This is a genomic window from Williamsia deligens (genome assembly GCF_024171765.1).
Taxonomy (GTDB): domain Bacteria; phylum Actinomycetota; class Actinomycetes; order Mycobacteriales; family Mycobacteriaceae; genus Williamsia_A; species Williamsia_A deligens.
In genome coordinates, this window is record NZ_JAMTCI010000001.1 from 1365249 (window position 1) to 1476388 (window position 111140).

General features: G+C 69.5%; 118 protein-coding genes and 1 pseudogene (2 of these 119 cut by a window edge). 59 read left to right on the plus strand and 60 right to left on the minus strand.

What is annotated here, in order from left to right:
* Nucleotides 1–847, plus strand: partial view of a chloride channel protein gene (locus LX14_RS06590; RefSeq protein WP_253646440.1) — the 3' end only. 878 nt of this gene lie to the left of the window's left edge; the window shows 847 of its 1725 coding nt (coding positions 879–1725); the start codon falls outside the window, past its left edge; its stop codon occupies nt 845–847.
* 62 nt (nt 848–909) lie between these two features.
* Nucleotides 910–1326 (plus strand): hypothetical protein, encoded by a 417-nt coding sequence (locus tag LX14_RS06595; RefSeq protein WP_253646441.1) that lies wholly within the window; start codon nt 910–912, stop codon nt 1324–1326.
* A 69-nt stretch (nt 1327–1395) separates the two neighbouring features.
* Here the strand turns inward: LX14_RS06595 and LX14_RS06600 are convergent, their stop codons facing one another.
* The 3 genes from LX14_RS06600 to LX14_RS06610 are packed head-to-tail and all read right to left on the minus strand — an operon-like array spanning nt 1396 to nt 4300.
* A complete protein-coding gene (locus LX14_RS06600) occupies nt 1396–2919 on the minus strand; it encodes an NAD(P)(+) transhydrogenase (Re/Si-specific) subunit beta (RefSeq protein ID WP_253646442.1) in 1524 nt (507 codons plus the stop codon).
* On the minus strand, nt 2916–3221 hold the full coding sequence (locus tag LX14_RS06605) for an NAD(P) transhydrogenase subunit alpha part 2 (RefSeq protein WP_253646443.1): 306 nt from the start codon (nt 3219–3221) through the stop codon (nt 2916–2918). Before LX14_RS06605 ends, LX14_RS06600 begins: the two co-directional genes overlap by 4 nt.
* Nucleotides 3221–4300, minus strand: coding sequence for a Re/Si-specific NAD(P)(+) transhydrogenase subunit alpha (locus tag LX14_RS06610; protein WP_253646444.1), 1080 nt, complete (start codon nt 4298–4300; stop codon nt 3221–3223). The genes LX14_RS06605 and LX14_RS06610 overlap by 1 nt, the downstream gene beginning before the upstream one ends.
* Before the next feature lie 177 nt (nt 4301–4477).
* Between LX14_RS06610 and LX14_RS06615 the strand changes: the two genes are divergently transcribed.
* Together LX14_RS06615 and LX14_RS06620 are read left to right on the plus strand one after the other, a co-directional pair.
* Nucleotides 4478–4939, plus strand: a complete 462-nt coding sequence (locus LX14_RS06615) for a MarR family winged helix-turn-helix transcriptional regulator (RefSeq protein WP_253646445.1) — start codon at nt 4478–4480, stop codon at nt 4937–4939.
* On the plus strand, nt 4936–5325 hold the full coding sequence (locus LX14_RS06620; protein ID WP_253646446.1) for a DUF5313 family protein: 390 nt from the start codon (nt 4936–4938) through the stop codon (nt 5323–5325). Before LX14_RS06615 ends, LX14_RS06620 begins: the two co-directional genes overlap by 4 nt.
* Nucleotides 5326–5336: 11 nt before the next feature.
* Here LX14_RS06620 and LX14_RS06625 read toward each other — a convergent pair whose 3' ends face one another.
* From LX14_RS06625 to LX14_RS06635, 3 genes are read right to left on the minus strand one after another with little or no spacing between them, the layout of a single operon-like run.
* Nucleotides 5337–6155: an anti-sigma factor gene (locus LX14_RS06625; protein ID WP_253646447.1), complete on the minus strand. Its 819-nt coding sequence runs from the start codon at nt 6153–6155 to the stop codon at nt 5337–5339.
* On the minus strand, nt 6145–6774 hold the full coding sequence (gene sigK / locus LX14_RS06630; RefSeq protein WP_308214077.1) for an ECF RNA polymerase sigma factor SigK: 630 nt from the start codon (nt 6772–6774) through the stop codon (nt 6145–6147). Before sigK ends, LX14_RS06625 begins: the two co-directional genes overlap by 11 nt.
* A 32-nt stretch (nt 6775–6806) precedes the next feature.
* Nucleotides 6807–8405: a molybdopterin-dependent oxidoreductase gene (locus LX14_RS06635; RefSeq protein WP_301283170.1), complete on the minus strand. Its 1599-nt coding sequence runs from the start codon at nt 8403–8405 to the stop codon at nt 6807–6809.
* Between the two features lie 195 nt (nt 8406–8600).
* On the opposite strand from LX14_RS06635, the gene LX14_RS06640 reads away from it, so the two are divergent.
* The gene (locus LX14_RS06640) at nt 8601–9281 is read left to right on the plus strand and encodes a fasciclin domain-containing protein (protein ID WP_253646449.1); all 681 of its coding nucleotides are present in this window, start codon (nt 8601–8603) and stop codon (nt 9279–9281) included.
* Nucleotides 9282–9391: 110 nt separating this feature from the next.
* Here the strand turns inward: LX14_RS06640 and LX14_RS06645 are convergent, their stop codons facing one another.
* The 3 genes from LX14_RS06645 to LX14_RS06655 form a co-directional block, all read right to left on the minus strand.
* Nucleotides 9392–10846 (minus strand): FAD-binding protein, encoded by a 1455-nt coding sequence (locus LX14_RS06645; protein WP_253646450.1) that lies wholly within the window; start codon nt 10844–10846, stop codon nt 9392–9394.
* 109 nt (nt 10847–10955) lie between these two features.
* Nucleotides 10956–11402: a hypothetical protein gene (locus LX14_RS06650; protein ID WP_253646451.1), complete on the minus strand. Its 447-nt coding sequence runs from the start codon at nt 11400–11402 to the stop codon at nt 10956–10958.
* Nucleotides 11402–12058, minus strand: a complete 657-nt coding sequence (locus tag LX14_RS06655) for an RNA polymerase sigma factor (RefSeq protein WP_253646452.1) — start codon at nt 12056–12058, stop codon at nt 11402–11404. Before LX14_RS06655 ends, LX14_RS06650 begins: the two co-directional genes overlap by 1 nt.
* Nucleotides 12059–12304: 246 nt before the next feature.
* Between LX14_RS06655 and LX14_RS06660 the strand changes: the two genes are divergently transcribed.
* From LX14_RS06660 to LX14_RS06690, 7 genes are read left to right on the plus strand one after another with little or no spacing between them, the layout of a single operon-like run.
* Nucleotides 12305–12781 (plus strand): Asp23/Gls24 family envelope stress response protein, encoded by a 477-nt coding sequence (locus tag LX14_RS06660; protein WP_253646453.1) that lies wholly within the window; start codon nt 12305–12307, stop codon nt 12779–12781.
* Nucleotides 12778–13143 (plus strand): hypothetical protein, encoded by a 366-nt coding sequence (locus LX14_RS06665; protein WP_253646454.1) that lies wholly within the window; start codon nt 12778–12780, stop codon nt 13141–13143. The genes LX14_RS06660 and LX14_RS06665 overlap by 4 nt, the downstream gene beginning before the upstream one ends.
* Nucleotides 13144–13149: 6 nt before the next feature.
* On the plus strand, nt 13150–13440 hold the full coding sequence (locus LX14_RS06670) for a hypothetical protein (protein ID WP_253646455.1): 291 nt from the start codon (nt 13150–13152) through the stop codon (nt 13438–13440).
* Nucleotides 13441–13474: 34 nt separating this feature from the next.
* Nucleotides 13475–13657 (plus strand): DUF2273 domain-containing protein, encoded by a 183-nt coding sequence (locus LX14_RS06675; protein WP_253646456.1) that lies wholly within the window; start codon nt 13475–13477, stop codon nt 13655–13657.
* A complete protein-coding gene (locus LX14_RS06680; protein ID WP_253646457.1) occupies nt 13650–14057 on the plus strand; it encodes an Asp23/Gls24 family envelope stress response protein in 408 nt (135 codons plus the stop codon). Before LX14_RS06675 ends, LX14_RS06680 begins: the two co-directional genes overlap by 8 nt.
* Nucleotides 14054–14815, plus strand: coding sequence for a DUF6286 domain-containing protein (locus tag LX14_RS06685; protein ID WP_253646458.1), 762 nt, complete (start codon nt 14054–14056; stop codon nt 14813–14815). Before LX14_RS06680 ends, LX14_RS06685 begins: the two co-directional genes overlap by 4 nt.
* Nucleotides 14812–15384, plus strand: a complete 573-nt coding sequence (locus tag LX14_RS06690) for an Asp23/Gls24 family envelope stress response protein (protein ID WP_253646459.1) — start codon at nt 14812–14814, stop codon at nt 15382–15384. Before LX14_RS06685 ends, LX14_RS06690 begins: the two co-directional genes overlap by 4 nt.
* Nucleotides 15385–15461: 77 nt before the next feature.
* On the opposite strand, the gene LX14_RS06695 is transcribed toward LX14_RS06690, so the two are convergent.
* From LX14_RS06695 to LX14_RS06705, 3 genes are read right to left on the minus strand one after another with little or no spacing between them, the layout of a single operon-like run.
* Nucleotides 15462–17756, minus strand: a complete 2295-nt coding sequence (locus LX14_RS06695; protein WP_372505265.1) for a heavy metal translocating P-type ATPase — start codon at nt 17754–17756, stop codon at nt 15462–15464.
* Complete coding sequence (locus tag LX14_RS06700; RefSeq protein ID WP_253646460.1) at nt 17753–17959, minus strand: heavy-metal-associated domain-containing protein; 207 nt, start codon at nt 17957–17959, stop codon at nt 17753–17755. Before LX14_RS06700 ends, LX14_RS06695 begins: the two co-directional genes overlap by 4 nt.
* Nucleotides 17960–17989: 30 nt before the next feature.
* Complete coding sequence (locus LX14_RS06705; protein ID WP_253646461.1) at nt 17990–18286, minus strand: metal-sensitive transcriptional regulator; 297 nt, start codon at nt 18284–18286, stop codon at nt 17990–17992.
* Nucleotides 18287–18411: 125 nt separating this feature from the next.
* On the opposite strand from LX14_RS06705, the gene LX14_RS06710 reads away from it, so the two are divergent.
* Nucleotides 18412–19260: a phytanoyl-CoA dioxygenase family protein gene (locus tag LX14_RS06710; RefSeq protein ID WP_253646462.1), complete on the plus strand. Its 849-nt coding sequence runs from the start codon at nt 18412–18414 to the stop codon at nt 19258–19260.
* Nucleotides 19261–19426: 166 nt separating this feature from the next.
* Here LX14_RS06710 and LX14_RS06715 read toward each other — a convergent pair whose 3' ends face one another.
* Nucleotides 19427–19900 carry a MarR family winged helix-turn-helix transcriptional regulator gene (locus LX14_RS06715; protein ID WP_253646463.1) on the minus strand — a complete coding sequence of 158 codons (474 nt, stop codon included), beginning with the start codon at nt 19898–19900 and terminating at the stop codon, nt 19427–19429.
* Nucleotides 19901–19965: 65 nt separating this feature from the next.
* Between LX14_RS06715 and LX14_RS06720 the strand changes: the two genes are divergently transcribed.
* Nucleotides 19966–20868 carry an alpha/beta hydrolase gene (locus LX14_RS06720; RefSeq protein ID WP_253646464.1) on the plus strand — a complete coding sequence of 301 codons (903 nt, stop codon included), beginning with the start codon at nt 19966–19968 and terminating at the stop codon, nt 20866–20868.
* A gap of 336 nt (nt 20869–21204) precedes the next feature.
* Here the strand turns inward: LX14_RS06720 and LX14_RS06725 are convergent, their stop codons facing one another.
* The 3 genes from LX14_RS06725 to LX14_RS06735 all read right to left on the minus strand — a co-directional run bounded on the left by LX14_RS06725 (nt 21205) and on the right by LX14_RS06735 (nt 24034).
* Entirely contained in the window at nt 21205–21924 is a 720-nt protein-coding gene (locus LX14_RS06725) for an ANTAR domain-containing protein (RefSeq protein WP_253646465.1), read from the minus strand.
* An 879-nt stretch (nt 21925–22803) separates the two neighbouring features.
* Complete coding sequence (locus tag LX14_RS06730; protein WP_253646466.1) at nt 22804–23316, minus strand: hypothetical protein; 513 nt, start codon at nt 23314–23316, stop codon at nt 22804–22806.
* A gap of 55 nt (nt 23317–23371) precedes the next feature.
* Nucleotides 23372–24034: a TetR/AcrR family transcriptional regulator gene (locus LX14_RS06735; RefSeq protein ID WP_253646467.1), complete on the minus strand. Its 663-nt coding sequence runs from the start codon at nt 24032–24034 to the stop codon at nt 23372–23374.
* A 154-nt stretch (nt 24035–24188) separates the two neighbouring features.
* Between LX14_RS06735 and LX14_RS06740 the strand changes: the two genes are divergently transcribed.
* Nucleotides 24189–24476 carry a putative quinol monooxygenase gene (locus LX14_RS06740; RefSeq protein WP_253646468.1) on the plus strand — a complete coding sequence of 96 codons (288 nt, stop codon included), beginning with the start codon at nt 24189–24191 and terminating at the stop codon, nt 24474–24476.
* Between the two features lie 285 nt (nt 24477–24761).
* Here the strand turns inward: LX14_RS06740 and LX14_RS06745 are convergent, their stop codons facing one another.
* From LX14_RS06745 to LX14_RS06760, 4 genes are read right to left on the minus strand one after another with little or no spacing between them, the layout of a single operon-like run.
* Complete coding sequence (locus tag LX14_RS06745) at nt 24762–25283, minus strand: carboxymuconolactone decarboxylase family protein (RefSeq protein ID WP_253646469.1); 522 nt, start codon at nt 25281–25283, stop codon at nt 24762–24764.
* Nucleotides 25280–26998 carry a CocE/NonD family hydrolase gene (locus LX14_RS06750; protein WP_253646470.1) on the minus strand — a complete coding sequence of 573 codons (1719 nt, stop codon included), beginning with the start codon at nt 26996–26998 and terminating at the stop codon, nt 25280–25282. Before LX14_RS06750 ends, LX14_RS06745 begins: the two co-directional genes overlap by 4 nt.
* Nucleotides 26999–27018: 20 nt before the next feature.
* Entirely contained in the window at nt 27019–28395 is a 1377-nt protein-coding gene (locus LX14_RS06755) for an alpha/beta hydrolase family protein (RefSeq protein WP_253646471.1), read from the minus strand.
* Nucleotides 28396–28406: 11 nt separating this feature from the next.
* Nucleotides 28407–29156 (minus strand): MBL fold metallo-hydrolase, encoded by a 750-nt coding sequence (locus LX14_RS06760; protein WP_253646472.1) that lies wholly within the window; start codon nt 29154–29156, stop codon nt 28407–28409.
* Nucleotides 29157–29254: 98 nt separating this feature from the next.
* Between LX14_RS06760 and LX14_RS06765 the strand changes: the two genes are divergently transcribed.
* Both LX14_RS06765 and LX14_RS06770 read left to right on the plus strand, forming a co-directional pair.
* On the plus strand, nt 29255–30163 hold the full coding sequence (locus tag LX14_RS06765; protein ID WP_253647918.1) for a fumarylacetoacetate hydrolase family protein: 909 nt from the start codon (nt 29255–29257) through the stop codon (nt 30161–30163).
* On the plus strand, nt 30163–30849 hold the full coding sequence (locus LX14_RS06770; RefSeq protein WP_253646473.1) for a TetR/AcrR family transcriptional regulator: 687 nt from the start codon (nt 30163–30165) through the stop codon (nt 30847–30849). The genes LX14_RS06765 and LX14_RS06770 overlap by 1 nt, the downstream gene beginning before the upstream one ends.
* 104 nt (nt 30850–30953) lie before the next feature.
* Here LX14_RS06770 and LX14_RS06775 read toward each other — a convergent pair whose 3' ends face one another.
* The gene (locus LX14_RS06775; RefSeq protein WP_253646474.1) at nt 30954–32171 is read right to left on the minus strand and encodes a serine hydrolase domain-containing protein; all 1218 of its coding nucleotides are present in this window, start codon (nt 32169–32171) and stop codon (nt 30954–30956) included.
* Between the two features lie 109 nt (nt 32172–32280).
* On the opposite strand from LX14_RS06775, the gene LX14_RS06780 reads away from it, so the two are divergent.
* The 6 genes from LX14_RS06780 to LX14_RS06805 all read left to right on the plus strand — a co-directional run bounded on the left by LX14_RS06780 (nt 32281) and on the right by LX14_RS06805 (nt 36309).
* Nucleotides 32281–32910, plus strand: a complete 630-nt coding sequence (locus LX14_RS06780) for a TetR/AcrR family transcriptional regulator (protein ID WP_253646475.1) — start codon at nt 32281–32283, stop codon at nt 32908–32910.
* Between the two features lie 245 nt (nt 32911–33155).
* Nucleotides 33156–33629, plus strand: coding sequence for a mycothiol transferase (locus LX14_RS06785; protein ID WP_253646476.1), 474 nt, complete (start codon nt 33156–33158; stop codon nt 33627–33629).
* A 524-nt stretch (nt 33630–34153) separates the two neighbouring features.
* Nucleotides 34154–35032: a slipin family protein gene (locus LX14_RS06790; RefSeq protein WP_253646477.1), complete on the plus strand. Its 879-nt coding sequence runs from the start codon at nt 34154–34156 to the stop codon at nt 35030–35032.
* 33 nt (nt 35033–35065) lie between these two features.
* On the plus strand, nt 35066–35488 hold the full coding sequence (locus LX14_RS06795; protein WP_253646478.1) for a DUF5994 family protein: 423 nt from the start codon (nt 35066–35068) through the stop codon (nt 35486–35488).
* Between the two features lie 108 nt (nt 35489–35596).
* Nucleotides 35597–36025, plus strand: a complete 429-nt coding sequence (locus LX14_RS06800) for a hypothetical protein (RefSeq protein ID WP_253646479.1) — start codon at nt 35597–35599, stop codon at nt 36023–36025.
* An 83-nt stretch (nt 36026–36108) separates the two neighbouring features.
* The gene (locus LX14_RS06805; RefSeq protein ID WP_253646480.1) at nt 36109–36309 is read left to right on the plus strand and encodes a hypothetical protein; all 201 of its coding nucleotides are present in this window, start codon (nt 36109–36111) and stop codon (nt 36307–36309) included.
* An 85-nt stretch (nt 36310–36394) separates the two neighbouring features.
* On the opposite strand, the gene LX14_RS06810 is transcribed toward LX14_RS06805, so the two are convergent.
* The 3 genes from LX14_RS06810 to LX14_RS06820 all read right to left on the minus strand — a co-directional run bounded on the left by LX14_RS06810 (nt 36395) and on the right by LX14_RS06820 (nt 38594).
* On the minus strand, nt 36395–37066 hold the full coding sequence (locus tag LX14_RS06810; RefSeq protein WP_253646481.1) for a hypothetical protein: 672 nt from the start codon (nt 37064–37066) through the stop codon (nt 36395–36397).
* A gap of 64 nt (nt 37067–37130) precedes the next feature.
* Nucleotides 37131–37301 carry a hypothetical protein gene (locus tag LX14_RS06815; RefSeq protein ID WP_253646482.1) on the minus strand — a complete coding sequence of 57 codons (171 nt, stop codon included), beginning with the start codon at nt 37299–37301 and terminating at the stop codon, nt 37131–37133.
* Between the two features lie 150 nt (nt 37302–37451).
* Nucleotides 37452–38594, minus strand: coding sequence for an acyl-CoA dehydrogenase family protein (locus LX14_RS06820; RefSeq protein WP_253646483.1), 1143 nt, complete (start codon nt 38592–38594; stop codon nt 37452–37454).
* 144 nt (nt 38595–38738) lie between these two features.
* Here LX14_RS06820 and LX14_RS06825 point away from each other — a divergent pair, with 144 nt between their 5' ends.
* A complete protein-coding gene (locus tag LX14_RS06825; RefSeq protein ID WP_372505266.1) occupies nt 38739–39647 on the plus strand; it encodes an alpha/beta fold hydrolase in 909 nt (302 codons plus the stop codon).
* Here LX14_RS06825 and nadB read toward each other — a convergent pair.
* The 5 genes from nadB to LX14_RS06850 all read right to left on the minus strand — a co-directional run bounded on the left by nadB (nt 39546) and on the right by LX14_RS06850 (nt 45199).
* Nucleotides 39546–41192: an L-aspartate oxidase gene (gene nadB / locus LX14_RS06830; protein WP_253646484.1), complete on the minus strand. Its 1647-nt coding sequence runs from the start codon at nt 41190–41192 to the stop codon at nt 39546–39548. The genes LX14_RS06825 and nadB overlap by 102 nt on opposite strands.
* A 72-nt stretch (nt 41193–41264) precedes the next feature.
* A complete protein-coding gene (locus LX14_RS06835) occupies nt 41265–42311 on the minus strand; it encodes a 2Fe-2S iron-sulfur cluster-binding protein (RefSeq protein ID WP_253646485.1) in 1047 nt (348 codons plus the stop codon).
* Nucleotides 42308–43141 (minus strand): SDR family NAD(P)-dependent oxidoreductase, encoded by an 834-nt coding sequence (locus tag LX14_RS06840; RefSeq protein WP_253646486.1) that lies wholly within the window; start codon nt 43139–43141, stop codon nt 42308–42310. Before LX14_RS06840 ends, LX14_RS06835 begins: the two co-directional genes overlap by 4 nt.
* Nucleotides 43138–44121, minus strand: coding sequence for an AurF N-oxygenase family protein (locus LX14_RS06845; protein ID WP_253646487.1), 984 nt, complete (start codon nt 44119–44121; stop codon nt 43138–43140). The genes LX14_RS06840 and LX14_RS06845 overlap by 4 nt, the downstream gene beginning before the upstream one ends.
* A gap of 55 nt (nt 44122–44176) precedes the next feature.
* Nucleotides 44177–45199: a diiron oxygenase gene (locus LX14_RS06850; protein WP_253646488.1), complete on the minus strand. Its 1023-nt coding sequence runs from the start codon at nt 45197–45199 to the stop codon at nt 44177–44179.
* Between the two features lie 163 nt (nt 45200–45362).
* Here LX14_RS06850 and LX14_RS06855 point away from each other — a divergent pair, with 163 nt between their 5' ends.
* Nucleotides 45363–45716 carry a DUF4873 domain-containing protein gene (locus LX14_RS06855; RefSeq protein ID WP_253646489.1) on the plus strand — a complete coding sequence of 118 codons (354 nt, stop codon included), beginning with the start codon at nt 45363–45365 and terminating at the stop codon, nt 45714–45716.
* Nucleotides 45717–45763: 47 nt separating this feature from the next.
* Nucleotides 45764–47449, plus strand: coding sequence for an alkaline phosphatase D family protein (locus tag LX14_RS06860; RefSeq protein WP_253646490.1), 1686 nt, complete (start codon nt 45764–45766; stop codon nt 47447–47449).
* Here the strand turns inward: LX14_RS06860 and LX14_RS06865 are convergent.
* The gene (locus LX14_RS06865; RefSeq protein WP_253646491.1) at nt 47440–48351 is read right to left on the minus strand and encodes an AurF N-oxygenase family protein; all 912 of its coding nucleotides are present in this window, start codon (nt 48349–48351) and stop codon (nt 47440–47442) included. The two genes, LX14_RS06860 and LX14_RS06865, sit on opposite strands and share 10 nt — an antisense overlap.
* 194 nt (nt 48352–48545) lie before the next feature.
* Here LX14_RS06865 and LX14_RS06870 point away from each other — a divergent pair, with 194 nt between their 5' ends.
* The 3 genes from LX14_RS06870 to LX14_RS06880 are packed head-to-tail and all read left to right on the plus strand — an operon-like array spanning nt 48546 to nt 50798.
* A complete protein-coding gene (locus LX14_RS06870) occupies nt 48546–48758 on the plus strand; it encodes a hypothetical protein (RefSeq protein WP_253646492.1) in 213 nt (70 codons plus the stop codon).
* Between the two features lie 5 nt (nt 48759–48763).
* A complete protein-coding gene (locus LX14_RS06875; protein ID WP_253646493.1) occupies nt 48764–50137 on the plus strand; it encodes an NADP-dependent succinic semialdehyde dehydrogenase in 1374 nt (457 codons plus the stop codon).
* 28 nt (nt 50138–50165) lie between these two features.
* Nucleotides 50166–50798: a lipocalin family protein gene (locus tag LX14_RS06880; RefSeq protein WP_253646494.1), complete on the plus strand. Its 633-nt coding sequence runs from the start codon at nt 50166–50168 to the stop codon at nt 50796–50798.
* A gap of 61 nt (nt 50799–50859) precedes the next feature.
* Here the strand turns inward: LX14_RS06880 and LX14_RS06885 are convergent, their stop codons facing one another.
* Nucleotides 50860–51738, minus strand: coding sequence for an aldo/keto reductase (locus LX14_RS06885; RefSeq protein WP_253646495.1), 879 nt, complete (start codon nt 51736–51738; stop codon nt 50860–50862).
* A gap of 84 nt (nt 51739–51822) precedes the next feature.
* Between LX14_RS06885 and LX14_RS06890 the strand changes: the two genes are divergently transcribed.
* Entirely contained in the window at nt 51823–52377 is a 555-nt protein-coding gene (locus tag LX14_RS06890) for a TetR/AcrR family transcriptional regulator (RefSeq protein WP_253646496.1), read from the plus strand.
* A gap of 7 nt (nt 52378–52384) precedes the next feature.
* On the opposite strand, the gene LX14_RS06895 is transcribed toward LX14_RS06890, so the two are convergent.
* Nucleotides 52385–53575 carry an FAD-dependent monooxygenase gene (locus tag LX14_RS06895; RefSeq protein WP_253646497.1) on the minus strand — a complete coding sequence of 397 codons (1191 nt, stop codon included), beginning with the start codon at nt 53573–53575 and terminating at the stop codon, nt 52385–52387.
* Between the two features lie 101 nt (nt 53576–53676).
* Here LX14_RS06895 and LX14_RS06900 point away from each other — a divergent pair, with 101 nt between their 5' ends.
* Together LX14_RS06900 and LX14_RS06905 are read left to right on the plus strand one after the other, a co-directional pair.
* Complete coding sequence (locus LX14_RS06900; protein ID WP_253646498.1) at nt 53677–54123, plus strand: MarR family winged helix-turn-helix transcriptional regulator; 447 nt, start codon at nt 53677–53679, stop codon at nt 54121–54123.
* A 20-nt stretch (nt 54124–54143) separates the two neighbouring features.
* Entirely contained in the window at nt 54144–55940 is a 1797-nt protein-coding gene (locus LX14_RS06905; protein WP_253646499.1) for a CocE/NonD family hydrolase, read from the plus strand.
* Here LX14_RS06905 and LX14_RS06910 read toward each other — a convergent pair.
* A complete protein-coding gene (locus tag LX14_RS06910; protein WP_253646500.1) occupies nt 55915–56406 on the minus strand; it encodes a MarR family winged helix-turn-helix transcriptional regulator in 492 nt (163 codons plus the stop codon). The two genes, LX14_RS06905 and LX14_RS06910, sit on opposite strands and share 26 nt — an antisense overlap.
* Before the next feature lie 134 nt (nt 56407–56540).
* Between LX14_RS06910 and LX14_RS06915 the strand changes: the two genes are divergently transcribed.
* Nucleotides 56541–57476, plus strand: a complete 936-nt coding sequence (locus tag LX14_RS06915; protein ID WP_253646501.1) for an NADP-dependent oxidoreductase — start codon at nt 56541–56543, stop codon at nt 57474–57476.
* A 23-nt stretch (nt 57477–57499) separates the two neighbouring features.
* Here LX14_RS06915 and LX14_RS06920 read toward each other — a convergent pair whose 3' ends face one another.
* From LX14_RS06920 to LX14_RS06945, 6 genes are all read right to left on the minus strand, one after another.
* The gene (locus tag LX14_RS06920) at nt 57500–58258 is read right to left on the minus strand and encodes a 1-acyl-sn-glycerol-3-phosphate acyltransferase (protein ID WP_253646502.1); all 759 of its coding nucleotides are present in this window, start codon (nt 58256–58258) and stop codon (nt 57500–57502) included.
* A gap of 11 nt (nt 58259–58269) precedes the next feature.
* On the minus strand, nt 58270–58662 hold the full coding sequence (locus LX14_RS06925) for a hypothetical protein (protein ID WP_253646503.1): 393 nt from the start codon (nt 58660–58662) through the stop codon (nt 58270–58272).
* A gap of 61 nt (nt 58663–58723) precedes the next feature.
* Nucleotides 58724–59911, minus strand: a complete 1188-nt coding sequence (locus LX14_RS06930; RefSeq protein WP_253646504.1) for a cytochrome P450 — start codon at nt 59909–59911, stop codon at nt 58724–58726.
* Nucleotides 59908–61458: a bifunctional 3-(3-hydroxy-phenyl)propionate/3-hydroxycinnamic acid hydroxylase MhpA gene (gene mhpA, locus LX14_RS06935; protein WP_253646505.1), complete on the minus strand. Its 1551-nt coding sequence runs from the start codon at nt 61456–61458 to the stop codon at nt 59908–59910. Before mhpA ends, LX14_RS06930 begins: the two co-directional genes overlap by 4 nt.
* Nucleotides 61455–62396 carry a fumarylacetoacetate hydrolase family protein gene (locus LX14_RS06940; protein WP_253646506.1) on the minus strand — a complete coding sequence of 314 codons (942 nt, stop codon included), beginning with the start codon at nt 62394–62396 and terminating at the stop codon, nt 61455–61457. Before LX14_RS06940 ends, mhpA begins: the two co-directional genes overlap by 4 nt.
* Nucleotides 62393–63523, minus strand: coding sequence for a VOC family protein (locus tag LX14_RS06945; protein ID WP_253646507.1), 1131 nt, complete (start codon nt 63521–63523; stop codon nt 62393–62395). The genes LX14_RS06940 and LX14_RS06945 overlap by 4 nt, the downstream gene beginning before the upstream one ends.
* Before the next feature lie 105 nt (nt 63524–63628).
* Here LX14_RS06945 and LX14_RS06950 point away from each other — a divergent pair, with 105 nt between their 5' ends.
* Both LX14_RS06950 and LX14_RS06955 read left to right on the plus strand, forming a co-directional pair.
* Nucleotides 63629–64273, plus strand: coding sequence for a TetR/AcrR family transcriptional regulator (locus LX14_RS06950; protein ID WP_253646508.1), 645 nt, complete (start codon nt 63629–63631; stop codon nt 64271–64273).
* A gap of 84 nt (nt 64274–64357) precedes the next feature.
* A complete protein-coding gene (locus LX14_RS06955) occupies nt 64358–64948 on the plus strand; it encodes a hypothetical protein (RefSeq protein WP_253646509.1) in 591 nt (196 codons plus the stop codon).
* Nucleotide 64949: 1 nt separating this feature from the next.
* Here LX14_RS06955 and LX14_RS06960 read toward each other — a convergent pair whose 3' ends face one another.
* The 4 genes from LX14_RS06960 to LX14_RS06975 form a co-directional block, all read right to left on the minus strand.
* The gene (locus tag LX14_RS06960) at nt 64950–65237 is read right to left on the minus strand and encodes a winged helix-turn-helix transcriptional regulator (RefSeq protein WP_253646510.1); all 288 of its coding nucleotides are present in this window, start codon (nt 65235–65237) and stop codon (nt 64950–64952) included.
* The gene (locus tag LX14_RS06965; RefSeq protein WP_253646511.1) at nt 65234–65638 is read right to left on the minus strand and encodes a VOC family protein; all 405 of its coding nucleotides are present in this window, start codon (nt 65636–65638) and stop codon (nt 65234–65236) included. The genes LX14_RS06960 and LX14_RS06965 overlap by 4 nt, the downstream gene beginning before the upstream one ends.
* A gap of 79 nt (nt 65639–65717) precedes the next feature.
* Nucleotides 65718–65873, minus strand: coding sequence for a hypothetical protein (locus LX14_RS06970; protein WP_253646512.1), 156 nt, complete (start codon nt 65871–65873; stop codon nt 65718–65720).
* Nucleotides 65870–67147 (minus strand): cytochrome P450, encoded by a 1278-nt coding sequence (locus LX14_RS06975; protein WP_301283176.1) that lies wholly within the window; start codon nt 67145–67147, stop codon nt 65870–65872. The genes LX14_RS06970 and LX14_RS06975 overlap by 4 nt, the downstream gene beginning before the upstream one ends.
* A gap of 90 nt (nt 67148–67237) precedes the next feature.
* Between LX14_RS06975 and LX14_RS06980 the strand changes: the two genes are divergently transcribed.
* Nucleotides 67238–67858 carry a TetR/AcrR family transcriptional regulator gene (locus LX14_RS06980; RefSeq protein WP_253646513.1) on the plus strand — a complete coding sequence of 207 codons (621 nt, stop codon included), beginning with the start codon at nt 67238–67240 and terminating at the stop codon, nt 67856–67858.
* A 45-nt stretch (nt 67859–67903) separates the two neighbouring features.
* On the opposite strand, the gene egtD is transcribed toward LX14_RS06980, so the two are convergent.
* The 6 genes from egtD to LX14_RS07010 form a co-directional block, all read right to left on the minus strand.
* Nucleotides 67904–68890: an L-histidine N(alpha)-methyltransferase gene (gene egtD, locus LX14_RS06985; protein ID WP_253646514.1), complete on the minus strand. Its 987-nt coding sequence runs from the start codon at nt 68888–68890 to the stop codon at nt 67904–67906.
* Between the two features lie 28 nt (nt 68891–68918).
* Nucleotides 68919–69662 (minus strand): ergothioneine biosynthesis protein EgtC, encoded by a 744-nt coding sequence (egtC, locus tag LX14_RS06990; protein WP_253646515.1) that lies wholly within the window; start codon nt 69660–69662, stop codon nt 68919–68921.
* 3 nt (nt 69663–69665) lie between these two features.
* A complete protein-coding gene (egtB, locus tag LX14_RS06995) occupies nt 69666–70985 on the minus strand; it encodes an ergothioneine biosynthesis protein EgtB (RefSeq protein ID WP_253646516.1) in 1320 nt (439 codons plus the stop codon).
* Complete coding sequence (egtA, locus tag LX14_RS07000; RefSeq protein ID WP_253646517.1) at nt 70982–72268, minus strand: ergothioneine biosynthesis glutamate--cysteine ligase EgtA; 1287 nt, start codon at nt 72266–72268, stop codon at nt 70982–70984. Before egtA ends, egtB begins: the two co-directional genes overlap by 4 nt.
* A 123-nt stretch (nt 72269–72391) precedes the next feature.
* Nucleotides 72392–73897, minus strand: coding sequence for a sensor histidine kinase (locus tag LX14_RS07005; protein ID WP_253646518.1), 1506 nt, complete (start codon nt 73895–73897; stop codon nt 72392–72394).
* The gene (locus tag LX14_RS07010; RefSeq protein WP_372505268.1) at nt 73894–74622 is read right to left on the minus strand and encodes a response regulator transcription factor; all 729 of its coding nucleotides are present in this window, start codon (nt 74620–74622) and stop codon (nt 73894–73896) included. Before LX14_RS07010 ends, LX14_RS07005 begins: the two co-directional genes overlap by 4 nt.
* A 149-nt stretch (nt 74623–74771) precedes the next feature.
* Here LX14_RS07010 and LX14_RS20660 point away from each other — a divergent pair, with 149 nt between their 5' ends.
* The 4 genes from LX14_RS20660 (at nt 74772) to LX14_RS07030 (ending at nt 78152) form a co-directional block, all read left to right on the plus strand.
* Nucleotides 74772–75512, plus strand: a complete 741-nt coding sequence (locus tag LX14_RS20660) for a hypothetical protein (protein ID WP_301283177.1) — start codon at nt 74772–74774, stop codon at nt 75510–75512.
* A 129-nt stretch (nt 75513–75641) separates the two neighbouring features.
* Nucleotides 75642–75812 (plus strand): hypothetical protein, encoded by a 171-nt coding sequence (locus tag LX14_RS07020; RefSeq protein ID WP_253646519.1) that lies wholly within the window; start codon nt 75642–75644, stop codon nt 75810–75812.
* 7 nt (nt 75813–75819) lie between these two features.
* Nucleotides 75820–76683, plus strand: a complete 864-nt coding sequence (locus LX14_RS07025) for a putative protein N(5)-glutamine methyltransferase (protein ID WP_253646520.1) — start codon at nt 75820–75822, stop codon at nt 76681–76683.
* Nucleotides 76680–78152, plus strand: coding sequence for an SDR family oxidoreductase (locus tag LX14_RS07030; protein ID WP_253646521.1), 1473 nt, complete (start codon nt 76680–76682; stop codon nt 78150–78152). Before LX14_RS07025 ends, LX14_RS07030 begins: the two co-directional genes overlap by 4 nt.
* On the opposite strand, the gene LX14_RS07035 is transcribed toward LX14_RS07030, so the two are convergent.
* Complete coding sequence (locus LX14_RS07035) at nt 78124–79404, minus strand: APC family permease (protein ID WP_253646522.1); 1281 nt, start codon at nt 79402–79404, stop codon at nt 78124–78126. The genes LX14_RS07030 and LX14_RS07035 overlap by 29 nt on opposite strands.
* A 42-nt stretch (nt 79405–79446) precedes the next feature.
* Nucleotides 79447–80388: an alpha/beta hydrolase gene (locus tag LX14_RS07040; RefSeq protein WP_253646523.1), complete on the minus strand. Its 942-nt coding sequence runs from the start codon at nt 80386–80388 to the stop codon at nt 79447–79449.
* 210 nt (nt 80389–80598) lie between these two features.
* Between LX14_RS07040 and LX14_RS07045 the strand changes: the two genes are divergently transcribed.
* The 6 genes from LX14_RS07045 (at nt 80599) to LX14_RS07070 (ending at nt 88008) form a co-directional block, all read left to right on the plus strand.
* Nucleotides 80599–81042 carry a MarR family winged helix-turn-helix transcriptional regulator gene (locus tag LX14_RS07045; protein ID WP_253646524.1) on the plus strand — a complete coding sequence of 148 codons (444 nt, stop codon included), beginning with the start codon at nt 80599–80601 and terminating at the stop codon, nt 81040–81042.
* Nucleotides 81043–81070: 28 nt separating this feature from the next.
* Nucleotides 81071–82915: an MFS transporter gene (locus LX14_RS07050; protein WP_253646525.1), complete on the plus strand. Its 1845-nt coding sequence runs from the start codon at nt 81071–81073 to the stop codon at nt 82913–82915.
* Nucleotides 82916–83037: 122 nt separating this feature from the next.
* On the plus strand, nt 83038–84828 hold the full coding sequence (locus LX14_RS07055) for a DUF6924 domain-containing protein (RefSeq protein ID WP_253646526.1): 1791 nt from the start codon (nt 83038–83040) through the stop codon (nt 84826–84828).
* A gap of 215 nt (nt 84829–85043) precedes the next feature.
* A complete protein-coding gene (locus tag LX14_RS07060; protein ID WP_253646527.1) occupies nt 85044–86189 on the plus strand; it encodes an acyl-CoA dehydrogenase family protein in 1146 nt (381 codons plus the stop codon).
* Nucleotides 86190–86218: 29 nt separating this feature from the next.
* Nucleotides 86219–86980 (plus strand): SDR family NAD(P)-dependent oxidoreductase, encoded by a 762-nt coding sequence (locus LX14_RS07065; RefSeq protein ID WP_253646528.1) that lies wholly within the window; start codon nt 86219–86221, stop codon nt 86978–86980.
* A complete protein-coding gene (locus LX14_RS07070; protein ID WP_253646529.1) occupies nt 86977–88008 on the plus strand; it encodes a GmrSD restriction endonuclease domain-containing protein in 1032 nt (343 codons plus the stop codon). Before LX14_RS07065 ends, LX14_RS07070 begins: the two co-directional genes overlap by 4 nt.
* Nucleotides 88009–88036: 28 nt before the next feature.
* Here the strand turns inward: LX14_RS07070 and LX14_RS07075 are convergent, their stop codons facing one another.
* Nucleotides 88037–88771: a peroxiredoxin-like family protein gene (locus LX14_RS07075; protein WP_253646530.1), complete on the minus strand. Its 735-nt coding sequence runs from the start codon at nt 88769–88771 to the stop codon at nt 88037–88039.
* 41 nt (nt 88772–88812) lie between these two features.
* Between LX14_RS07075 and LX14_RS07080 the strand changes: the two genes are divergently transcribed.
* The 3 genes from LX14_RS07080 to LX14_RS07090 are packed head-to-tail and all read left to right on the plus strand — an operon-like array spanning nt 88813 to nt 93143.
* Nucleotides 88813–89445 (plus strand): TetR/AcrR family transcriptional regulator, encoded by a 633-nt coding sequence (locus tag LX14_RS07080; RefSeq protein WP_253646531.1) that lies wholly within the window; start codon nt 88813–88815, stop codon nt 89443–89445.
* Between the two features lie 51 nt (nt 89446–89496).
* Nucleotides 89497–92376 (plus strand): DEAD/DEAH box helicase, encoded by a 2880-nt coding sequence (locus LX14_RS07085; RefSeq protein WP_253646532.1) that lies wholly within the window; start codon nt 89497–89499, stop codon nt 92374–92376.
* Nucleotides 92373–93143 carry an SWIM zinc finger family protein gene (locus LX14_RS07090; protein ID WP_253646533.1) on the plus strand — a complete coding sequence of 257 codons (771 nt, stop codon included), beginning with the start codon at nt 92373–92375 and terminating at the stop codon, nt 93141–93143. The genes LX14_RS07085 and LX14_RS07090 overlap by 4 nt, the downstream gene beginning before the upstream one ends.
* On the opposite strand, the gene LX14_RS07095 is transcribed toward LX14_RS07090, so the two are convergent.
* Nucleotides 93119–93421 (minus strand): hypothetical protein, encoded by a 303-nt coding sequence (locus tag LX14_RS07095; protein WP_253646534.1) that lies wholly within the window; start codon nt 93419–93421, stop codon nt 93119–93121. The genes LX14_RS07090 and LX14_RS07095 overlap by 25 nt on opposite strands.
* 114 nt (nt 93422–93535) lie before the next feature.
* Between LX14_RS07095 and LX14_RS07100 the strand changes: the two genes are divergently transcribed.
* Complete coding sequence (locus tag LX14_RS07100; protein ID WP_253646535.1) at nt 93536–94390, plus strand: alpha/beta fold hydrolase; 855 nt, start codon at nt 93536–93538, stop codon at nt 94388–94390.
* A 66-nt stretch (nt 94391–94456) separates the two neighbouring features.
* Here the strand turns inward: LX14_RS07100 and LX14_RS07105 are convergent, their stop codons facing one another.
* Together LX14_RS07105 and LX14_RS20920 are read right to left on the minus strand one after the other, a co-directional pair.
* Nucleotides 94457–95707, minus strand: coding sequence for an NAD(P)/FAD-dependent oxidoreductase (locus LX14_RS07105; RefSeq protein ID WP_253646536.1), 1251 nt, complete (start codon nt 95705–95707; stop codon nt 94457–94459).
* Nucleotides 95708–95737: 30 nt separating this feature from the next.
* Nucleotides 95738–97489 carry an NAD-binding protein gene (locus LX14_RS20920; RefSeq protein WP_253646537.1) on the minus strand — a complete coding sequence of 584 codons (1752 nt, stop codon included), beginning with the start codon at nt 97487–97489 and terminating at the stop codon, nt 95738–95740.
* 108 nt (nt 97490–97597) lie between these two features.
* Between LX14_RS20920 and LX14_RS07115 the strand changes: the two genes are divergently transcribed.
* Nucleotides 97598–98167: a TIGR03086 family metal-binding protein gene (locus LX14_RS07115; protein ID WP_253646538.1), complete on the plus strand. Its 570-nt coding sequence runs from the start codon at nt 97598–97600 to the stop codon at nt 98165–98167.
* Here the strand turns inward: LX14_RS07115 and LX14_RS07120 are convergent.
* The gene (locus LX14_RS07120; RefSeq protein ID WP_253646539.1) at nt 98164–98679 is read right to left on the minus strand and encodes a hypothetical protein; all 516 of its coding nucleotides are present in this window, start codon (nt 98677–98679) and stop codon (nt 98164–98166) included. The two genes, LX14_RS07115 and LX14_RS07120, sit on opposite strands and share 4 nt — an antisense overlap.
* A 130-nt stretch (nt 98680–98809) precedes the next feature.
* Between LX14_RS07120 and LX14_RS07125 the strand changes: the two genes are divergently transcribed.
* Nucleotides 98810–100117, plus strand: coding sequence for an XdhC family protein (locus LX14_RS07125; protein WP_308214079.1), 1308 nt, complete (start codon nt 98810–98812; stop codon nt 100115–100117).
* On the opposite strand, the pseudogene LX14_RS07130 reads toward LX14_RS07125, so the two are convergent.
* Nucleotides 100037–100489 (minus strand): annotated as a pseudogene (locus tag LX14_RS07130) (nucleotidyltransferase family protein); the annotation flags it as partial. The gene LX14_RS07125 and the pseudogene LX14_RS07130 overlap by 81 nt on opposite strands.
* A gap of 101 nt (nt 100490–100590) precedes the next feature.
* Between LX14_RS07130 and LX14_RS07135 the strand changes: the two are divergent.
* From LX14_RS07135 to LX14_RS07165, 7 genes are read left to right on the plus strand one after another with little or no spacing between them, the layout of a single operon-like run.
* Nucleotides 100591–102606, plus strand: a complete 2016-nt coding sequence (locus LX14_RS07135; protein ID WP_253646541.1) for a solute carrier family 23 protein — start codon at nt 100591–100593, stop codon at nt 102604–102606.
* Nucleotides 102607–102610: 4 nt separating this feature from the next.
* Nucleotides 102611–103138: a 2-oxo-4-hydroxy-4-carboxy-5-ureidoimidazoline decarboxylase gene (uraD, locus tag LX14_RS07140; RefSeq protein WP_253646542.1), complete on the plus strand. Its 528-nt coding sequence runs from the start codon at nt 102611–102613 to the stop codon at nt 103136–103138.
* Nucleotides 103138–103464 (plus strand): hydroxyisourate hydrolase, encoded by a 327-nt coding sequence (uraH, locus tag LX14_RS07145; RefSeq protein WP_253647922.1) that lies wholly within the window; start codon nt 103138–103140, stop codon nt 103462–103464. Before uraD ends, uraH begins: the two co-directional genes overlap by 1 nt.
* Before the next feature lie 9 nt (nt 103465–103473).
* On the plus strand, nt 103474–104382 hold the full coding sequence (gene pucL / locus LX14_RS07150) for a factor-independent urate hydroxylase (protein ID WP_253646543.1): 909 nt from the start codon (nt 103474–103476) through the stop codon (nt 104380–104382).
* Nucleotides 104379–105743: an 8-oxoguanine deaminase gene (locus LX14_RS07155; protein WP_253646544.1), complete on the plus strand. Its 1365-nt coding sequence runs from the start codon at nt 104379–104381 to the stop codon at nt 105741–105743. Before pucL ends, LX14_RS07155 begins: the two co-directional genes overlap by 4 nt.
* 2 nt (nt 105744–105745) lie before the next feature.
* Nucleotides 105746–106564: an FAD binding domain-containing protein gene (locus LX14_RS07160; protein WP_253646545.1), complete on the plus strand. Its 819-nt coding sequence runs from the start codon at nt 105746–105748 to the stop codon at nt 106562–106564.
* Entirely contained in the window at nt 106561–109179 is a 2619-nt protein-coding gene (locus LX14_RS07165; protein ID WP_253646546.1) for a molybdopterin-dependent oxidoreductase, read from the plus strand. The genes LX14_RS07160 and LX14_RS07165 overlap by 4 nt, the downstream gene beginning before the upstream one ends.
* 37 nt (nt 109180–109216) lie before the next feature.
* On the opposite strand, the gene LX14_RS07170 is transcribed toward LX14_RS07165, so the two are convergent.
* From LX14_RS07170 to LX14_RS07180, 3 genes are all read right to left on the minus strand, one after another.
* Nucleotides 109217–109831, minus strand: a complete 615-nt coding sequence (locus tag LX14_RS07170) for a TetR/AcrR family transcriptional regulator (protein ID WP_253646547.1) — start codon at nt 109829–109831, stop codon at nt 109217–109219.
* A gap of 9 nt (nt 109832–109840) precedes the next feature.
* On the minus strand, nt 109841–110764 hold the full coding sequence (locus tag LX14_RS07175; RefSeq protein ID WP_253646548.1) for an oxygenase MpaB family protein: 924 nt from the start codon (nt 110762–110764) through the stop codon (nt 109841–109843).
* Between the two features lie 62 nt (nt 110765–110826).
* Nucleotides 110827–111140, minus strand: the 3' portion of a protein-coding gene (locus LX14_RS07180) for a MarR family winged helix-turn-helix transcriptional regulator (RefSeq protein WP_253646549.1). It continues 166 nt past the right edge of the window; only the last 314 of its 480 coding nucleotides appear in the window; its start codon lies beyond the right edge, outside the window; it ends in the stop codon at nt 110827–110829.

Genomic DNA, 111140 nt, shown 5'->3' on the forward strand with positions numbered 1-111140 from the left:
CCAGATGTACGGCGTCGGGTACCCGATCCTGCAGAAGGCCGTCGAAGGCCATTACGTCGTCGCCGCCCTCGTCGGCCTGCTGCTCGCGAAGATGCTCGCCACCAGCCTGACCATCGGCATCGGCGGCTCGGGTGGGGTGTTCGCACCGACGCTGTTCGTGGGCGCCATGGCGGGCAGCGCATTCGGCATCGTCGGACACGACGTGGCGCCCGGGATCGTCGGCAACGCGGGCGCCTACGGTCTCGTCGCGATGGCCGCCGCCCTCGCCGGCGCCACCCGGGCGCCGGTCACCTCGGTCGTCATCATCTTCGAGCTCACCGGCGAGTACGGGATCATCCTCCCGCTGATGCTCGCCGTCGCGATGGCCGCCGGTGTGTCCCGGCTCATCTCCGAGGACACCATCTACACGCGAAAGCTGTTGCGGCGTGGCATCGACATCGACCGCGCGCCCGAGCGCGACCTGTTCACCGGCGTGACGGTGGCCGACGCCGCGACAGCTCCACCCGAGTCGATCGCCTCGTCGACCTCCCTCGAGGACGCGGCAGACGCTCTGGCCGGGGCCGAGCACGCGATGCTCCCGGTGATCGACGCCCACGACGGTCGATACATCGGATGCGTCACCGCGCAGGGCGTCGCCGAGGCCCTACGGATCCCGCACGCTCGCGCGGTCACCGTCGAACAGGTCACCGCACTGCCGGACCCGGTCACCGCCGACGACCCCGTCGACACCGCACTCGACGCCCTCGCCTCCCACGGGACCACCGGGCTCCCGGTCCTCGACGCCGACCACTCACGCGTCGTCGGCTGGATCACCCACGCCGACGTGCTGGGTGCTCTGCGCCGATAGGCGACGGTCCGCCGCCCGGTCTGGTACAGCTGTACGGGCCACCCCTCGGACACAGGAGACCCATGCGCAGCTGGACCCGACCCCTGACCGCCCTCGTCGCGACGGCCTGCGCCGCAGCCGGACTCGTCGCCGGCGTCTCGTCGGCATCGGCCATCCCCGCCCGTCCGGATCTGGTGGTGTCGTTGCCGGAGCTGGGTCCGCGGAACTACCCGCCGCAGGTGCCGTTCGTCGTGCGGATCGCCAACCGCGGCGCCGCCACCGCCACGAACATCGCGGTGTCGGTGTCCGGCATCCCGCCGACCGCGAGCGACGGCTTCACCATCGAGTCGATCCGACCCGGGCAGACGTTCACCGTCCACACCCGCAGCCTGCTCGGACGCTTCTACATCGGACAGTCGACCGTCACCGCACGGGAGGTCGAGCGCGACGCGAACCCGGCGAACAACTCCATCACCGGATTCCGCTTCCTCGTCGGCTGAGACGAGAACAGACGAGGCGATCCCTCCCGCTGAGCGGAAGGGATCGCCTCGACTGTGTGAGCGGGTGACTCAGAGCGCCTTGAGTTCCTCGATGACCTCGCCGACCGACTTCTTGGCGTCGCCGAAGAGCATCGACGTGCCGGAGGCGCCGAACAGCGGGTTGTCGATGCCGGCGTAGCCCGACGACATCGACCGCTTGAGCACGATCACCGACCGCGCCTCGTCGACGTTCAGGATCGGCATGCCGTGGATGGGCGAACTCGGGTCGTTGCGGGCCGCGGGGTTGGTGACGTCGTTGGCGCCGATGACGATGGCGACGTCGGTGCGGCTGAACTCGCCGTTGATGTCGTCCATCTCCTTCATGGCGTCGTACTCGACGTCGGCCTCGGCCAGCAGCACGTTCATGTGCCCGGGCATGCGACCCGCGACCGGGTGGATCGCGTACTTGACCTCGACGCCCTTGCCCTCGAGCAGGGTCGCCATCTCCTTCACCGCGTGCTGCGCCTGCGCGACCGCCAGCCCGTAGCCGGGAACCACGATCACCTGGTTGGCGTAGGCCATCTGGATGGCCGCATCGGCCGCGGACGTCGCCTTGACGGTGCCGCCCTCACCCGCGGGCCCGGCCGCGGCGGTCGCGCCGCCACCGAACGAGCCGAACACGATGGCGGGGATCGAGCGGTTCATGGCCTTGGCCATGAGGTTGGTGAGGATCGACCCCGAGGCGCCGACGATCATGCCGGCGACGATCAGGGCGGTGTTGTCCAGCGCGATACCCGCTGCAGCGGCGGACAACCCGGTCATGGCGTTCAGCAGCGAGATCACGACGGGCATGTCGGCGCCACCGATGGGCAGCACCACGAACAGTCCCATCACGCCGGCCGCGATCAGCAGGCCGACGATCCACCAGACGCTGGCGCCGCCACCGCTGGTGGCCTGAACGCCGAGGAAGATCGCGATGCCGATCGACAGGGCGAGCAGGACCATGTTCGCGAGCTGGAACAGCTTGGCGTTGCCGACGAAGACCTTCTCGATGCCCTTGGGCAGGACCTCCTGCAGCTTTGAGAACGCGATCAGCGAGCCCCAGAACGAGATCGAGCCGATGATCGCCGCGATGAGCGACCCGACGACGAGCGGCGAGGCCGGCTGCTTGTCGCCGAACTCGGAGAAGCCCGACGTCTCGATGAACTCCGACCACGCGATCAGGGCGACCGTGCCGCCGCCGACGCCGTTGAACAGCGCGACCAGCTGCGGCATCGCCGTCATCTTGGTCTTGAGCGCGGGCGGGATGCCCAGCGCGACACCGAGGACCAGGCCGACGGCGATGAGGATCCAGTTGATGGTCGGGACCTCGACACGGCCGATCCCGCCGTCGCCGCGCGCGCCCTCGTTCCAGACGTAGAGCAGGGTGGCCGCGACCGCGATGCCCATGCCGACGGCGGCGATCCAGTTGCCGCGCACAGCGGTCTTCGGACCGGTCAGTCCCGAGAGGCCGTAGATGAACAGGCCGAACGCGAGGATGTACAGCGCGGTGACGCCGTAGGACACGCCCTGGTTCGGCGCATGGCTGCTGACGAATGCGAGATCGACGGTCACTTGCCGACCTCCTTCTTGCCCTTGAACATCCCGAGCATGCGGTCGGTGACGGCGAAGCCGCCGATGACGTTCAGGGTGCCGAACACCAGCGCGACGAACGCGATGATGCGCACGCCCCAGTTGGCGTCGGCGGGCAGCGCACCGAGGACCACGAGCGCGCCGAGCACGACGATGCCGTGGATGGCGTTGGTGCCCGACATCAGCGGCGTGTGCAGGGTGTTGGGCACCTTGGAGATGACGGCGAAGCCCACGAACCCGGCCAGGACCAGGATCGCGAGGTTCGCGAGTAGACCGGTGTACATCAGGCGTCCGCCTCTCGGGTCACGCACGACTTCGCCAGCACCTCGTCGGAGAAATCCGGTGCGATGGCGCCGTTCTCGTCGAGCATCAGCTCGATGAGGGCGAGGAGATTCTTGGAGTAGAGCTCGCTGGCGTGCTCGGGCATGCCGGCGGGGAGGTTGAGCGGCGAGCAGATGGTGACGTCGTGCTTGACGACGTCCTGCCCGGGCTCGGTGAGTTCGCAGTTGCCGCCGGTCTCGCCGGCGAGGTCGACGATGACGCTGCCGGGCTTCATGCCCTCGACGGCGGCGGCGGTCACCAGTCGCGGAGCGGGACGCCCCGGGACCAGCGCGGTCGTGATGACCACGTCGAATCCCTTGATCGCGTCCTCGAGTGCCTTCTGCTGCTGCGCGCGCTCGTCCTCGGTGAGCTCGCGGGCGTAGCCGCCCTCACCGGCGGCGTCGATGCCGAGGTCCAGCCACTGCGCACCGACCGACTTCACCTGCTCGGCGACCTCGGGACGCACGTCGTATCCGGTGGTGCGGGCGCCGAGACGCTTGGCGGTGGCCAGCGCCTGCAGCCCCGCGACGCCGACACCGAGGATCAGTGCGGTCGCGGGCTTCACCGTGCCTGCGGCGGTGGTCAGCATCGGGAAGTAGCGCGTGGACTTCTCCGCCGCGAGGATCACGGCCTTGTAGCCGGACACGTTGCCCTGCGAGCTGAGCGCGTCCATCGCCTGGGCGCGCGAGATGCGCGGGATGGCCTCCACCGCGAACGCCTGCACACCGGCGGACTTCAGCGCACCGATCTGGTTCTCCTGGTTGCGCGGGGCCAGGAACCCGATGAGCGTCTGCCCCGAGTGGAGCTTGCCCACCTCGTCGTCCGTGGGGGCCACGACCTTCACCACCACGTCGGCCGACCACGCGTCACCGATGGTGGCGCCGGCCTCGGAGTAGAGCTGATCGGGGATGAGCGCCTGCTCCCCCGCACCGGACTCGACGATGACGTCGACTCCCTTGTTGACCAACGTCGCGACGACCTTGGGTACGAGCGCGACTCTGCGCTCTCCCTCGGCCACCTCCCGCACGACACCGACACTCATGGACACACCTGTTTCTCACATACCGCGGACGCGATGGACACACCCGTTCGACACGTCGGGGGTCCCCCGAGCCGACGGGATCAGTGCGTACGGCCGCGATCGGCGGCCGAGGTTGCAAGGAACATAGCATGATGCAGAACACTGTTCGTGCACTAACAGTTCGCGTACGATCCATATATGCCCACGACAACTGCGCAGGACGACGATCTCCTCGCCCTGGACCGCCAACTCTGTTTCGCGTTGGCCGTCACCAACAGGACGGTCCTGACCGTCTACCGCCCCCTGCTCGAACCCCTCGGCCTGACGCACCCGCAGTACCTGGTGATGTTGGCGCTGTGGGAGCAGTCGCCGCGGTCGGTGCGATCGATCGGCGAGGCACTGGTCCTCGACTCGCCCACCATGTCGCCTCTCCTGAAGCGGCTCGAGGCGATGGGGCTGGTCACGCGCCGGCGGTCCGACGTCGACGAGCGCAGGCTCGACGTCGCGCTCACCGATGCCGGACTGGCGCTGCGTGAGGAGGCGAAGGCGATCCCGCCCGCGGTCATCGACCGCCTCGGCGTCTCGATCGCCGAGCTCGAACGACTGCGCGACGTGCTCTGGGGCCTCAACCGTGCAGCGACGGCCGGAGCCCCCGAATGAGCGCGCGCAGGCGGCCGAACCCCGTGCAGTGGGTCGGCTACGCCTTCGGCCGTCGACTGCCCGACAGCATGCAGGACTGGGTGCGCGAGGACCTGACCGGTCGCAACTCCTACGTCCGCCACCTGGTGCGCGGCATGGTGCCGTTCGTCCCGATCTTCGTGGTGTTCATGCTCTTCCCCGGCCCGTGGTGGCTACGGGCGCAGATGGTCGCGCTCGGCCTGGTCCTGGGACTCATCTACTCCGCGGCGTACATGAAGCAGAACCGCGCCCACCGACTCGACAAGCACGGCCTCGACCCCGACCTGAAGCCCGCACGGCAGCAGGCGCAGGACGATCGGGCGCGCACCGAGTACGAGAGGCTCTACCGGTCGGGTCCGCAGTCCTGACGCAGGTCGCGTCAGATGGTGACGGCGGCGAGCACCTCGCCCGTGGGTTGCGGTGATCCGCCCTCGGGCTCCTCGGTCATCCCGATCGTGCGGGAGTCGGCGAGACCGGTGATGACCACCGGCGCCTGTGCGCTGACCTCCGTGACGAGACCGGCCGACCGCGGCGAGTGGGCGTTGCCGATCAGCCACAGCTGGTAGGCGCGTTCGGTCGGCGGCTGCTGGGCGCCCTCGAGGAGCACCACGGCGGTGTCGGCGCTGCGGGACGACGCGACGACCACGGTCCCCGGCATGCCCGTCATCTGGGTGCGGTGCACCTCGGCGTCGGGGCGGCTCATGACCGACTGCAGCTGTGCCATCTGGTCGGACTGTGCGATCGACGGTGGAGGGTTGTCGGAGGTGACCGTCGAACGCCCGATCAGGACCCCACCCACCACGAGGATGAGCGCGGCGGCGGCCGACGACATCGCCACGGCGATGCGGCGACGTCGCGAGCGTCGGGCGGCGAGCTCGTCGACGACGACCGGGGCCGCGCCGGATCCGGTGGCAGCAGGTCGGGGGTCGGAGCCGACACGGGCGTCGAGCGACGACAGGACACCGGCGCGGACCTCGGCCCGCGGTGCGAACTCGTACTCCGCAGCCCAGCGTGCGACCGCCTCGCGGGTCCCGCGGATCTCGGCGACGGCGCGCCGCCGGTGGATCGCGTCGACGACCGCCAACGACTCCTCGAACGCGCGCATCTCGTCGGCCGGGAGCGCGTCGATCGCGTAGAGCTCCAGCAGGTCGTCGACCATCCGCCCCGCGTCCTCGCGTGCGGTCTCGTCAGACATCATCGGAGGAGTCCAGACAGTTCTTGAGACGTTTCAACCCGTCGCGGATGCGTGACTTCACCGTGGGCAGAGCCGCATCGAGCCGCTCGGCCACCTGCGGGTAGCTGAGACCGCCGTAGTACGACAGCTCGATGCTCTCCCGCTGCGTGTCGGTGAGAGTCCCCAGGCACAACATCACCGCGCGCCTGTCCTCCCTCGTGATCACCGAGTCGACCACCTGATCGGTCTCGATCGTCGCGGTCGAGACCGAGTACTCGACCCCACGCCTCGTCGACGCCTCCTCCGACCGCACCCGGTCGACGGCTCGTCGGTGACCGATGGTCAACATCCACGAGACGACCGACCCCATGTCGGAGCGGTACTTGCCGGCGTTCTGCCAGACCTGCAGGTAGACCTCCTGCAACGTCTCCTCGGCGTAGCCCGGGTCGCGCAACACGCGCTTGATCAGACCGAAGACGCGGGAGCTGGTGGCGTCGTACAGGGCCGCGAACGCCGCACGATCCCCCTCGGCCACTCGTTCCACCAGGGCGACGAGGCCCGCGGGATCCGGTGGTCCAGCTGCTGGTGTCGCGGCCTCCGGTGTGGTCTCCGGCGGCGACTGCGCTGCGGGACGGTCGATCACAGAGACGACAGTAGCGTGTCATGGTCATCCTCCTAGGTGATCGTGAAGACGCGGTTGTTCCAGCCGGTGGCACCGCCGGGGATGGGTGGGGTGCGCTCCTCGGTCTGGAGCTGCCCCGTCTTGTCCGTCGCGCGACACGTCACCGTGTGCTGACCGGGTGTGGCCTGGTAGCGGTAGGACCACTGACGCCAGGTGTCGTTCGAGTACTCCTCGGTCAATTCCGCAGGCACCCAGGGACCCTTGTCGATCTGTACCTCGACCTTCGAGATCCCTCGATGCTGTGCCCACGCGGTTCCGGCGATCATCACCTCACCGGCCGGCGCCTGGGAGAACGACGCCGGGGTGTCGATCCGCGACGCGGTCTTGATCGGACCCTCCTGGCCCCAACCACGTTGCGTCCAGTAGGCCTTCTTGCGATCGAACCGGGTCAGCTCCCAGTCCACGACCCACTTGCACGCGGACACGAACCCGTACAGGCCCGGGACCACCTGACGCACCGGGTAGCCGTGCTCGAGCGGGAGCGGCTGACCGTTCATCCCGACGGCGAGGATCGCGTCGCGGCCATCGGTCAACGCCGACACCGGTGTTCCCGACGTCCACCCGTCGACGCTGGTGGAGAACAGCATGTCCGCGTCGGACTTCACGCCCACGCGCTCGAGGATGTCCTTGATCGGGTAGCCGATCCACGTCGCGTTGCCGGCCAGGTCGCCGCCGACCTGATTCGACACACACGTCAGGGTGATCACCTTCTCGACCGGCTTCATCCCCATCAGGTCATCCCACGTGAGCGTCAGCTCGCGGTCGACCATGCCGTGGATGCGCAGCTGCCACTCCGAGGTCTTCAGTTCGGGGACCTGCAGGGCCGTGTCGATGCGATAGAACGACGTGTTCGACGTGACAAACGGTGTGGCACCGGGGATGTCGAGGTTCGCACCCGCGGGGATCGGGGTGGCACGAGAGGTCGGGGTGGGCAGTTTCAGCGATCGGCGTTCGGAGATGGCGTTGCCCGCGTTGGCGATCTGGCGCCCGACCACCGCCACCACACCCGCGGCGACCGCGGCGGTTCCCGCCGCGACGACGAAGGCCCGCCGGGACAGACCGTCCTGCTCCGGCGCCGCGGAGTTGCGACGCCCGACGAACCCGGTCAACACGCGCAGCACGACGACGCCCACGATCACCGCCGCGAGCGACGGGAACACGTAGGTCGCATCCGCGGTGGGACGCGCGAACGCCGCCACGATGCCGACGACGCCGAACAGCACGATGAGCACGGAACCGAAGGGCTTGGTGCGCCGCTCGACGAGTCCTGCGACCACCGCGAGCACCGCGATGCCGATCGCCATGCCGGTGAGCAGCACCTGCTTGTCGGAGGTGCCGAAGGTGCGGATCGCGAACTCGCGCACCGCCGATGGCGCGTTGTCGACGAGGAGTGCGCCGACCGCGAAGTACGGCGAGGAGAACGAGGACACAGCGACCGAGACCAGCTCGCCCGCTGCGAGCGACGCGCCGATGGCGATCAGTCCGGCCAGTGCACGACGGATGAATGTCTCCGTGCGCTTCACACGCGTCACCCCTTCCGGGAATCGGGACGTAGAACCTGTCGACGCCTCCGTGGGGAAACACAGGCGCATATGTCAGGTGTTCGGTGCAGCCACATCTGTGGATGGGCCACGACCTCCGTCTTCCCGCACGTCTGCGTTACTCGTCCGTGACCGATCGGATGGATAGTCATGCATTCGAGACAGGAAATTTCGGGCGTGACCCATCCGACCGCCCGTACGTTGCGAATGGAAAGCGACCGACATCACCAACAGAAGGATTCAGCAATGGCTCTGAAGCGCACCCAACGATTCGCCGTGGCAATCGCCGGCGCCGGCCTGGCCATGGGCCTCGTCGCCGGTTGTTCGAGCGACGACAGCTCGAGCTCCTCGGCGTCGTCGAGCACCGCTGCCACCTCCACCGCCGCCGAGTCCTCGGCGTCGAACGGCGGCGCCAGCGCCGACCCGGCCGCCGATCTCGTCGGCTCGGGCTGCGCGAGCTACGCCGCGGCCAACGCCTCGGGCCCCGGCTCCGTCGGCGGCATGGCTCTGGACCCGGTCGCCACCGCGGCCAGCAACAACCCGCTCCTGAAGACCCTCACCGCGGCCGTCTCCGGCAAGCTCAACCCGCAGGTGAACCTGGTCGACACCCTGAACGGCAGCCAGTTCACCGTCTTCGCGCCGGTCGACGAGGCGTTCGCCAAGGTCCCGGCGGCCACCATCGACACCCTGAAGACGGACAGCGCGCTGCTGACCAAGATCCTGACCTACCACGTGATCCCGGGTCAGCTGTCGCCGTCGCAGATCGCCGGCACCCACAAGACCGTCGAGGGCCAGGACGTCACCGTCTCCGGCTCGGGCAACGACCTGAAGGTCGGCTCCGGCAACGCGTCGGTCATCTGCGGTGGCGTCAAGACCGCCAACGCGACCGTCTACCTGATCGACTCGGTGCTCATGCCCCCGAGCTGATCACACCCGTGATCCGGTGAGTCGGAGCATGTCTCCGCACTGACCGACCCACACACGACGACCCGGAGTCATCCTCGGACGGCTCCGGGTCTCGTCGTCTTGGGGGATGCTCAGCGAGAGTTCGCCGCGTGGCGCCCGGCTCGGCGGCCGAAGTACGACCCCTCCCCGAGCTGTGTCCCACTCGCGTATCCCTTGGCGTCCTGGGCGATGTTCGCGGCTCCCGCGCCCGCGGCGTAGAGCCCCGGGATGCGATCGCCTGCGGCGGTGAGCACCTCGCCGTCCACCGAGGTGGCGAGGCCACCCATCGTGAAGCCCGCGTAGAGCGCCTCGCCGAGGCTCATGTTGAACGCCGCCCACGGTCCGGTGTCCTGAGGCGCCAACCAGTCCGGGCTCTTGTGGAAGTCGGGGTCCTCACCCTTCGCCGCGTACTCGTTGTACCGGTGGATGGTCGCGACCAGTTCGCCCTTGGGCATCCCGAGGTCGGCCTCCATCTCCTCGAGCGTCTCCCACCCGTCGACGAACTTGATCAACGGCATCTTGGGGCGCTCCATGTGCGCCTCGTCGACGATCAACCACGCCTTCGCATCCGGCTGATCGAGCACGAAACCCGATGTGCGGGAATGGTAGGAGTCCTCGGCGACGAATCGTCGGCCGAGCTTGTTCACGATCAGACCGGTGATGAGGATGGACGGCGGATACGCCGGCGCTGTGACGAACGGCTCCTCCATGTGCTTCATCGCGGCACCGACCGAGGCACCCAGGCGGATGCCGAGCCCGTCGTCGTAGGTGTTGCCGAGCGTGTACGGCTTCTCGGCGAGAGCGGGGACGAACTCGTCCACCATCTCCGGGTTCATCACGAAACCACCGGCGGCGATCACCGTGCTCTTCGCACGGATGAACCCACTGTCCGACAGGCTCTTCCACGCGACGCCGACGACGGCGCCCGATGCGTCGAGGACGAGGTTGCGTGCACCGGTCTCGTACCGGATCTCGACACCGCGGTCGGCCAGACGCTTCACGATCAGCTCGATGACCATCCCCGCGCCACCGGTGTCACCGGGGACGGGGACCTTGTGTCCCCGGGGCGCGGGGCGGGCGATGTCCTTGAACGGCCAGACCTTCTCGTTGCCCGTGTACATCAGGCCCTGCGTCTCGGGCTGGATCACGGCCTTGCCCTCGAAGAAGCTGCGCTCGAACTCGAACCCCAGGGCCTCGATCCAGTCGAAGTGATCGACGCTGTCCTGGCAGTAGGCGTGGATCTTGTCCGGCTCGGGGTCGCGGCTCACCGCGGTGATGTACTTCTCCATCTCCTCCGCGGAGTCCTCCTGGCCGGTGGCCTTCTGCACCGCGGTGCCACCGCCGAGGTAGAAGTGGCCGCCCGCCAGCGACGTCGTGCCGCCGGCCACGGCAGCTCGTTCGAGCACGAGCACCGACGCGCCGTGCGTCGCCGCCTCCAGCGCCGCGCACCCACCGGCGATCCCGCATCCGATCACCAGGACGTCGATCTCGTCGGACCACTGTGCGACGGACGACGCGGCGACCACCTCGGGGAGTTCGGCACGCATGGGGGACCTCCGGCACTCGACGCGACGACGCCGGGCGGCGTGGCCGCACTCAGACTACCGGGACGCTAGAACAGGTTCTAGTTCTTGTGCGGTACGCGCAGGTCGGGACTCATTCGAGATCGGCCCAGTGGACGTCGATGGCCGACGACACCCGCGCTGCGTGATCAGCACCGATGACGTCCGCGAGCAAGGCCTCGATGGCCGCCCGCGCTTGCTGCGCCACCACCTCCAGGTCGTCGGCGTAGTGCGCCACGAGGCCGAGGGTGATGCCGGTGGCCTCACCGTCGACGATGCGGACGGCGACCTCGACGACGCGGCGTCCGATCGCCGACCGAACGGCCAGCAGGACGAGCCGCCGCACCACGCGGTCGGTCACCACGACGAGCCCGTCGTCGGTGGCGAGCTCGTCGCGGGACTGCGACAGACGACGGGCGGTGTCGACCACGGTCTTGGTGAGTCGCGTGATGTCCGCCGCGGTGGGCCCGAGTCGTCGGCCGGCGTCGAGGATCCAGTCCTCGGTCCGCGACTGCGCGAAGTCGGCCTGCATGTCGACCATCACACCCCCGCTTCCACTGCTGTGGCGACGTCCTCATCCGACACATCCGGTCGGGCCGGGCGCGGACGCCATGGTTCGAGTCGTTCGGCCAATCGGGCCCGGGTGCGTTGGAGATGCCCGCGAACGGAATTGGGCGAGATGGACAGGATCTCCCCGATCTCCGGATGGGACAGGCCCTCCATCTCGCGTAACCACCATACGGCGCGGGAGGTGGGCGTGAGTGCGGACAGTTCGGCCTCGAGCGCCTCCTGCAGCGACCGACCGAGCGCGGCGTCCGCGGGACCCGGACGGCGGTCGGGCAGAGCGATCATGACCTCGTCGTCGAAGGGTGCCTCGACACGTCGACGACGCAGGTCGATGATCTTGCGATGGGCGATGGCGAAGACCCAGGTGCGGAAGCTGCTCTGGAAGGTGAACTTGGGCAGGCCTTTCCACGCCGCGACCAAGGTCTCCTGCACGACGTCCTCGGCGTTCTGCGCGTCCGGGGTGAGCCGGCGCGCGTACCGCAGGAGGAGAGGAAGGGTGCGGCGGACGAGCTCCTCGAACGCGGCCCTGTCCCCCACCGCGGCGCTCGAAGCGAGCGATTCGTCGGTCTCCTCGGCGAGCCGGCCCCGGAACTGTCGGCTGTCGCCGGCGCCTTCTGCACCGATCGCCACGTCGTCTCCGTTCGCCGGGACCTGTCGGCCCTTGTCGTACACACACAACGGACCGGACCCGACATCGTATCCCGCTGTGAGTCACATCACAGCACGCGTGCAGTGCAAGAACGCCCCGGCGGTCGTCTACACAGATGCGCCGATTGAGGAACTGCGAGAGCGGGTACTTCTCATCGGCGCGACCGCGTCCGAATCGTGCGAGCCGACCCAGACGGTCGGCTCATGTGTTGACATGAAGGAGTGCAGATGAGCACCTCGACCACCACCACCAGCAGCGCTGCGGCGAAGGTCAGCCCCAGCAAGGAGATCGCGCCGGAGCACCGCGACCTCGTGGGCGACCACGGCCGCACCACCATCGCCGATCAGGTCGTCGCCAAGATCGCCGGCATCGCCGCGCGTGAGATCGACGGCGTGTTCGCGCTCGGCGGCCAGGCCGCCCGCATCGTCGGCCGTGTCCGTGAGGCCATCCCCGGTGGCCAGCAGAGCATCACCCAGGGGATCTCCGTCGAGGTCGGCGAGAAGCAGGCCGCGGTCGACCTCGGCCTCGTCGCCGAGTACGGCGTCGCGATCCATGATCTCGCCGCCGCCGTCCGCTCGAACGTCATCAGCTCGATCCAGCAGATGACCGGCCTCGAGGTCACCGAGGTCAACGTCGCCGTGCACGACGTGCACTTCGAGGACGACGACGCCGACGAGCAGACCGCAGAGCCGCGCGTCCAGTGACGTCCGACGCCGAACTGGCCGACGCGGTGGCGACTGCCGCCGCGTCGGTCCCCGGTGTGACCGGGCTCAACGCCGGTCGGTTCGGTGAGGTGGCGACCTACTCGACCAAGGGGCGCGTCGTGGGTGTGCGTCTGCACGACCACAGCGGCGAGGTCCACATCGAGGTCACCCTCGACCGCGGTGTGATGGACACCGCCGAAGACGTCCGTCGCGCCGTCGAGGCCGTCGCCGGCCGACCGATGACCGTCGTCGTCGAGGATGTCTCGGTCGACGGCGATCAGCCGGCGGTCGACGAGCCCACTGCCCCGCCGGCGGCCGAGGTCTCCGCGAGCCCGGCCGGCGCGGCGGACCCGGGAGTCTGACCGACCGTGCCCGTCCCGTCCGAGTACGCCGCGCGGCGACGTGCACTCATCCGCAGACATCACCCCGACGTCGGGGGAGACGCGGATGTGCTCGCCGCCGAGTTGGCCGCACTCGACGCGGAATTCGACCAACGGCGCTCGATCGTGCCCGCACGCCCCGCGCCGACCGTGTACCCGCGGGTGCGTCCCACCGGTCGCATCCGTCGGCTCCGTCGTGCGGCTGGGCGCGAGGTCACGCGACTGCGTGGCCGTCTTCCGCGTTCCGTCCCGGGCAGCCGCCGGTACTTCGAGATCTGATCCACACAACCCCTGCATCGAAAGAAGACACGACATGACCAACAACGCCACCATCGGACTGCTCGTCGGGCTGCTCCTGGCCATCGCCGCGACCACCGGCGGCTTCGGCGGGTTCGTCCTCGCCGTGCTCCTCGGTGCCATCGGCCTGGCCATCGGCCTGCAGCGCGACGGGACGATCGACCTGTCCGGTCTCCTGCGGAGCCGGAACCGTGGCTGAGGGAAAGCTCCCCGTCGCACGTCCCGACCTCACCGTCCGCCCGCCCACCGAGCCCAACGGCGGACCCGGCACGACGACGATCGACGACCGCGTCGGGGAGAGCATCGGCAAGAAGGCGTCGCTGTCCATCGAGGGCGTTCTGCGTCGTCGCGGATCGCTGGGACTGATCACCGGCGGGGAGTACCCGAAGGTCTCCGTCGACATGTCCCGTCCGCATCCGGACGTCAAGGTCGACGTCGCAGTCCGCTGGCCCACCCAGGTCACAGCCCTGTGCCAGGAGGTCCGTGCGCTGGTCCACACCGAGTTGGCCCGCCTCACCGGCGTGTCACCGCATCGGGTGGACGTCACCATCGCCGACGTGGTCGTCGGTGAGCAGAGTTCGCAGAGGAGGGTCCGATGAGCGCGTCATCCCGTGACGGTGCCGTGGCCGAAATCGGTCCCGCGAAGGGCCTGAAGAAGATCGTCCCGCCGACCGCCACACCCGGCGCCGTCTGGACCACCTCACTGTTCGCGATCGCGCTGATCGCCCTGGGCGGCATCGCGATCCGCGACATCTGCGTGGACCAGAAATGGATCTCGGGTTCCGAGTGGATCGCGGCCGCATCGCGATGGATCGGTCGGCTCTCCTGGCAGGGCTGGTTCTGGGCGGTGGCGATCGCGCTGATCGTCGTCGGTCTGCTGCTGCTGTGGACGGCGATCCGCCCACGCACCAAGACCCACATCGCGCTCGACGGTGCGGGGACGGTCGACGGGTACGCGCCGAGCACCTGGACTCGCAAGGTCGACGTCGCCCGACGCGCGAGCGCCGTTGCGCGCGGCGTGGCCGGCGTGACCGCGGCGAACACCAACGTGAAGCGCCGCAAGGTCGTCACCCGGATCACCACCAATGACGAGGCGCCCGCTGACGCCGACGCCGTGCGGACGGCGGTCACCGCGGCCGTCACCCCGGTGCTGCCGAAGCACTCGGTGAAGGTCAAGACCCACACAGTCAAGATCCCTCGCTCGCAGACACCGCCGGCGCCGTCCGGACGACCGGATCTGCCCGAGCCCATCGTCGACACCGACGAGGACTCGCCGGAGGCTCCGTCCTCGACTGCGGGGTCCACGCCGTCCACCTCGACGACGTCGTCGACCACCACCAAGGAGGTGCGCTCGTGAACGCGTTGCCCGCCGGCGTCAACCGGCTTATCACGTTCCTTCTCGGCGCGGTGTTCATCGTCGTCGGTGCCGGCGCGATCGCGTGGGAGCTCAAGGTGCGACAGGTCCGCGACCAGCTCGACAAGGTCGACCTGTCCTGGTTCGAGCGCGCTCCTCGTGAGGGCTGGTGGCTCTATGTCCTCATCGGGATCGCGGTGGGCGGCATCCTCATCGGTCTGCTGCTGCTGGCCCTGAACAGCCGTCCGCGCAAGACCGGGGCGGTCGTGCTGCCCGGCAGTGACGCGTCGGGGACCCTCTCGGTGAACCCGTCGAAGATCGCCGCCGCCGTCGCCGACGATCTCGAGCGGCACCGACTGGTGTCGTCGACGCGCTCCCGAGCGGTCGACGACCGCAAGCGGAAGCTGGTCGAGGTCACTGTCGTGGCCGACGCCGACCGCGACTTCGCCGAGCTGGCCGAGCTCGTCGGCCGCGCAGAACAGCAGGTCGCCGCGGCACTGCCCGGCAGCGAGATCCGACCACGGTTCCAGATCCACCTGAACACGGTCAAGAAGCCGGTCCGCGTCAGCTGACGCGCAGTGTGTGACACGAGGGGCCCGGGGCGCCATCGCCCCGGGCCCTTCGTCTGTCGCAAATGTGCTGCGGTCGGCTACCGGAACCGTCGCAGTCGCAAGCTGTTCGTCACGACGAAGACCGACGAGAAGGCCATCGCCGCGCCGGCGAACATCGGGTTCAGCAGCCCAGTCGCCGCGAGGGGCAGCGCCGCGAGGTTGTAGGCGAACGCCCAGAACAGGTTTCCGTGGATGATCCTGCGCGTGGCCCGGGCCAGCCGGATCGCGTCGACCGTCGACGTCAGCTCGCCGGACATCACGGTGACGTCCGCCGACGCGATGGCGGCATCGGTGCCCGTGCCCATGGCCAGACCGAGGTCAGCCGTCGCGAGCGCGGCCGCGTCGTTGACGCCGTCGCCGACCATCGCGACGCGAGCACCGTCGGCGCGCATGCGCATCACCACCGACGCCTTGTCGGCCGGCAGCACGCCGGCGATGACGCGGTCGATGCCGACCACTCGGGCGACCGCCCTCGCCGCGCCCTCGTTGTCCCCGGTGAGCAGCACCGGGGTGAGCCCGAGGTCGCGGAACCGTGCGATCGCCTCCGCCGATGACTCCTTGACCTCGTCGGACACGACCACGACTCCGCGGACGGCTCCGTCCCATCCCACGGCCACGGCTGTCGCCCCCGCCGACTCCGCCGCGTCCACGGCATCGGTCAGAGCCGCGTCGACATGGTGTCCCGTGTCCTCGAGCCAGGCGATCCGCCCCGCCGCCACAGAGACGCCATCGAATGTGGCCGCCACACCGCGCCCCGGCTCGGCCACGAAATCGCTCACTGGGTATGACGTGCTCCCACCCCGGCGGTCGGCGGCCCCGCGGACGATCGCGCGCGCGATCGGGTGTTCCGATCGCGACTCGACTGCCGCGGCCCGCGCCACGAGCTCGTCCACGTCCTGCCCGGGAGCGGGGATGACGTCGACGAGGATCATGACACCGGTCGTGACGGTCCCGGTCTTGTCGAGCACGACCGTGTCGATGCGACCGGCGCGTTCCAACGCCTCCTGACCACGGATAAGGACGCCGAGCTGCGCACCGCGACCGGTCCCCGCCATCAGCGCGGTCGGCGTCGCCAGCCCGAGCGCGCACGGACACGCGATGATCAGGACCGCGACCGCGGCGGTGAACGCCCCGGACACACCGCCACCGGCGACGAGCCACGCGACGAGGGTGATCACCGACAGCGCGAGCACCACGGGGACGAAGAACGCGGAGATGGTGTCCGCCAGACGCTGCAGTCCCGCGCTGCCCTCCTGTGCCTGTTCCACCAGGCGTGCGATCTGCGCGATCTGGGTGTCGGCGCCCACCGAGGTCGCCCGGACCGTCAGGGTCCCGTCGACGGTGATCGACGCCCCGACGACCCGGTCACCGCGTCCGACGTCGACGGGCACCGATTCACCCGTGACGGCCGAGGCGTCGACCGATGACCGCCCGTCTTCGACGACGCCGTCGACCGGGATCTTCTCGCCGGGCCGCACGAGCACCCGATCACCGACGGTGACGTCGGCGACGTCGACCGTGCGTTCGTCCCCGTCGATGAGCAACGTCGCCTGCTTGGCCCCGACCTCGGCGAGGGCTCGCATCGCGGCTCCGGCCTCCCGCGTCGACCGTGCCTCGAGGTACCTCCCGGCGAGGAGGAAGACGGTGACCCCGGCTGCCACCTCGAGATAGATCGACGACGAGGCATCGCCGCGGTCGAGCGTGAAGGAGAAGCCGTGGCGCATCCCGGGCATGCCGGCGTGTCCGAGGAAGAGCGCGTACAGCGACCAGCCGAAGGCGGCGGAGATCCCGATCGACACGAGCGTGTCCATGGTCGTCGCGCCGTGGCGGAGGTTGCGGACGGTGGCCACGTGGAACGGCCAGGCACCCCAGACGACGACCGGCGCCGCGAGCGTCAGCGACAGCCACTGCCAGTTGTCGAACTGCAGCGCCGGGATCATCGCGAGCAGGACGACGGGGATCCCCAGCAGCGCGGAGATGCGCAGGCGGTTCCGGAGATCGGCGGCGTTCCCACCGTGGGATCCATGATCACCGTCCGCCGGGGCGTCGGCAGGGGCGGCGTCCGGAGAGTGGGTGGCTGGGGTCCGGGCGACGGCGCGGTAGCCGGCCGCGGCGACCTGACCGGCGAGCTCGGAGACGGTCACGTCGGCGGGATGGTCGACGCGGGCACTGCCGGTCGCGAAGTTCACCGTCGCCTCGACGCCGTCGATCTTGTTGAGGCGCCGCTGGATCCGCGCCGCACACGACGCGCAGGTCATGCCCTCGATGTCGAAGCGGGCGGTGGCCGTCGCGGACGGGGTGACCTGATCCAGGGCGTCCGTCGTCGGCGTCACGACCCCAGCTCGTAACCCGCCTCGTCGACCGCTGCGGCGACCGCAGCTCGGTCCGGCTCGGCGTCGGAGTGGATCGTGAGTCCGCCGGAGGTGAGGTCGACCTCGACGCCGGTCACGCCGGGGATCTGCCCGACCTCCTCGGACACCGCGCGCACGCAGTGCTCGCAGGTCATCCCGGAGACGGTGTAGGTGCTGACGGTCATGGGACCTTCTTCGTGTCGTGGTGGATGGGGTCAGGACCGGACGAGTCGCGTGATGGCGTCCATCGCCTCGTCGACCTTGGCCTGGCCCAGTGCGGGGTCCTCGCGCGCGGCGTCGACCACGCAGTGGCTCATGTGCTCCTCGAGCAGTCCGAGACTGACGGCATGCAGCGCCTTCGTCATGGCGGTGACCTGCGTCAGGATGTCGATGCAGTAGGCCTCGTCGTCGACCATCCGCTGCAGTCCCCGCGCCTGACCCTCGATCCGGCGCAGACGCTTGAGGTAGTCGTCTTTGCGGTGGATGTAGCCGTGCTGGTGCGTCTCGGCCATGGCGCCTCCTGGAGTTCGGGATACCCCCACTAGGTATACGCCGAAACACGCTGTCCGGCTACCCCCTGGGGGTATCAGCTGTCGGTCGTCGCGCGAGATCACCTGACCGGTCGTAACCTCGGCGGATGGGTGCGGCGAACGATCACGGCGTCTTCGGGGTGGACGAGACGGCGGACCTCCTGTGGTTCTACGACATGCACGGGTACGCCATCCTGCGCGGACTCGTCGACGAGGCGCGGTTGGCGCAGATCGAAGCCGAGTGCACCGAGGCGCAGGCGCGGGTGGCCGGCGGAGAACTCGCCGGACGGCACGGGTCGACGGTCTTTCTCGACGAGGACGTGTCGGTGTCGGCGAGGGTGGTGAACTACGTCGAGTACGTGTCCGAGGTGTCCCCGGCGGTGGCCGAGGCGGTCACCGACCCGGTGCTGGCCTCGGTGATGCGGGCGATCCTCGGTCCGGAGTGTTGGCTCCGGGCGCACGAGCAGTTCGGGGTCGTCTACCAGGATGCGCGGCCCGGGCGCGATTCCGGCTACGCACGGATCGGGTGGCACTCGGACTGGCAGGCCGGGCCGAGTCTCGACGTGTGGCCGAGCACCGCTTTCACCATCCATGTCGACGGCACGAGCCCCGCCAACGGGTTCCTGAGAGTCGTTCCCGGCAGCCATCTCTGGGCCACGCCGGCACCGTTCCGCAACGCGAACGGGGTGACGGTTCCCGACAGCGCACGTGCGACCGGGGGTCGCACCGATCGGACACCGCCGTTCGACATGCCCCTGCGATTCGAGAAGATGCGCGGCGAGGTCGCAGTGTACGCCGAGGCCGGGGACGTCCTCCTGCACGATGCCTACCTGTGGCACTCGGCCGCACGCGCCACCGACGACGACACGCGCCGACGGCACGTGCGAGGTGGCTATTTCGGCGGCGTGCGACCGCCCGCAGGCGTCGAGGAATTCATCAAGAACGCCGCCCGCTGACGCCTCTGATCAGACCGGCCGGGCCAGGCTCCCCCGGTACTCACGCATGGCGTTGGCTCCGGGCCAAATCGAGGGTGGGTCCTGAGGCGAACCGAAGCCCGGTTGCCCCTGGCTCTCACATGAAGACACTCGCACGTGGCTGCGGCCCACAGCGTCGACGAGCTGCTCATCCCGCGGGGATGCCCACCCGTTCACGTTCGAGGTACGTACGCAGACAACCCAGCGCTGCTGCCGTGCCCGCCAACTCCTCGTCACCGAGAGCTGGGGTCAGCAACTGTTCCAGGCACCGCAGATAGGTCCCCTCGGCTCGCACGGCCACCCTGTCGCCGTCGGCGGTGAGGCTCACCAGCGACGAACGCCGGTCGTCGGGATTCGTATCCCGCATCACCCACCCCCGCTCTTGCAGGCGGTCGACGCCCTTGCTGATCGCCCCCATACCCGCGGCGAAGTAGGCGGCGACATCCGCGACGCGCGATCGGGGACGCGCTCGAAAATATCGCAGGAGTTCGTACTGCGTTGTCGTCAGCGAGTGTTCAGCCCTGAGCTGTTCACCCACCGCGTTGTAGAGGCGAGTCTCGCATCGCACCAGATCGTCGAACAGTGACGCACGGATCAGGCCAGCCTCATTGTTGGTTGCCACGGCATGTACTTTACTGGGTGCATGCCGTGGAATGCATCCCGGCCACGCAACGAAGAAGGCAGAAGATGAGTATCGAGCAGCGGCGAGCGTTGACATCACGGTTGCGGCAGGCCTTCGGTTCGAGCGCGCCGGCGTCGGTCGAGCAGATGCGCGACGGGTTCGCCCGGTTCATGGGTACGTTCGCGATCCCCTCGGGGGTGAGGTGCACAGCGGCCGACGTCGGCGGCGTTCGAGCGGTCGTCGTGGAACCGGAGGGGCCAACAGCGGCGGGAATCATCCTCTACTTTCACGGTGGTTCGTTCCTGCTCGGTTCCCCCGAGACGGCCCTCGCGCTGACCGCCCACCTGGTGGAGCGCACTCACGTTCGGGCGATTTCGATCGACTACGCGCTTGCCCCCGAACTCCCGTTTCCTGCTGCGATCGGAGACTGTCTCAACGCCTACCGTGCCCTCCTGGACAGCGGCGAGGACCCCGCGGCAATCGTTTTCGCGGGCGACTCCGCCGGGGGCGGTCTCACCGTCACGACCACCCTTGCCGCCCGGGACGCCGGGCTGCCGCTTCCCGCAGGCATCGTGGCGTTCTCACCGGGGCTCGATCACACCCGCACCGGCGAATCGATGGTCACCAACGATGGCGCCGACCCGTTGTTCACCAGAGCAGCGATGGCGCAGACCGGCTCGATGTACCTCGCCGGTCAAGATCCAGATCAGCCACTGCTGGCGCCGGCGGTGCATGCCGACCTCACAGGGTTCCCGCCCGTTTTACTCCAGGTCGGCGGGACCGAGCTTCTGCTCGACGACTCAGTACGGTTGGCCACCCGGGCGCGGGCAGCCGGCGTCGACATCATTCTCGATGTGGTCGCCGACGTCCCACACGTGTTCCCCGCGTTCGTCGAGGATCTCGACGAAGCCAGTGAAGCCCTCGACCGGGCGACACTGTTCATCACCCAACGGCTTCGCAGCCGCTGACCTGTCACCGGTCCCTAGAACCCCGCGCCTACGCGCACCTGCAAGCAACGAAACCCGACACCCAGCGTGGGCCCTGTCGGACTCACCTGCGCGCCCCAGTCCCCCGCTCCATCGCACCAGTCGCAGTCAACCAACCCGCACGCGCGGAATACTGGCCCCGAGGTCATGGTGGGAACGATCTCGATCACTGATCCGCCACACCAGCCTCCCCGGCGCCAGCCACTCCCCAGCTCGAGATCACGCGTGATCTCGTCACATGAAGGCCCTGAGGACGTTATCGGCGTCGCGGTGACCCGGGTGTGGGGCGGTCGTCGGTTCACTTGCCGACCGTCGGCGTCACAACAGGTCCGTCGGGGGGTGGTCAGCGGTGATGAGCCGCTCGGCAAGGGCGACGACCTTGACGTTGGTATCCATCGACACCCGTTTGAGCATGCCGAACGCGGCGTGGGAATCGAGCGAATAGCGTTCCATCAGTACACCTTTCGCTTGGCCAAGGATGTCGCGGGACGCCAGCGCTTCCGCGAATTGGCGTTCACGTTGCGCGGCGTGCGCTGCCAGGGCGATGACGGTGGCGAAGGTCGCCGCTGTGGTCACTGCTGCGGTGTCGAATGCGGCGTGAACGGGGCTGTACACAGCGAGTGCCGCGCGCGCCTGGTGGGTGCGAAACAGATGTATGGGCAGAACACACCGCACCGGTGTCTGCTGCACTGCGTATGTGCTGAACGTCGGCCACGGGTTGCGGTGGTGCAGGTCCACGGGCTCCCCGGAGCCGGCGCGGTAACTCGCGGCTGTCGCCAGGGTCGGGCCGCCGCCGGTGGCGACGCGCTCGAGTCGCAGTAGGTCTCTGGCAACGTCGTCGGTTGCCGCGACGGTGCTGACCGAGCGGGCGTCGATGACGACGATCCCTGCGTGATGAGCGGTGTCGATTGTGTCGACGACCCCGCGCACCAGAGCTTGGAGGGTGGCGGCAACCGTGGCCTCGTCAGGTTTCTGCTGGTGGAGACGGGTTGTTTCCGCAGCAATAGTGCAGACGAGCTCGTTGTCGGGATGAAGCATCTATGTCAGGAGGTCCATGACGACAAGAATCATGACTACCCAGTTCTCGTTCGCGCGCCGTTCAACGCTGGAGCAGTAGCGTTCGGCCCCCGATCCTGGACGCTCGACTCGACGCAATACTCTACAGGAAGCTCAGGAAACCACGGCGGCGTGTCCCAGACCAACGTCACCGGAGCCAGGCCGGCGGTGGCCCGATGGTCGGTTGTCGAGCACCTGGCCGAGCAGGGACAGACCACTGCCTCCCCGACGGGACGTTCACATGGTGCGGGTCAGACGCCGTCGAACACATGCCCGGGATCGGTCCGCGTCCGTCGGGGCACAGCGTGGCACAGGTGAGGCCACCATGGAACCGAAAACGCCTGCAGGGCAGCCTCTTTCGTCCCGTCCTGTCATCGGCTTCCGACTAGGACCAGTTCGAACGTGCACGACAGGAGCACTCAGCGTCGAGGACGAGGCGCGCGGTCATTCCCCGGGCGGCTCAGACGCCTGTGGATGCCACACAGCCGCCGAACGGAAGAAGTCCCGGGCCTGCTGATCAGGCGGTGTCGCGGCGGGCTGCTTCACCACGACACCTCGACGGCCCGTGAGTCGCCGTATGGTCGGGATTACCTGCACGAAGCACCCGTCAAACACCCGACCCGCACCACCGGGGGACCGAGCGTCGCGCCCTTGCGGCGATGACCGTCGACCGCGTCCCCGCGACGTCGACGTGAAGCGTCGGCGGCTTTCCCGGCGGACCCGTGCGCGCGCCAACGCCGTCGTCTCGTCGACACGGCCATGCACGGCCGCCTCGAGCTCGACGTGTTTCGTGGCCGGGGCGCGTGCCGGACCGGGTGCCGCATCACCCGCACCCCGGTCGCGCCCGTGACCCAGGCGGGGTCAGGCCGGCCGGCCGGGTCTCGGGGGGCTTGTCACGGCGCTCTGCGCGCTGGGGTCGTGCCGGCGTCGCTTGATGAAGTAGATGGTGCTGCTGCTGGCGGCGATGAGCATGGCCACGACGAGGGTGGGCAGCACCATCCTTGACCATTCGTGGTGCTCGACGAGCTCGCCCATCTCCTTGATGGCGATGAACGTGCCACCGAGCGCGACCACGAACCACCCAGCCGCTTTGTGGAGGAAGCCGGCGCGTTGGGCTCGCTCCGCCGGTGTGAGTCTGGCGAGGACATCGTCTCGGTACCTGTTGCTGCGTCGGCGGCGGAGGATGAGCATGAATGGCGGCAGGAGCCACCACCAGGCCGAGGGCGGTGGGGGCGGGGCGGGCAGCCTGTTCGAGGTTTCGGCTGCGGCGCGCTGGTCTTGCTCGAGTAGTTCGACGGCGCCTTGGTAGAGCGGGCCCGCGACGAGCAGCCATGCGCCGAGGAAGCCGCTCCATGCGATGACCGTCTCGGTCACGACGCGCTCCGATCTGTTCTGGTCACCTGATTCCGAAATCAGTCGAGGTGGGCTGTCAGCGTGTGGGTTCGGCAGACAGGGCGTGCGGGTCGAGCCGGGCGCGCGCGGTGATGCCCGCGATGATGATGTCGACTCCGGCGGTGAATTGGTCCCGGTCGTCGTGATGGACCAGCTGTGGGCCGATCTTCTCGAGGAACGGGTGCGGAGCGCCGTCGGTGGCGGTGTCGGTCGCGGCGTGGATGAATGCGGGTCTGTCGGAACTGGTGGACGTCAGCTCCCCGGTGGCGCGGAATTGGCTGGCGATTCCGAGGACATGGTGGACGAGCACGGAGGCAGCGTCGAACAGGTGCTCGTCGGGGACGTCGAGTGCGTCGAGCTCGCTGCCGATCCTGTCGAACAGGTGCAGCACGGCTGGTTGCCACGGCGCGCCGGCGAGCTGCGCACCGAGCCATGGATGCGCGGTCATCGCATCGAACGCCGCCGTCATCGTCTCGTGGACACGGGCTGCCGAACGGGCAGTGCTGGCGGTGCCGCTCAGGGCGTGCGCGAGGACGTCGGTGGCGGCCAGGGCCAGCAGCTCGGCCTTGTTCGCCACGTGGTGGAAGAGCGCGCCCTGGCCGGTCGACAGGCTCGCGGCCAGTGATCGGAACGTCAGGGCGTCGATCCCACCGTCGTCCAGGATCGCAATGGCCTGGGCGACGATTCGCGGTCGGGACAATGCGTCGGTACGTCGGACGCTTCGGGTCGGGATCTTTCCCACTTCACCATCTTGACACAGTTTGGAACGGCGCTCCATAGTTGTTGGAGCACTGCTCCAACACACGAGGGGACCGATCATGGCGTTCGCGGATCAGCCTGCGTACATCATTCAGATGCGAGCCGAGAAGGGGATGGGTGATCGCCTGTTCGAGTTGGCGACCGAGGGGATGTTCAAGTCCGGCTCGTCGGACCGGTTCATCATGTTGCGCGAAGACGCAGACCCCGACGTGCTGTGGAACATCGAGGTGTTCCGCTCGGTGGGCGACAAGGACCGCTACGAGAACAGTCCAGTTGCCGACGAGCTGCGTGACCAGATCCTCGACCTACTCGACGGCCCGCCGACGCGCATCGAGGCTCATCCCTTCGCCGCGATCCCCGCCCTGCCCGGCGACGCCGCCTGAACGCCCTGGACACCCGACCGCGGCCCGGTTCATGACCAGAAGCGACTAGAGGGCTAGGTCCCGGTCGAACGAGCGACGCCCACGGCGTTGCATCAGGTGATCATTGATTCACCAGATGCAACATCAGCTCCGAACGCGCTGGTCAACCGATCGCCACCTCGGCAATGCCCGACGGACTACCGCCCAGTCCCTAGGCGCTGAACACACACGTCGATCTTCGATCGTTCCTGCGCATGCCATCTCACCTGACAAGACTCGATTCGGCCGGCGCAGTGAAGTGCTGGATCAGGTTGCATCTACTGCGATGTGCAGCACTTCACCCGACATGGCCAATGTCATTGGCGCGCAACGGGACAGGTTGAACCCCGATGCGCGAACATGTCTCGCGATGCTGTTGCGCAGCGCAGTCCAGTCGGTAGGTCGTACGTGTCGCTCCGACAAAACCTTCTTCACGATTGTGAGTGCGTTGATGACTCGTGGGAATCCTGTGTCCGGGATGAGGTGGAGGACGGTTTCGACGATTTCTGTGGGGGTGACTCCGGCGGTGAGTGCGGTGTTGACGTGCAGTTCGACTTGGGGGTCGGTTCCTTGCGTGGCCAGCGATGACAGCGTGATGATGGCCCGTTGCTGGTTGGTCAGACCAGGTCGGGTGTAGATGTCGCCGTAGGCGAACTCGGTGATGTAGCGACTGAGGTCTGGGGCGATCGCGTGGAGATCTGCGTCGATGCGGCTGTGCGTGGCCATGGCATCCGGACTGGTGAACTCGGCGAGTTTCTGCTGCCCCCGGTTGAGGCGGTCGCTGGTCACAAGGTGCCCTCTCGGCTGGGTGGTTCGGTCAGGACCGGTGTGGTCGGCACGAGCAGTGTGTTGTCGAGTTCTGCCGAGAAGTGCAGGGTCGTCGTCGTGGTGCGGTCACCGATCGGCCGGTCGTGCGGGTCGGTGTGCAGGAACAGCGACGCGGCGGTGGGATCCTGGCCTGGGCGGGCGTAGTCGTGACCGCCGATGGTCAGCGCGAGGCTGTACCCGACGGGCAGGTGCACACCGGTGGGCCAGATTTCGACGTCGACCACGTACATCACCCCGGGTTCGGCCGGCTGGTTTTCGTCGTGGGTGTGCCATGGTCGCCAGGGCAGGCTGCATGTGGGGTCGCTCTTGCGGTGTGAGAGTCGGAGCCACCCGTTGCTGAGGACCTGTTCGGAGGCGATCGCGCCGACGAATGTGACCTCGCTACCGTCGGGGTCGATAACGCGGACGGTGAGGAACAGGTCGGTGTCGGAACTGTAGGTGGAGACGTGCAGTCGCGCCGCCATTGGTCCGACGATGTCGGTGTCGCCGACCATGGGCGCGCTCGTGAACGTCAGTCCCTCCCCGTCGGCGGCGAAGTGCAGATCCGTCGTGATCTGCGGCGTTTCGGGGTCGAGTGTGCGACTGACGGGGTTGAGGTGCAGCTCAGTCCAGATGGTGTCGTGGGGTGGCCAGGTATGCGAGGTGCGGGTGCGGTATCCGCCGTCCGTGTCGGGGACGTGCATGACGACGCGGGGCGTGTCGGGCCATCCGTTGTCCTCGCCTTTGAGGAAGTGGTCGAAGAATTGTTGTTGCAGCGCAACGCTGTCGGGGAGGTAGAACCATTCCTCGTGGCGACCGGGGTGGACGGCCAGCCACCGGTCGACGGATGCAGCGGAGGTGAAAGCCTCGAAATTGCCGCGCCCGTGGAGTCCCTGTCCGAACCAGTTCGCGGCGGACAGCACGGGCACGGTGATCTGTGAGACATCCGGGGTCCGGGCGCGGTGCCAGTCGTCGTCGAGGATGTGTTCGCGCAGCGCCGGGATGGGGTCGGTGCGCCGGGCGGCGAGGTCGTCGTTGCTGAGAGTCTCAGCGCCGGTGGCGGGTTGGCCTGTCCAGGGGTTGACCGGGCCGTTCTCGCCGAGGCCGTGCTGGTTCGACAGCACCTGGTTGGGGTACCAGAGTTCGTAGAACAGGTTGCTGAGGATGCCGCCGTGGCGGGTCATGTCGCGGTAGTTGTCCAGCGCCCCTTCCCACGGGCAGATCGCGGCGAGGTGCGGTGGGCGCAGCGCGGCGACGCGCCACTGGTTGATCGCGTAGTACGAGATCCCGCACAATCCGACCGCGCCGCTGGACCAGGGTTGGGTTCCCACCCATTCGATCGCGTCGTGGTAGTCGGCGGTTTCCTGGGGGGAGAAGATCTCCAGGTGCCCGGGTGACGCGCCGGTGCCGCGGGAGTCGACACGCACGACGGCGTAACCGGCGGCGGTCCACAGCTGGGGATCGACGGTCTCGTAGGTCATGTAGTCACACGCAGATGCTGCGAGGACGTCAGGGTGTTCGTCGACCAGACGCCGCCAGCGCGACGCGTACGGCTCGTCCTGGAAGCGGCGGCCTTTCCCGTACGGGCCCATCGACATGATCACCGGGAACCGAGATCCGCCGGCAGGTAGGAACACATCGCCCCGCAGCACCGTGCCGTCGGTGGTGGGCACAGCGACGTCGAACCCGATCCGCATCCGGTCTCGTAGAGGGAACATCAGCGATTCTGCCCGTGTCGGCTGGTCGCTGACGGGAGGTGCTCGAAGAGCCAGTGTTGGGAGTAGTCGAGCCACTCGCGGTAGTGGCCCATGGCGCAGTGGTCGTCGTCGGGGTAGAGCAGGACGGTCCCCTGCGGGGCGGCCTCGGCGAGGTCGACGCTGTCTTGGGTGCTCATCAGGGTGTCGGTGTCGCCGTTGATGACCAACAGCGGCATCGAGATGTCGCCGTATCGGTCTGCGATGGACAGGGCTGCGAGTTTGCGCATCAGGTCCAGCGGGTGTTTGGCGCCGACGGTGTCGGCGAGCGCGCCGAGGATGACCTGGGGGGTTCCGAGGGCACCGCCGCTGAACGAGCGGTGCGTCGGCGCCCCACACGCGATCGCGCAGGCAAGACGGGGATCGGTGGCGGCCAGGCGGGCTGTCCAGTAGCCGCCGAAGCTGACCCCGACCATGGCGATCCGGTCGGCGTCGAGCCGGTCGTCGGCGACGAGGTGGTCGATGACGTCGTGATAGATCACCTCCGATTCCGGCCGCATGGGATCGGTGTAGGCGTAGCTGCCGGGCATCTCCATCAGGAACATCGCCATGCCCGAGTCGCGGTAGCGCAGCTGCGGGATCGCCAGCTCCTGGGCGGTGCCCTCGAGTCCGTTGGTGGTCAGCACAACCGGGTGCGGTCCTGGCCCCGGGGGCAGGATCAGATGCCCGGTGACGGTCTGCCCGCCGGCGACCGGGATGCCGACGCGCTCGACGGTGAGGTCCAGCGATGGGGCCAGCGCACCGATCAGAACCTCGAACAGGTGCCGTGAACGCCAGTAGGCCTGCATCCGCTGCGGGGAGTGTCCGGGGAAAGCACTGACCTGGCAGTAGGTCATGGCCTTCACCCAGGAGTCGACGGCGTGGAACGCCGTTGCCGTTCGCAGTCGGTCCTCGGTCGAGTCGTGGGTGTCGATGAGGTCGGCGACAGCTGTCGCATCTGGTTGCGGTCCGTGGTCGGCGAACAACGTCGCCGCGGGCGCGATCAGTTCTGCGAGGACGCCGAGGGCTTGTGTGTCGAGGACCGTCTCGGGGTCGGTGATGTCGGGGACGATTGACGATGTGGCGGCTGCCAGATCACGGAGCAGTCCGGTGGCGCGGTCGGTGTGCTCGGCCGCGATCCGATTCCAGTAGGTGCACCAGCGGTCGTCGCGGAACGACCGCGCCCCGGAGAGCTGCTGGGCGAACACGTCTCGGTCGAATCCGCCCATGTTGGCGTAGCGCAGTGCGAACAGGGCGGGCAGGAACGGTCGGGCGCCGGTCATGCGGGCGGCGAGGTCGGTGGTTCGGGTGATCGCGCACGCTGTGACGAGCAGCTTGTGCAACACGGTGGGCTGGGCCATGGTTTCTCCGTTCAGAGCGTGTCGGTGACGGCGGTGTTGCGGCGCGCGAGGGCAGCGGAGTCGGCGGGGCTGCCGCGCCAGGGCGATCCGTGCCCCGGCACGATCCAGTCGGCGTCGATGCCGGCGAGCACGTCGAGCGCGGCCAGGGCCTGGGCGGGTTCGTGGGCGAAGAACCGCGGAAGCAGCTGCGGCCCAGTGATCGGCGACAGGCCGTGCCCGGTGACCAACGCGTCCCCGGTGACCAGGACACGCCTGTCGGGCAGGTGGAAGGCACTGTGGCCGAAGGTGTGCCCGGAACACCCGACCGGGACAGGGCGGCCGGGAAGGTCGAGCGCACCCACGTTCGGGTACGGCTGAGCGTGCCGCACCGTGATGGGCGTGAGGGCGCCCGCTGCGACGATGCGGGCTGTCCAGCGCAGCCCGCGGGGCCGCACGCATTGCTTGATGACGTCCACCGGCCGGGCCTGTTCCAGATGGCCGCTGCGAGCGTGGTCGGCGTCAGCGTCGCTCATCAACACCGGGGTGCCGTAGGCCCGGTGGAAGTGGTTGATCGCACCCATGTGGTCGAGGTGCGCGTGAGTCAGCAGTATCGCCTGCACATCGCGAGGGACACACCCCACCGCGCGAATCGATGCCTCCACCCGCTCGGTGTCGCCCGACCACCCCGCGTCGATCAACGTCACATCCTTGCCATCACGCAACACCACCCAGTTGACGGCAGTCCCCTCCGCGCAGAAGACGTCGTCGGCGACCTCGTGCATGCACACCCCTCACCACTACCGGAACGATCGTTCCGAGGCTAACATCCGTACACCACGAAGCGGAACACCTGTTCCGGCAGATGGAGGGATCGACAGGGATGAGATTGCGACGAGTGCGCACCGCCGACGGCCTGCAGCTGCAGGCGAGCGAGCACGGCGGGCCATGGCGACCCACCATTGATCGGACCGCCCTGGGAGGTGTGGTGTTCGATCCGTCGTGGGAGCTGGCCCGCGCGGAGGAACATCTGCGGCACAGCGAGACGCTGCTGCCGTTCCAGCCGGCGTCGTTTCGCGACTTCATGGTCTACGAGCAGCACGTTCTCGACGCCAGCAGAGGGCTGCTCGGACGATTCCATCCGGGCCAGGCTCGGATCGTCTCCAGCGTCGAAACCCTGACCCGGCGAACGTTGCCAGCGCTCAGGCCCAAGCCCCTGTTCTACGCCCAGCCGATCTACTACATGTCCAACGCGATGACTTTCGTACCCACGGGAACGCCCATCGCGACGCCGTCCTACTCCACCGCGCTGGACTACGAGCTCGAGATCGGGTTCGTTCTGGCCCGTGGCCTGTTCGACGCCACCGCCGAGGAGGCGCTCGACGCGATCGGCGCATTCGTCGTGCTCAACGATCTGAGCACCCGTGATGTACAGCGCGCGGAGATGGGCAGCGGATTCGGTCCGCAGAAGTCGAAGCACTTCGCGACATCCCTGTCGGAGGTCGCGGTGACCGCCGACGAGATCCTGCCGCTCATCGATTCCCTAGGAGGATCGGTCGCCATCAACGGGACCACCGTCAGCAGGGTGTCGAGCGCGGGGATGACCCACACCATCGGTGACATGCTCGCCCACGCGTCCCGCGACGAAATCCTCCGCCCCGGGGAGCTGTTCGCCACAGGCACACTCCCTGGCGGTAGTGGCATGGAAACCGGCCACTGGTTGAATCGCCACGACACCATCGAGCTGACCATCGAGGGGATCGGAACCATCGAGCACACCATCATCGGCTGATGGGCATTCCCGCCGCCGACGACACCACACCTCCCCCACCGTCGCGAACCGCCCACACCGAGTTGCAGACGCGACTCCTCGACGCCGCCGAGGAGCTCTTCGCCCTCCGCGGCTACTTCGGTGTCAGCGTCCGTGACATCACCGACCACGCCCAGACACGGCTCGCCGCGGTCAGCGACCAATTCGGCGGCAAAGAACCGCTGTTCCGGGCCGTCCTCATCCGACGCATCCAACCCCTCAACGAGGACCGCCGCACCCGCCTCGCGGCAATGCCCACGCGCGGGGCCCGAACACGTCGACTGCTCGCACTCATCGACGCGTTCACCGAACCGATGCGCGACCGCGCCGGCGACCCCGGGTGGGACAACTACTTCCGCCTCATCGCCCAATTCGCCAACGCCCCATACCCCATCGGCCGCCCAGGCGTCGGCGACTTCAACGCCATCGCCGCCGAGTTCATCACCCACCTACACACGCTCTTCCCCGACGCCGACAACGCGGCCGTCCACGACGCCTACCTCCACCTGGTCGCCGCAACGATGCACACCTACTCCAACAACATGCGCATCGACAGCCTCACCGCAGGACGTATGCACACCCGCGACAAAGACGAACGCCACCGCGCACTGCGCCTCTTCGTCGAGGGCGGTATCACTCGCCTGGCAACCCGTGAACCGCCGACCTAGCGTGAGAGGCTCGCATCCTGGTTGACGAATGCAAACACCCTGAGTAACAACAGATTCATGGGAACACAGACATAACCCATGTCACTGGCGACCCGGTCCTCGGCCTACAGGTGCCTGGCTATGGCGCGGAGGAATTCGACGTTCTCGACGTCTCGGTTGGTGGTTTCTTCGGTGGATGTGCCGTAGGCGCGGTTGGCGGAGAGCTTGACGATGGTGGTGCGGGTGTTCGGGTCGACGTAGATCAGCTGGTTGTAGACGCCGATCGCGCAGTAGTCGCCGCGGTGGCCGGCGGGGATCCACCACTGATATCCGTATCCGAAGTCGATCTCGTGGCCGCCGACGATCGGTCGGCCCGCCTCGCGGATGGCGCCGTCGATGGTGGTCGACTCACGGATCCACTGCGGGTCGATGATGCTGCGGCCGTCCCATACGCCGTTGTTGCGGTACAACTCTCCGAGGCGGGCGAAGTCGCGGGCGGTCAGATTCAGCCCGCCGTAGGACATCTCGGTGCCTCGCATGTCGGTGACCCAGAACCCGGGAGACTCGAAGCCGAGTGGTTCGACGAGTTTCTCGGTCATGTAGTCGGCGACTGTGCGGCCGGTGGCCTTAGCGATCAACGCACCGAGGATCTGGGTTTCTCCGGAGTTGTAGCGGCACACGGTCTGAGGCGCCGATTGCGTGACCATGCGTGCGACGAAACCGTCGAGGCCGCCCCGCTTGCCCATCATGGCGCCGGTGAGCTGGTGGACGTCTGACTGCGGGTCGTTGTAGTCCTCGTTCCACCGGGCACCTGAGGACATCTGCAGGACGTCGAGGATGCTGACGCCGTCGTAGGCCGAACCCGGCTGAACGGGAACGTGATCGCTGATGGGATCCGAGGTGCCGGCGATGTGGCCTTCCTGGATCGCGATGCCGACCAGCGCCGAGATGAAGCTCTTGGCGACTGACATCGACAGCCACCGCACGGTCGGTCCGCCGGTCAGCAGGTACCGCTCGTAACGGACGACCCCGTCGACCACCACCAGCAGGGCGCTGGTGTCGGTGTCGGACAGGAACTTCTCCGTCGACCGTTGCATGCCACCGAAGTCGTAGGTGGCAGGCAGGTTTACGCGCGGACCTTCCGGCCATCGCCGCGGGGTGGAGGACGCCGGCATCCGCCGGACCGGGGTGAGTTCGTCGATCCGGGCGAACGTCTCGTGCTGCGGTGCGCCGGTGAACAAGCCCGCCTCCGCCAGCGAGGCCGGGCGAGAACGGTTCACGACCCGCCGCAGTAGATAGCGCATCGCGAACGACATGCGGGTGGAACGGGTGCGCGAGGCCATGACTTCTCTCCTTCAGGGGCTGACGCTGACGAAGATACACGTACCAATCGGTTTATATAACCGATTGGTACTGTCAGGTGCACCTCGGGTCGAGTAGGAGGGTGACGAGATGGGCACGGACGAGACGAGCGTCGACGGCCGGACCACGCGGTTCCGGAACCGGCGGCCGCAGTTGCTGGTGGCCGTCACCCAGTACGTGCTCGACCATGGACTCGCCGGACTGTCGCTGCGGCCGTTGGCCGACGCGGTGGGGGTGACTCACGCGACGCTGTTGCGGCATTTCGGCTCGAAGGAGCAGCTGATGGCCGAGGTTGCCGATCAGCTCCTCGCAGGTGTCAGTGGACAGCTCGATGCCGACCCCGGCTTCGCCGGAGCCACCTCGACCGACGAGCTCGCTCGAGCGTTGTGGAAACTGCTGTGTGAGCCCGATCAGCAACGCCAGTTCCGGCTCCTGTTCGAACTCGCCGGCACCCACGACGATTCGATCATCGATCCAGACGGTCTGGCCGGGCCGGTGGTACACGCCTGGGTCGCGGCAATCGCCGCACACCTCAGCGCACAGGGATGGGACGACGACGGCGCGACAATCCGCGCCACGTCGTTCCTCGCCCACACCCGTGGGCTGCAACTCGACCTGTTGATCACCGGCGACCGTCGCCGTGTCGACGCCGCTTTCGAGGTGTCACTCGAACTGCTGCGACCACCGGCCGCGCCTCCCGTCAACGACCGTCAGGCGTGAGCCCTGCCGGACGAATGACAGCCATCACCTCCGCGCGCGGCGAGGGTTGGATGCGCAAAAGCGTTGTCCTGCATTTAGTTTGCACGCACAACGTGACAAGAGGCACGCTGTCGGCGCTCGACTGGAGGCGAGTTGGAACCAGATGAGGGACGTCGCGGGTAGGCGGCTCGTGTCAGACACCGCCGCCGAGGCCGCCGGCCTGTCCACGCTCATGTCATGACTGATGCCCTCGAAAACTACACGTGGTGACCGCCGACCAGGCTCTGCCCGCCTGGGTCGACGCCCTGCATGGCCTGATCGTCGAGAACCTCGACGGCCTCGGCGCCGTCGTCGATCAGATCGGCGACGAACTCATCAACGTCGTCCCGCCACTCCCGCAGGCGAATTCGGGATACGGAATCGTCTACCACTGCACGCAGGTCGTCCTGTTCTGGGCGGGCAGCGTGATCGGCGGCGAACGCATCCCCCGCGACCGCGGCGCCGAGTTCACCTCAACCGGAACGGTCGCAGACCTACACACCGCGATCGACGACGTCGTCGCCCGATTGCCGGCTTGGGTCGATGTCGCCATCACCGACGGGGTCCGCGACCGGACCGCGGCCGGATCCCGCGCCGCGACGGCCACCCCGGAGTATCTCCTCGGCCACCTGGTCCGGGAACTGGCGCAACACCTGGGGCAGCTCGAGATCACGCGTGACCTCGTCACATCAAGGCCCTGAGGACGCTACCCGCGTCGCGGTGACCCGGGTGCGGGCGGTCGTCGGTTCACTTGTCAACGGCGGCGTGGGCCGCGACGGCCTGGACTCCGTCTCGGGCAGTTGGCAACGACCCCAGGATCGCCGCGCAGCAGTCGAGCTCGGCGACGCCCATGGCTACCCCACGACACTACGTTCTGCTGGCAGGCGGTGTTTCGCCTCGACGCACTGCCGGAGGCGGTTGGTGTCGGTCGCGGCGAGAGTGTGGATGGCCACTTTGCTGTCAGCTGATCACCGGCCTGCAGTGCGCGACACTGCTCGTCTCGGCGGAGCGGGAAGAGTCGGCCGCACATCGCCCCACGCGGTGTAGTGTCGGTGATGTTGGGCACACAGTCTCACCTTCGATCCGACGGCGCCCGACATCGCGTCGAACAGTAATCAGGTGCGTCTATGGCGCTGTCAGGTCGACCACCTCACCCCAATACCGTGGTGATCAGTGCACCACAGTCCTGCCGCCACATCGACGGCGATCTCCTGGTGACGTCGTGATGATCGCTTGGGTCGTCGCCGGGGTGATTGTCGCGGTGCTCGCCGTGTCGGCGGCATCCGCTCTCAAGGTGGTGAACCAATACGAGAAGGGTGTCGTCTTCCGGCTGGGCCGCGTGAGCAGCGTCCGAGAACCCGGCCTGCGCGTGATCATCCCGGTCGTCGAGCGCATGCGGAAGGTCTTGCTGCGCGTCGTGACGATGCCGATCCAGTCGCAGGGCATCATCACTCGCGACAATGTGAGTGTCGACATCTCCGCGGTGGCCTACTTCCGGGTTGTCGATCCGGTCAAATCGATTGTTGCGATCGAGAATGTCACCGCGGCCATCGACCAGATCGCACAGACGACGTTGCGAAAAGTCGTCGGTCAACACACCCTCGATGAGGCTCTGTCAGACACCGACACCATCAACGCGAACATCGCATCCATCCTGGACACCACCACACTCGAGTGGGGAGTCGAGGTGACGATTGTCGAACTCAAAGACATCCAGCTCCCGGAGAGCATGCAACGGGCGATGGCTCGCCAAGCAGAGGCCGAGCGTGAGAAGCGGGCGAAGATCATTGCTGCCGAGGGCGAGTCATTGGCTGCCTCGGCGCTTGGGGACGCGTCGGACATGATGATGGCGCATCCGCTGGCGTTGCAACTACGCAACCTGCAGACCCTGGCTGAGCTTGGCGTCGAGAAGAACACGACGGTGGTGTTTCCCGCACCGATCATGACCGCTATCAGCGAGCTGAGCACATTCCTCAATCGCGAGCAGGCTGCTGCCGTGCACGCGGTACCGCCTGATCCGGCCGGACCCGGTGGCGTCCTGAACACCAACGGGTTCCCGAATGGCCAGGCCCACAACGGAACGTCCGCGCTGCCGAACACCTGACCCCGCCACCTCGGGGGTCAAGGGAGGAGAGTCATGACGGATGCGAGTGCGCCGACAGAGGGGTTCATTCAGCGAGTGTCGTTTCGGGACCTCGAAACACGCTCCAAAGGACTCCACGGCGCGTGGTGGCCGGCCGACAACGACCTGCACGCCCGACTACCCATGTTGTTCGACGCCTTGATCGAACGTGTGGGAGAGGTCCAACGTGTGATCGTGCACGGTCCGGACTGGGAACTCGGCGCCCCGCGCATGCGACGCGGCGACCGTGTGGTCCGCCTGGACAGCGACCGGCGTTGCCGATCGGCGACGATCAAGATCTGCGGCCCAGGGGGCACGCCGCCCGTCACGTTGATGGTCATTCCGCCCGACACCGACTCCGCTACAGCGCAACGTGTACTCGTATCCGCCTCGGAGGCGACGATCACCGTCGCTGGACTACTGGCCCAGACACAGTGAAAGCGAGCACCGCGCTGTGGGATCCGACCTCTCGCTTGATCCGTCGAAGCCGACGGTCGGCCACACCCACGCTCACCACTCCATCATCTAGCTGAATCGCTGCCCACCATGACACTTGACGCGTCAACCGAACAGTTCGAGACCTTGTCTGCCTACCGCACCGTGTTTCCCACCGACCGCGAGTTCGTCGTCATCGAAAGCGGCGTGCGAGAGCAGGACTCGGTCGACGAGAGCGGAGACCTGCTCGGTGAATGGGACATTCTCTTCTATCCCTACGATGCGGCCGACACGCCGTGGTCGTCGGGAAACGTTCTCGCGCGACGGGTGCATGAACGCGACCGCTTCTCGTTGACAGCGTCTGCCGGCGACGACGTGCACCCAGTCGTCATGGTTGCGGCAGTCGCCGACCTGACCGCGGGGCGGGCTCTGTGGCAACGCACCCTTGAGCACTCCACGTTCGAAGCATCGTTGGTGGACCTTCTGTCCGAGACGGACTACGAGGCCGAGCAGATCAATCAGCGCAATCCCACGCCCTGAGCCGCGGCGTTCGCAGAACCTGCCGCCAGGGTCACCGCGCTCGACTACCGCTCCACCGCCATCCAGGCGAGCGACTCAACCACATGAACGAGAGCAAGAAGGCACATCTCATGCGCGATCGACTCGACCTTCCGCCGGTCACCAGAAACATCAACCATCTGCTGCTCGACCTCGAACACGATGCGGGCGCCTCCGCTGAGGCCGTGCACATGCTGCGAACCGACCTGATCAACACCCTGACGGGGATCGAGAACGACATCGCGATCGATCGTCCGGCTCAGTAGCGCGTGCGGTTGTCGTCGGCCCGGCGGTGAGTTCGAGAACGCAACCGACGTCGCTGAACCGGGGACCAGAGCCGGGTGCCGCCGGTCAGTCCTCGCGTGCGCGGCGACCGCCCGGGCCGCGCAGGAGATCCGCGAGGCGGGTCAGTGCCGCGACGACGTCGTCGAGGGCGGCCACGACCTCGCGGTCGGCCGGGACCTTCGACCCGGACGGCGCACTCTCTGTGCCGGAGGCGCTGTCCCGCGATCGGTCGCCGTGGCGGCCGATGGGGACCCCGTCGGGGCGGTGGGCGTCGACATCGGGCGTGAACCGGACGGCGCGGTTCCGCATCGACGGCACGTCCTGGGGAATCGCGGGCGCATCCGGCGCGACGTCCACCACATCCACCGCGGATCGCGGTTCGACGATGTCACCGATCGATCGCGGTGCCGCCGCGGGGGCCGGTCGGTGGGCGTGCCCGTTGCTCGGCGCGAACCAGTGCGCTCCGGGATGACCCTCGAAGAGGAGGCAGGGCGTCGCGGCGGGCACCGCGCACGGGTTGCGCTCGATCAGCGACTGCGCGTGCGCGTCCATGTCGTTCCATTGCAGCCAGAGCCGACGGTCGAACTTCGGCACCACCTCGGCATCGCTCGCGTGATCACCGCGGTGCCCGATGCTGAGCCGACAGCTGATGACCCAGCCACCGACGCTCGTCTCCCCCAACGTGGCCCGCTCGGCCTCGGTACAGATGACGGTCGACCAACACCCGTCGTGAACCATGCTCGTCCCCTCGCCCCCCGCGCGCGATCAGACTAACCGCAGGACACGTCCACGCGCACGGGCGTCAGTGCCCGTGATCCACGGGGATGCGCATGTCGACGAGATCGGGGACATGAGCCTCCTCCCGCTCCTGCGCGAGATCGATGGAGCGACCGACGACGACGGCGACGAGCACCGCGACGGTGCTCCACACGACGACGACGGTCGCGATCACGGCGATGAGAAAGACGCTCATCGGCGTCACCTGCCTTCCGGCCGGCCCGCCCCACCCGGCTGCCCGAATTCACCAGAGTGCATCTGCACTTTGTCCTTCCAGGATGCATGACGATGCTGAAAGCATGATGAGCACCCCGTAGGAGAAGACCGAGAGAACCGGACGGCCCGCTCAGAAGCCCAGGTCACGCCCCACGATGTCCTTCATGATCTCGGTGGTGCCGCCGTAGATCGTCTCGATGCGGACGTCGGTGTACAGCCGCGAGATCGGGTACTCGGCCATGTAGCCATAGCCGCCGTGCAGCTGCACGCAGGTGTCGACGATGCGCTTGAGCAGCTCGGTGGTCCACCACTTCGCCTTCGACGCGTCCACCGCGGTCAGTTCGCCGTCGACCATCGCCTGGATGCTGCGGTCGACGTAGGCGCGGGCCACGTCGAGTTCGGTGGCGATCTCGGCCAACTTGTGTCGGTTGACCTGGAACGATCCGATCGACTGGCCGAACGCCTTGCGGTCGTTCGCGTAGTCCTTGGTGATCGCGAACGCCTGATGCGCGGTCGCCACGGCACCGACGGCGATGGCCAGGCGCTCCGACGGGAGGTTGTGCATCAGGTGATAGAAGCCGCGACCCTCCTGCCCGATCACGTTGGCGGCGGGGACGCGGACGTTGTCGAAGTGGAGCTCGGCGGTGTCCTGGGCGTGCTGGCCCATCTTGTCGAGATTGCGACCGCGCTCGAAGCCCTCCATGCCGCGCTCGACGGCCAGCAGGGTGAACCCCTTGTGCCCGGCTTCGGGGTCCGTGCGGGTCACGACGATGACGAGGTCGGAGTTGATGCCGCAGGAGATGAAGGTCTTCGACCCGTTGAGGACCCAGTGATCCCCGTCCTTGACCGCGGAGGTCTTGATACCTGCGAGGTCGCTGCCCGCGCCCGGCTCGGTCATGGCGATCGCACCGATGATGTCGCCGGCGGCGAACCCGGGCAGCCACCGCTGCTTCTGCTCGTCGGTACACAGGTTGACCAGATACGGACCCACGATGTCGTTCTGCAGGGTCAGGCCCGGTGCGCGCGATCCCGCCCGCGCCATCTCCTCGATGATCACCGCGTTGAACCGGAAGTCGTCGATCCCGGAGCCGCCGTACTCCTCGGGGATGTAGTGGCCGACGAGCCCGGCCTCGCCGGCCTTCTTGAAGACCTCGCGGTCGATGATCCCGTCGGCCTCCCACTGGTCGGCGTACGGCAGGACCTCACGCTCGACGAATGCACTCGCCGACGAGCGGAGTTGATCGTGCTCGGATTCGAAGACCAGGCGCTTCATCGCGACCTCTCGGTTGTCGGGCACAGCCCGGCCGGGGCGGCGACGGGCCGACATAACAGAGGTTACACAGATCGAGCTGTTTCTGAAAGGAGGTTCAGTTTTTCCGGCCCGGCGGACCTCATGCCGCGTGCGTAGCATTCGACGGTGACCACGGGGGACATCTCAGCAGCGACGACAGCGGGGTCCGGGGAGGTCGTCTCGACCGTCCGGTTCACGGGCGTGGACGGCATCGACCTCGTCGGCAGCCGGTGGGAGCCGTCGGGCACACCCACCTCGACGGCGCTGCTGCTCCACGGCGGAGGACAGACGCGGCATTCGTGGAAGGCCACCGGCGACCACCTCGCCGCAGCCGGACTCCGCGTGGTCACGCTCGACTGCCGGGGCCACGGCGACAGCGACTGGTCACCGGAGGGTCACTACGACATGGACCTGCTCGCCGGCGACGTGCACGGCGTGATCGAGGACCTCGGCGGACCGGTGATCCTGATCGGCGCCAGCATGGGCGGCCTCACCGGGATCGCCGTCGCCGACCGTCACCCGGAGCAGGTCTCTGCCCTGGTCCTCGTCGACGTGGTGCCCCGCTACGACCGTGGTGGCAGTCGGCGGATCAGGACGTTCATGCGGAGCGGCACACAGGGATTCGACTCCCTCGACGACGCCGCCGACGCGGTCGCCGCCTACCTCCCACACCGCCGACGGCCTCGCAGCGTGGACGGACTGCGCCGCAATCTCCGTCAACGCGCGGACGGGCGGTGGTACTGGCACTGGGATCCCGCGTTCATCTCGCACGAGACGGTCGCCCGCATCCCCACCGACGAGCTCGACGACGCCGCCGCGCGTCTGCAGATCCCGATCATGTTGGTGCGCGGGATGCTGTCCGACGTCGTCCCCGACGACGTCCTGTCGGCGTTCCGCGAGCGCGTCCCGCACGCCCGCGTCACCGAGCTCCGCTCAGCCGGGCACACCGCTGCCGGTGACGACAACGACGCGTTCAGCGAGGCGGTCGTGGACTTCGTGCACGACGTCGACCCCGCCGGCCGCCGGAACCGCTGATCCGACGACCGGCGCACCCTCGTCGTCGAGCCGGACGGTGATCGTCGCGTCCACGACCGAGGTGTCCGGTGCGTCGGCCCGGCGATGGCACCCGCGGCTCTCGGTTCGCTGACGCGCCGCCGTCACGACCGCCCGGGCGACCAGGGTCATCTCCGACGAACCACCCTGCGGCGCATCGGTGTCGAGGACTCGTAGTGTGCGGTCGAGCCCTGCGGCGTCACGCTCGACCCCGGCGCCCGCCGACATCGCCGCACGGATCGCCGACGGTGTCGCCCGAGGACCGCGTGCTCGCGCGCGACGAGCGGCCTGCGCCGCTTCGACCAGCTCGAAGTCGCCGGGGACGCGATGCGCGACGTCCTGCGCGGCCGCCTGCGCGACCCGGCGACCCATCACCACGGCCTCGGTGAGGCTGTTGGACGCCAACCGGTTCGCACCGTGCAGGCCGGTGCGTGCGACCTCCCCGGCGGCGAGGAGGCCACTCACGTCCGTGCGACCCCACAGGTCGGTCATCACACCACCGCAGTGGTAGTGCGCACCCGGCACGACGGGGATGAGATCACGCGCCGGATCGACATCGGCAGTCCTCAGTCCTGCTGTCACGGTGGGGAATCGAGCGGCGACATCGGCCACCCCCCGTGCATCGAGGTACACACACGGCGCCCCGGACCCCGCCATCGCACGATGCACCGCGGTGGCGACCACGTCGCGGGGAGCGAGATCACCCAGGGGATGCACACCGGCGGTCACCGAGACGCCGGCGGCGTCGACGAGCCTCGCGCCCTCTCCCCGGAGCGCCTCGGTGATCAGCAGGCAGCGCCCGCTCGCGCCGGGTGCATGGAACATCGTCGGATGGAACTGGACGAACTCGAGGTCGGCGGTCGTCGCCCCCGCTCGCAGAGCCAGGGCCACACCGGATCCGACGGAGGTGGTCGGGTTCGTGGTCGCGGCGAAGAGACCTCCGAGCCCGCCGGTGGCGAGAAGGACCGAGCTCGCGGTGACGAGTTCCTCCCGACCACGGACGTTCGCGACCACCCCGATGACGCGACCGTCGGCCACGAGGACATCGGTGACGGTGCAGCCGGGCTGGACGGCGATCCTGTCGTCCCGGGAGACCGCCGACCACAGCGCCGCCTGCACGTGGGCACCGGTCGCGTCGCCGCCGGCGTGGACGATGCGACGGGCGCTGTGTCCACCCTCGCGGGTCCGGGCCGGACGACCCGCGGCGTCACGATCGAAGTCGACACCGACGGCGGTCAGCCACGCGACGGCTCCCGGGCCGTCGGCGAGCACCGATCGCACACCCTGCGGATCGCAGTGCCCGGCACCGGCAGCCAGCGTGTCGGACACGTGGGCGTCGAGATCGTCGCCCAGTTCCTCGGCGACCGCGGCCATCCCACCCTGGGCGTATGCGGTGGACGTGGCATCGGCGACGGGAGATCCGGAGGCCAGCACCTGCACCGACAGCCCCAGGTCGGCGGCGTGCAGAGCGGCGGTGAGCCCGGCGGCACCGGCACCCACGACGAGGAGATCGGCGGCGGCGGCCATGTGCCCTCCCGGCGGTCAGGGTGGTTTTCGACCCACAGTCGATAACCTGACCGCCAGCGTACGCGTACCCGGTCAGCCGTCGAAGGTGACCGTGATCTCCTCCGACAGCGGCACCGCCTGACATGCCAGCGTCAGACCCATCGCGATGTCCGAGTCGACGAGGGTGTCGTTCTTGCGCAGCGCCACGTCGCCGTCGACCACCCGACAGGCACACGAACTGCACTCACCCTCGCGGCACGAGTACGGGGCGTCGTGCCCGGCCGCGAGCATCACGTCGAGCAGGGTCGCCGATCGGGGCCAGGCCAGCTCGACGGTCGTGCCGCGCAGCGTCACCGACACCTGAGCGTCGTCGTCGTGGTTGACCACGGAGACGTCGACATCGGCGAAGGGGTCACCGCTGAGCGATCGGTAGCGCTCGGTGTGGATCCGATCGGCCGGGACACCGGCGGCGACCGCGGCGTCCTCGACGACCGCCATGAACGGGGCCGGCCCGCAGATCCAGACATGGCGACCGGCGTGGGCGGCGAGCTCGGCGGCGATCGCCTCTGCCGAGGGGAGTCCGCGCTCGGACTCGAACCAGTGCTCGACGCTGAACCGGTCGCCGAACTCCGCGCGCATCTCCTCGAGTTCGTGGGCGAAGATGACCGACTCCGGATCACGGTTGGCGTAGAACAGGCGCACATCCCGCAACCCACCCATCAGGGCGGAGGTCGCGATCGACATGAGCGGCGTGATGCCGCTGCCCGCGCCGACGAGGAGGAAGTCCTCGTCGAAGGCGCGGGGGAAGAACGAGCCGGACGGCGTCAACACGGTCAGCCGCTGGCCGACCTCCACCTCGTCGCACAGCCACGACGACGCACGCCCACCCGGCACACGCTTCACGGTGAGGATGAGGTCGTCGTCGAGGTGCGGCGAGCTGGACATCGAATAGCACCGCGCCAGTGCGGTGTCCGCGTCGTCACCGGGGACGCGCAGGGTGAGGAACTGACCCGGGTGGTAGCGGAACCGGTGGGCCACCGCCTCCGGGACGTCGAGCACCAGGGACACCGAATCGGATGTCTCCCGGATGATCTCGACGATCTCGAGCTCGTGCGCGCGGCTGCGCGGGCCGTCGGTCACTGACCGATTCGCTGGCCGAGGGCAAGGGGACGGGCCATCACGTCCTGATAGCGACCGCCGAGGATGCGCGGGAGGCTGTCGAAGAGACGGGCGTCGGGCCCGATCAGCACTCGCGGCTTATTCTTCTCCACGCCGCGGATGATCCGCTTGGCCGCCGTCTCCGGACGGGTGAACGCGACCCTCTGGAAGTTCTCGTCCTTGACCTGGAGATCCTGGGCGTACTCACCGCTCTGGCGGCCGTTGCGCACGATGTTCGTCTTGATCCCACCGGGATGCACGCACGTCACACCGACGGGATGACCACCGCTGATCATCTCCTGCCGCAGCGCACCGGTGAAGCCACGGACGGCGAACTTGGCGGCGCTGTAGGCACTCTGGCCCGGGATGGACATGAGCCCGAACACCGAGGAGACGTTGACGACGTGGCCGTCGCCGGAGGCGATGAGGTCGGGCAGGAACGCCTTGGTGCCGTTGGCGACGCCCCAGAAGTCGATGCCCATGATCCAGTCGAAGTCGTCCCAGGTCATGTCCGCGACGGTGGCGCTCAGCGAGACCCCGGCGTTGTTGATCACCAGGTTCACCTGCCCGAAGTGGTCGCGGACCTCCCCGGCGTGGGCGACGAACGCGTCCCGGTCGGCGACGTCGAGTCGCCACGGTTGGGCCTGCGAGCCGGCCTTCTCGCACAGACGCACCGTCTCGGTGGCGGCGTCGATGTCGATGTCGCTCAGCGCGAGACGTGCACCGCGGTCGGCCAGACGCAGTGCCAGCGCACGTCCGATGCCCGACCCTGCACCCGTCACGACCGCGACGCGGTCACGGAAATCCTTCACCGGCTGTTCTCCTCGGCCCGCACCGCGGCGAGCACGTCGTCGGGCAGAGCACGTGAGGCGCGGTAGAGCGCGGTGGTGACCCGGCCCTTGATCAGGCCGGCCTCGTGGAAGTACCGCAGCATCGGACCGCACATGAACGTCGCGTTCTCGCGGTACCGCGGCGACCGCTGGGCGGCGATCCACCCACGCAACTGGCCGATACCGGCTGCGCGGTACGCCTGCGAGTCGACCAGGGTCGGCATGACGAACAGGGTCAGCGCCGCGCACAGCACGCGGTTCACCGCCAACGACACGGGTCCCGAACGCGCGATGGCGTCGGCCAACTCGTTGCGCGCGAACGTGATGTGACGCGCCTCCTCGAGCACGTGGATCTTCATCAGCTGACGGACATGCGGCTGGATGCGCTCGTCGGCCATGGACTCGCGCTGCACCCGGTCGAGGACCTCCTCGACGAGCAGCGTCCCGGCGTAGACCACCGGGCCGTGCGGGATGAACCCGATGAGCCGCAACGGCATCGACAGCGCCTTCGGGCGCCGGAAAGGTTCCATGCCGGTCTTGGTGATCAACCGGCCGAACATCGTCGAGTGGCGGGTCTCCTCGGCGATCTCGCTGAGCGAGTACAGGGTGGTGGCATCGGAGAAGTCCCGGCCGGCGAACACCCCGCGGAGAAGGTTGGTGCACAGGCCGATCTCGGCGTTGATGCCGTAGGTCAGGATGGCCACCGCCTCGGCTCGGCTCAGCAGCAGCTTCTGCTCGTCGGTCAGCGACTCGTAGATCTCGGTCCCGTACAGGGTCCCCCGGTGCTCGGTGGCCCACGGCTTGTCCGGGTCGACCGGAGCGTCCCAGTCGATGTCGAGGTCACCGTCGTACGCGCGGTCGGCGGTGGACCGCAGCAGTCGCTCGGCGAGGGCCTGGCACTCCTCCTCGGACCGGATGGTGTCGGCGGACACCGGGATCGGCGCAACGCTGTCGATCGTCACAAGTGATCTCCCTGTTCGGATGAGGCCGTGGCGGGCGTGGAGGGATCGCGCTGCGTCAACGGTGCGCGTCCTCAACAGCTGTGTCAATTCGAACGCCCGCGCTCCTCAGGAGCGTACGACTGACCGGATCCGCGAACATCCCGGCGGCGGTCGCCTCCCGCAGGAACTCGCCGAACAGGATGTGGGACCGACGTGCTCGCATCGGCCCCCGCCGACGTGCCCAGCGCGCGCGCAACGGTGATATGCCCACGGCGCCTGCGATCTCGGGGGCGTCGATGGCACGGACGACCGCACGCATGATCACGGCGGTGATGATCGAGTAGAGCGTGAGGACCAGGCGACCACGGCCGGAAACCGTGGAATCGAAGTCCAGATGGGCGAACTCACGCAGCCGCGCGGACGATCGGCGGTGGATGTGGGCGACCTGCCGTGCGTGCGGTTGGACCCCGGGATCCTCCGCCAGCGCCTCGGTCAGACCCTGGACGAACGATTCGGCGAGAAGGTAGACCGACGCCGTGGCACCCCCCGCGGGCACCAGCAGCGTGTAGCGCTCGAACCGGCGGGCCAGTGCGGCATCGCGACGGGGCGGTAGACTCGTCACCGTGACCAGTCGACCGAACATCGCGGTGCTCGTCGTCCGGAGGTTGATGGTGGCGAAACCCCAGCGGGCGGTGTCGTCGCAGAGGGTCTGGTCCTCACCGATGCGACGGAACTCGAGCATCGACTGCGCGGTGGTGGCGAACGCGGCCAGCGTCACCAGGTTGACCAGTTCGTGGCGACCGAGATCGGTGCGGGCATCCGCGGACAGTCGCCGCCACGGTCGCGTGCCGGCCAGTCCGACGAGGCTGTCGGGGATCCACGCGGCGTCGGGCTCTGCGGGTGCGGCCCAGTCGATGTCGAGCTCGGCGTCGAACCGGTCGTCGACGGTGTCATAGAGGAACCGCTGCGCGGCGGCGTCACGCTCCGCGATGGACCGGCGACGACCGCTCCTGCGCCCGCCGTCGCGGTGCGGCGTCGAGCCGGGAACCGGGGCGTGCGCCCGGGTCGTCTCGCTCGCCTGTTCAGCGACCTCTGACATCGTCCACCTTTCCGCCCACTCTTCTGTGGTGCGGACCCGAACTATAGGGATCGGCGGGTGCTGTGGCTCACTTTCTGCTCCACTTTGGTGGCGCGTCACAGACCGGTCGGCGAGTTGTCTGCCGACCGTCCGACGCGGGGGACGGACCACGGGGAGGATTCGGATGAACACGTTTCTGGACATTCGCGACGCAGGACGACAGACACCGCGCTCGCACCACCACGACTCCGACTACGTCGGCAACGCGACCATCGTCGTCAAGGGCATCGAGATCCCGGTGCACATCGAGCTGAAGGGGTACCGGGAACCGATCGACGGCGTCTACCGGTGGATCGGGCGGGTCGGCGCGAACGACCGACTCAGCGCCACGGTCGGCGACGCGAAGAGGATCCGCGTGATCGTCTCCACGCCGCACAGCGCACGGGAGGCCTACCTGGGCGACCCGGACTTCTGGGGGCGGTATCGCATCAACGGCAAATCGACCCCACCGTTCGCGGTGGACCTCAGCACCGACTGAGGCGCCGGGAGCCCACGGGCTGCGCGCGCCGACTGTAGCGTCGGTGCATGGCACCGTCGCTGGTCCTCGGACCGATCCTCCGTTTCGTCGACGAGAGCCGTGCCACGATCTGGGTCGAGACGGACCAGCCGTGCGACGTGACCGTCGAGACGGCGGTGGGCGTGCACGCCACCGCCGAGACATGGGGTGTGGGGGGCCACCACTTCGCCCTCGTCGCGGTGCGCGACCTGCCCGCGGACACCCTCATCGACTACTCGGTCCGCCTCGGCGTGCGCGGCGACGAACCCGTCGACGTGTGGCCGCCCGCCGACGTCCCCTGTCATCTGCGGACATCCGGCGCCGACCGTCGGCCGTCGATCGCCTTCGGATCCTGTCGACGCGGTGAGAACCACGACTCGGAGTCCCTCGCCCGCGTGGGTGCGGACGCCCTGACCGGGCTCGCCGCCCGCGTACGCACCGAGGCCGTCGAGCGTCATCCCGACCTGCTCCTGTTCCTGGGCGACCAGGTGTACGCCGACGACCCGTCCCGTGAGGTGCTCGCCCACCTGCGCCGTCATCGCGCGGCGCATTCACCCGACCCCGACCTGACGACCGAGGTACGCGACGAGATCTGCGACTTCGAGGAGTACACCTGGCTGTACCACGAGTCCTGGGGGTCGCCGGCCGTCCGCGGCCTGATGGCCTGCGTGCCGAGCTGCATGATCCTCGACGACCACGACCTCCGCGACGACTGGAACTCGTCATGGTCATGGCGACAGGAGACGTCGGCCAAGCCGTGGTGGCGCCGACGCGTGATCGGTGCGTTCACCTCGTACTGGATCTACCAGCACCTGGGCAACCTCGACCCCGACATGCTCGACCGCGAGCATCTGTACTCGACGGTCCGCTTCGCCGTCGACGACGACGAACGGGAACGGATCCTGGCGGACTTCGCCGTGCGCGCCGACGCCGAGCCGTCCACTGCGCGATGGAGTTTCGTCCGTGACCTCGGCCCGCTGCGACTGGTCATGATCGACTCACGGTGCTCACGAGAACTGACGCCGGACCGGCGCGGCATCCTCGACGACGCCGAGTGGAAGTGGGTGGTGCAGGCCGCCACGGAGCGCCCGGCCCGCCACCTCGTCTTCGGGACGTCCCTGCCGTATCTGATGCTCCCCGCCCTGCATCACCTCGAACAGTGGGACGAGGCCGTCGCGCAGGGTGCGTGGGGTCGACTGGGCGCACGGGTGGGCGAGAAGGCTCGCCTGGCCCTGGACCTCGAGCACTGGGGTGCGTTCGACGCGTCCTTCCGCGACATGGCGCGTCTCGTCGCCGACCTCTCGGACGGTCCGCAGGCGCCGGCGTCGGTGACGTGGGTGTCCGGTGACGTCCACTGCTCCTACATCGCGGAGGCGCAGCTGACCGACGGTGCCCGCCACGGACGGACCGGGCTCTTCCAACTGACCATGTCGCCGTTCCGCAACCCGCTGGAGCGACCGGTCCGGGTGGTGAACCGACTGGCGGTGCGGAAACCGCTGGTGCGCCTGATGCGTCGTCTCGCCCGTAGCGCGGGAGTCGCCGACCTGCCGGTGGAGTGGGACACCACCGCGGGGCCCTGGTTCGACAACGGCGTCATGACCCTCGCGGTCGACGGCGACGACGTGACCGTGCGCGTCGAGCACGCGTTCACCGCCCCGGACGGGACCCAGCGTCTCTCGTCGACGCACCAGCAGCGACTGACGCCTCAGAGCTGAGAACGCACCTCGGGCGGCAGCGACCGGGACAGTCGGTACACCCGCGTGGTGACGCGTCCCCGGATCAACCCCACCTCGTGGAAGAACGTCAGCATCGGCCCACACGCGAAGGTGGCGTTCTCCCGGAACCGGCGGGAGAACTGGGCGACGAGCCACCCCCGCGTCGGTGAGATCCCCACGGACAGATAGGCGCGCGGGTCGATGAGGGTGGGCATGACGACGAGCACCAGCAGAGCGATCGCCACCCGATTGGCCGCCAGCGAGATCCGGCCGCACCGTTCGACGGCGGCGATCAGTTCGGTACGCGCGTAGGTGATGTGCCGCGCCTCCTCGAGGATGTGGATCCGCATCATCTGGCGGACATGGGGCTGCACTGTCTCGTCCTTGCACGCCTCTCGCTGCACGCGGTCGAGGATCTCCTCGACGATGAGCGTGATCGCGTAGATGAGCGGGCCGTGCGGGACGAAGCCCATGAGCCGCAACAGCGCGTTGACACCCGAGGCGGCCGGCCAGGCGGGCATCTCGGCCTTCTCGATGAGGCGGCCGAACATCGTCGAGTGCCGGGCTTCCTCCCCCACCTCCGACAACGAGTACAGCGACTGCGGCGACGTCCAGTCGTCCACGGCGAACAGGGTGCGCAACAGGTTCATGCAGAGCTGCTGTTCCGCGACGATCCCGTAGCTGAGCACGGCGACGGCCTCGGCGCGACCGAGCGTCAGCTGCTCCTCGCGGGAGAGGCGCTCCCATATGCGGGTGCCGTACAGGGTCGCGCGGCACTCGGTGAGCCATGCCTTCTCAGGGTCGACGGGGGCGTCCCAGTCGATGTCGATCTCGCCGTCGAGAGCGTTCTCGGCGGTGGACCTCAGCAGACGTTCGGCGGTCGTGGTCACGTCGGCACCCACTGCGCCACCTTTCCCGGTTCTCGACTGGTGTCGCGACAGCCTCGTCGCGCCGGGCCGCGGACTCCAAGCGCACCGACCGGACCTGGGATCCACCCCACCCTGCGCGTTACCGCGTTGTGACCCCGGGACACGAGTCGGATGCAACGCCCACAGGCCGGTGTACAGCCGACGGAGCCGTACCTACGGTCGAGTACATGGCTGAATACCGAGTTCTGGATCCCACCGGCGACGTCACGTCCACGAAGGACTTCGACAACGCCACCGAGGCATACGAGTGGTTCATCAACTCCAAGGCCGACAACACCGAGCTGGGCTGGCGCCTCGAGGTGAACCACGACGGTGACTGGGCCTTCGTCGACGACACCGAGGGCAACGCCGTCGGCGAAAACGGCGCGGACAGCGTCTGACCTCGATGGGCATCTCGACGACCAACCCCGCCACCGGTGAGACCGTCCGCGAGTTCGACGCACTGACGGAGTCGGAGGTCGAGGAGAAGGTCGCCCGTGCCGCGGCGGCCGCCGCCGACCACGCACGGACGTCGTTCGCCGACCGCGCGCAGATCCTGCACCGTGCGGCCGACATCCTCGACGCCGACAGCGAGTCCCTCGCCTCCACCATGACCACCGAGATGGGCAAGACCATCACGGCGGCGAAGGCAGAGATCGCCAAGTGCGCGAAGGGCCTTCGCTACTACGCCGACAACGCCGCCGACATGCTCGCCGACGACATCGCCGACGCGGACGCCGTGAACGCCTCGCGGGCGTTCCACCGTTTCCAGCCCCTCGGCGTGATCCTCGCGGTCATGCCGTGGAACTTCCCGTTGTGGCAGGTCATCCGGTTCGCCGCGCCCGGCCTGATGGCCGGGAACGTCGGGTTGCTCAAGCATGCGTCGAACGTGCCGCAGACCGCGCTCTACCTCGAGGACCTGTTCCGTCGCGCGGGGCTGGTCGACGGAGGGTTCCAGACCTTGCTCATCTCGTCGAAGCAGGTCGAGGCGATCCTCACCGACGCCCGCGTCGCCGCCGCGACGCTCACCGGCAGCGAGGGCGCCGGCCGGTCGATCGGAGAGACCGCCGGTGGACAGCTGAAGAAGGTCGTCCTGGAGCTCGGCGGGTCCGACCCGTTCGTGGTCCTCCCGTCCGCCGATCTGGAGAAGGCGGCGAAGGTCGCGACCACCGCGCGCTGCCAGAACAACGGGCAGTCCTGCATCGCCGCGAAGCGGTTCATCGTCCACACGGACGTCTACGACGAGTTCGCCCGACTGTTCGTGGAGAACATGGCGGCGCAGAAGGTCGGCGACCCCACCGACGACGACACCGACGTCGGTCCGCTGGCGACGGAACAGGGTCGACAGGACGTCGTGGACCTCGTCGACGACGCGGTGTCGAAGGGTGCGTCCGTCCTCACCGGCGGGCAGGTTCCCGACGGCCCGGGATGGTTCTATCCGCCCACCGTCATCGCCGACATCACCACCGACATGGACATCTACGGCGAGGAGGTGTTCGGCCCGGTCGCGTCGCTGTACCGCGCGTCCGACGTCGACGACGCCCTGCGCATCGCCAACGACACCGACTTCGGCCTGGGGTCGAACGTGTGGACCACGGATTCCTCCGAGATCGAGCAGTTCATCGACGACCTGGAGGCCGGTCAGGTGTTCGTCAACGGGATGACGACCTCGTACCCCGAGATCTCGTTCGGCGGCATCAAGAACAGCGGACACGGACGCGAGCTGGCGAAGTTCGGCATCCACGAGTTCTGTAACGTCAAGACCGTCTGGGTCGCATGACAAGTCTTCGAGAACAGGAGCATTGACCATGTCGCAGCTCGTCTCCTCCTCCCGCACGGGTGCGCGTCGGCGTTCGGTCGTCGTGACCGTGCTGACCGCCGTCGCCGCGGCCGTCGCGCTGATCGCGGGCACCGGTGGTGCCAGTGCGGCACCGCTGCAACCGATCCCGCAGCTGGACGTCAGCCGGTACCTCGGTGTGTGGAACCAGGTGGCCGCGATCCCGCAGCCGTTCAACATCGACTGCCTGCGCAACACGCAGGCGCGGTACACACAGATCGACGCGGACGACATCAAGGTCGAGAACAGCTGCACCAAGTTCACCGGCCAGCGCAGCGGCATCACCGGCAACGCGCGTGTGAACGACCAGAAGACCAAAGCCCAGCTGCACGTGAGCTTCCCGGGCGTCCCGTTCCAGGGCTCGAAGTCGGGACCGACGAACTACATCGTCTCCTACATCGCGCCGGACTACTCGTGGGCCTTCGTCGGGAGTCCGGAACGCCTGTCGGGCTTCATCCTCAAGCGCGACAAGCAGGTCTCGAGCGCGCAGTGGAAGCAGATCCGTGACGTCGTCCGCTCGCGCGGGTACAACGACTGCTTCTTCATCACCACCCCGATCGACGGCGCGTACCCGAACATCCAGCCACTCTGCACAGTGCGCTGACACCTCGGCGAGCACACCTCGACCGCCCGTCCGGACATCGTCCGGGCGGGCGGTTCGTCGTTCACGACGCGAGCGCGTCCAGCCGCTCGCGCGTATCCGAGCTCAGGACCAGCTGGGCTGCAGCGATGTTCGCGCGCAGATGCGCCACATCCGCCGTGCCCGGGATCAGACGCGTCACCGGTGATTGGCCGAGCAGCCAGGCCAGACCCACCTGGGCCGGCGTCGCCCCGAGCTCGTCGGCGACCTCCCGCACCAGGGGATGGTCGACGACGGACGGCATCATCCCGAGCGCACCGCCGAGCGGGAAGTACGGAACCCACGCGACGCCCGACGTCTCACACAGCGCGACCTGCTCCTCGTCCGTGCGGGCGAGCAGGTTGTAGGCGTTCTGGACGCAGACGATCCCCGCGGACAGCGCGCGACGCACGCCGTCCGTGGTCACACCGCTGATCCCGATCGCCCCGATGCTCCCGCGCTCCCGCAGGTCGAGCAGGGCCGCGAGCTGGTCGTCGAGGGGTACCACCTGATCCCCGGTGGCGGAGATCCCGTGCGGGGTGTCGAGCCGGCGGAGATTGACCACGTCGAGCCGGTCGACGCCGAGCCCGGCGAGGGCACTCTCGACCGATGTGCGGAGATCCTCCGGCCGCTGGGCCGGACGAAGCGCACCGTCCCCGTCGAGGTCGGCCCCCACCTTCGTCACGACGAGGACGTCGGCCATGTCCGGGATCGCGTCGCGCAGCACCTCGTCGACACCCCCGGCACCGTAGAACGGCGCGGTGTCGATGTGGTCGACACCGAGATCGACGGCCTGCCGCACCACGTCCACTGCTGCGGCACGGTCACCCGCCCGGAGCGGGCGTTCGAGGTTCATCGCCCCGTATCCGATCGGCGCGCGCGCCGCGAACGGGTTGGTGGCGGGCAGTGCGGTGGCCGTGGTCATGGCGTCCTCCTGTGAGACGATCGACGAGAAGCGGAGGGATCTCCGCTTCTCGTCACCGTAGCGAAACGGAGGACTCTCCGCTTGATGGCCGATCGCCCTGTGCGCAAGGACGCACTGCGCAACCGCGAGCGCATCCTCGACGTCGCGCGCGCTGCGTTCGCGGGCGGCTTCGCCACGCCGTCGTTCGACGCGATCGCGCGGGACGCAGGTGTCGGCGTCGGCACCGTGTACCGCCACTTCCCGACCCGCGAGTCCCTGATCGAGGCCGCGTACGAGGCGGAACTCGACGATCTGACCGGTGACGTCGCCGACCTGCTCAGCCGACTCCCACCCGGCGACGCGTTGCGCGAGTGGATGCGCCGGTACGCCCGCTTCTACACCACGAAGAGCGTCATCATCGAGACGCTGCGCGCCGGGTGGTCGTCGGGCTCGATGACCACCCCGGCCACGCGGGAACGGATCACGGCGGCGGTCGCGACCATCGTCGCGGCCGGCGTCGACGCCGGCTCCCTGCGCGCGGACGTCGAGCCCGACGACATCACCGCGATGGTGCTCGGCACACTGATGTCCACCGGGCCCGACGATCCGGCGAAGACCGACCGGATGTTGTCACTCATCGCCGACGCGGTGAGTGCGTGACCGGTCGTCAGCGGAACAGCGTGTAGTCCGGGAGGCGGAAGTCACCGCCCGCGCGGGACAGCAGGCGATGTTCTAACCGTTCACGGACCGCCGGCCGTGCGAGCACCCGATGCACGGCCCGTTGCACCGCGAGGCCACGGGCACTGCGCGGCAACACCACCCTCGGGCCCCCGGGCGGGAGGGTCTGCACCGCCTCGGCATACGGCCGCATGATCCGGTCGTAGGCGGCGAACGCCCGCGCATGGTCGACCCCGTCGCCGCTGCGCGCTCGGTCCAACTCACCGGACAGCACCACCGCGCCGACGAGAGCGAGCGTGGTGCCCATACCGGTCGGCCCCGCCGCCCACGCTGCGTCGCCGACGACGATCACGCGCCCCCGGGAGTACGAGGACAGTGCGACCTTGTCCATGCGCTCCATGTAGAACTCCTCGGGCGCCGCCTCGAAACCGTCGAGGATGCGCTCGGTCGCCCATCCCACCCCGGCGAAACGCCGTCGCAGCACCTGCATCTGGGCCACATGACCGATGCGCTCGAGACCGAGATCCGGTGCGATGAAGCTGAGGTTCGCACGGATGCTGCCGACGTCGTCGGGCCGCGTCGAGACCATGCGACCGTCGGTGGTGGTCATCCAGTTCCACCAGTCGTCGTCGTCCTCGGTCCGGGGAATGGTGCCGTACGCGATGTACTGGTCCCTGTTCTCGCGCCTCACCGCGTCGGTCAGGACCAGACCCCGCGTCGTGGAGTTGCGGCCCTCCGCCACCACGACGAGCGCGAACCTCTCGGTCGCACCGCCGGCGAACCGCACCTCGACACCCTCGGCATCCTGCTGGACCGCCGCGATGTGGTCTCCGTACCGGTGCTCGACCGTGCCTTCGGTCAGCCCGCGGATGATGCCCGACAGCCGCCCGCGGAGGATCTCGAGCTCGGCCGTCGGACCGTCGGACCCGGCGGTCGTGGGCAGGTCCGCATAGGGCCGACCGTCGGGGTCGCGGTAGCGCAGGCCGCGTTCGCCCGTCGTGTTGGCGGCCACCTCGTCACGAATCGCCATGAGCCGCAGCACGTCGTGTCCGGCGTCGCGGATGTCGATGTTCTGGCCGGCCTCGCGCGGTGCCGGGGCCCGCTCGAGCAGGGTCACGGCGAAGCCGGCGCGGTTCAACGCCCACGCCTGCGCCGGGCCCGCGATGCTGCCGCCGGTCACCAGCACCCTCTGTCGTCCACTCCCCGCCATTACGCGCCCCCTTAACTCGTCTGTCTAGTAAATAGATTGTCTAGTCGCAAGGTACATGGTGAGATAGGCACATGGCTCTCGACGAGACGTTCGCCGATCTCGACCCCGCGACCGTCGCCGTGCGCGACCTGGTGGGCGCATCCCGGGAACTGACTGGACGCATGGCCTCGCTCATGGGGATGAACCCCAACGACATGTCGGCGATAGGGGCGCTCACACTCGGCGGCCCCATGGGCGTCGCGGACCTCGCACGCCATCTGAGCATCCGGTCGGCCTCGGCGACCGCGATGGTCGACCGGCTCGAGCAGGCCGGGCACGTGGTCCGCACCCGCGACAGCGACGACCGTCGGCGTGTCACCGTCACCGAGACGCCGGCCGCACGAAAGGCCTCGTTCGAGGCATGGGCCCCGACCATCGGCGCGATCGACGCCGTCTGTCGTGACCTCGGCGAGGACGACCGCGCCGTCGTCTGCGCGTTCCTCCGACAGATAACAGCGATCGTCGAGGGCAGCGGGTAGCGCTCGACTACCTTTTGCCGGTGCGAACAATCTCGGGGATCACCGCGCTCGTCGTCACCCTTCTCACCGCGTGTCTGGCGGCGCCTGCCGTCGCGGCCCCGGCCTCCGGTGCGTCCGCCGGCTACACCACGGAACTGCTGCACTTCTCCGTGCACACAGGCCCCGGCCGCGCGACGCCGTGCACCATCGTCGGACAGCTCTACCGACCGGACGGCCTGTCGGGGTCCCGCCGCGCGCCGGCCATCCTCACCACCAACGGCTTCGGCGGGTCCTACAAGACCCAGGCACCCATCGCCGCCTACCTCGCCACGCAGGGGTACGTGGTGCTCGCGTACTCCGGACTCGGGTTCGGCGGCAGCACCTGTCCGATCACCCTCGACGACCCGGATGTCGACGGTGTCGCTGCGTCCCAGCTGGTCGACTACCTCGGCGGCAGGGCCGGCGTGGCGTTCACCGACGCGGCCCTGCGCCGGCCCGCACCCCGTCTCGACATCGTGACCCACGATGCGACCGACCACACCGGCCGCCGGCGTGCGGACGACCCGAGGATCGGCATGATCGGCGGGTCGTACGGTGGCGGGATCCAGTTCGCCACCGCCGCAGTGGATCCGCGGATCGACACGATCGTCCCGCAGATCACCTGGAACGACCTGAGCTACTCGCTGGCACCGAATGCGACCTCGACGTCCACCGGTGTCAGCAGCCGGGTGTCCGGGTCGGCCAAGACCATCTACGCCGCGGGACTCTTCCTCGACGGCGTGACCGATCCGGGACGGGCGGGCTACCTCGCCGACCCGGCGCGCATCGGGCCGTGTCCGAACTTCACGGCGTCCCAGTGCGCCACGTTCGCCGAGGGCGCGACGACCGGTGAGTTCGGTCCCGCGAGCGTCGCGCACCTGCGGCATGCGTCGGTCGCGAGCTACCTCGGCCGGATCCGCATCCCGGTCCTGCTCGAGCAGGGTCAGCGCGACACCCTCTTCGACCTCAATGAGGCGACCGCGACCTATCAGGCGCTGCGTGCCCGCGGGGTGGAGACGAAGATGATCTGGCACCAGTGGGGCCACAGCGGGGCCCCGGCGCCGGGTGAGTACGACAAGGCGTACCCCGACCGGACGACGCAGTACGAGGTGGCCCGTTCCCTCGACTGGTTCGACCACCACCTCCGCGGTGCCGACGTGTCCACCGGCCCCGATTTCGCCTACTTCCGGGACTGGGTGCCCTACTCGGGGATCGCGACGCCCGCGTACGCGAGCGGCAGCTACCCCGTCGGTGCGCCGACCACGTTCCGCATGTCCGCCGGTCGCGGCCTGCTGGACAACGCACTCGTCCCAACCGGGCAGTCGGCACGTCCCGGATCCGCGACCATCCGCACACCGCCGCTCGGGGCACCCACCCAGACCGGCCCCTTCAACGACAAGCCCGACGCCGCCAAGCCCGTCCGGCAGGACCCGGGCACGTACGCGCGGTGGGACACCGCGCCGCGGGCCACCCCGCTCGACGTGGTCGGGATCGGATCGATGCGGTTGCGGGTCCGCGCGGTCGGGCAGCCGCTGGTCTTCGCGAAGGTGTACGACGTCGCACCCGACGGCACGGCGGACCTCATCAACGGTCTGGTGTCGCCCGTCCGCATCACGGACCCGTCGACACCCGTGACCGTCACGCTGTCCGGACTCGTCCACCGCTTCGCCGTCGGCCACCGCCTGCGTGTCGAGATCGCCGGTGGGGACCAGAGTTTCCGGAACGGCCTACAGGGTCAGCCCGTCACCATCCTCAGCGGTGGTGACGCGACGCTCACCCTGCCGGTGACGAGCGACTGACCGACCGCGACCGCGCCGGTCGGCTGCGCATGTGGTCGCGGACGCGGGTGAGGATCTCGCCGAGCGCCGTGATGTCGTCGTCGTCGAGGACGCCGTAGAGCAGGTCACGGACGACATCGATGTGCCCCGGGAGGACACCGGTGACACGGTCCCGACCGGACTCGGTGATCTCGACGATGGTGGCCCGCTGGTCGTCGGGACTCGGCGAGCGGGCGATCAGGCCGGCCTTCTCCAGCAGCGACGCCTGGTGGGTGAGACCGCTCCGGCTGTAGACGACCCTGTCGGCGAGATCGGTCATCGTCACCGCGCCGGTGGTCGCGTTCAGCGTCGCCAGGATCTCGAACTGCACGTAGCTGAGGTCGGCGTCGGCTCGCAGTTGACGCTGCACGGCGAACTGCAGCAGCGCGGCGGACTCGCTGAACGCGAGGTAGGTCCGCATCTGTTGGGGCTCGAGCGTCTCCGACACACCCCGCACCCTACTGCTTCGACTTCGTAACAACATGGTCACGATCACCCGTGCGACCATGTACTTCGACATCGAAGCGTTTTACTGTCGTCTCAGTTGCTTCGACTTCGAAGCACATACCCAGAGGAGCAGACATGCACGCGATCACGTTCGATCACCACGGAGACAGCGACGTCCTCACCGAGACGGACATCCCCCGCCCCACACCGGGCCCCGGCGAGGTCCTCGTCGAGGTCGCGGGTACCTCGTTCAACCCTGTCGACGCCGCGATCCGCGGCGGGTGGCTGACCGAGGTCATCCCGGTGACGTTTCCCCACGTCCCGGGGATCGACGTCGCCGGGACGGTCGTCGAGGTCGGCGACGGCGTGCAGGATCGGGCGCCCGGGGACGCGGTCGTGGGGATGCTCCCCATGGTGGCCGACGGCGCCGCCGCGGAGTTCGTCCTCGCACCGGCCGAGGTACTGGCCACGGCTCCCGCCTCGATCCCACTCGCCGACGCCGCCGCGCTCCCCGTCGTCGGACTGACCGCCTGGCAGGCACTGTTCGAGCTGGCCGACCTGCGTCCTGGACAGTCGGTGCTGGTCAACGGCGCCGGCGGTGCCGTCGGCGGGTACGCGGTCCAGCTGGCCGCGCAGGCGGGCGCCCATGTCACCGCGACAGCATCCGACCGCAGCGCCGCGGCCGTGCGCGCCCACGGCGCACAGCACGTCGTCGGCCATCTCGACCTCAGCGGGTCACCCGTGGTGGAGGGTGCGCCGTTCGACCTCGTGCTCAACCTGGTCAGCACATCCGAGGACGAGACCGCGGCGCTGGTCGGGCTCGTCGCCGACGGCGGGATGCATGTGGGCACGATGACCACCGGCGAGCCCGACGCCGCCCGCGGGGTCCGTACGGCCCGAGTGTTCGTGCGCAGCGACGCCGCGCTGCTCGCCGAGCTCGTTCGGCGGGTCGACGACGGGACGTTGACGGTCGATGTGGCACAACGGATCCCGCTGCGTGGTCTCGCAGCCGTCCACGACGCGTCCGATGCCGGCCGCGCGACGGGCAAGGTCATCGTCACACCGCGGTGACCGACGCGCGGCGATGCGGGTGGTCACCCGATCACCGGCCGCCGATCGGCGGTCAACGCGTCCAGTTCGGCCTGCATCGCGGCGGCGACGCGATGGGCGAATTCCTCGGCCGTCTCCTGCTCCCCGGGCGTCATGGGTGCGAGCACCGAGGTGTCGAGTTTGGTGGGCAGCGGGAGGTACGGGAGGAAGCCGACGACGCCGAGGTTGACGCCCCACGGTATGGACACCGACAACGGGAACGTCGTCAACCGGAGGGCTCTGTCCAGTCTCAGCGCCTTCGCCAGCTGTCTCCCGCTGGAGAGCACCAGCAGCGACTCCCCGGCCCCGGCCGTCACCACGGGGACCACAGGGACGCCGGCCTCGATCGCCAACCGGGCGAAACCCGTGCGCCCGTCGAAGACGATCTGGTTGCGCCGAGACCACGATTTCAGCGCGTCCACGTCACCACCCGGGAAGACGAGGACGTTGCAGCCGTCGGAGAACGCCTCGAGCGCAGTCTCGCGGTTGGCGGGCCTGGCGCCGAACGGTTCGACGATCCTGTCGGCGTGCAGGGTCCACGCGATCTGATGGGTCAGGGTGATCAGCTCGCGGTCCACGCCCATCTCGTCGTACGCCGCCGCGAACGCGAAGACGTTCAGGTCCACGATCCCGCCGAACCCGTGGTTCGCGACGAACAGCACCGGCGTGTCCGGGATCGGCTCGGCCACGGTCACGGTCAGGCGGTTGTAGAGGCGCAGGGCCGTGACGGAGGCGGAGCGGAGTGTCCGGGCGATGGGGTGCATGTCGGCGTCCGCTACCGGTCGAGCTGTGCCTCGGCGAGGAGACCGGCGACGACGAACCCACCGGCCACCGCGCATCCGGCGACACGTGTCCTGCGCGGTAGGTCTGCCGTGCGGGCGAACGCGGCGGTGTCCCACACGTCGACCGCCACACCGGCGAGCACCAGCGTGCGCACCGCCGCCGGGGCGAACCTCGTGGCCGCGAAGAGCCCACCACCGATGTAGATCTCCCGGATGCCGAACGTCCGGGCCGCCGCCCGTGTGGTGGGCAGGGCGGCCTCGGAACCGGCGAGCAGTTCGTTGGCGCGGGTCGGGGCGAGCATGTGGGCGATCCCGATCGCGGCGCGGGCCAGCCCGACGGCCTCCGGGAGGCGTCGTGCGAGTCCGTGCTCGTCCGTGCGGTTCATGGCCAGTCCTCCTGGTGTGTCGGTGTCGAGCGCGCCGAGGGCGTGATGGGTCGGGCCGTCGTCACGCCGCGGTGAACGACGCCCGGAACGACTCGAAGCCCTGCAAGCAGTTGTTGCGCAACAGTTCCGGGTCGGTGACGCTCATCGTCGCGACGCGCGGGATCATCGCCCGCAGGAGCGTCTGCATCTCGAGTTTGGCCAGCTGCATGCCCACGCAGGTGTGCACGCCGTGCCCCCAGCCCAGGTTGGGTCCGCGGCGCAGGAGCGAGAACCGGTCGGGGTCGTCGAAGTGACGCTCGTCGGAGTTCGCCGCGGCGAACACCAGTGCCACCCGGTCACCCGGCCGGAGGTCGACGTCCCCGACGGTGACCTGGCGTGTGACGGAGCGGGTGAACGCCCGCACCGGCGACGCCACCCGCGCGGCCTCGACGACGGCCAGCGGCACGAGCGACGGGTCGTCCCGCAACCGGGCCCAGGCCTCGGGATCGGTACCCAGGCTCCAGAGCAGTTGTGCGGTGGTGAGGATCGTGGTGTCGAGGCTGGGGGCGACGAAGTCGATGATCATCGTCTTCGCCTCCCGGGTGCTGATCTCACCCCGGTCCGCGGCGTCGAACACCGTCGACGCCCACCCGTCGGGGGTGACGTGGCGTCGGGACATGCGCAGCGTCGTCGCGACCAGGCCGAGGGAGTCACGCATCGACCGCACCGACCGGGCGTTGACCGGCCCGAGACCGTCGAACGTCGCACGACCCCACCGGAGCATCTGCTCGGCGCCCACCCGGACCCCGACGAGATCGGCGACCGCCTGGACGGGCAACCGCGTGGCGAAATCCGCGACCCCGTCGAAACTCTCGCGACCGAGCAGTCGGTCGACCGTCGCGGCCGCCTCCTCCTCGATGACGGGTCGCGACGGTTGCAGCGCCCGGGACGCCAGGGACCGCATGAGGATCATCCTGCGGGTCATGTGCGTGTCGCCGTCGCTGGCGAGCACGGTGTGGTGGCCCAATGCGTTCGCGACGGGATTGGCCGCGACCCCGGCGCCACTGACGAAGGTCGCGTCGTCGCGGAGCGCGTCGCGGACATCGTCGTACCGGCCCATGGCGAACAGTCGGTGGCGGGGTAGCCACACGACCGGGCCGGCGTCGCGGATCGCGCGATAGACGGCGTCGCGGTGATCGACGACCTCGTCGCCGTAGAGGTCGACGTCGACCACGGGTGCACCGCGTCGCACCGCATCGGCGGTCCTCATGATGCGGCCTGCGTGGGAACGGCTGGGCGCGAACCGATGTCGTCGCATCGGGAGAGCATCGCAGGCACGTCCGACAACCGACGACAGCTCGCACGCACGATGTGGTCCGGCCGCACGAGGACGGCCGCGACACGGTGCTTCCGCAGCCACGCGTCGATCTCCGGCGCGCATCCCTGCGACACGTCGAGGTGGTCGGCGCCGGCGGGGACGTCGCATCCCGCGGGGAGTGGTCCGCGCGTGAGCAGCAGGTGACCGCCACCGACGGTGTCGTCGAACCTGCGCCCGTCGCCGGACGGCCCCTGGGGACAGAGGGTTCCGTTCACCCGGTGCAGCAGTCCGCGGCGATCGACGAGCTGCGTGGCCGCCAGCGGAGGCGATGCCACCGACAGCACCGCGCGCGACACACCGGGGATCCTGCAGACGGCACCGATCGCGGCCCGCCGGACGCGGGCGGCACCGTCCTGCCCCCCGGTGAGGACCCAGCCCACGGTGACGGCCATCCGCACCACGGCCGTGACGTGCGGGATCCGTTCGGCCTCATAGGTGTCGAGGACGGAGTCGTCGCTCACCCCGGTCAGCACGTCGGCGAGCTTCCACGCCAGGTTCTGCGCATCACGGAGGCCGGCACCCAGGCCCTGACCGATGAACGGTGGCGTCTGATGGGCCGCATCACCGGCGATGAGGACACGTCCACGACGCCACCGGTCGGCGACACGCGCGCGGAAGGTGTACTCGGCGTGCCGGATGATCTCGCAGTCGTCGAAATCGGTGGCGTCGATCCACGGCGACAGCAGCTCCGCCAGCCGCGCGGGCTCGGCGAGGTCGGCGGCGGTCTCCCCCGGCGCCATCCGGAACTCCCACCGGTACCGCCGACCGGTCACGTTCATCGCCGTGGCGGGCCGGGCAGGGTCGCAGATCTGGTGCACGCCGGGCCACATGTGCAGGTCGCGTGCGGTCCGGACGTCGACGACGAACCACCGCTCCTCGAAGTGCAGGTCACGCATCGACGCGCCGATGTGCTCGCGCACCATGCTGTTCGCGCCGTCGCAGCCGAGGACCGCATCGGCGACGAGATGCTCGATCGCGTCCTCCGCCGCCACCGTGACGGTCACCCGGCCCGGTCCGGGCGCCACCACCGACGTCACCTCGCAGCCGCGGCGGAGATCGATGCGCTCGTCGCGCTCGGCCAGGTCGAGCAGGACGGCCTCGAGGTCCGGCTGGTCGAACATGCTGGCCTCCGGGAAGCCGTTGCGGCCCTGCGTCGATCCGCGGTCGAACTCCGCCATGACCCGGTGCTCTGCGTCCACCAGCCGCATCCCGGGCATGGGCCGACTGACCCGCAGGAACCCGTCGGCAGCCCCCACTGCCTGCAGGATGCGGACCACCTCGTCGTCGGCGTGCACGGCACGCGGGAGCGGATAGGGCGCGGAGTGGCGTTCGAGCACGGTGCTCTCCACCCCTCGTCGAGAGAGCAGCAGTGCCGCCGTCACACCCACGGGACCGGCGCCGACGATGACGACACGAGGTCGCGACGACGATCTCGTCATCGCAGGTACCGCACCCGGGTCCGCTGGCGTCCGAGATCGACCGCGACGTCGTCGGTGGCGATGCGCACCTCCACCTCGTCGCCGTCCTGCAGATACCGCGGGTTGGACGCCTGGCGGCGGAAGAAGGTCGCCCACTTGCGATGTGGCGGCAGCAGCGCGCCGATCTTCTCGATGATCGCAGGCGGCGCGGTCAGCGCGGTGCCCCCGGGGGTGCCGGTCAGCAGCACGTCGCCGGGATCGAGACGCTGGAAACCGGTCAGCACTCGCAGCGCCTCCGTCGGCCGGACGATCATGTCGTCGCCGACGACCCCGTTCTGTCGGCGCTCGCCGTTGACCCACAGCTGCAGTCGCAGACGCTCGAAATGTGCCCACTCGGCGCGGTCCAGCAGGACCAGCCGGGGCCCGAGCGGGGTGAACGTCGGGTACGACTTGGACTCGTAGAACTGCGTCTTGGGCAGCTGGACGTCCCGGGCGCTCACGTCGTTGCCGATGACCAGTCCCGCGGCGTGGTCGGCGAGGGTGTCCGCCGTGATCTCGGTCCCGACCGGCAGAGTCCGCCCGAACACGATCCCGGCCTCGACCTCATAGTCGAGCAGGCGGACGTGCGGCGGCTTGTCGATGGTGCCGAACGGCCCGCTGATGGACCCCGACGTCTTGCGGAAGAACGTCGCCGGGACCCGCGTCGGGTCGATGTTGGAGTCCCGGGCGTGCGAGGCGAAGTTCACCATCTGCGCGACGACACGGCAGGGTGCGGTGATCGGCGACACGAGGGCGAGATCCTGCACGGCGGTGTGGGTCTCGGACGTGGCCGCCGCGTCGACGGCAGCACGGTCGGCGAGGAGCTCGGCGGTGGTGGTCGCGTCGGTGTCGACACGTGCCGCACCGTCGGGCGTCTCGACCCACCACGCGGCATCGGTACGCAGGATCGTGGTCGTCATGAGCGGGCCACCTTCATCAGGCCGAAGAGTCGGCGGAGGTCGAATTCGTTGTCGGTGTCGCGGAGCGCGGTGAGCACCCCACGCAGCAGGTCGGGATCGGGTTCGGCGCCGAGGAAGTCGCGGGTGACCGGTGGCCCCCACTGCGCCAGTCCGCTCGCGCTCATGTGCGTCCATCCGGCGCTCACCGACGCGTCGAACATGTCGCCGTCGGCGAAGTGCTCGACCATGAACCTGTCGGGATCACGCCAGTAGTCGAAGACCTGGCTGCCCTGGATGTGCCGGCCGATGCCCCAGGAGTGGTGGTAGCCGCGGTCCGCGAGGTACAGCCCTCCGGCGGCGATCGCGTCGATGTCGGCGACCTGGTACGCGCTGTGGACGTAGCGCGCCCGGGGTCCGAGTGTCATGGCGAGGGTGTGGTGGTCAGCCGGTGTGGAACCACGGTCGCACCGCATGAACGCCATCGTCGGGCCGCGGTCACGCTGGCCGGGGAAGTACAGGAAGTCGCTGACGATGAGCCCGAGCAGTTCCTGGTACCAGTCGAGGCACCCCACGAACCGTGGGGTCTCGAGCACGACATGTCCGAGTCGCTGGATGCGCGCCGGCTCGCGCGTCCGTCGCTGGACGGCGTTCACGCGGTCGATGGTGCCGTGGGAGTTCATGACCATCGGCTGGTGGTCGGGAAGAGACGGGAGCTCCGTGACCCCGGCGACCACCCGTACCGACAGCCCCGACGGGTCCTCCAGCGCCACCACATGGCCACCGAACGTCGGCAGTGCCGACACCTGTGCATCCGTGGCCGCCGCCAACCGGCGCAGGTCACCGAGGTCGTGCGCGCGAAAGACGGGCCCGACGAAGCGCGACCGGGGGGCGCGCCGGATCACGATGCACGGCGAGCGCGACCACGTACCCCGGAGGTGCAGCTCATCGGGTGTCCGCAGCGCTACGGCGAAGCCGAAGTCGCGCCCGAACCGTTCAGCACGGTCGAGATCGGGTTTGTCGAACTCGAGCCATGCGATGTCGTCGACCTTGATGACGGGGTTCGCCGCTCGGTCGGCGTGTTCGCCGTGCAGGGCACCCCATTCGCTGTGCAGATCGACATGGGGGTCGTCGTGGACAGGGACGGTCATGCTCACCTCCGGTGGTCGATGCCCATCGTCACCGGGCGCATCCGCGGCGATCAACACTCCTCAGAACTGAACAGAATTCACTTCTGAGTGACTAGGGTTGTTCGCATGGCCCAACCGACACGACCCGGGCGGCTCGAGCGCCGCAAGGCCCGTACCCGCGATGCCCTCATCAGCGCGGCCATGGAGCTGATCGCCGGTCCGCAGGGGGTCGACGTCAGCGTCCAGCAGATCACCGATCGCGCCGACGTCGGTGTGGGGTCCTTCTACAACCACTTCCAGAACAAGGCCGAACTGTTCGACGCGGCGATCGCCGCGGCGCTCGAGCAGTTCGGATCCGTCTTCGACGCGGCGACCGACGGACTCGACGACACCGCCGAGGTGTTCGCCACGGGTGTGCGGCTCACCGTCCACCTGGCACACCGCTTCTCGCCGGTGTCCCACGTATTGGTGCATTCCGGTTTCCGCTTCGCCTCCGCCGACAGCGGTCTCGCCCCGCGGGCTCTGCGTGACCTCACCGCGGCGCAGGACGCGGGGAGGCTCTCCATCTCCGACCTCCCCACCGCCCTCGCCTGCACGGCGGGATCGGTGCTGGGTGCGCTGAGCATGCTGATGAACGAATCCGACCGCGACGCCGACGCGGTGGGCTCGGAACTGGCCGTGAACCTCCTGCGGATGTTCGGACTCACCCTCGACGACGCGCGCGCGGTCGCCACGACGCCACTGCGACTTCCACCCGAACTCGCCGGCTGACGTCGCGCCGAGGACGGATCGGACCGAAACGGCAAGTCGGACAGAGGGTTCTCCCCTGCCGTCGCCTGGACTACCCTCGCCGGGATGACCACCGGAACCGCTCGCCGCGCCGCGGTGCTGCTGATGATCCTCATCGCCCCGATCGCCCTGCTGGCCGGCTGCAAGAAATCAGACTCCAGCTCCTCGGCGGCCCCGTCGTCCGCCGCGGTGGCGAGCCAGTCCGCGGCGAGCGCGTCCGGGTCGGCCACCGACTGCCCGACGTCCAACACGACCTCGTTCGCGAAGACAAAGTTCGTCGCGCACAGCGGTCTGGCCTTCGGCGCGTTCCACCGGTACCTCTACAAGCCCTACAAGGCGGGCACCTTCAAGAAGGGCGCCGACGGGCGGTTGACCGCCTTCGCCAAGGGCGGGCTCGCGGCCCTGTTCATCAAGCGCGAGATCCGGCTGGCGAGCGAGGACGTCAAGGCCAACCCGACGCTGTGTCGGGCCATCGCCGCTCCCCTCGCCCGCATCGGCGACACCGTCCAAGCGGCGTTCGACAAGGTGAAGTCGGGTGACGCCAGCGGGATCGACGGCGTCGAGTCGGCCATCAGCTCGGTCTCGTCGTCGTCGAAGAAGGACGGCGTCGACATCACCGAGAACGAGAACCCGGACCTGACCTCCACCCCCAGCTGACTCAGCCGGATCCGTTCGCCGCGGCCCACTGTCCGAGCGCTTCGATCGCGTCGCGGAGAGCGAGACCGCGGTCGGTCAGCGCGTAGGCACGGGTGTTGTGGCGCAACGGCAGTCGGACCACCACCCCGGCCTGCTCGAGTTCGCGGAGTCGCGTCGCGAGCATGTTGGTCGGCACACCGAGTTCGCGCTGGATGTCGCCGTAGCGTCGCGGGCCGTCGAGCAGACGCTCCACGATCAGCAGCGCCCACCGCGCGCCGACGACGTCGAGGGCAGCGGCGAGATCGGTCACGGAGCGGGTTCGGTGTCCGGCTTCATCCAGAACGGCGAGTAGTGATAGCCGTCCGGGTCGTCGAACTGGCGTTGGTACATGAACGGGTAGTCGTCGATGTCACCGACGCGACCGCCCGCGGCACGGGCGCGCTCGACGATGTCGTCGACGGCGTCGCGGCTGCCGAGGTCGAACGAGACGGTCACCTTCGACGGGGTGTCCGGCCCGCCGATCAGTTCCTCGACGCCCCCGACACTCGCGTACATCTCGCGACTGCCGAGCATCACGTACTGGTCGGGGGCGATCGCGAAGCACGACACGTTGTGATCGGACATCTCGCGGTTCAGGGTCCATCCGAGGGCCGAGTAGAACGCGGTGGCACGGTCGACGTCCGCGACCGGGCAGGTGATGAAGAGGCTCATGTCCTCATGCTTGCAAAATGCAAGTGCCGAGTCAACACCCGCTCCCGAGCAGATCTCGGGAGCGGGTCGAGCGAATCGCTCAGAAGTAGTGCGCCCGGCCGGCGTTGAGTCGACCGTTCTTGCCCGACGCGGCCAGGGTCACGCCGATGACCGTCAGCACGATGCCGACTATCCAGATCCACGGGACACCGATGATGACCCCGAGGACGATCGCGATGATGCCCAGGATCGTCACGATGCGGAGTAGGCGACCGGCAGTCGCTTGATCCCGTTGATCCAGCCGTGCCGCAGACGTTCCGGGTCGCCGAGACGCGAGATGTCCGGGCAGTGGTCGGCGATGGCGTTGAAGATCAGGTTGATCTCCATGCGGGCCAGGTTCGCACCGATGCAGAAGTGCGTGCCGTTGCCACCGAACCCGACGTGCGGGTTGGGGTCGCGGGTGATGTCGAAGGTGAACGGGTCGTCGAACACCTCCTCGTCGAAATTGGCCGAGCCGTAGAACATCCCGACGCGCTCACCGGCCTTGATCTGCACGCCGTCGAGCTCGAGGTCGCGACGGGCGGTGCGCTGGAAGCAGTTGACCGGGGTCGCCCACCGCACGATCTCGTCGGCGGCGGTCCGCGGACGGTCGCGCTTGAAGATCTCCCACTGCTCGGGGTTGTCGAGGAATGCGTTCATGCCGTGGCTGATCGCGTTGCGGGTCGTCTCGTTGCCGGCCACCGACAGCAGGATGAAGAAGTAGCCGAACTCGATCTCCGACAACGACTCCCCGTCGAGGTCGGCGTTGACCAGCTCGCTGACGATGTCCTGGGCGGGACACTGCTTACGCTGCTCGGCCATCTGGTACGCGTAGCCGAGCACCTCGGCCGACGCCGTGGTCGGGTCGACGGTGAACTCGGGGTCGTCGGCGTTCATCATCGAGTTCGACCACTCGAAGAGCTTTTCCCGGTCCTCGCTCGGCACGCCGAGCAGATCCGCGATCGCGATCAGCGGCAGGTCGACGGCCACCTGGTGCACGAAGTCACCGGTGCCCGAGGCCGCTGCCTTCTGCACGATCTCCGCGGCGTGCCTCTCCATCTCCTCCTGCAGCGCGTGGACCGCGCGCGGGGTGAACAGACGGGAGACCAGCTTGCGCAGACGGGTGTGCTCCGGCGGGTCGTGGTTGATCAGCAGCGCCTTGGTGATCTCGAGCGCCTCGGGCGGCATGGTGTCCTCGAAGCGCATGATCACGCCGTTGGCGTTGGTCGACCAGTTCTCGTCGTTCTTGGAGATCTCGCGCACGTGGCGGTGCTTGCTGATCACCCAGTAGCCGGCGTCGTGGAAACCGCCGCCCGCACCCTCGGCCTGGGCGTTCCACCACACCGGCGCTGTCTTGCGGAGCTCCGCGAACTCCGCGACCGGCATCCCCTTGTGGAGCAGGTCCGGACTCGTGAAGTCGAAGCCGTCGTGCATGAAGGGACACGCGTGCGGGTCGCGCGCAGCGCCCGTGGTGAGATCATTGGTGGTCATCGTTCTCCTGACGCCGAGTGCGAGACGGTATCTAGACCACTGGTTCCGATACCGACGGTTACGGTACCACTGGCGTATGAAAGGGGTCACGTGTTCACACCAGATTCGTCGTCGTCGTCCCGCGGGGGTCGCCCGCGCGACGAGACCGTCGACGACAAGGTGCTGCCGGTGGTCCGCGATCTGCTCATGGAAGTCGGCTGGAACGACCTGAGCGTGCGCGCCGTCGCCGCCCGGTCGGGGGTCGCGCGTGCCACCATCAACCGTCGCTGGGAGACCAAGGCCGGGCTCGTCCTGCACGCCGTCCTCAACGACCGGATCCGCCTCGACGACATCGGCACCGACCAGCCCGGCGGGTGGATCGAGGACCTCATCGGTCAGAGCCGCGAGATCTTCTCCCATCCCGAGGTCCGCACCGCGCTGCCCGGCCTGCTCAGCACGTTCGAGCAGGATCCCGGGCTCCGGACGCAGCTGTGGACCGGGCTGGCCGGGCCCGCGGCCGCGCGCTACGCCACCGGCGGCGCTCCCGAACGCCGTGACCAGGCCGAGGTCGACGCACTGGCGATGATCATCATCGCCGCGGGCACCGCGTTGTTCACCAGCGTCCTCGCCCCCGACATCACCACCGAACCGATCCGCGAACGCATCGACGAGCTCCTGCACGTCGCGGCCCGCGAGGTCACGGGCGCGGCCGAGGACGCAGACGTCACCTGACGGGTGACGACTGCACCCTCGGCGGGATCCGTGTGTGCGGGGCGGTCAGCGGCGGGTGCTGAGGACCACGGCGAAACGCTCGTCGGAGTCGGTCCAGATCCTGGTGATGTCGAATCCGGCGGCGGCGAGCTCCTCGGAGATGCCGTCGCGACGGAACTTCGCGGAGATCTCGGTGCGCATCTCCTCGCCCTCGGTGAACTCGACCTCGAGGTCCAGGTCGGCGACACGGACGGTCATCGGACGCTGCGCACGCAGCCGCATCTCGATCCATTCGTTCTCGGCGTCCCAGATCGCGACGTGGTCGAACCCGTCGGGGTCGAAGTCGGCGTCGAGCCGACCGTCGATCACCGACAGCACGTTCTTGTTGAACGCCGCGGTGACGCCCTGGGCGTCGTCGTAGGCGGGGACGACGAGCGACTCGTCCACGACGAGACCGACACCGATCAGCAGGTGTTCGCCCGGGCGCAGGACGTCGGCGATGCCCGTCAGGAACCCGGCCCGCTCGGCCGGCGTCAGGTTGCCCAGCGTCCCGCCGAGGAACGCGACGGTGCGACCCGGCCGGTCCGGGATCGACACCGACAGGTCGGAGAAGTCGCTGACGATCCCCTCGACCGCGAGAGACGGATACGCGGCGCTGAGCTCGTCGACCGCCCCCTGCAGGGCACTGATCGAGACGTCCTGCGGGACATAGGTCTCGAGCGTCCCGGCCCGGAGTCCAGCGTCGAGCAGCAGACGCGTCTTCTCCGACGAGCCCGAGCCCAGCTCCACCAGGGTGACGACTCCGGTCGCCGCGACGATCTCGTCGGCGGCGGCCTCCAGCACACCGCGCTCGGTGCGCGTGGGGTAGTACTCGGGCAGTGCGGTGATCTCCTCGAACAGCTCGCTGCCCCGCGCGTCGTAGAACCACTTCGGCGGCAGATGCTTCGGGGACGCCGTGAGACCCGCGCGGACGTCGGCGACGAGCGCCGCATCGATGTCGGCGTCGGTGAGATGGACCTGCACGGGGATCGATGCGGGCGATGTGGATGTCACGGTCTACGGGTCTCCTCGGGAAAGGCGGTCACAACGGCGTGACCTGAGCGCCGTCGCGGGTCGCGACGACGATGCAGCGATCTGCCACGGCGACCCAGCGCGGGTCGCCGTCGAGCGGTTCGGAGGCGATGACGACGGAACCGTCCGCGGTCAGTACCGACAGCGAGTGGTGAACCGTGGTGGCCCACAACGTCGTCCCGTCCCCGAGCAGCAGGTTCAGTCGGGAGCCCGGTGCCTCGCGGTCGAGGTCGGCGATGACCGACCGCAGCACGGAGGTCGGCTCGTCGTTCCGCAGTCGATGGCGGACGACGGCCCAGAGGCCGGCCGAGTCGGTGGCGGCCGGCAGGCGCAACAGGTCCTCGACGGGAACGTCGGCGGCCAGTGGCGACAGCGTCTGCGGCCAGCCCCGGACGACACCGTTGTGGCTGAACGCCCACGGCCCGTCGACGAACGGCGCCGACGCTGTCGCCGTCACCGGCATCCCCGATGTCGCCGACCGCACCGCGGCCAGGACGGCGTCGCTGCGCACGTGCGCGAGTGTCCCGGCGATCGTGGGGTCACCCCAGGCGGGCATCGCGGACACGTGGACGGCCGCGTCGCGGACACCCGGGGTCGCGTCCCACCAGGCGGCCCCGAATCCGTCGGCGTTCGCGACCGCGTCACACCGCATGTCCGACGGCGCCCACGACTGCACCACCAGCGAATGGTCACCGCGCGTGAGCATCCCGCCCACGGACACGGCCGGGCCCAGATAGCCCAGGTGTCGACACATCGATCAGGCGACGTCTCGCGCGAGTCGCAGTCCCGAGAAGATCTGCCGACGGATGGGATGGTCCCAGTTGCGGAACGTCGCGCGGACGGCGACCGGGTCGGTGCCGAACGACCCGCCCCGCAACACCCGGTAGTCGCCGCCGAAGAACACCTCGGAGTACTCCGGGTAGGGGAACATGGCGAAGCCGGGGTAGGCCTCGAACCCGCTCGACGTCCACTCCCACACGTCGCCGATCATCTGCTGGACGCCGAGCGGCGACGCCCCCGCGGGGTAGGCACCGATGTCGGCCGGTTCGAGGTGACGCTGCGCGAGGTTGGCGTGCTGCGCGGTGGGGTCGTCGTCGCCCCACGGGTAGCGATGACCGGTCGAGTCCGCACGGGGGTCGTACCGGGCGGCCTTCTCCCACTCCGCCTCCGTGGGCAAGCGTTTGCCCGCCCACCGGGCGAACGCCTCGGCCTCGAAGAAGCAGACGTGGACGACCGGGGCGTCCGGGCGCACCGGGGTCATGGTGCCGAACACGTCGCGCCACCACCCGCCGTCGGCGTCGCGCTCCCAGAACTGCGGCGCCGTCATGTCGGCCTCGACGCGGTGCGACCATCCACGGTCACTCCACAACTCACGCCTGTCGTAGCCGCCGTCGTCGATGAACGCGCACCACCGGGCGTTGGTGACGGGGAAGCGTTCGATCGCGAAGGCGGGCACCGACACCCGGTGTGCCGGGCGTTCGTTGTCCAATGCCCACGGGTCGAGGTCGGTGCCCATCACGAAGTCACCCGCCGGGACCACGACCTCGTCGACGACCGGAACAGACGTGACCCGGGGCGCCTCCGCGGCACGCAGAGCCGCTGTGCCCGAACGCAACTGGTGGGTGGCGAGCATCGTCTCGTCGTGTTGCTGCTCGTGCTGGGCGATCATCGCGAACGCGAACCCACCGTCCACCAGGCGATCACCCGTGAGCGACGACGACTCCAGCACCTCGAGGGCGTGGTCGCGCACACCCGCCACATATGTGCGGGCCTGTGTCGGGTCGAGCAGAGGGAGGTCGGGTCGGCTGGCCCGCGCGTGACGGAACGCGTCGTAGAGGTCGTCGAGATCGGGACGCAGCGGGGCGCGCCGCCCCACCTCCCGGATCAACCACATCTCCTCCTGGTTGCCGATGTGGGCGAGGTCCCACACCAGCGGGCTCATGAGCGGTGAATGCTGGCGCCGCAGTTCGTCGTCGGAGACAGCGTCGGTGAGTGCGGCGGTGCGGGCACGCGCATCACGCAGGACGGTCTCCAGACGGGCACGGGCGGCGCGCGGGGTGTCGTCGAGGGCGGTCATCGGGACACGGACTCCTGTCGGTGGGACTGACTGAGGGTCGGATCGCTCTGCGCGACAGGCGGTTCACTCTGCGCGACAGGCGGTTCACCGCGTCGACAGCGTGCAGCGGCTGCCGCGACGAGATCACGGTCGATCCCGGCGGGCGTGACGTCGGCGGCGAGGGTGAGCAGGTCGGCGGCGACCCCACGGACCTCGGCGTCGTCGAGGCCGCACTGCGCGGCACGCAGCCAGGCGTCGGCGGTGGGGGCGGCGATGGCGTCGGCCTCGGCGCCGACGGCGTCGTCGGACATCAGCGCCGCGACCGCGGCGATCGGGACACGCCAGAGGTTCTCGGGCTGGCCGTCGAGGTACCGGACCTCCAGGTACCCCTGGGGACGGACCATCGGGAACACCGTCGTCACGTGGTAGGCGAGGTCCGTCTCGTCGGGGCGCCGCCCCACCTCGCTGTCGAGGGCACCGTCCATCCAGTCGGCGAAGGTCGCTCCGGCCGGTGGTGTGAACCAGTGGTCGTCGGCGCAGCGCACGCACAGCAGCGGCACCGACAGCACCCAGTCGGCGTAGTCCTCGATGGTCTGCGCGTGCGGCGGGATGCGGGTCCGGTCGGTGCCCAGCCACGCCCGCATGCGTTGCGACGCCCACCGTTCGTCGTCGGCGCCGTGCAGGCGTGGGGAGTTCGCGAACGCGGCGGTCATCGCCGGGCCGATGGTGTGCAGGCGTGTCCAGCGCGAGACGGCGTGGTCGGCATCGACGCCGGCGTCGAGGGCGACCTGGACCGCCGCCGTGTTGCACATCATCAGCGATCCGAAAATGCCCCGACGGGCGAACGCGTCCTCCATGGAGCGGTAGCGGTCGCTGACGAGGATGCGGTGGGGCGGTCGCACGCCGTCGGCGGCGCCGGCAACGACCTCGATGTCGGCGGCCGCGAGGAGTGCGCGGAGGTCGCGTTCGTCCGCGGCGAGTGCGGATCCGAGCTCGTCGACGCTGTCGAAGGGTGTGCTGGAGAGTTCGATCTGCCCTCCCGGCTCCACGGAGACGAGGCTTCCGGAGTTCAGGGGGAGGGCCGGCGAGGCCGGGGTGATGGTGCGGGGGGCGTGGTCACCGAGTGCGGCGGCGAGGCGCGGGACGTCGGGACGGCCGGAGGGGCGGTGTCGATCGGTGGTGCGGGTGAACCATTCGAGTTCGGCGCCGACGAGTCGCGGTGGGCCCAGCTTGAAACAGACACGCGTGAGGTGGGCCGCGGCCGCGGGCCGCGAGGTGATCGCCGATGAGGTGGTGGTCGTCATGACACCTTCCCGGTGGAGTGGAGGCCGCCGCGGGCGGGTCCGGGGGCGCCGCGGTCTACAGCGTCCGACGATGACGCATCGATGTTACGGAGTTCCGGTGACAGACACACCTGCGTCGTGGATCTACGCAGGTCGTACGGGCAGGGTCACCACGAAACATGCACCCGTACGGGACGATCCCTCGACGCATCGGACATCGCCGCCGTGCGCCCGCGCGAGCGCACGCGCGATCGGGAGCCCGAGCCCCGCACCGGGTGTGTCCCGGGCGCGGTCGAGCCGGACGAGCCTGTCGAAGATGCGATCCCGATCGGCCGCGGGCACACCGGGGCCCTCGTCGCAGACGGTGATGACGGCGGTCGTGTCCTCGACGGACAGGTCGATGGCGACGACGGACGAGACCCGTGCGGCGTTCTCCGCCAGATTGGTGAGGATCTGCCCGATCCGTCCCGGGTCCACCCGCACCGGGACGGACTCCACGCCCGTGCGCGACACCGTGTGATCGGCGTGGACCAGCGCGGTGCGTTCGACCGCACCGTCCACGATCGCCCCGAGGTCGGCGTCGACCACCTCGAGCCCGGGGTCGTCGTCGATGCGGGCCATGTCCAGCAGGTCGTCGACGAGGCGAGCGGCGTGGCGGGACTCGCTGACGAGCAGATCCGACCACCGCGCGACGCGGTCCGGGCGGGTGGCGCCGTCACGCGCGACGGACTCGGCCACGGCCGACAGGCCGGCGATCGGGGTCCGTAGTTCGTGGGCGGCGTCGGCGAGGAAACGTTTCGTGTCGGCGTCGGCGCGCTGGGCGTTCGCCGCGGCCGCGCGTTGGGCGTTCTCCGCCGACTCGAGGGCGTCCAGCATCTCGTCCATCGACTCTGCGGTCCGGCCGAGTTCGGTGCCGGGTGAGCGCGGTCGGACGCGGCGCCCGCGGTCGCCGGAGGTGATGTCGCGGGCCACGTCCACCATCGCCTCGAGGGGGCGCAGCGCCCGCTGCACCGCGAGCAGCATCAGGCCGGCCGCGACGGCGAGTGCGACGGCGCCGGCCGCCACCATCAGCCATCGCAGCTGGTGGCGGACCTGGGTGATGGAGGTCGTGTCGCCGAGGAGGGTGATCGTCGACCCGTCGGGCAGCGTCCGGGTGACGACGAGGGCGTCGCCCGGCGGGCCGGGCGGTCCCTGGCCTGCCGGTCCCCCGGGGCCCTGGCCGCCCGGTCCCGACCCGTCCGGTCCGCCCGCCGGCCGGTCGCCGCGGGGTCCGCGGGCACCGGACGGCCGGGGTGGCGCCATCTGGCCCGGGTCGTCGACCACGGGCCCGGGGGTCTGGTAGATCGTGCCGTCGGCCGTGCGCAGACGGACACGGATCGCGTCACCCTGCAACGCCCCGACCAGGTCCTGTCCCTGATACCCCTCGGCCAACAGCGACGACGCCCGATCGGCGCGGTCGGTGACACGCGACGACAGGTCCGAGCGCAGGCGCTGCCCGAGCGCGACGTCGACGGCGACACCGACCACGACCAGCAGCACCGCGAACGCCACCGTCACCGACACCAGGACCCGCCACCGCAGGGACGGCGTCGGGGTGGTGTCCGGCGCGGGAGCCCGCCGACGCAGGCGTCCCGGCCAGGCGGGGCTCACCGGGCGGCCCGCAACACGTACCCGAGCCCACGGACGGTGTGGATCATCCGCGGACCGTGGGCCTCCATCTTCCGACGCAGCGCGCTGACGTGGACCTCGACGAGGTTCACGTCGTAGGCGTCGTATCCCCAGACCGCCTGCAGGATCTGCCGTTTGGTCACGGTGCGACCGCGCTGCGCGACGAGGAACTCGGCGAGGCGGAACTCGGTGGCCGTCAGATCCAGGACGGTCCCGTCGCGGGTGATGGTGGAGGCGTCGGGGTCGACGAGGAGGTCGCCGACGGTGACCGCGGCGGCGCGACCACCCCGTCGGCGCAGGACGGCGTCGGCGCGGGCGAGCAGTTCGTCGAGCAGGAACGGCTTGACGAGGTAGTCGTCGGCGCCGCCGTGGAGTCCGCGCAGCCTGTCGTCGATGTGGTCGCGCGCGGTGAGCATGATGATGCCGGCGTCGCTGCGGGCGCGGACGACGTCGATGAGGTCGAACCCGTCGCGGTCGCCGGGGAGCATCACGTCGAGCACCACCAGGTCGGGACGGCGTCCGTCGACGAGATCCTCCATGCCCTCCCCCGACGTCGCGCCGTAGGCGACGTACCCCGCGTCGGCGAACGCGGCGATGACGGGTTCCCGGATGGCGTCGGAGTCCTCGACGACCACCATCCGGCGTCCCACCCGGAAGTCGCCGGTCCCGGCGGCGCCCGTCCCCGTCTCGCCCGCTGCACTCGTCACGACTACCGATTGTCGTCATCAGCCTGAAGACACGCTGAAGACCGCGCCGCGCGACGCCCGTTTCAGGGTGGCTTCAGGTCCGGTGCCCACCGTCGTGTGTGCCGCCGGTGGAACCGACGCCGGTGAAGACGAACGGAAGGGATGCCACGATGGCTGACAAGAACGAGAACCGGGATCCGGCCGGGTCCGCAGACCACGGAGGCGCCGACGTGACGCGCCCCATGGACCGTGTCCACGAGAGCGGTTCCGCCGCAGCGCCGTACTCGGCACCGGTGTCCGACACCGTGCCGCCCGCCGACACCACCACCGCGCCACGCACCTCGCGACTGCAGCGGATGCGTGCCTCGACGTCCAAGCCGTGGGTCCCCGTGGCCGCGATCGCGGTCGGCGCGGCTCTCGTCGGCGCGATCGTGACCTCGGCGATCTTCGTCGCCAACCCCGTCCACGAGAACGTCAGCACCGCGTCGTCGAACAGCGCGCTGCCGGCCTCCGGTGGGCAGAACGGCACCACGGGCCCCGACGGACAGCAGGCGCCGTCGGGACAGCAGGGACCCGGCGGGCAGGCTCCGGCCGCACCGAACGGGCAGGCCCCCGACGGGAAGGGTCCCGGTGGCAAGGGTCCCGACGGCAAGGGTCCCGACGGCAAGGCGGGTCCGGGCGGACCGGCCGGTGGCCCCGGTGGGCCGGGCGGACCGGGCTGCGCCCCGGGTGGACCGGGCGCGGGTGGACCGGGCAAGGACGGACCGGGCAAGGGTGGGCCCCAGGGCGCACCGCAGCCCCCGCAGGGCGGACAGGCACCCCAGGGCGCACCGCAGCCGCCGCAGGGCGGACAGGCGCCGCAGGGCGCTCCGCAGCCCCCGAGCGGACAGGCGCCGACGCAGAACAAGTGATCCCGTCACGACTCCGCACCCCCTCCATGCATCGCGTGGAGGGGGTGCGGTCGTGTGCGGGCCTTCCGTAGCGTGGGTGGGACGCCGAGCCCAGGCGAGCACCACACCTCGACCGAGAGTGAGCACGCCATGAGCAACTTCCCGCATGACGACGAGTCCCAGATCGGTGAGACCGACGAGATCCGCCGCGAGGAGAAGGTCTACGAGGCCGGACAGTCCGACGAGGAGCAGCCGACCGGGGAGATCGGACCCGACGAGCACTCCGCCGGTGGTTCCGACGGGACCACCGACGGCACCTGAGACATCCGTGGGGCACCCCACCGAGCAGGAGATCGTCGGCGAACTGCGCGCAGCGGGCTGCGTGTTCGCCGAGGACGAGGCGCGGGTGCTGATGGAGACGCCGCCGGATGCGCGGGGTGCCCTGCTCGCCCGCCGCGTCGCAGGTGAGCCGCTCGAGCACGTGGTCGGGTGGGTGGAGTTCGCCGGGGCGCGCCTGCACGTCGCGCCGGGGGTGTTCGTCCCCCGGCGGCGCACCGAGGCCCTGGTCCGCGTCGCGCTCCCCCACGCCGAGGGTGCCGTCGTCCTCGAGATGTGTTGCGGCGTCGGTGCGGTCGCGCACGCGATCGCCGACCGCACGCGCCCCCGCGACGTGATCGCGGTCGACATCGACCCGGCCGCCACCGACTGCGCCCGCCGCAACCTCCCTCACGCCGATGTGGTCACCGGTGATCTGTTCGAACCACTCCCGACCGCGCTGCAGGGGACGGTGGACGTCCTCGTGGCCAACGCGCCCTACGTGCCCACAGGGGCTGTCGGGACCATGCCCCGCGAGGCCCGCGACCACGAGCCCGTCGTCGCCCTCGACGGTGGTCCCGACGGGCTCGACATCGCACGGCGCATCGTGGAGCAGGCACCGTCCTGGTTGTCACCCGGCGGGATCCTCGCCATCGAGACCTCCGCGGGGCAGGCCCCGAGCCTCGCCGCGCTGATGACCGCGCAGGGCCTGGCGGCCGAGATCGTCGTCGACGACGACGTCGACGGCCTGGTCGTCGTCGGCCTGCTCGTCGGCGCTGCGGTGCATCCTGAGAACAAACCGACTGCCGCGACAGTTGAGCCCGGTACACCCGCGCGTCCCACCGTCGGGACCGACACGGAAGCGAGCACACCATGAGCACCACACGCACAGCCCTGGTCACCGGGGCCACCGGCTACATCGGGGGGCGCCTCGCGCCGCGACTGGCCGACGCGGGGTGGACGGTGCGTGCGCTGGCCCGCACCCCGAGCAAGCTCGCGGACGCCCCGTGGGTCGGTGAGGGCACCGTGGTGCAGGGCGACCTGTCCGACCGCGAGTCGCTGATGGCCGCGTTCGAGGGCGTGGACGTCGTCTACCACCTGGTCCACTCGATGGGCGGCGACGGCACGGGCGACTTCAAGGAGGAAGAGGCCGAGTCGGCGCGCAACGTCGCCGCCGCCGCGAAGGCGCAGGGTGTCTCCCGCATCGTCTACCTCGGTGGGTTGCACCCCACCGGCACGAAGCTGTCGAAGCATCTGGCCTCCCGCGTCGAGGTGGGCGAGATCCTCCTCGACTCCGGCGTCGAGACCGTCGTCCTGCAGGCCGGCGTCGTCATCGGTTCGGGTTCGGCCTCGTTCGAACTGATCCGGCATCTCACCGAGCGGCTCCCGGTCATGACGACGCCGCGCTGGGTGCACAACAAGATCCAGCCGATCGCGATCCGCGACGCCCTGCACTATCTCGTCGAGGCGGCGTCGGCCGAGGTCCCGACCAGCCGCACCTGGGACATCGGCGGGACCGAGGTGTTCGAGTACGGCGACATGATGCAGCTCTACGCGCAGGCCGCGGGGTTGCCGCGGCGTCGGATGATCGTGCTGCCATACCTGACACCCACGCTCGCCGCCCGATGGGTGGGCACCGTGACGCCGATACCGTCGGCGCTCGCGCGTCCCCTCGTCGAGTCGCTGGAGTGCGACGCGGTGATGAAGTCCCACGACATCGACGACGTGATCCCCCGCCCCGAGGGCGGTCTGCTGACCTACCGCGAGGCCCTGGACGCCGCACTGGCGCGGACGCACCGCGCGGACACCAGCGTGACGTGGGCGAACGCGGAGGCGTCGGTCTCGCCGGCCGAGCCGCTGCCCACCGACCCCGCGTGGTCCGGCGAGGACGTGATGGAGGAGAAGCGCACCGCGTCCACGCGTGTCTCCGCCGCGCAGTTGTGGGCGACGGTGTCCGGCATCGGCGGTGACACCGGGTGGTTCACCTTCGACAAGGCCTGGCGTGCCCGCGCGTCGCTCGACGCCGTCGCCGGCGGTCCCGGACCCCGGCGCGAACGGTCGTCGGGGGAACCCGCCGCGGGCGAGACCCTCGACTGGTGGCGGGTCGAGCACGTCGAGCCCGGACACCTGTTGCGGCTGCGGGCGGAGACGTCGATGCCCGGCACGGCCTGGCTCGAGCTCCGCGTCGACCCCGAGGGATCAGGTTCGCGCCTGACCCAGCGGACCGTCTACTACCCGCGAGGACTCGTCGGCCTCGGGTACTGGTACGGCCAGCTGCCGGCGCACAAGGTCATCTTCGCGACGCTGGTGCGCGACATCATCCGACAGGCCGAGAAGACGGCCTGACCTCCCGCCGGAGCCGAACGGCGCGGTAGGCGAACCCGACGGCGGCGACAACCACGCCGACCACCACGGACCCGACGGGCAGTGTCGCCGCGAGGACGACACACCCGACGGCGCCGACGACGTGGACGCCGCGGGGCCACCGACGGTCCGCGCCCGTCTGCGTGAACGCCGCGATGTTCGCGACGAGGTAGTAGAGCAGCACCCCGAACGACGAGAACCCGATGACGTCGCGCAGGTCGACCACGAGCACCGCCACACAGATCACGACGCCGACCAGGATCTCCATCCGGTGTGGCACCGAGAACCGCGGGTGCACGGCGGCCAGGGGCCGCGGGAGGTCGCCGGTACGCGCCATCGCGAGGCCGGTCCGCCCGACGCCGGCGAGCAACGCCAGCAGGGCACCCAGAGCGGCCACCGCGGCGGTGACCCGCACCAAGGGCGCGAGCGCGTCGGTGCCGCTCGCCGAGACGAGCTCGACGAGCGGGGTGGGGGTGGCGGCGAGGCGATCGGACCCGAGCACCCCGAGCGCCGTGATCCCGACAGCCGCGTAGAGCAGCAGGGCACCGACGAGGGCGCCGCCCATCGCCCGGGGGATCGCCCGGCGCGGATCGCGCACCTCCTCGGCGAGTGTCGCGATGCGCGCATACCCCGCGAAGGCGAAGAAGAGCAGACCGGCTGCCTGCAGGACGCCGTACACGCCTCCGTCGCCGAGAGCGACCGACAGGTTGGCCGAGGTGGGGTCGCCGCCGACGAGACCGACCACTACGAGAACCACCAGCACCGTCACCACCGCTGTCACGATGACAGCCGTCGCGGTCGCGGTGCGTGTCACCCCCAGGCAGTTGACGACGACCATCGCCACGACGGCGACGACCGCGACCAGCGGTCCCCACCGATCGCCCGCGACGTAGGTCCCCACGGTCAGGGCCATCGCCGCGCAGCTCGCGGTCTTGCCGATCACGAACATCCAGCCGGCGGCGAAACCCCACCACTCGCCGAGGCGTTCCCGCCCGTACAGGTAGGCGCCACCGGCCTCGGGATACTGCGCGGCGAGTTGGGCCGACGACAGCGCGTTGCAGGTGGCGACCACCGCTGCGATCGCGAGACCGATCAGCAGTGCGGATCCGGCCGCCGCGGCCGCCGGGGCGAACGCGGTGAACACACCGGCGCCCACCATCGAGCCGAGTCCGATGACGGTGGCCTGCGGGGTCGAGAGACTGCGGGAGAGACGAGAAGAACCCGGTGAGGTCATCGCGGGGACGACCTCGACCGGGTTCTCATCGAGCGTGCTGTGTCAGGCGCCGAGGGCCGGGCCCAGGGTGGAGACCCATGCCTCCTTCAGGCGGGCCTGCCAGTAGGTCCACCAGTGGGTGCCCTCCTGGCTGATGTGGGTGACGGGGTTGATCCCGTTCATCCGCAGGGTGCCGATGTACTGCTGGCTGGCGATGCCGGCCGCGGTCTCCAGCGGCACGAACTGCGCGAACTTCACCGGGTCGGCGGTCGGGCTGATGTTCGACCCGCCCAGGCCGGCCGAGATGTAGACGCGCTTGCCGCGCAGGTTGCCCGCATGCAGCGCCGGGTCCTTGGCGAGCCACTGGCCGCCGGGCCAGACGCCCCACATGTTGTTGATGTCGCCGCCGATCTGGGCCACCGAGAGGCCGATGCCTTGCGCGAAGCCGGGCTCGCTGCTCACCGGGTAGCCGCTGAAGGACGCGACGCCCTGGTACATCGACGGGTGGTCGGTGGCGAGGATCAGGGCGGAGGTGCCGCTCATCGACAGGCCGGCGATGGCGTTGCGTCGGCCGTCGGAGCCGAAGCGCGCCTTCATGGCGGCGGGGAGCTCACGGGTCAGGAACGTCTCCCACTTCACCGTGCCCAGCTTGGGGTCGCGGTTCTGCCAGTCCTGGTAGAACGTCCCGGCGCCGCCGTAGGGCAGGACGACGTTGACGTTCTTGTTCGCGAAGTAGTTGACGACGTCGGTGTTGATGAGCCACCCGTTGTCGTTGTCGGGGGCGCGCAGGCCGTCGAGGAGGTACAGCGTCGGCGCGCTGTTGCTGCCGTTCGCAGCACGCAGCACCTTGATCGGGATGTTCTTGCCCATAGCGGCAGAGAAGACGTAGGCGGTCGCGGGACGGGCCTGCGCCGGGGCCGTGGTGACCACGCCGGCGACACCCGCCGCGGTGACGGTGGCCACGAGGACGGCGGTGAGGCGCGTCCGGAGGCTGCGAATCGACATGAGGTTGTGTGGTCCTTTGGCGGTGGTCGTCGGACGGACCACCGGAGGGTAACAGGCCAATAACAACTGAGCAGAACCGTGAACGGCCGTACCCGGCACACGCGACATATCCGTGCCGTGCGTCATCACCTGCAGTTCTTTACGTCTCGATTACTTAGCTTCTGACAACTAATGTGTTGCGGGTACCAACGGACGAGCACAGGAGGCCCCATGTCGACGACGACCGCAGTGCGCTCCGGTCGGAGCGTGACCGTCTACACCTCACTGGCCCGCATCATCCGCACACTGCGCAGCGAGACCGGATCGGGCTCGCTGTCGCTGGGTTCCACCTCGGCGCTGTGGGTGCTGGTGACAAACCCGCCGATGCGCCTGTCGGAACTCTCCGCCCACGAGGGCGTCTCCGCGCCGACGATGTCGCGGATCGTGTCGTCCCTCGAGCGCGACGGCATGGTCCGCCGGGTGGCCGACCCCGCCGACGGTCGCGCCAGCCTCATCGAGCCGACCGAGGACGGCATCGAGCTGATCGACGGGACGACCTCCGCGCGTGCACGTCTCGTCGAGGACGCCCTGAACCGCCTCGAACCCGGTGATCGGGCCGCAGCGCAGCGGTCCATCGAGCTGCTCGCCGCCGCCCTCACGTCCTCGCGTTCCTGATCGCACCCCTGCAGAGCAGAAAGTCATCATGAGTCTCCACGGAACCGCCGTCCTCGACCGCTCCGATCCACCGGAGCCCCCGCGCCGCGGGGGCACACGGTCCCTGGCCGACCTCGGCCCGAACTACAAGTGGATCGCGTTGTCCAACACGACACTCGGCATGCTGATCGCCACGATCAACTCGTCGATCGTGCTCATCGCGCTGCCCGACATCTTCAAGGGCATCAAGCTCAACCCGCTCGAGCCCGACAACACCAGCTACCTGCTGTGGATGATGATGGGCTTCCTCGTCGTCACCGCGGTGCTGGTCGTCAGCTTCGGACGCCTCGGCGACATGTTCGGCCGAGCCCGTATGTACAACATCGGGTTCCTGGTCTTCACGGTGTCGTCGATCTTCCTGGCCGCGACGTGGTTCGACGGCAGCTCGGCCGCCATCTGGTTGATCTTCTGGCGCGTGATCCAGGGTGTGGGCGGCGCGTTCCTCATGGCGAACTCGTCGGCGATCCTCACCGACGCCTTCCCGCAGCATCAGCGCGGTCTGGCGTTGGGCATCAACGGTGTCGCGGCGATCGCGGGTTCGTTCCTGGGCCTGCTCGTCGGCGGCGTCCTCGCCCCGATCGACTGGAACCTGATCTTCCTGGTGTCTGTGCCCTTCGGTCTCGTCGGCACGGTCTGGGCCTACATGAAGTTGCACGACACCGGCGTTCGCCAGAAGGCGACGATGGACTGGTGGGGCAACATCACCTTCGCGGTGGGCCTCGTCGCGATCCTGGTGGGCATCACCTACGGCATCCAGCCGTACGGCGCCTCGAACATGGGCTGGAGCAGCCCGATGGTGTTGAGCTGCCTCATCGGTGGGGCCGCGGTCCTCGCGCTGTTCGCCGTCATCGAGACCCGTGTCGACAACCCGCTGTTCAACCTGTCGCTTTTCAAGAACCACTCGTTCCTGTACGGCAACATCGCCAACCTAATGGCGTCGATCGGCCGCGGCGGGCTGCAATTCATCCTGATCATCTGGTTGCAGGGCATCTGGTTGCCGCAGCACGGCTACGACTACACGCGGACACCGCTGTGGGCCGGCATCTACATGGTGCCCATGACGATCGGCTTCTTGCTCTCGGCGCCGGTGTCGGGGTACCTCTCCGACAAGCTCGGTACCAAGTGGTTCACGACGACCGGCCTGTTCCTGACCGCCGGCACGTTCGTGGCCCTCATCGCGATCCCGGTGGACTTCAACTACTGGGCCTTCGCCGCGATCCTGCTCATCAACGGCGTCGGGATGGGTCTGTTCGCCTCGCCGAACCGCGCCGAGGTCATGAACAGCCTTCCCGCCAATGCTCGTGGTTCGGGCGCGGGCATGATGACGACGTTCCAGAACGCCGCGATGGTGCTCTCGATCGGTGTCTTCTTCAGCCTCATGATCGCCGGTCTGTCCAGTGACCTGCCGTCGGCGATGAGCAACGGTCTGCTCGCACATGGCGTCTCGGCCGCTGACGCCAACCAGGTCGCGAACCTGCCGACCGTCGGCATCCTGTTCGCGGCGTTCCTCGGCTACAACCCGATCAAGGAACTCGTCGGACCGCACCTGTCGACGCTGTCGCAGACGAACCAGGACACCCTGACGGGGCTGAAGTTCTTCCCGCACCTGATCTCCGAGCCGTTCTCCAACGGCCTGTCGGCGGCGTTCACCTTCGCCATCGTCTGCTGTGTCCTCGGTGCGATCGCCTCGCTGTTCACCGGCCGCAAGCCGGCGGGTGTGGCCGACGACAGCACGGACGCCCCGCACGAGACGGTCGGCGAGGAGCTCGCCAGCGTCGGCTTCAACGAAGTCGCCTCCCGCGACGCCGAGCACGCGGAGGTCTCGCGCCGCTAGCGCCGCCGCTCGCACTGCTGAGAACCACCCCGAGTAGGGATCCCGACGGCATCACGCCCCCGGACCTCCCTCTCGGGGCGGTTCTCGTACACACGTTCGCGTTCATTTGTAAGGTTCAGTACATGACGCCGCCGTGGCCGCAGATCCGCGGCCTGACCTACAGCACCATCGGCCGGAATCTCGTCGGGACGATGCATGCCGGCCCCGAACCCCGGCGGGTGTTCTACGGGCATCCGGGACGGTGGCGGACGGAGGACGCCGACGGTGCCCCGGTCTGGATCGACACACCCACGGATTCCTGGAACATCCCTGGCGACGGGACGGCGGCCACTCACCGGGTCAAGAACGCCCGCGCGCTTGTCTCGTACACGGGGCTCGGGCCTCGCCAGCTGTTCCAACCCCACCGTTGGTGGCCGGCGGAGAACCGGTTCTCGCAGACCGACATAGGGGACCCGGACGGTCCGACGCCGGTGGAGGTCCACGGCCGACCGGGCCACGAGCTCGTGTTCCCGAATGCCGGTTCACCGATCACGGTGGTGATCGACGTGGAGATCGGTGTGGCGCTCCGGTGGGAGCAGGGTGGGGAGGTCATCGAGCTCTCGGACCCCGAGATCGACGTCACGCTCGACCCGACGCTGTTCGCATGGAATGGACCCGTCGTCGACGAGGACGACCCGACGGTGTCCGACGAGCAACGTGCGCACGAGACAAAGATGCAAGCGGTCGCCGAGATGCCCACCACGGACGTCGGCTACCTCCCGCTGTCGACACACAGCTCGGCCATCGACGGCGACCCACTGACCGGGGCTCTCGATCTCAGCGTCCACGGGCAGACACCGCAGGTCGTCGTCCGCCGGTGGCTCACCGCACTTCCCGAGCCGGAGGCACCCTTCCACGTCAGCCATCTCGGCCACGCCTGGCGCCGCGAGATCGCGCCCTGGTCGGTGGAACTGCGTGCTCATGGGCCGCTCGACGACGACGAGGTCGATCGCATCGTCGGGTCCCTCCGTCTTCCCGACCCGCCGGGAGACATCGCCGCGCTTCGGCGTGAGGACGGGGAGCGCCGACGCCACATCGAGGCCCAGGCCTTGTTGGAACGCCTGGGAACCGGGAGGTCTCTCGCGGAGCTGCTCGACAGCGAGTACTCACCGTCACTTCTGGTCCGCACCGACTTCTCCGACGATGCGCGATGGGCGGACGTCGCGCAGGCGGCGATGGAGCCGGTCGAGAGTGGGGATTCGCAGTTCCCGACCTTCGAGGCGAATCTCGTCTGCGTCGACCATCCCGAGAACGAGGGGCTGACAGCGACCGATCTCGTGAATCGAACCGGCGACGACCCGCCCTTCTACGCCTTCATCGCCGACGCGCAGTCGATGAGCGATCCCGAGATGTCCGTCCTTGCTGTCGATCTCGGGCGAACGGAGTGGGGCCACGAACCCGGTCGGACGTTCCGCGTGATCCCGTCGGAGATGTCGTCGGTGGAGAACAACCTGTCCATCTCGAACATGGACTTCCGCGACTTCGCAGATTCCACCGACGACGACGGGGTCTTCCGCGGCTTTCCGCCTCCGCTTCCGGTGGTGGGCACCCTCGACAGGGACACACTGCTCGCCATTGCCGCGTCGGGTTCGAGTCGGTCGATCACGATGTTCGCCGCTGAGGTCGCAGACGATCCCCATGCCGCATGTGAACTGCGGCAGCAGGCTCGGTCTCAGCTACGAGACTGGATCGAGCTCGTGGACAACTTCTCCGCCCGGCCAGGGGCAGGCGAGTTCCTGGCCGCAGCCTCGCATGACGGTGTCGTGCACTCGGGGCATCTGCCGCGACTGATGGGCGGCTACTGGACGATTCTCGTCGATCCCGACACGGGCACACTAGAAGCCGCTCTGCTGATCGAAGCGCCGCACGGGTGACGAGAAGTCGTCACAAACGTCCGCTGGGGACTGGCAGAGGGCAATGCTCCCCCAGATCACGTGGAGCGGACGTTTCTTACGGCAGCCCCCTGCGACCCAGATCACAGTCAGCGTTTTGACCTGCATGACCGTCTCGGCGCAGCATGGAGTCACCTGGAGCTACCCGCCGGTAACAACGGCGCGCCCGGGATCACAGATCTTCTCGAGGAGACACCATGCGCAGGACCCTGTACGGCCCCGACCACCGCGCCTTCGGCGAGTCGGCCCAGGAATTCGTCGACCGCTACGTCACACCGCGGCACGAGAAGATCATCGAGCAGCGGTTCATCGATCGCGAGATCTGGAAGCAGGCCGGCGAGCTCGGCTTCCTGGGCCTCGAGATCCCGGAGGAGTACGGCGGCTCCGCCGCGGGCGACTACCGCTTCAACGCCAAGTTCACCGAGGTGCTGTCCGGCGTGAGCGCGGCGATCCCGTCGGCGTTCGGCATCCACGTCGACATCGTCGCGCCGTACCTCGTGCACCTCACCACCGAGGAGCAGCGACAGCGCTGGCTGCCCGGGTTCTGCACCGGCGACACCGTGACTGCCATCGCGATGACCGAGCCCGCCGCGGGCTCCGATCTCGCGGGCATCAAGACCACCGCCCGCCAGGAGGGATCCGACTGGGTCCTCAACGGCTCGAAGACCTTCATCACCAACGGCTACAACGCCGACCTCGTCGTGGTCGCGGTGAAGACGTCGCCGGAGAAGAAGGCCAAGGGCATCACCCTGTTCGCGGTCGAGAAGGGCATGGAGGGCTTCGAGCGCGGCCGCAAGCTGGACAAGGTCGGCCAGCCCGAGTCCGACACCGCCGAACTGTTCTTCTCCGACGTCCGCGTCCCCGCCGAGAACGTGATCGGCGAGATCGACCGCGGCTTCATCCACATGATGACGTTCCTCCCGCAGGAGCGGATGAACTGCGCGGTCTCGAACCTCGCGCACGCCCGCGCCCTGTTCGACGAGACGCTCACCTATGTCTCCGAGCGCAAGGCGTTCGGGCAGGCAGTCGGCTCGTTCCAGTACAACAAGTTCACGATCGCCGAGCTGTCCACCCAGCTCGACGTCACGCAGGCGTTCGTCGACGCCTGCGTCGCGGCGCACTGCGACGGCGAGCTCAGCCCCGCCGACGCCGCCAAGGCGAAGTGGTGGACCGCCGAGATCCAGAACAAGGTGCTCGACACCTGCGTGCAGCTGCACGGCGGCTACGGGTTCATGAACGAATACCGCATCGCGCAGGCATGGAAGGATGCCCGGGTGACCAAGATCTGGGCCGGCTCCAACGAGATCATGAAGGAGATCATCGGCCGGGATCTCGGTCTGTAAGGACCACAGTTCTCAGCGAGGAGATCTCCATGCCCGTGCTCGACATGTTCCGCCTCGACGGCAAGGTCGTCATCGTGACCGGCGCGTCGTCCGGGCTCGGAGTCGCGTTCGCCCGTGGGGCCGCCGAAGCCGGTGCGTCCGTCGTGCTCGCGGCCCGCCGCGTGGAGAAGCTGGCCGACACCCAGCAGATGGTCGAGTCGCTCGGCGCGACGGCCATCAGCGTGGGCACCGATGTCGCCGTGCCCGAGCAGGCCGTCGCGATGATCGATGCGGCCATGGAGGCCTTCGGCCGCGTCGACGTGCTCATCAACAACGCCGGTGTCGGTACCGCCGTCCCCGCGACCCGCGAGACCCCCGAGCAGTTCCGGTCCGTCATCGACGTCAACCTGAACGGGTCGTACTGGGCAGCCCAGGCGGCGGCGAAGGTGATGCAGCCGGGCAGCAGCATCATCAACATCTCCAGCGTCCTGGGCCTGACCACCGCGGGTCTCCCCCAGGCCGCCTATGCCGCGAGCAAGGCCGGGGTGCTGGGACTGACCCGTGACCTCGCGCAGCAGTGGGGCAGCCGAAAAGGTATCCGCGTCAACGCGATCGCCCCGGGGTTCTTCGCCTCGGAGATGACCGAGCAGTACGACGAGGGCTATTTGGAGTCGCAGCAGCAGCGGCAGCTCCTCAAGCGCATGGGTGACCCCGCGGAACTCGCAGCCACCGCTGTCTGGCTCGCCTCCGACGCCGGCGGGTACGTCACCGGGCAGACCATCGTGGTGGACGGCGGCGTCACCGTCACGTGACCCGCCGTCGTCTGGGGGTCCTGACGGGGGTCGGTGTCGTGGCGGTGATCGCCCTGGTGGGTCTCGTCGCGCCCGACGACACCAAGCAGTCCTCGGACGAGGCCGCTGCGGTCACCCGCATCGAGACGGTCACCACCGCACCGTCATCGACAACGACGACCGAATCGACGCCCACCCCGTCGACCCCGGCTCCCGGCGCCGCATCCGCCGCACTCGCGACCCTCGACGCGCTCCCGGTGAAGGGTCGCGCACCGAAGACCGGGTACACCCGTGCGCAGTTCGGGCAGGCCTGGTCCGACGACGTCGACGTGGCCCTGGGCCACAACGGATGCGACACCCGCAACGACATCCTCCGCCGCGACCTGACCGCGATCACCGCGCGGCCCGGTACCCGCGACTGCGTCGTCCTCACCGGCTCGCTCGCCGACCCCTACACCGGGCGCACCATCGCGTTCACCCGCGGTGCGCAGACCTCCGACGCCGTCCAGATCGATCACGTCGTCGCCTTGTCGGACGCATGGCAAAAAGGCGCACAACAGCTCTCGCCCGACGAGCGTCGCGACCTCGCCAACGATCCCCGCAATCTCCAGGCCACCGACGGACCCACCAATCAGCGCAAGGGCGACGGTGACGCCGCGACCTGGCTGCCACCGAACCGCGCGTACCGATGCACCTATGTGTCCCGTCAGGTGGCGGTGAAGTCCGCCTACCGCCTCTGGGTCACCGCGGCCGAGAAGGACGCGATCACCCGTGTTCTCACCTCGTGTGGCGCGGTGTCGACGCCGACCACCCCGCCGCCCGCCGCCACGCCGGCGCCCCAGACCATCCGGGACACACCCGTCCGCACCCCGGACCCGACCACCGTCGCGCCGCGCCCGGTCATCCCCGCGCCCGCCCCCGACGCCGGCGGCGCGTACTACCGGAACTGCGCCGCGGCCCGGGCCGCCGGCGCCGCACCGTTGCGGGTCGGGCAACCGGGCTATCGCTCCGGACTCGATCGCGACGGCGACGGCGTCGCCTGCGAGTGACCCCCGGCGCCTGCGCGATCCGGCGCGACTACTGGCGGCTCAACGCGTCGACGGCGGCGAGGATCTCCGACGACTCCGTGCGCGTCGTGTAGTTGGGGTGCACGTCGATGAACTGCACCGTCCGCGACCGGTCGAGGACGACGACTGTGGGGAACGGGAGGTCGGCGGTGCCGTCGTCGTTCAACTCGGTGACGTCGAGCCCCAGTTGACGCTGCGCCGCGAGGGCGTCGGGGTTCGTCGGCGCGATGATCCCCAGGCTGCGCGCGACGCTGTTGCCCGGATCGGACAGGACGGAGAAGGTCAGCTCGGCGGCCTCCTGCGCGCTGAGCGAGCCGTCGGGTTTCTGCGGGCTCAGCGCGATCAGGGTGACGCCGCGATCGGCGAGTGCGGGCACCAGTTCCTGCTGGTAGGCGCGCAGGGCGATGTTGCAGTACGGGCACCACGCGCCCCGGTAGAACACGAGAACCGCCGGGCGGTCGCCGATCTCGTCGGACAGGCGCGTCTGCGACCCGTGGACGGTGAGCACGTCGGCGTCCGGGATCGTCGTCCCGATCGCGGCCACGTCGGAGGGCACACCGGCGGCGTCGAGCGCGGCCCGGTCGGCGTCGAACGCCGCGGTGACCTCGGCGGGGAACTGTGTGCGCGACCCGTCGAGCGTCGCGGTGAGTCGGTCGGTCATGGAGTCCTGGGCTGCGGTCATCGTCTCGTCCTCGGGTCGGCGGTGCCGGGAGTGCTTCCCGGTCGCCGTCACGGTGCTCCGCATAAAGTGGATTGTCCACTCCAGAGAGCGCTAGGCTGTCCGTCATGTCCTCCGACACGCTGCGCACGAGCACCGGCCGACCGTTGACGAGCAGGGGACGACGGACGCGCGAACGCATCGTCGCGGCAGCGGCGGAGCTGATGCTCGACATCGGCGTGACGGGCACGACGATGGAGGACGTGCGTGACCGGGCGGAGGTCAGCAGTTCGCAGATCTACCACTACTTCTCGGACAAGGACGAGTTGGTGCGTGCGGTGATCGCACACCAGGACGAGACCATCGTCGGCACCCACGAGGAGGTGTTCGCCCACCTCGACTCCATCGACGGGTTGCGTCGCTGGTGCGACGGGATCGTCGAGTACCAGCGCCTCGGCGGGTGCTCGGGCGGATGCCCACTGGGCGCACTCGGAGCACAGGTCGCCGAGACGGACCCCGACGCACGAGCCGCGGTGGCCCGGGCGCTCGCCCGGTGGGAGCGCGCCATCCGCCGGGGATACGACGCCATGCAGGACCGCGGCGTGCTCGACGGTTCGGTCGACACCGCCTCGCTCGCATTGGCGACACTGGCGGCCCTACAGGGCGGGCTGCTGATGGCGCAGGTCCAGCGCGACACCGCACCGCTGCAGGCCTCGCTGGATGCCGTGGTGCACCGCGCCGAACTGTTGACAGCTCGATGACCGGCGTCGGCGCGGCGACACCCTGTCCGATGGCCGTGCCACGATGACGGGGTGAGTCCCGCCCCACCGACGCATGCCCTCTGGCGGCCCGGGGTGGGGCTGTCGCTGTGGTTCACCGACGACGCCGGCGCACCGACGTCCACCCCGTCGGACACCGTGCCCGCCGCGGTCGCGACGCTGATCGACGGACGCACGCTGCGGCGCACGATCAGCGTCGTCGTCGCCGGGTCGACCGTTCGCGCCGGGACCATCACCCTGGGCCCCGCCGCCACCGTGGAACTCCTCGACTCCCCCACGCTCGGGTCCGCACCCGGGGGTGAGCTGACCTTCTATCGCCATGTCACACAGTCGGTTCGACGGTTCCTCACCTCGGGCGCGGTCGCACCGTCGGTGGCGTGGTCCGGTGGCGCGTGGACGGTGCGGTGGACTCCGGTACCGACCGCGCGGTGGCGGACGTGGCTGTCGCAGACGTCGGCGGCGGCACCCGCGGTCATCACCGACAACGGTGGGGCCGAGGCCGTCGAGGACTTCTGTCACGAGATCGTCGACCTGACCTGTCGCGAGCGCTGTCGGCCGGTTCCGGAGGGCGCCCTGCGGTCACCGTTCGTCCGGTCGTTGCTCCCCGACGTCGGGGGAGGTGTCGACGTCGATCGCGCCGCCGGCGCTGCACGGGCCTGGGACGACTGGACCGCCGCCGTGCGCGAGGGCGAGAGCTCGCTGGTCCTGCGTCTGCACGAGCCGACCGCCCCCACCGATCCGGACCTGGTCGAGATGGATGCCGAGCGCTGGCGCCTGCAGGTCTGCCGTCGTACCCCCGACGGCGACGAGCCGGTCGAGATCCGTCGACTGTCCCCGCTCGAACTCGACGAGGTCACCACCGAACTCGCCGCCGCGGTGAGGGTGTTCGAGCCGCTGACACGCGCCGACCACGACGACCACACCCTGGACTTCCTCGTCGACACCGAGACCGTCGGTGCGCTGTTGGACCATGGCGCGACCGCCCTCGGGGATGCGGGCGTCGGGGTCCTGTTGCCCCGGACCATCGCGGTCGCGACCCCGTCGTTGTCGCTGCGCGGTGCCGCACCCGGTGCGACCGTGCAGCGATCCGTGATGGCGGGGCTGGCCGAGATCCGCGACTTCCAATGGCAACTCGCGCTCGGTGACACCGTCCTCGACGAGGGCGAGCTGCGGTCGCTCGCCGAGCAGAAGGGCGGCCTCGTGCGCGTCCGCGGCGTGTGGGTCAGCGCGGACAGCACCGCGCTGCGACGGGCGGCCGAGTTCATCACCACACAGCAGGCTCTCGCTGCGGCGGGCCATCCCCCCGACATGGGTGAGCTGTTCGGACTCGTCACCGGTGCGGGCGGGCCGGGCCTGCCCGTCACGTCGGTGTCAGGGTTGTCCTGGCTCGACGACATCGCCGACCAGGGCGGTGTCCGGCCCACGCCGCTGCAGCCGCCGGAGACGCTCGACGCCGTCCTGCGTCCGTATCAGCACCGCGGCCTCGAGTGGCTGGCCCACCTGTCCGAGCTCGGGATCGGCGCCGTCCTCGCCGACGACATGGGCCTCGGCAAGACCGTCCAGATCATCGCGCTGCTCTGCGCCGAGCGGGAGGCATACGACGATCCCGGGCCGACGTTGATCGTCTGCCCGATGTCGGTGGTCGGCAACTGGGAGCGTGAGATCGCCCGGTTCGCACCACATTTGCGGGTTCTCGTCCACCACGGACCGGGCCGCACCCGCGCCTCCCGGTTCGCGGCCGCTGTGGCCGCATCCGACGTCGTCGTCACGACGTTCGCGCTCACCGTCCGCGACAAGGAGTCCCTCGGCGCCATCCGGTGGGACCGGGTCGTCGTCGACGAGGCGCAGCACGTGAAGAACGTGTCCACCGCCGCCGCTCGTGCGGTACGGGCCGTCCCGGCCCGCCATCGGATCGCCCTGACCGGCACCCCGGTCGAGAACCGACTGGAGGACCTCCGTGCCGTCGTCGACCTGGTGAACCCGGGGCTTCTCGGATCCCCGTCGGTGTTCAAGGCCCGGTTCGCCGAGGCGATCGAACGCGAGCGTGACCCCGATGCCGTCCGCCGGTTGTCGGCGGTCACGTCACCGTTCATCCTGCGACGGGTCAAGAGCGACCCGACCATCGTCGCCGACCTGCCCGCCAAGACCGAGTTCACCGTCCGCGCGAACCTCACCGTCGAACAGGCCGCCCTGTACCGCGCGGTCACCGACGACCTCATGGCCGCGCTCGGCAAGGTCGAGTCTGACGCGACCCACGAGGGCCATCGGGTCCGGACCGTCCTCGCCGCACTGACGCGTCTCAAACAGGTCTGCAACCATCCCGCGCACTTCCTCGGTGACGGCTCACCGTTGTTGCGGCGCAACGCCCATCGCTCCGGGAAGCTGGAACTCCTCGCCGACATCGTCGACACCATCGTCGCCGACGGCGAACGCGCCCTGCTCTTCACCCAGTTCACCGCGTTCGGCGAGATGCTCGCGCCCTGGCTCGCCACACGGGTCGGCGCCCCGGTGCCGTTCCTGCACGGCGGCGTCGGCCGGTCGGCGCGCGACGCGATGGTCGAGCAGTTCTCCGCCCCGGACGGCCCACCGCTGATGATCGCGTCGCTCAAAGCGGGAGGCACGGGCCTGAACCTCACCGCGGCCAATCACGTCCTGCACGTGGACCGTTGGTGGAATCCCGCGGTGGAGGACCAGGCGACCGATCGCGCACACCGTATCGGGCAGACCCGCGAGGTGGAGGTGCGCACCTTCGTGTGCATCGGCACCATCGAGGAGCGGATCGACGCGATGATCCGCGACAAGCGGGTCCTGTCGGATCTGACCGTGACGTCCGGTGAGCACTGGCTCGCCGACATCGGTGACGACGAACTGCACGACCTCATCCGTCTGCGCGACGAGGCGGTGGGCGAGTGAGCCCGCGCGGCAGCGGTTCCCGACGAAAGGCCGACACGCCCCTGCGGGGGTACGGGCGGACGCCCTGGTCGCGGGCGGTGCTCGCCGTCGCGGACAGGCCGTCGGACACCCGTCGTGTGAACAAGGCACGCGGCTACTTCCGGGAACGGCATGTCCACGATTTCCGTGTCCGGCCGGGCCTGGTCACAGCGCTGGTCCAGGGCAGCCAACTCGACCCGTTCGAGACCGGATTGCGTTTCCGGACCGTCGAACCCGACACCGTCGTCTCGCTGCTGCGCGCGCAGGACGCCACCGACGACCTCCTCGCGGTCGCACGCGGCGAGCAACCCGCGACACTCGGCGCGATGGTGTTGCCCACCGAGTCCGCCGATCTCACCGTCGAATGCTCTTGCCCCGACGACGAACCGCACTGCATCCACGTCCTCGCCGTCGCCTACGAACTCGCCGCCCGCATCGACGACAGTCCCGGGGTCGCGTTGGCGATGATGGGCGCCGACGTGCCGACGCTGCTCACCCGGATGCGGACGGACCCGGTGGACGGGTCCGGAACCCGCGCCGACGACACACCTCCGCGCCGCCCCACCGACGACCCGTTCGCGATCGGGGTGCTCCCGCCCCTGCCCGTACCGGCCGACTTCGACGTCCTCACCGAACTCGACGCGGACGGGCTCGCGCGGGCACTCCGGGCGTCCGGCGTCGCCGCCCTCGACGTCGCGGAGGTCGTCGACGAACTCGCCGAGCTCTACGCGCGCATCCGCGGGCGCTGAACCCGATGGCGGGTCAGGCACTTCAGACCCGCGTTGACGACGAGCAGCACCGCCAGGATGACGGCGCCCAGCCCTAGCGTCTCGACCCAGCCGCCGTCGACGAGCGTGCCGACCGCCGCGCTCGCGGCGACGAGCACCCAGAAGACCGCAGCCATGACCCACCGACGCCACCCCGGGCCGGAGAACCAGAAGCCCGCCCGAGCCGGCGGTTCCGGGACGTGGTCCACCTGACGCATCGGCTGCATGCCGGCGGGAAGAGAACTCCGGTCATCGGACATCGGGATCGTCGCTCCTCCCGGGCTCGGACTCTGTGTCGAGTATGCAGCGCGTGCACCATCTCCGTCGTGGTCACCGCCCGGGAGACGATCGGGCCCGGGTGTCAGGATCGGACGATGACCGACCGCATCACCGAGTTCCAGCACGCGCAATACACCTTCGACGTCGCCGACACCGGCCCCCTCGACAGCCCCGGCGCGGACGGCGCGGTCGTCGTCGCCCTGCACGGGTTCCCGCAGACGAAGGAGTCGTGGCGGCGCGTCGCCGGCGAGCTGGCCGATCGCGGCATCCGCACGATCGCCCCGGACCAGCGGGGGTACAGCCCCCGCGCGCGGCCGTCGGGCCGCCGCGCGTACGCAGTGCCCGAACTCGTCGCCGATGTGAGCGAACTCGTCCAGACGATCGGTCGACCGGTGCACCTCCTGGGCCACGACTGGGGCGCGATGGTCGGGTGGAACGTGGCCGCGAACCGCCCCGATCTCCTCCGCTCGTACACGGCGCTGTCGGTGCCGCACCCGGCGGCGTTCCTCCGGGCGTTGGTGTCGTCGTCGCAGGCGTTGCGCTCCTGGTACATGGCCGCGTTCCAGGCACCGGTCCTGCCGGAGAAGCTGATCCGCGCGGTCGCGTCCCGCCTCACCGACGGTCTGCGCAGGTCGGGTCTCGACGACGAGAGCATCGCAATCGTCCGCGAACGGGTGGTCGAGACCGACGCACTCACCGGCGGGATCAACTACTACCGCGCCATCGCGCTCGGGCTCGGTTCCGCGGCCCGGGACGTCACGGTGCCGACCACCTTCGGGTGGGGGGCGAAGGACGCGTTCCTCACCCGCACCGGTGCGATCGAGACCGCCGCACATGTGGTGTCGAAGTACCGGTTCGCGGTCGTCGAGGACGGCGGGCACTGGCTCCCGGAGACACACCCGGCGGTCGTCGCCGATCTCGTCGTCGATCGCATCGACTCCGCGCGCTGATCTGCACGCTCGGCGGCGAGTTTCTGCACGCTGGGCGGCGAGTTTCTGCACGCTCGGCGAGTGGGGCTACAGCAGGCGGATCGCCGCGGTCGCAGCACGACCACCCGACACCATCGCGCCCTGCAGCGACGGGGTGTCGCGGTGGTCGCCGGCCATCACCGTCCGCTCACCGACACGCACCGGGCGTCGGACGGGCAGGCCGGGAGTCTGCGACGGCAGTGCCCGCGGGATCACCGTGCGCGTCACCAGGTCCCACTTGTCCGTCGGCACCTGCCACAGGTGGGCCAGCTCGGCCCGCACGGTGACGTCGTCGACAGCGTGATCATCGGTGAGGACCGCACTCGCCTGCACGAGGGTCGCCCCGGACGGCGCGTAATCGGGGGCGATGCTGCTCATCACCGCGGTGTTCGCCAGCGGCCCACCGGATCCCGACACGCGGAGGAACGCGTCGTCGCCGATCCCGTCGGCGGAGAACCACCACGTCATCAGGCCCCGCATGGGCGCGGTCTCGAACCCGGTGAGCTCGGCGGCGTCGACGGCGTCGGTCGCGACGACCACGGCCCGCGCCACGATGCGCTCACCCCCGGCGGTCCGGACGGCCACCGAACTGCCGGCCTCGTCGATGGCGTCGACAGCCGTGTCGTAACGGATGGTCGCGCCGCAGCGTGCGGCGAGTTGATCGGGCAGGGCCTGCATCCCGATCGCGGGTACCCCGGGCGTGGCGCGCAGGAAGCTGCGCAGCACGAGCCGCACGTAGCGATCGGACGTGACGCCGGCGGTGTCCGCGAGGACACCCGACAGGAACGGGAGGAGCACGGCGTCGCGGAGGGGGCCCTCGACGCCGAGTCGATCCCAGTCGTCGGCGACAGCCGCGTCGGGTCGTGCCTGCAACCGTCGCACCGGTCCGAGCGCGGGCAGGGCCCAGCGGACCGCACCGACGACCGCCCGCGGACGCAGCAGGCGCAGAGCGGCGGCCGACGCCAGCGTCGTCGTGGTCAGGTCGGGGTGACGGAACGGGTCGGCCAGGGTGTGGACACCACCGTCGGCATCGACGACGCGCACACCGCGTCCGGCCACGCGGAGATCCAGGGCGTCGAGATCGACGTGTCGGGCCAGCGCGGGGTAGGAGGGGTTGATCAGCTGGAATCCGCGGTCGCAGCGGAAACCGTCGACGGTGTCGGTGCGGACCCGGCCGCCGGGCCCGTCGGACCGTTCCAGGACGAGCACGTCCAGCCCCCGGCCGCGGAGCGCACCGGCACATCGCAGACCCGCCAGGCCCGCGCCCACGACGACCACGTCGACATCGATTCCGGTCACGGTCCCATCAAACACGCCCGGCGCGGCCAGTCACCCCACGCGCTGGTGCTCCAGCACCGCCAGCAGCTCCTCGTGCGGGCCGACCACGTAGGCCTCGTCGCCCGCGGCGAAGGCGGTCCCGCGCCGCGGTGGGTACTCCAGCTCGCCGGTGTCGTGCCGCCGGATGGCGATGACCCGGGTGTGCGCCGACAGCTCCTGCATCGCGACCCCGACGAGGCCACCGGCGGGCGCGACGCGCAGCTTGCCGACCACGAACGCCATCGACTGCACCGTGAACGTGCTCACCACCTGCAGCCCCAGAGCGGCCCCGACGAACCACGGGACCGCGAGCTCCGTCGTCGAACGCACATGGCGGAACCCGAAACGGTGGGCGACGGCGTCCCCCATCGCCCGGTCGAACAGGCGCAGCACCACCGGCACACCACGACGGCCCGGCCGGTTCGACCAGGCGTCACCCAGCACACCCCGCACGGCGATGCCGGTCTCGATGTTCGCCATGTCGTCGCTGGTCAGGACCGCGACCGCCCCGGCTGTGTGCACCCGGGCGTCGGCGAGGGTCGACGCGAGGGTGGCGTCCCCGATGACCACCGGGATCGACGCCGCCGCGGCCGCCGACAGGAAGCGGTTGTCCGCGGACCTCTCGACGATCACCACGTCGCGGCCCCGGGCGGCGATGTCACGGGCGACACGGATCCCGAAGGCGCCGAGTCCGATGACCACGATGTGTCCGCTCATGAAGCGGGCGCGACGACGGCCGGCCGCCTCGGCGATGCGTCGCGAGATCAGCAACTCGGCGAGGAAGGCCATCACCATCGCGGTCGTCGTGAGTCCGAGGAACATCAGCGCGATCGAGAAGATCCGGAGGGCGACCGCCTGATCGGAGAACGTGAAGTCCCCGTAGCCGACCGTCGCGATCGTCTCGGTGCTGAAGTACACCGCGTCGAGGACGCTCATCCCCGGCTTGCGGTAGAAGAGCCGCAAGACCGTCGTCGACACGACCAGCAGCACGAGCAGGACCAGCAGCATCCGGAAGAAGTTGGGGTTGGCGTCGCGGACGAACGACCGCACGGCCGACCGCGCGCGGCGCAGAATCCCGGGTGGCCGCGGTCGCTCCCCGATCGCGGACTCGTCGCCCACCGCCAACCCGAGCGCGGCGAACTCGTCCACCGTGCCGAGCATGGTCGCGACATCGCCGGCGTCCACGGGGAGGTCTCGGCCCGGGCACGCCACGATCTCCCCGGCCGTCGCGACGGCGAGCGGGGCGAGGTCACCGAACTGCTCCCGCAGCGTCCCGGCGACCCGGACCGGCACCGTCGCGGCGACGACCTCCATCCCGGCCGCGGTGATCCGATGGGTGGTGATGCCCAGACACGCCTCGACCACCGACGGCGCCGCGAGGTCCGCGACGTCGAGAACGGTGTCGGGATGATCGGCGGCCGTCGTCGTGAGAGCGCCGGCGACCGTCGCGTTCGCCAGGCGGGTGACGATCCGGACGTCGGGCCGCAGACGACGCGCCACGAGCGCCGTCTCCAGGTTGGCCATCTCGCCGTCCTCGACGCACACCACGGCGTCAGCGGTCATCACCCCGGCGGCGAGCAGGGCCTCCTCGGTGGGCCCGGTGCAGACGACGACGGGCACGCCGAGGCGCTGCGCGATCGCCTCACCCGCGTGGTCCATGGCACGGATGACGATCGTGACGGGCGAGCCCGCGGTGAGGAGGTGTTCCGTGATCGGCACGGCGATCCCCGACTGGCCGCAGACGATCACGCCGGACTCCCCCACACCGCCACCTCCGCCTCGCGTGAGGGGAGAGTACGACGATCAGGCGACGCGCGATGAGTTCCCGACGCGACCACGGTCAGAACGGGTGACCCCGACGGAAGGCCCACCATGTTCGACCTCGGACCGGCCACGACGGCCATGTCTCACCTGATCGAGTGCGTGCGCGACGACCAACTCGCCGATCCCACGCCCTGCGACGACTGGACCGTGGCCGACCTCCTCGCCCACATCCACCAGTTCGTCGACGTGTTCACCAGCACCGCCCGCAAGGACCCGGTAAGCCCACCCGATCACCTCGTCGACAACTGGCGCACCACGATCCCCGCGGCTCTGGACGCGATGGCCGCGGCGTGGCGGGTCGAGTCCGCCTGGACGGGCGAGGTGTCGATCGGCGGCGTCGCGATGCCCGCCGCCGACAACGCCGTCGTCGCGGCCGAGGAGCTGACCGTCCATGGATGGGACCTCGCCCGCGCGACGGGACAGGACTTCCGCGCGCAGGACACGATGATCGATCGCGTCGAGCAGTTCCTCACCATGTTCGCCCCCGGCACCGACGCCGACGCCTTCGGCGAGGGCCCGTTCGGCCCGCGTGAGCCGGTGCCGGCCGACGCCGACCGTCTGGATCGCGCGATCGCCGGAGCGGGCCGCGACCCGCGCTGGAGCGGGGGTCGGGACTAGTCGGGCAGCCCGATGACGTCGAGGACGGTGGTGCGCGGGAGCAGCTGGGGGTCCGCCTGCCAGAGCGTGCGGGCAGCCCGCAGCGAGAGCGCCAGCGACTCGCACCGCCACGGCGCGACGTCGTCGCGGCAGGCCCGTCCGGTCAGGACCAGGGTGTGCAGTCGGGGGAGCTCGCGCATGTCGACCATGTGCGGGTCGCGGGTGCACGCGACCGGCCCGAACGTGAACCCGGTGAGCCCGCATCCCTCGAGCGCGGCGCGCATCCCGTCGGTGACGGCGTAGAGCCCTCCCACCACCACGAGCCCGTCGGTGAACGGGTACTCGACGACGACGTGCCCGGACGTCGCGCGGGGCGGGTTGTGGGTGCGGTCCCACGTCGCCGACACCAACCGGCCCGGCGTCGGGGGGCGGAGCCGGTAGTGCACCGGCGAGTCGATGCGGATGTACGAATCCATCTCTGCGAGTTCGGATCCGAGGGGGGCGATGCGGGATGAGTCGACAGGTGCGGCCATGTCCACCAGCGTCGTCCCGGTGTCCGTCGACGGGTAGGGGTCAAACCGTCAAGATCCCCGCCCGACCCGTCAAGATCTCGTCAGGACGGCTAGGTTGGCGGCACTGCTCGAGTCGTCGGAGGGAGGCGCCGTGTCCGACGTCCTCACCGATCTGGCCGCCGCCCGGCTCGCCGGGGACACGGTCGCCGTCGCGACGGTGATCGGCGTCGCCTCGTCCATGCCGACCCGGATCGGGACGGTGATGGCGCTGCTCCCCGACGGGTCGATCGCCGGCTCGGTGTCGGGAGGGTGCGTCGAGGCCGACGTCGTCGAGGCCCTCCGTCGCGCCGCGGAGACCGGTGTCCCGTCGATGCACCACTACGGCGCCGACGACGACATCCTGGCCGTGGGGCTGCCCTGCGGGGGAGCGGTCGACGTGGTCGTGCACCTGCTGACCGCCGGCGACAGCCCGTACACACAGGACGTCCTCGACGACATCGCCGCCGACAGAGGCGTGGCGATCGCGACGGTCGTCGATCACCCCCAGGCCGCCCGCATCGGGACCTCGGCGGCGGTGCGGGCATCCCGGCTCGTCGGCACGCTCGGCGACGAGGGACTGGATCACGTGGCGGCCCGTGCAGCCCGCGACCTGCTCGCTGACGAGCGCAGCTCCACCGTCGAGTGCGCACCCGACGGCACGCCGGGTACCGGCGTCACGGTGATCGTCGAGACGCACCCGCCCCGACCGAGGATGCTCGTCTACGGCGCCACCGCGGTCGCCGACGCCGTCGCCCGGCAGGGGTCGCAGATGGGCTTCCGCGTCACCGTCTGCGATCGGAACCCGGACCTCGCGACCCGTCGACGATTCCCCCACGCCGACGAGGTCGTCGTCGACCGGCCGCACCGCCACCTGGAGGCACAGCTCGACGCGGGAACGGTCGACGACCGCACGGTAATGTGCGCACTCACCCACGACGTCGGCAGCGATGTGGCCCTGCTCGACGTCGCCCTGCGCCGGACGCGGTCGGCGTATGTCGGAGCGATCGGGTCACGACGTGTCCACGACGAGCGCGTCCGTCGCCTTCGGGAGCTCGGCCGGTCGACGGCGCAGCTGTCACGGTTGGCGAGTCCGATCGGTCTGGACCTCGGGGCGCGGACGCCGCAGGAGATCGCGGTCGCCGTCGCCGCCCAGCTCGTCACCCACCGACGCGGCGGGACGGGCGCAGCGCTGTCTCGCGTCGGGGTGCCCGGGGTCGTGTCAGTCGGGCCGGTCGACGTCGCGCCCGGTCGCGAGGTCCCCGCACTCGACCGTCAGCACCTCCGGGTGCCTGTCGAGGAGGCGGCCTGCCCCCCGGTCACCGTGGACGGTCCGCATCACCGCGTCGAGGTGGTCGCGCCCGAGATACACCGGATGGCCGGGAGCTCCGTCGTAGACGGCGCGCACCAACCCCGACGGTGATCGGTCGGCCACCGACAGCACCCGGGCGACCACGCCTGACGTCACGTCGGGGAGGTCCACGAGCGTCAGCACCACCCCGGCCATCCCCGGGACCGCCGTCGCCGCCGCGAGTCCGGCCCGCACCGACGCCGAGACACCGTCCTGCCAGTCGGGGACCTCGACGGCCTCGGCGGGCGCAGGCACCTCGACCTGCGCCGCCCCGAGGGTGACGAACACCGGTGCGCACCCGCCCCGGGCGAGCGCACCGATCGCCCCGCTCAGCCAACGGCCGTTGTCAGCCAGCACCTTCGGAGATCCGAACCGCGTCCCGGCACCTGCCGCCAGCACGACACCCGGCACGCAGGACGGTCTCTCGTTACAGGCGTGAGTCATCGCTGTATATCTTCGCTCCCCCGGTCGCGGATCGTGCGGCCACGGGTGATGGTGGGTCGGATGGGTCGACGGCCCGGGGACGTCGACTGGGAGGGGGCACGATGTCACGCGCGAGCGAACACACCACGGAGCAGCCGTCGCCGCCGACGAAGCCCGTGAAGAAGCAGGTGCACCCGGTCGATCAGGTCCCGCCGATCGGCAAACTGGCGACACTCGGTCTGCAGCACGTCATCGCCTTCTACGCCGGCGCCGTCCTGGTGCCGCTGCTCATCGCGAGCGCGATCAAGCTGGACTCCGACGCGCTCACCATGCTCATCACCGCCGACCTGTTCACCTGTGGCATCGCCTCGCTCCTGCAGGCCGTGGGCATCTGGAAGATCGGTGTCCGCCTGCCCCTGCTGCAGGGCATCACCTTCGCGACGCTCGCCCCGGTCATCAAGATCGCCAACGACCACGGCGGCGGCCGCGTCGGTCTGCTCACCGTGTACGGCGCGGTCATCAGCGCGGGCGTGGTCACGTTCCTCATCGCGCCGTTCTTCGCGCGCCTCGTCCGCTTCTTCCCGCCGGTGGTCACCGGCACCCTCATCACGATCATCGGCATCTGCCTGCTGCCGGTCGGTGCCGGTGACGCCACCCGGGATCCGGCCTCGAAGCTCCCCGACGCCGGCAACGGTCGGTGGCTGTTGTACGCGATCGGCACGATCGTCCTGATCGTGTTGATGCAGCGCTTCTTCCGTGGCTTCTGGGCCACCATCTCGATCCTGCTCGGACTGGTCATCGCCACGACGGTCGCGTGGATGCTGGGCGACACCGGTTTCGAGAAGGTGGGCGAGGCCCCGTGGTTGGGCTTCACCGACCCGTTCGCGTTCGGCTGGCCCCGGTTCGACGTGGTGGCGATCGTCTCGATGATCGTGGTGCTGCTCGTCGTCGCGGTCGAGTCCACCGGCTCCGTGTTCGCGACCGGCGAGATCGTCGGGAAACGGATCACCAAGGCGCACATCGCCGCCACGGTGCGGGCGGACGGTCTGGCCACCGTCATCGGCGGCACCTTCAACTCGTTCCCCTACACCGCGTTCTCCGAGAACGTGGGTCTGGTGCGGCTCACCGGGGTGAAGAGCCGCTTCGTCGTCGCCGCCGCGGGCGGCATCATGATCGTGCTCGGCCTGCTCCCGAAGACCGCGAAGCTCGTCGAGACCATCCCGTCACCCGTGCTCGGCGGCGCGGCGTTGATCATGTTCGCCACCGTCGCGATCGTGGGCATCCAAACGCTCGGCAGCGTCGACTTCACCGACCACCGCAACCTGATCATCGCGGGCACCTCGCTCGCGATGGGCCTCTACGTCCAGTTCTCGCAGTCGGTGGCACCGGAGTCGGTCATCGTCGCCGGCGCGACCGTGCAGGTGCCGGAGTTGCCCGGGGTCGACGGCGCGGTGCCCGGGCTCCTGCAGATCCCGTTCAGCACCGGCATCACCATGGGCGCGATCACGGCCATCCTGCTCAACCTGCTGTTCTTCCACACCGGCAGCCGTGGACCTGCCGTCGCCGGGCGCGGATCCATCCGGCTGGCCGAGGTCAACGAGATGTCGGCCGAGACCTTCCGGGAGACGTTCGGCGGCCTGGTCCAGAACACCGGGTGGGTCGTGGACCGGGCGTTCGCGCAGCGCCCGTTCGAGACGACGCACGACCTGCGGGCCGCCTTCTCCGAGGCGATGCTCACCGGCAGCGACGAGGAACAGCTCCAGCTCATCCGCTCCTTCCCCGACCTCGGGGACGAGGACGACGCCGGCAACCCCACCGCCGTCGACCACAAGGGCCTCACCCTGCTCGACGACGAGCAGCACGACACCGTCACCGGGCTGTCCGCCGCCTACCATGAGCACTTCGGGTTCCCGCTCGTCATCTGCGCGCGCGAGACCGAACGCTTCGAGCGGGTGCTGAGGAACGGGTGGACGCGCATGGAGAACTCTCCGACCAGCGAACGGTCGTTCGCGCTCATCGAGATCGCGAAGATCGCCAACTACCGTTTCGACGACCTCGTCGCCGAGGCGAACCCGATCGCAACGGCGCGCCTGAGTCGTTTCGACGAGGTCGGTCGCCTCGGCGGGACCGGCCGGTGAGCTGATGCGCCGGCCGGATTGGCGTGGGATCGAGAGCTTCAACGCACTCACCGAGACCCAGGCCGTGCACGCGCTGTACGCGTGCTGCTCGTCGCGCATCTGGGCGCTGCGGGTGGCCGCGGCACGGCCGTACGCCGACGCCGACGCCCTGTACGACCAGGCCGACCTCATCCTCGCCGAGCTGACCGAGACCGACCTCGACGAGGCCCTCGACGGCCATCCCCGGATCGGGGAGCGGTCGGGCAGCGCCGCCTCCACGCGCGAACAGCGGGGCGTCACCGGTGCCGATCCGGAGGTCCTGGAGGATCTCCGAAAGGCCAACGCCGAGTACGAGAACCGCTTCGGTCACGTCTACCTCGTCCACGCCGACGGCCGCCCCGCGGGGGAACTGCTGCGCATCCTGCGGCAACGCCTCCACAACGACCCCGACACCGAACGCCGGGTGCTGCGACTGGAACTGGCGAAGATCAACCGCACCCGGCTGACCCGCATGCTCAGTCCGGCAGCACAGCTCGTCGAGTGGGCGCAGTAGTGGCGTCGGTCAGCACCCATGTTCTCGACGCCGTGACCGGCACCCCCGCGCCGGGGGTCCCCGTCACCCTCGCGACCGCGGACGGCACCGCGATCGCCGACGGGGTCACCGACGGCGACGGCCGCATCGGCGATCTCGCAGGCAACCTCGACGTCGGGGTCTACCGCATCCGCTTCGACACCGATGCATGGTTCGCGACGTCGGGTGACGTCGAGTCGTTCTACCCGGAGGTGGTCGTCAGCTTCCGGATCACCGATGCGACCCGGCATCACCACGTCCCGATCGTGCTGAGCCCGTTCGCGTACTCGACCTATCGCGGGAGCTGAGAGGACCTCATGGGCATCGTCTTGAGTGGCGACCAGTACGGCAAGGCCGAGAACCGGGTGGTGCGGATCGTCCGGGACACCCCCCGTCACGAGATCCGCGACCTGAACGTGGGCACCGCGCTGCGCGGGAAGTTCACCGAGGCGTACACCGACGGCGATCAGGGCGCGGTCCTGCCCACGGACACGCAGAAGCAGACCTGTTACGCGTTCGCCAAGGAAAAGGGCATCGCGAGCATCGAGCAGTACGGGCTCGACCTGGCAACACATTTCGTCGACACGGTCGACCCGGTGTCCGGGGCACGGATCGAGATCGAGGAGTACGCCTGGCAGCGGGTCCTCGTCGACGGCGCCGAGCACGATCACACCTGGGTGCGCCGGGGGCAGGAGACCCGTACCGCCGACATCACCGTCGACGAGTCCGACGGGACCCGCCGCACCTGGGTCGTCGGCGGGTTCACCGGGCTGACGATCCTCAAGTCCACGGGGTCGGAGTTCCACGGTTTCCCCGTCGACCGATACACCGTGCTGGAGCCGACCACCGATCGCGTGATGGCGACGTCCCTGGTCGCGAAATGGCGGTTCACCACCACCGACGTCGACTGGGACACCGTGTACGACGACGTCAAGCAGCTCATGGTCGAACAGTTCGCGACGCTGCAGTCGAAGGCGTTGCAGCAGACACTGTTCGCGATGGGATCGGCGGTGCTGGAGGCGCACCCGGAGATCGCGGAGGTGCGGCTGTCCGCCCCGAACAAGCACCACTTCGTCTACGACCTCGCGCCGTTCGGACTCGAGAACAACAACGAGGTCTTCCACGCTGACGACCGCCCCTATGGCCTCATCCAGGCGGCCGTCAGCCGCGACGACGCCCCCGACGCGGGTCCCGCCTGGGAACCACAGCGGTCGTGGCTCGTATGACCCCGTCCCGACCAGTCGTCATCGAAAACGCCGCGGTGGTGACGATGGACGCCGACGGTCGCGAGTTCGCCTCGGCCACCGTCGTGATCACCGGCAACCGCGTCACCGGGGTCGACGTCGCCGCCGCGGACATCCCGTCCGACGCCGAGCGTGTCGACGGCAGCGGATGCCTACTCACCCCGGGTCTGGTGAACACCCATCACCACCTGTATCAGTGGATCACCCGCGGCCTCGCGGCCGACCACACCCTCTTCCAGTGGCTGACCACGCTGTATCCCGTGTGGGCCGGCATCGACGTCGACGCGGTCCACGCCGGCGCACGCGGGGCCATCACCGCCCTGCTCGAGTCCGGCTGCACGACGACGACCGACCACCACTACGTCTTCCCCACCGGCGCCGGGGACGTGATCGGCGCGGAGATCGACGCGGCGCGCGGACTCGGCGTGCGGTTCCACCCCACCCGCGGGTCGATGGACCTCGGCGAGAGCGACGGTGGACTGCCACCCGATTCGGTGGTCGAGTCGATCGAGGCGATCCTCGCCGACAGCACCGCCACGATCGACCGCTGGCACGACCCGTCACCGGACTCGATGCTGCGCATCGCACTCGCCCCGTGCTCACCGTTCTCCGTCACCGCCGACCTGCTGCGGGAGTCCGCGGCACTGGCCCGCGACCGCGGTGTACGGCTGCACACCCACCTCGCGGAGACACGGGACGAGCAGGACTTCTGCGTCGAGAGATTCGGCTGCACGCCACTGGAGTACGTCGCCGACCTGGGCTGGGTGGGGGACGACGTCTGGTTCGCCCACGGAGTCCACTTCGACGACGCGGCCGTCGCCGAACTCGGCCGCACCGGCACGGCCGTCGCCCACTGTCCGACCTCGAACGGCCGTCTGGGTGCCGGGATCGCGCGGACGCGGGACCTGCTCGACGCGGGCGCGGTCGTCGGGCTCGGCGTCGACGGTGCCGCGTCCAACGAGTCCGCGCGCCTGCTGCCGGAGGTCACCATGTCGCTCCTGCTCGCACGCGCCGTCGGTGGTCCGACGACGCTCTCCACCCGCGAAGCACTCCGACTCGGCACCGTCGGCGGGGCCCGGGTGCTCGGCCGTGGCGACGACCTGGGGTCCATCGCGCCGGGGATGCTCGCCGACCTGGTGCTGTGGGACCTCTCGGGACCCGCGCACGCCGGCATCGACGACCCGGTGGCGGCCCTCGTGCTCGGGTCACCCCCGCCGATCCGCCGGTCCTGGGTCGATGGGGCGACGGTCGTGGCGGACGGACGTGCCACGCAGTCCGACCCCGACGACCTCGCGCGCGACGTGGCGTCCGCGCACCGGCGGCTGGTCGACCGGGCGGGCTGAGGATGGATCTGCACTTCGTGGACGACGTCGTCCGCCCGACCGATCGCGCCGGTCTCACCACGGTGCGACCCGGGGACGCGATCCTCGCCGGTGGCACGTCGGTGATGGCCGATCCGGGGCCGGGGATCCGACGTCTGGTCGACATCACCACGCTCGGTTGGCCGGACCTGACGATCGCCAGCGACGGACTCGAGATCGCCGCCACGTGCACCATCGACCGACTGGTCCACACGGGATATCCCGAGACCTGGAGCGCCACGGCCCTCTTCGACTGGTGCGCACGGTCGCTGCTCGCGTCGTACAAGATCTGGCACACCGCGACCGTCGGCGGGAACATCTGCCTGGCGTTGCCGGCCGGGGCGATGACGTCGATGTGTTCGGTCCTCGACGCGTCCCTCCTGGTGTGGCGGGCGGACGGCACCGATGCGACACACCGTGTCGACGAGGTGGTCGTCGGCAACGCGACGACGAGCCTGGGGACCGGTGACGTGCTGCGCTCGATCCACCTGCCCGCGTCAGCGCTCACCTCGCCGGTGGCGATGCGGCGCGCGTCCTATGCCGAGCACGGGCGCTCCGGCGCGGTGGTGCTCGCCCGGTCGACGCCCGACGGTGTCGTGGTGTCGGTGAGCGGGGCGACAGTCCACCCGTTCGCGGTCCCGGTGTCGTCGACCGATCCGGACGTCGTGGTCGACGCCTGCATGGCCGAGATCCCCGACGACGCATGGTTCGCCGACGCCCACGGCACCGTCCCCTGGCGTCGCGGGGTGGTGCCCCATCTCATCCGCGGCGTGCTGGCCGATCTCTCCGGGAGGGCGTCGTGAGGGTCGACGGCCGTGAGGTCACCGGCGAGCCCGCGCCGGGTCAGTGTCTGCGGACCCACCTGCGCGAGCACGGCGTGTTCGCGGTGAAGAAGGGGTGCGACTCCGGCGACTGCGGCGCCTGCACGGTCCTCATGGACGGCCGGGCGGTGCACTCGTGTGTGATCCCGGCGTTCCGCGCCACGGACTCCGAGATCGTCACCGCCGCCGGGTTGTCGGAGGACGGCGCCGACCTCCATCCGACCCAGCGCGCGTTCGTCGACTGTGCCGGGTTCCAGTGTGGTTTCTGCACCGCCGGGATGGTGGTCACCGCGTCGACCTTCGACGCCGAGAAGGCGTGCGATCTGCCGGACACGCTGAAGGGCAACCTGTGCCGGTGCACCGGGTATCGCGCGATCGACGACGCGATCACCGGTGCACCCGACGGACCCGACCCCGACTCGGTCGCCGCACCGGCGGGTCCCCGGATCGTCACGGGGACAGAGCAGTACACGATGGACATCGAGGTCGACGACCTCGGCCACATCGCGGTCCTCGGCAGCCCGCACCCGTCGGCGCAGATCGTCGCCGTCGACACCTCCCGCGCCGAGTCGGCACCCGGGGTCCGTGCGGTCCTGACCCACCACGACGATCCCGGCATCGCCTTCTCCACCGCCCGTCACCACTCCCGCACCGACGACCCGGACGACATCCACGTCTTCGACACCCGGTTGCGATACGTCGGTCAGCGCGTCGCGGCCGTCGTCGCCGACTCACCGCGCCAGGCGCGCCGCGCCGTCGAACTGATCGACGTCACCTACGAGGTGCTCCCCGCGGTGTTCGACGCCGAGGAGGCCACGCGCCCCGGCGCGCCCGCGGTCCACGGCGACAAGGACGCGGCGACCGCACGCATCGCCGACCCGGCCCGCAACGTGATCGCCGAGATCCACGGTGGGGTGGGCGATGTCGCCGCAGGCGTCGCGACGGCCCGTGCCGCCGGCGGCGCGGTGGTCGAGGGCACATGGCAGACGGCGCGGGTGCAGCACGTGCACCTGGAGACCCACGGTGCCATCGGCTGGCGCGACGACGACGGCCGGTACGTGGTGCGGTCGAGCTCGCAGGTGCCGTTCCTCGTCCGCGACGAGCTGGCCCACGTGTTCGGCATGCCCCGCGACCGGATCCGGGTGACGGCGCCACGCATCGGCGGCGCGTTCGGTGCCAAGCAGGAGTTGCTGACCGAGGACGTCGTCATGCTGGCCGTCCTGCGGACCGGGCGACCCGCCGCGTACGAGATGTCGCGCACCGACCAGTTCACGATCGCCCCATGCCGCCATCCCATGCGGGTGCGGGTCACCGCGGCGGCGGAGCCGTCCGGAACGCTCACCGCGCTCGGCATCGACGTCCTGTCCGACGCCGGCGCCTACGGCAACCACAGCCCGGGCGTGATGTTCCATGGCTGCTCGGAGTCGGTGTCGCTGTACCGGTGCGAGAACAAGGGCGTCGACGCCCAGTGCGTCTACACGAACAACCTTCCCTCGGGCGCTTTCCGCGGTTACGGCCTGGGGCAGGTGATCTTCGCCGTCGAGAGCGCGATGGACGACCTCGCCCGTGAGCTGGGGATCGACCCGTTCGACTTCCGGCGTCGCAACGTCATCACCCCGACCGAGCGTTTCGTGACGTGGCAGGTCGAGGACCACGACCTCGAGTTCGGGAGCTATGGACTCGACCAGTGCCTCGATCTCGCCGAACGGGCCCTGCGGGAGGGCGCCGACGATCCCGAGCGGGGCGGTCTGGTCTACCGCGACGACCCGGAGTGGGCTGTGGGCGAGGGGATGTCGCCGTCCATGATCGCGACGATCCCGCCCGACGGCCACGTCGCCGACGTCACCGCGGAACTCGATGCCGACGGCCGGTACGTCGTGTCCGTGGGCACGGCCGAGTTCGGGAACGGGACCACCACCGTCCACGTCCAGCTCGCGGCCGACGCGCTGGGTGTCCGTCCGGAGGACGTCGTCGTCCGCCAGTCCGACACCGACGTCGTCGGACACGACACCGGCGCTTTCGGATCCGCCGGGACCGTCGTCGCGGGCGCTGCCCTGGACCGCGCCTGTCGGGAACTGGCCGCCCGCATCGCTGCGGGTGAGTCGGCGCCGATCGTCGTGCGTGGTCGCCACGAGGGCACCCCGCGCAGTGTCGTGTTCAACGTCCACGCCGTCCGGGTCGCGGTCCATCTGCCGACCGGTCGGGTGCGGATCCTGCAGTCGGTGCAGGCGGCCGACGCCGGGACGGTGCTTAACCACCAGCAGTGCCGCGGTCAGGTGGAGGGCGGTGCCACGCAGGCGATCGGGTCCGCGCTGTACGAGGAGATGATCCTCGACCACGGCGTCGTCGCGACCGACATCCTGCGGAACTATCACATTCCCCGGTTGTCGGACTCTCCCCGCACGGAGGTGTATTTCGCCGACACCTACGACCGCCTCGGCCCGCAGGGCGCCAAGTCGATGAGCGAGTCGCCCTACAACCCTGTCGCTCCCGCCATCGCCAACGCCGTCCGCGACGCCACTGGCGCACGCATCCGGCGACTCCCGATGAACCCGGCGCGGGTGTGGGAGGCCCTGAACGCGGCCGACGTCGGCTGACCACGCCGTCCTGCGGCACCGATCCGCAGCCGCTGTGTCAGTGCACCATCGGGGCGAGGAAGGTGGTGGCCATCGCCCGGACCGCGCTCTCGTCGTCGATGCTCACCGCCTCGGACGGCGCGCGGGACACCGACACGAGGACGCGGAAGACGAGATCCGCGGCGATGCGGAGGTCGGCGTCGGGCATCGTCGCACCGGCCCGGCGCAGGGTCCCGGCGATCAGCGTGCCGACGGTGTCGATGAGCGACACCCCGTCGCGTGAGGTCGGGCCGCCCACGACGAGCTCCAACATCTCGGGCTCGTCGACGAGCAGGCGCTTCGCCAGGGTGCTGCCCCGCACCTCCCGGGTGGCGAGGACGAAGGCCTCCACGACGGCGTCGCGCGGACCGAGGCCACGGGTCGCGTCGCCCAGATCGTGACTGAGCTGCAACGACATCCGCTGCACCACGGCGACGAGCAGGTCCTCCTTGCCGGGGAAGCGACGATAGAGCGTGCTGCGGCTGACGCGAGCGGCCCGGGCGATCTCGTCGAGGCTGGCGCGGCGCACACCGACGGAGGTGAACTCCGCCTCGGCGGCCGAGACGATCTCGTGCTCCTGCTCGGCCGGTGACGCCGACGTCCGGAGGCTCGTGCGACGGGCACTGGGGGCCATGCCCGCAGACTACGCGGGACGGTTGGCGACGCGGCGCGGGTCGACACCCACCCGCTTCCACGCCTCGACCGCCCACGGCACGTACAGGGTCGCCACCGGCAGCCGGTTGATGACGGGGTTCAGCGCCCGCATTGTCGCGGCGAACCGCTGGAACCGTCGTTCATCCCGGGCCGTCCACTCGAGGCGGCACACGTCGCGCATCTGCTGCGGGAGCGTCCCCACCACCACGACGTGCAACGCCGCGTCGACGGCGGGGCCGATCACCCGCCACACCGGGGCGGGCACCTGCTTCGGGTGCGGCACGCCCTTGCGGAGGTAACCCGTCGCATAGGTGATGGTCTTGGTCGGCACGAACCGGTCCAGCATCGCGTCCCAGTACGCACGGAACTCGTCGTACGTCTGCGGCTGCGTCCGGTCGCTGACCCCGTAGAGGGCGTACCAGGCCTTGCTCTCCTGGAAGATCTGTTCTTTCTCCGCGTGGCTCAGCCGACGGATGAACGTGTCCGTGGTGTAGAGCACCTGATCGACGAAAGTCGCGTGCGCCCAGTAGAAGAGCTCCGGGTTCAGGGCGTGGTACCGCGAGCCGTCGCTGTCGATTGTGCCCTTGATCGAGCGGTGGAAATCCCGCACGCGGCGCCCCCACACGGCGGGCTCGGCGCTGTAGATGGTCTTCATGATGGGCGGGACGGTGCGCTTCGCGCGACCGGCGAAGTCGTCGAAGATGACCGAGTGGTCCTCGACCCCCTTGGCCAACTGCTCGATGCAGTTCTCGGTACCGGCCACCCTCTGGAAGCTGAGGACCGCGCGACGGTCGCCGTAGAACTTCCAGATGAGCGACTGCGGCCCGAGGGTGTTCGGCACCGCGGCCAGATCGCCGTCGGCGGTCGGCATCGGTTCCGCCTGACGGATGCCCTCGTCGAAGCCGATGGTCATGGTGCCTCCTCGTGCCGGGTGTTGAGACAAAGATACATATTCGTCTCAACACTGCACAAGCCTCAGGGCACCGGACCACCGGCCATGGTCTCCAACGCCTCGGCGAGGGCCTCGAGATCGACGCCGTCGAGGGCGGCCATCACGTGGCGTCGGACGCTGGCGAGGTGCGCGGGATAGGCCTGCTCCAGCGCGGTGAGCCCGTCGTCGGTCAGCACCGCTATCGCGCCTCGCCGGTCACATCCGTCGCGCTCTTTGCCGACCCAGCCGCGCCTGCGCAACGCGTCCACCAGTCGCGTCATCCGACTCGCCGACAACCCCACCGCGGAGGCCAGGTCGCTCATGCGCGATCGACGGTCCGGGGCCTCCGAGAGCATCA

What these genes read in the sequence shown, in the direction of transcription:
- LX14_RS06790 (WP_253646477.1), top strand. Translation starts at nt 34,154, where the DNA reads ATGATCGCTTGGGTCGTCGCCGGGGTGATTGTCGCGGTGCTCGCCGTG.
- LX14_RS06760 (WP_253646472.1), bottom strand. Translation starts at nt 29,156, where the DNA reads ATGCACGAGGTCGCCGACGACGTCTTCTGCGCGGAGGGGACTGCCGTC.
- LX14_RS07135 (WP_253646541.1), top strand. Translation starts at nt 100,591, where the DNA reads ATGTCACGCGCGAGCGAACACACCACGGAGCAGCCGTCGCCGCCGACG.
- LX14_RS06740 (WP_253646468.1), top strand. Translation starts at nt 24,189, where the DNA reads ATGCGAGCCGAGAAGGGGATGGGTGATCGCCTGTTCGAGTTGGCGACC.
- LX14_RS07115 (WP_253646538.1), top strand. Translation starts at nt 97,598, where the DNA reads ATGTTCGACCTCGGACCGGCCACGACGGCCATGTCTCACCTGATCGAG.
- LX14_RS06920 (WP_253646502.1), bottom strand. Translation starts at nt 58,258, where the DNA reads ATGCACCCCATCGCCCGGACACTCCGCTCCGCCTCCGTCACGGCCCTG.
- LX14_RS06965 (WP_253646511.1), bottom strand. Translation starts at nt 65,638, where the DNA reads ATGAGCCTCTTCATCACCTGCCCGGTCGCGGACGTCGACCGTGCCACC.
- LX14_RS06645 (WP_253646450.1), bottom strand. Translation starts at nt 10,846, where the DNA reads ATGCGTGCCGAACTCCCCGAGGTGGTCGCCGCGTCGTCCGTCGCACAG.
- LX14_RS06620 (WP_253646446.1), top strand. Translation starts at nt 4,936, where the DNA reads ATGAGCGCGCGCAGGCGGCCGAACCCCGTGCAGTGGGTCGGCTACGCC.
- LX14_RS07055 (WP_253646526.1), top strand. Translation starts at nt 83,038, where the DNA reads ATGACGCCGCCGTGGCCGCAGATCCGCGGCCTGACCTACAGCACCATC.
- LX14_RS07175 (WP_253646548.1), bottom strand. Translation starts at nt 110,764, where the DNA reads ATGACCATCGGCTTCGACGAGGGCATCCGTCAGGCGGAACCGATGCCG.
- LX14_RS06850 (WP_253646488.1), bottom strand. Translation starts at nt 45,199, where the DNA reads ATGTCAGAGGTCGCTGAACAGGCGAGCGAGACGACCCGGGCGCACGCC.
- LX14_RS06930 (WP_253646504.1), bottom strand. Translation starts at nt 59,911, where the DNA reads ATGAGGACCGCCGATGCGGTGCGACGCGGTGCACCCGTGGTCGACGTC.
- LX14_RS06675 (WP_253646456.1), top strand. Translation starts at nt 13,475, where the DNA reads ATGACCAACAACGCCACCATCGGACTGCTCGTCGGGCTGCTCCTGGCC.
- LX14_RS07080 (WP_253646531.1), top strand. Translation starts at nt 88,813, where the DNA reads ATGTCCTCCGACACGCTGCGCACGAGCACCGGCCGACCGTTGACGAGC.
- LX14_RS06800 (WP_253646479.1), top strand. Translation starts at nt 35,597, where the DNA reads ATGACACTTGACGCGTCAACCGAACAGTTCGAGACCTTGTCTGCCTAC.
- LX14_RS06820 (WP_253646483.1), bottom strand. Translation starts at nt 38,594, where the DNA reads ATGAAGCGCCTGGTCTTCGAATCCGAGCACGATCAACTCCGCTCGTCG.
- nadB (WP_253646484.1), bottom strand. Translation starts at nt 41,192, where the DNA reads ATGGCCGCCGCCGCCGATCTCCTCGTCGTGGGTGCCGGTGCCGCCGGG.
- uraD (WP_253646542.1), top strand. Translation starts at nt 102,611, where the DNA reads ATGCGCCGGCCGGATTGGCGTGGGATCGAGAGCTTCAACGCACTCACC.
- LX14_RS06770 (WP_253646473.1), top strand. Translation starts at nt 30,163, where the DNA reads ATGGGCATTCCCGCCGCCGACGACACCACACCTCCCCCACCGTCGCGA.
- LX14_RS06615 (WP_253646445.1), top strand. Translation starts at nt 4,478, where the DNA reads ATGCCCACGACAACTGCGCAGGACGACGATCTCCTCGCCCTGGACCGC.
- LX14_RS06705 (WP_253646461.1), bottom strand. Translation starts at nt 18,286, where the DNA reads ATGGCCGAGACGCACCAGCACGGCTACATCCACCGCAAAGACGACTAC.
- LX14_RS06660 (WP_253646453.1), top strand. Translation starts at nt 12,305, where the DNA reads ATGAGCACCTCGACCACCACCACCAGCAGCGCTGCGGCGAAGGTCAGC.
- LX14_RS06685 (WP_253646458.1), top strand. Translation starts at nt 14,054, where the DNA reads ATGAGCGCGTCATCCCGTGACGGTGCCGTGGCCGAAATCGGTCCCGCG.
- LX14_RS07030 (WP_253646521.1), top strand. Translation starts at nt 76,680, where the DNA reads ATGAGCACCACACGCACAGCCCTGGTCACCGGGGCCACCGGCTACATC.
- LX14_RS06955 (WP_253646509.1), top strand. Translation starts at nt 64,358, where the DNA reads ATGACCACCGGAACCGCTCGCCGCGCCGCGGTGCTGCTGATGATCCTC.
- LX14_RS06810 (WP_253646481.1), bottom strand. Translation starts at nt 37,066, where the DNA reads ATGGTTCACGACGGGTGTTGGTCGACCGTCATCTGTACCGAGGCCGAG.
- LX14_RS06860 (WP_253646490.1), top strand. Translation starts at nt 45,764, where the DNA reads ATGGCACCGTCGCTGGTCCTCGGACCGATCCTCCGTTTCGTCGACGAG.
- LX14_RS06915 (WP_253646501.1), top strand. Translation starts at nt 56,541, where the DNA reads ATGCACGCGATCACGTTCGATCACCACGGAGACAGCGACGTCCTCACC.
- egtB (WP_253646516.1), bottom strand. Translation starts at nt 70,985, where the DNA reads ATGACCGCCCTCGACGACACCCCGCGCGCCGCCCGTGCCCGTCTGGAG.
- LX14_RS06595 (WP_253646441.1), top strand. Translation starts at nt 910, where the DNA reads ATGCGCAGCTGGACCCGACCCCTGACCGCCCTCGTCGCGACGGCCTGC.
- LX14_RS07040 (WP_253646523.1), bottom strand. Translation starts at nt 80,388, where the DNA reads ATGTCGATTCGCAGCCTCCGGACGCGCCTCACCGCCGTCCTCGTGGCC.
- LX14_RS06640 (WP_253646449.1), top strand. Translation starts at nt 8,601, where the DNA reads ATGGCTCTGAAGCGCACCCAACGATTCGCCGTGGCAATCGCCGGCGCC.
- LX14_RS07065 (WP_253646528.1), top strand. Translation starts at nt 86,219, where the DNA reads ATGCCCGTGCTCGACATGTTCCGCCTCGACGGCAAGGTCGTCATCGTG.
- LX14_RS06700 (WP_253646460.1), bottom strand. Translation starts at nt 17,959, where the DNA reads ATGACCGTCAGCACCTACACCGTCTCCGGGATGACCTGCGAGCACTGC.
- LX14_RS06750 (WP_253646470.1), bottom strand. Translation starts at nt 26,998, where the DNA reads ATGCGGATCGGGTTCGACGTCGCTGTGCCCACCACCGACGGCACGGTG.
- LX14_RS06950 (WP_253646508.1), top strand. Translation starts at nt 63,629, where the DNA reads ATGGCCCAACCGACACGACCCGGGCGGCTCGAGCGCCGCAAGGCCCGT.
- LX14_RS07170 (WP_253646547.1), bottom strand. Translation starts at nt 109,831, where the DNA reads ATGGCCCCCAGTGCCCGTCGCACGAGCCTCCGGACGTCGGCGTCACCG.
- LX14_RS06605 (WP_253646443.1), bottom strand. Translation starts at nt 3,221, where the DNA reads ATGTACACCGGTCTACTCGCGAACCTCGCGATCCTGGTCCTGGCCGGG.
- LX14_RS06805 (WP_253646480.1), top strand. Translation starts at nt 36,109, where the DNA reads ATGAACGAGAGCAAGAAGGCACATCTCATGCGCGATCGACTCGACCTT.
- LX14_RS06945 (WP_253646507.1), bottom strand. Translation starts at nt 63,523, where the DNA reads ATGACCGTCCCTGTCCACGACGACCCCCATGTCGATCTGCACAGCGAA.
- LX14_RS07160 (WP_253646545.1), top strand. Translation starts at nt 105,746, where the DNA reads ATGGATCTGCACTTCGTGGACGACGTCGTCCGCCCGACCGATCGCGCC.
- LX14_RS06880 (WP_253646494.1), top strand. Translation starts at nt 50,166, where the DNA reads ATGTCGCAGCTCGTCTCCTCCTCCCGCACGGGTGCGCGTCGGCGTTCG.
- pucL (WP_253646543.1), top strand. Translation starts at nt 103,474, where the DNA reads ATGGGCATCGTCTTGAGTGGCGACCAGTACGGCAAGGCCGAGAACCGG.
- LX14_RS06855 (WP_253646489.1), top strand. Translation starts at nt 45,363, where the DNA reads ATGAACACGTTTCTGGACATTCGCGACGCAGGACGACAGACACCGCGC.
- LX14_RS06755 (WP_253646471.1), bottom strand. Translation starts at nt 28,395, where the DNA reads ATGGCCCAGCCCACCGTGTTGCACAAGCTGCTCGTCACAGCGTGCGCG.
- mhpA (WP_253646505.1), bottom strand. Translation starts at nt 61,458, where the DNA reads ATGACGAGATCGTCGTCGCGACCTCGTGTCGTCATCGTCGGCGCCGGT.
- LX14_RS07035 (WP_253646522.1), bottom strand. Translation starts at nt 79,404, where the DNA reads ATGACCTCACCGGGTTCTTCTCGTCTCTCCCGCAGTCTCTCGACCCCG.
- LX14_RS06900 (WP_253646498.1), top strand. Translation starts at nt 53,677, where the DNA reads ATGGCTCTCGACGAGACGTTCGCCGATCTCGACCCCGCGACCGTCGCC.
- LX14_RS06765 (WP_253647918.1), top strand. Translation starts at nt 29,255, where the DNA reads ATGAGATTGCGACGAGTGCGCACCGCCGACGGCCTGCAGCTGCAGGCG.
- LX14_RS06885 (WP_253646495.1), bottom strand. Translation starts at nt 51,738, where the DNA reads ATGACCACGGCCACCGCACTGCCCGCCACCAACCCGTTCGCGGCGCGC.
- LX14_RS06725 (WP_253646465.1), bottom strand. Translation starts at nt 21,924, where the DNA reads ATGCTTCATCCCGACAACGAGCTCGTCTGCACTATTGCTGCGGAAACA.
- LX14_RS20660 (WP_301283177.1), top strand. Translation starts at nt 74,772, where the DNA reads ATGGCTGACAAGAACGAGAACCGGGATCCGGCCGGGTCCGCAGACCAC.
- LX14_RS07020 (WP_253646519.1), top strand. Translation starts at nt 75,642, where the DNA reads ATGAGCAACTTCCCGCATGACGACGAGTCCCAGATCGGTGAGACCGAC.
- LX14_RS07095 (WP_253646534.1), bottom strand. Translation starts at nt 93,421, where the DNA reads ATGTCCGATGACCGGAGTTCTCTTCCCGCCGGCATGCAGCCGATGCGT.
- LX14_RS06875 (WP_253646493.1), top strand. Translation starts at nt 48,764, where the DNA reads ATGGGCATCTCGACGACCAACCCCGCCACCGGTGAGACCGTCCGCGAG.
- LX14_RS06925 (WP_253646503.1), bottom strand. Translation starts at nt 58,662, where the DNA reads ATGAACCGCACGGACGAGCACGGACTCGCACGACGCCTCCCGGAGGCC.
- egtC (WP_253646515.1), bottom strand. Translation starts at nt 69,662, where the DNA reads ATGTGTCGACACCTGGGCTATCTGGGCCCGGCCGTGTCCGTGGGCGGG.
- LX14_RS07100 (WP_253646535.1), top strand. Translation starts at nt 93,536, where the DNA reads ATGACCGACCGCATCACCGAGTTCCAGCACGCGCAATACACCTTCGAC.
- LX14_RS06610 (WP_253646444.1), bottom strand. Translation starts at nt 4,300, where the DNA reads ATGAGTGTCGGTGTCGTGCGGGAGGTGGCCGAGGGAGAGCGCAGAGTC.
- LX14_RS06870 (WP_253646492.1), top strand. Translation starts at nt 48,546, where the DNA reads ATGGCTGAATACCGAGTTCTGGATCCCACCGGCGACGTCACGTCCACG.
- LX14_RS07050 (WP_253646525.1), top strand. Translation starts at nt 81,071, where the DNA reads ATGAGTCTCCACGGAACCGCCGTCCTCGACCGCTCCGATCCACCGGAG.
- LX14_RS06625 (WP_253646447.1), bottom strand. Translation starts at nt 6,155, where the DNA reads ATGATGTCTGACGAGACCGCACGCGAGGACGCGGGGCGGATGGTCGAC.
- LX14_RS06775 (WP_253646474.1), bottom strand. Translation starts at nt 32,171, where the DNA reads ATGGCCTCGCGCACCCGTTCCACCCGCATGTCGTTCGCGATGCGCTAT.
- LX14_RS07120 (WP_253646539.1), bottom strand. Translation starts at nt 98,679, where the DNA reads ATGGCCGCACCTGTCGACTCATCCCGCATCGCCCCCCTCGGATCCGAA.
- LX14_RS06720 (WP_253646464.1), top strand. Translation starts at nt 19,966, where the DNA reads ATGAGTATCGAGCAGCGGCGAGCGTTGACATCACGGTTGCGGCAGGCC.
- LX14_RS07075 (WP_253646530.1), bottom strand. Translation starts at nt 88,771, where the DNA reads ATGCGGAGCACCGTGACGGCGACCGGGAAGCACTCCCGGCACCGCCGA.
- LX14_RS06815 (WP_253646482.1), bottom strand. Translation starts at nt 37,301, where the DNA reads ATGAGCGTCTTTCTCATCGCCGTGATCGCGACCGTCGTCGTCGTGTGG.
- LX14_RS07045 (WP_253646524.1), top strand. Translation starts at nt 80,599, where the DNA reads ATGTCGACGACGACCGCAGTGCGCTCCGGTCGGAGCGTGACCGTCTAC.
- LX14_RS06710 (WP_253646462.1), top strand. Translation starts at nt 18,412, where the DNA reads ATGGGTGCGGCGAACGATCACGGCGTCTTCGGGGTGGACGAGACGGCG.
- LX14_RS06940 (WP_253646506.1), bottom strand. Translation starts at nt 62,396, where the DNA reads ATGACGACCACGATCCTGCGTACCGATGCCGCGTGGTGGGTCGAGACG.
- LX14_RS06780 (WP_253646475.1), top strand. Translation starts at nt 32,281, where the DNA reads ATGGGCACGGACGAGACGAGCGTCGACGGCCGGACCACGCGGTTCCGG.
- LX14_RS06975 (WP_301283176.1), bottom strand. Translation starts at nt 67,147, where the DNA reads ATGACCACCAATGATCTCACCACGGGCGCTGCGCGCGACCCGCACGCG.
- LX14_RS06890 (WP_253646496.1), top strand. Translation starts at nt 51,823, where the DNA reads ATGGCCGATCGCCCTGTGCGCAAGGACGCACTGCGCAACCGCGAGCGC.
- LX14_RS07155 (WP_253646544.1), top strand. Translation starts at nt 104,379, where the DNA reads ATGACCCCGTCCCGACCAGTCGTCATCGAAAACGCCGCGGTGGTGACG.
- LX14_RS06635 (WP_301283170.1), bottom strand. Translation starts at nt 8,405, where the DNA reads ATGCGCCTGTGTTTCCCCACGGAGGCGTCGACAGGTTCTACGTCCCGA.
- LX14_RS06795 (WP_253646478.1), top strand. Translation starts at nt 35,066, where the DNA reads ATGACGGATGCGAGTGCGCCGACAGAGGGGTTCATTCAGCGAGTGTCG.
- egtA (WP_253646517.1), bottom strand. Translation starts at nt 72,268, where the DNA reads ATGACGACCACCACCTCATCGGCGATCACCTCGCGGCCCGCGGCCGCG.
- LX14_RS06650 (WP_253646451.1), bottom strand. Translation starts at nt 11,402, where the DNA reads ATGGTCGACATGCAGGCCGACTTCGCGCAGTCGCGGACCGAGGACTGG.
- LX14_RS07060 (WP_253646527.1), top strand. Translation starts at nt 85,044, where the DNA reads ATGCGCAGGACCCTGTACGGCCCCGACCACCGCGCCTTCGGCGAGTCG.